Below are 103,713 nucleotides of genomic sequence, written 5' to 3' on the forward strand. Positions count from 1 at the left end.
ATAAACCAAGAGTTTAAATGTGGCTGGGCTACCTGGATTCGAACCAGGGAATGCTGGCATCAAAAGCCAGTGCCTTACCGCTTGGCGATAGCCCAACAATATGTTTTAAAACCTCAACGAGATTTACAGACATCATCTGAATGATGGTGCGGTCGGAGAGACTTGAACTCTCACACCTTACGGCGCCAGAACCTAAATCTGGTGCGTCTACCAATTCCGCCACGACCGCAGCAAACTTTTACTCTAGCTAAGAGTATAGTTATATCGATGATTGGTGAGTCGATATAACGTTGTATGGTGGCTACTGCGGGATTTGAACCTGCGACCCCATCATTATGAGTGATGTGCTCTAACCAACTGAGCTAAGTAGCCAAATAGCAATAAGTCACTATTTAAAATATGGTGCGGTCGGAGAGACTTGAACTCTCACACCTTACGGCGCCAGAACCTAAATCTGGTGCGTCTACCAATTCCGCCACGACCGCGATGCTGTTTAATTCAATTAAGAATACTCTAAGCAAGAGTGTGTAGTCATAGTCGACGATTGGTGAATCAACTAGACGTTGTATGGTGGCTACTGCGGGATTTGAACCTGCGACCCCATCATTATGAGTGATGTGCTCTAACCAACTGAGCTAAGTAGCCATCTTTTCGAGCGAGACAATATAATCAATCTCACTGCAAGTGTCACCTTCTTTTTCAAGATAAGTGCCACTTTAATGTGTGGCTGGGCTACCTGGATTCGAACCAGGGAATGCTGGCATCAAAAGCCAGTGCCTTACCGCTTGGCGATAGCCCAACAATCGACATCTCAAAGAGATATCTAAATATGGTGCGGACGGAGAGACTTGAACTCTCACACCTTACGGCGCCAGAACCTAAATCTGGTGCGTCTACCAATTCCGCCACGTCCGCTTTATTTCCTAAAAACTCATATTCACACTTAACAAGCAAAATAAGTGTTTAGGAAATGGTGGCTACTGCGGGATTTGAACCTGCGACCCCATCATTATGAGTGATGTGCTCTAACCAACTGAGCTAAGTAGCCAATACCAAATTGTCTTTCCCTCTAAGAACTCGTCTCGTTGGGAACGGGGCGCATTATGCGTAGTTGAGTGAAAACCGTCAATAGTTTTTTGTAATAAATCCAGATAAATCTATCGTTCGGTTTCTTTTTGAACAAAGCGCTGTGTTTGTGATCGAAAAGTGGCGCTATTCAGGAGAAAATAAGCAGGTTAACATTTGATGTATGAAGCGTTACGAACTGTTAAAAACAAAAGAGCCAGTATAAATACTGGCTCTTCATTTACCTCAAATAAGTAGTGGTAACTTATTGAATTATACGTTGAAGCGGAAGTGTACGACGTCACCATCTTTTACGATGTAGTCTTTACCTTCTAAGCGCCATTTACCCGCTTCTTTTGCACCACTTTCACCGTTAAATTCGATGAAATGGTCGTAACCAACAACTTCAGCTCGAATAAAACCTTTCTCAAAGTCAGTGTGGATCTTACCCGCAGATTGTGGTGCTGTTGCGCCGATCGGGATAGTCCAAGCGCGAACTTCTTTAACGCCTGCTGTGAAGTACGTTTGTAGAGCAAGAAGGTCGTAACCTGAGCGGATAACACGGTTAAGGCCTGGTTCTTCAATGCCCATGTCAGCCAAGAACTCTTCACGATCTTCATCATCAAGCTCAGAAAGTTCAGATTCGATAGCCGCACATACAGCAACAACCACATTATTTTCTTTTTCTGCGTACTCACGTACAGCGTCAAGGTACGGGTTATCTTCAAAACCGTCTTCATTAACGTTAGCAATGTACATTGTTGGCTTAAGTGTTAAGAAGTTTAAGTATCCAATCGCTGCATGTTCTTCTTTTGCTAATTCAACAGTGCGCGCCATGCCGCCTTCAGTCAGGACAGGGAGAAGCTTTTCTAATACAGTGATTTCAAACTTAGCATCTTTATCACCGCCTTTTGCTTTCTTTGCGTTACGCTGAATCGCACGCTCACAAGAGTCTAAATCAGCAAGAGCAAGTTCTAAGTTGATGACTTCAATATCATCAATTGGAGATACTTTTCCTGATACGTGAATGATGTTTTCATTCTCAAAACAACGTACAACGTGACCGATAGCGTCAGTTTCACGAATGTTTGCTAGGAATTTATTCCCAAGACCTTCACCTTTAGAAGCACCAGCAACAAGACCTGCGATATCAACAAACTCCATGGTTGTTGGCAGAACTTTTTGTGGATTAACGATTTTTGCTAGTGCATCTAATCGTAGATCTGGTACCGGAACGATGCCGGTATTTGGCTCGATAGTACAGAAAGGGAAGTTAGCGGCTTCGATGCCAGCTTTAGTTAGTGCATTAAATAGCGTTGATTTACCGACATTTGGCAATCCAACAATGCCACATTTAAAACCCATGATAGTAACCTTATTCTGCTTTGAACGTATGTAAGCGGTTTTGTGCTTTAGCGAGGTCATCTTTTAATAAGATGTCTAAGCAGCGTACGGATTCATCGACAGCTGCATCTAAACACTCCTGCTCTTTTGCTGGAGCTTTACCAAGCACATAACCTGAAACTTTGTCTTTATGTCCAGGATGACCTATGCCGATCCTTAAACGATAGAAATCTTTGTTATTAGCCAATTTGCTAATTGTGTCGCGTAGGCCATTATGCCCACCGTGACCGCCGCCTTTTTTGAACTTAGCGACTCCCGGAGGAAGATCGAGTTCATCATGAGCGATCATAATTTCTTCTGGCTTTATTTGATAAAACTTTGCCAGAGCCCCAACTGCTTTACCGGAAAGATTCATAAAAGTCGTTGGAATAAGTAAGCGGAGATCCTCACCGTTAACAAGTATGCGTCCGGTTAATCCAAAAAACTTAGTTTCATTTTTTAGGGTAACGTTATGAACACGAGCGAGTTCTTCTACAACCCAAGCACCGGCATTATGTCGAGTACGTGTGTATTCTTGGCCTGGATTTGCTAGACCAACAAGTAGTTTGATTTGCTGACTCAAAGTTTGGATCTCTCTGGAATATCAAAAAGCGCCGTATCATAGCACAGAAAAGAGCCTTGGCTCTAGCGTGGTCAGATATAAAAAAAGCACTTCAAAATATGAAGTGCTTAATACTTTTTAAACGTGTTTATTAGAGCGAACTCTAATTCAGTTTAAATAGCTGATTAGCTAAACATCGCAGAGATTGACTCTTCGTTGCTGATACGACGAATCGCTTCAGCTAACATGCGAGAAAGGCTTAGCTCAGTTACTTTACCTGTTGCAGCCATCTCAGGAGATAGTGTAATAGAGTCAGTAACAATAACTTGGTCTAGAACCGAGTTCTTAATGTTTGCAGCAGCAGTACCAGAGAAAACAGCGTGAGTAGCGTAAGCAAATACTCGCTTAGCACCGCGCTCTTTTAGCGCTTCAGCTGCTTTACATAGTGTGCCGCCCGTATCGATCATGTCATCAACGATAACACAATCACGACCTTCAACATCACCAATAAGGTTCATTACTTCAGAAACGTTAGCACGTGGACGACGCTTATCTACGATAGCGATGTCTACATCACCTAGTGCTTTAGCTGTTGCACGAGCGCGCACAACGCCGCCAAGGTCTGGAGAAACCACAACTGGGTTGTCTAGACCACGGTTAGCCATATCTTCAAGAAGTACTGGAGTACCGAAGATGTTATCTACAGGTACATCGAAGAAGCCTTGAATTTGCTCAGCGTGTAGGTCAATAGTCAGAACGCGGTCAACACCAACGTTAGACAGGAAGTCTGCAACAACTTTTGCAGTAATTGGCACACGAGCAGAACGTACACGACGATCTTGACGAGCGTAACCAAAGTATGGGATTACAGCAGTAATACGGCCCGCTGAAGCACGGCGCATTGCGTCAATCATTACCACCAATTCCATTAGGTTGTCATTGGTTGGTGCACAAGTAGATTGAATCAGGAATACATCACTACCACGAACATTTTCGTTGATTTGAACAGCGACTTCGCCGTCAGAAAAACGATCTACAGTAGCATCGCCAAGTGAAATGTATAAACGATCAGCAATACGTTGGGCTAGTTCAGGTGTTGCGTTACCAGCAAATAGCTTCATATCAGGCACGGTGGAAACCTCAGGGTTGCGTCCAGTTTTCAAATAAATTCGGTGTGGGCTGTTGTATAGTCAGCCAAAGTCTCTTTTAAAGGCGAAACATTCCGTCCTTTCGCAACAAATGCGGAGACTGTGTCAGAGAGTTGTTCTAGTACAAGCATAGCTTCTTTTTGGCTACTAAATTCAGCAAAAATACACGAGCCCGTTCCAGTCAATCTTGACGGCGCGTATTGTAGCAGCCATGAAAGTTTCTGATCAACCTCTGGGTACAGCATTCGAACAATTTTTTCGCAATCGTTTCCGTAATTGCCCTTTAGTAGTGTTTTTAGCGGCTGTTTTTCTGTATCTCGAGTTAAATCCTGGTGTGTGAATATGTCCACAGTTGCAATGCTAACTTCCGGTTTGATCACCAAATACCACTTTTCTTCTGGTTCGGCATTTGTCAACTTTTCTCCAACGCCTTCAGCGAAAGCGGAAAACCCACGAACAAAGACTGGAACGTCAGCGCCGAGTTCCAGTCCTATTTCAGCCAGTTCATCGTCAGTTAGGTTGAGTTGCCAAAGGTGGTTAAGTGCGACCAAAACAGTTGCGGCATTCGAGGAGCCCCCTCCAATGCCGCCTCCCATAGGAAGGATCTTTTTAATTCCAATTTGAGCACCTAAGCCTTGGGAGTCGAGTGAATGCTTTTCACAGTAACGCTTTAAAGCATCTGCGGCTTTCCATATTAGGTTGTCTTGAGTGGCGACTCCCTCTATTGGATTAGTAAGTGTAATTTCACCAGATTGATCGGCGGTAATCGTTAACTCATCACCATGCTCTAAAAATTGGAATAGGGTTTGCAGTTCATGGTAACCGTTGTCTCTACGTCCGGTAATGTAGAGGAAAAGGTTAAGCTTGGCAGGGGATGGCCAGTAAGTTGTGCTGGTGATCATGGCTGTAACGTCCACTTTGAAATAACTAAGTTAATGCTGGTGTCTTGTTGAGTAAGTTTGATCGTTCTAGGTAGCGGCATTAAGTCACCTTGATACCCAACATCATGAAAAGAAAGGTATTCAAGTTGCCATGTTTGATGTTCGATGGTTTTTGAAAGAGAACGCAACGTATTGTTTTCATTAAGTTGAAATTTATCGGCTGATGTTGGGTTGCCCAATAGCCAATCTTGCAACTGTTCAACAGGCATGCTTAAACCGGTCAATTGTTCGATTAAAACATCCGCACTTTCGTGAGCGAGAGTTTGATCATCATAAGTATTTACAATTGATCCGTTTGGCGTAATAGACAGGTTAAGTACCGTTTGCCCTATGAAGGTGGTTAGCCTTAGCCGGCTATTTTCTGTCGCATGTTTCCACTGGAAATTAAGGGATTGACGCTGTTCTGGAGAGATGTATCCGAGTTTGCCTGAGGTTTGGTACTGGGTTATAGATTCTAGCTTAGCTTGGTGCGTCTGCCATTCAACACTGGTTTCACTTTCTGGAAGAGTAGAACACCCTGCAAGAAATAAAACAGGCGCTATAAAAGAGATAAGTCGACGAAAGTTAATCATAACTGGTGGCACTTTGTACAGATATCGGTGGCTAATAGCCCTAACTATATCATTGATATCACGAAGTCAGGAAAACAAATAGCCTTCACTCTTTTAATAAGCAAAGGCATCAAGTAAAATTCCGAACCTATTTGTATTTTCTTCACTCTGAGAACTTTCTATACATGTCTTTGCTTGTTATTGGTATCAATCACAATACGGCGTCAGTTGAGTTGCGTGAAAAAGTGGCTTTTGGTCCAGATAAATTATCTGAAGCATTACAGCAACTAGAAGCAAGCTCAAATGTAAACGGTAGCGTTATATTGTCTACCTGCAATCGTACCGAGATATACTGCGATACAAAGGCAGCAAAAAGCAAAGTCATCGATTGGTTAACTCAATTCCATCAAGTGAGTCCTGAAGAGCTCAAACCAAGTATATACGTGCATGAAGAACAAGCGGCGATTCGTCACTTGATGCGCGTGTCATGCGGGTTGGATTCCCTTGTATTAGGTGAACCACAAATTCTCGGTCAAGTTAAACAATCGTATTCAGATGCAAGAGATGCGAAATCGGTCAATGCCGCCGTTGAAAAACTGTTCCAAAAAACGTTTTCAGTTGCGAAGCGAGTGCGTACCGAAACAGAAATTGGTGGCAGTGCGGTCTCTGTTGCTTACGCGGCATGTACACTAGCGAAACACATTTTTGAATCGATAGCAGACTCAACAGCACTGCTAGTTGGGGCTGGTGAGACGATAGAACTGGTCGCCAAGCACCTCTCTAGTAATGGATGTACTAAAATCATTGTCGCGAATAGAACACGAGAAAGAGCGCTTGGTTTAGCTGAGCAGTTTGGTGCAAAAGTGATCAGCTTAGAAGAGATTCCAGATCATTTGGCTAAGGCTGATATTGTGATCAGTTCAACGGCAAGCCCGTTACCGATTATTGGTAAAGGGATGGTTGAAACAGCACTGAAAGCACGTAAGCATCAGCCAATGTTGCTCGTTGATATTGCGGTTCCTAGAGATATTGAGTCGCAAGTAGGCGATCTTAATGACGCTTATCTATATACTGTCGACGATCTGCAGTCGATCGTTGATAGTAATATTGAGCAAAGAAAAGTGGAAGCGATACAGGCAGAAGCAATTGTTAGTGAAGAAAGCGCCTCATTTATGACATGGCTTAGATCGCTGCAGGCGGTTGATAGTATAAGAGAATATCGTCAGTCATCGAATGATATTCGCCAAGAGTTACTGGCGAAAAGTCTCCAGTCATTACAAGCTGGAGGTGAACCTGAAAAGGTATTGCTGGAACTGAGTAATAAACTGACGAACAGATTGATTCATGCGCCGACTCGCGCATTGCAAAGTGCAGCAGAGCAAGGTGAACCCGCTAAACTTGCTGCTATCAGGCAAAGTTTGGGGCTAGACGAGCTAAAATAGTCCTCGCCTAAAGAGAACAACAGACATCACACATTTTTATAGAAGGTCACTTATTGAGTGACCTTTGTAACCTAAGTTAAGAAAAGAATTATGAAAGCATCGATTTTAGTAAAGCTTGAAACTCTTGTTGAGCGATATGAAGAAGTTCAACACCTGCTTGGTGATCCAGACGTGATTGGTAACCAAGACAAATTCCGCGCTCTTTCTCGCGAGTACTCTCAGCTTGAAGAAGTGACTCAGTGTTTCCAAGCCTACCAGCAAGCTCAAGAAGACTTAGAAGCCGCTGAAGATATGGCAAAAGAAGACGATGCTGAAATGCGCGAAATGGCGCAAGAAGAAATTAAAGAAGCGAAAGGGAACATCGAACGTTTAACCGATGAACTGCAAATTTTATTACTACCAAAAGATCCGAACGACGAACGCAATTGCTTCTTAGAAATTCGTGCCGGTGCGGGTGGTGATGAAGCGGGTATTTTTGCGGGTAACTTATTCCGTATGTACTCAAAGTTTGCAGAGAAAAAAGGCTGGCGCGTCGAAGTGATGAGTTGTAATGACTCAGAGCAAGGCGGTTATAAAGAAATGATCGCTAAAATCAGTGGTGACTCTGTTTACGGTACGATGAAGTTTGAGTCGGGCGGTCACCGTGTTCAACGTGTTCCTGAAACAGAATCTCAAGGCCGTGTTCATACCTCTGCATGTACAGTCGCTGTTATGGCTGAAGTACCAGAAGCGGATCTTCCAGAGATTAAAGCCGCTGATTTAAAGATTGATACATTCCGTGCATCAGGCGCGGGGGGTCAGCACGTAAACACGACAGACTCTGCTATTCGTATTACTCACTTACCAACGGGTACGGTGGTAGAGTGTCAAGATGAGCGTTCACAGCATAAGAACAAAGCGAAAGCGATGACTGTTCTTGCTGCTCGTATTGTTCAAGCAGAAGAAGCGCGTCGTGCAGCAGAAGTATCAGATACTCGTCGTAACCTTCTTGGTTCGGGTGATCGTAGTGACCGTATTCGTACTTACAACTACCCACAAGGTCGCGTATCGGATCACCGCATCAACTTAACGCTTTACCGTCTAACGGAAGTATTAGAAGGTGACCTGCAAAGCTTAGTTGAGCCTGTCATTCAAGAGCACCAAGCCGATCAGCTTGCCGCACTTGCAGATAACAACTAGTTAGCATTTGCACGTGTCGACTGTTGAACAGACTATTCAAAGCGCAACGAGTGCTTTGCAAGAGAGCGGCAGTAATTCGCCCTCTCTTGATGCCGCCGTTTTGCTGTGCCATTCATTAGATAAACCTCGTTCATTCTTATTTACTTGGCCTGATAAAGTCTTGGCTGAAAAAGACCTCAATGAGTTTCAAGTCCTGTTGGATCGCCGTTTAAAAGGAGAACCAGTGGCTTATATCGTTGGTGAACGAGAGTTTTGGTCATTGCCGCTCAAAGTCTCTCCAACCACTTTAATACCAAGGCCTGATACCGAGCGTCTTGTTGAAATTGCATTGGAAAAATCAAGTGAGCAAGATGGGCCGATCCTAGATCTTGGAACGGGTACAGGCGCTATCGCATTGGCGTTGGCCTCTGAAATGCCTGACCGTAATGTGGTAGGCATAGATCTAGAGGAAGAGGCTCAGATACTCGCAAGCGGAAATGCTAAGCGTCTAGGTATTACCAATGCTCGTTTTTTGTCGGGTAGTTGGTTTACACCGCTTGAAGATGGAACGAAGTTTGCTTTGATTGTCTCCAATCCGCCTTACATTGATGAATTAGATCCTCATCTCTCTCAAGGTGATGTCCGTTTTGAACCAATGAGCGCTTTGGTGGCCAAAGAGAACGGGCTGGCTGATATTCGTTACATTGCGGAGCATGCGATTGGCTTTCTTGAAACAGATGGCTGGCTGATGTTCGAACATGGCTTTGAACAGGGGGACTCGGTGATAGAAATATTGTCTTCATTAGGTTACCAGCAAGTCGTTACAGAAAAAGATTATGGAAATAACGATCGAGTAACGCTCGGTCAATGGAAGCACAATTAAAATAAGAGAGTTGTAAATGTACGAAGGAATTAAACATTTTCACATGCTGACAATTGCACTCAGCGCAACATTATTGTCAGTACGCTTTGGTCTTATGATCGCAGATTCAAAGTTATTAAAGAATCCAATTTTAAAAGTTTTCCCGCACATCAATGATACATTGCTGCTGCTTTCTGGCTTTGGCTTAATGTACGTTACGGGTTTTATGCCGTTCACCCCTGAAGGCGCATGGCTAACAGAAAAAATTACCTGTTTATTGGCTTACATCGCATTGGGCTTTTTTGCCTTAAAGCTTGGGCGCAATAAATTATTGAGAACATTTTCGTTTTTTGGTGCGTTAGGCTGGTTGGTGATGGCTGCCAAGGTTGCGATTACGAAAACGCCGATTTTTATGTAACAGAATAGACGGTTTGAGCTTTGGGTCTACCATGATCCTAAAGCTCCACTAAGTAAAAGGGCACCCATGATCTAATTGCTTTAATTGGTTAACGAAAGCTTTGTATTCAAATCATCATGGGTAGGCTAGTTGATGAATTTTTTATCGACATTATGACAATATAGAGAAAGGCATCGTTGATGTTGGAGTTATTTGACGAAGATTTTGATTCAATGGAACTTGCGGAAGGGGCGTTAATGCTTAATAAAGCCGTGAATCCAGAGACTGAAAAAAAGTGGGCTGAAAACGAGCTAGAGCGCCTATTTTCTGAAGCCGAACAAGCTCTTTTCCATGAAGTAGATGAAAAACAAAAGTTTGAAGCCTTCTTACGACTCTTCTACCAAGAGTGGGGTTTTCAAGGAGATAAAGACGCTTATTTCAACTCAAATAATGCTTTTATGGATAAAGTACTTGAGCGTCGTAAAGGGATTCCTGTCAGTTTAGGTGCGCTGCTATTGTATCTTGGCCGAAAATTAGGCTTCCCAATCGAAGGCGTAACTTTCCCTACTCAGTTTATTGTCAAGCTGTCATGGCACGGTGAAAAGCCACAGTACATCAATCCATTTAACGGTGAATATGTATCGTTGCACACTCTGACTTCTTGGCTTATTGGGCAGGAAGGACCACTCGCAACGCTAAAATCAAAAGATTTAGATGCTGCAGATAACCCGACCGTTATTGGACGTTGGTTAGCGCTGTTAAAAAGCTCGCTACTTCGGGAAGAGCGCTATACGCTGGCATTGCAATGTTCAAATTTAGCACTGACGTTTGTCCCTGATGATCCATACGAGATTCGAGATCGTGGTTATATTTATCAACAGTTGGACTGTCATCAAATAGCGACGTTGGATTTCCAGTACTTTGTAGACCAATGCCCTGATGACCCTGCGTCTGAGTTGTTGAAAAATCAAATTAGTGCAATGAACAAAACTGCGGTAGTTATCCATTAAAAGTCGTGCCTTTTGTTTTATTAGAGAGTCTGACAAGAAATAAGTGACAGCTAGTGCTAACTAAGGCCTAAACTAAAAACACGGTGCTCTAATTTTTGAAGAAGAGCCCTGAGCCATAAAATATAGAGAGAAAAAAATGGAACAAAAAGTAGTTAATATTGGTGATATCCCAGTAGCTAACGATAAGCCATTTACTTTGTTTGCCGGAATGAATGTTTTAGAGTCACGTGATCTGGCTATGCAGATCTGTGAGCACTATGTGAAAGTCACAGAAAAATTAGGTATTCCTTACGTATTCAAAGCATCTTTTGATAAAGCGAACCGCAGCTCTGTGCATTCATACCGAGGCCCAGGCCTAGATGAAGGTATGAAAATCTTCCAAGAAATTAAAGAAACCTTTGGCGTGAAAATCATTACTGATATTCATACTGAAGCGCAAGCACAAGTGGTTGCTGATGTGGTAGATGTTATTCAGCTACCTGCGTTCCTTGCTCGTCAAACTGATCTTGTAGAAGCAATGGCGAAAACTGGTGCGGTTATCAACGTTAAAAAGCCTCAATTTATGAGCCCAAATCAAGTGGGTAATATCGTTGATAAGTTTGCCGAATGTGGAAACGAGAACATCATTTTATGTGAGCGTGGAGCGTGCATGGGTTACGACAACCTCGTTGTAGATATGCTTGGTTTTGGTGTCATGAAGAAAGTATCAAATGGCAGCCCTATCATCTTTGATGTTACACACTCTCTTCAGATGCGCGACCCTTCCGGCGCGGCATCAGGTGGTCGTCGTGAACAAACGGTTGAATTGGCAAAAGCAGGCCTTGCTACTGGTATTGCTGGTCTATTTATTGAAGCGCATCCAAATCCAGATAAAGCACTGTGTGATGGCCCATCGGCATTACCACTTGATAAACTTGAGCCATTCTTAGCTCAAATGAAAGTGCTAGATGATGTTATCAAAGGTTTTGAACCGATTGATATTAAATAGATTCTAAAACTTAATCATTCAGAGGTCAGCTTATTGCTGGCCTTTTTTATGCTTGCTAACATGCTATTACCTCAATCATTTTCCTTCCTAACACTCAATTTTGTCGAACTTCACAGTAAAACGTTTGCCTGTGATCTATTGAAATTTGGTATGAAAACATCGGTTTTCGTTACAGTTTATTCACTTAATTTAAGTGATCTACTAGACATAAATATGAAATCATAGTGTTAGGTTTGCTTTGTTAATTTAAACTAGTTCAAGTTTTATTGAGCTATAACCACCAAAACGCCGGTGATGTCTATTCTTTATGGATCAATATATACGCAGTGGATCCCCCAACAGTTCAAAGGTATGACAATGAAGCAAGGCCTAATTCTAAAAACGACGCTAAGCGCAGCTATTCTTGCAACTCTCGCGGGTTGTGCAACTCAACCTACCCATGAGTGGGACGCAGATACAACCTACAAATTGACCGTTTTGCATACTAATGACCATCACGGTCGTTTCTGGCAGAACAAATATGGCGAGTACGGCATGGCCGCTCGTAAAACACTTATAGACGAGTTACGTGAAGAGATTCGTGCTGAAGGTGGCAGTGTGCTGCTACTTTCTGGTGGTGATATTAACACGGGTGTACCAGAGTCTGATTTGCAAGATGCAGAACCTGACTTTAAAGGTATGAATAAGATTGGTTACGATGCAATGGCACTGGGTAACCATGAATTTGATAACTCACTAGACGTGCTTGCTAAGCAAATTGATTGGGCAAACTTCCCAATGCTATCGGCGAATATTTACGATAAAGCAACGGGCGAGCGCAAGTTCCAAGCATACCAAATGTTTGAAAAACAGGGCATTAAGATTGCTGTAATTGGTTTAACAACAGAAGATACGGCTAAGATTGGTAATCCAGAATTTATTGCTAGTATTGATTTCCGTGACCCGAAAGTAGAAGCGAAGGCCTTGATTGCAGAGCTTCAAGCGTCTGAAAAACCAGACCTTATTTTTGCTGTAACGCATATGGGCCACTATGAAGATGGTAATCGCGGCATCAATGCGCCAGGCGATGTGGCACTAGCGCGTTACTTAGATGAAGGTTCTCTTGATATGATCGTTGGTGGTCACTCACAAGAGCCAGTGTGTATGGAAGCACCAAACGTTGTTACTAAGAACTTCAAGCCAAGCGATGAGTGTCGCCCAGACGTTCAAAACGGTACTTACATTGTGCAAGCGCACGAGTGGGGCAAGTACGTTGGTCGTGCAGACTACGAATTCCGTAATGGCGAACTAGAAATGGTGAGCTACGATCTGATTCCTGTTAACTTGAAGAAGAAAGTAAAAGTAGACGGTAAGAAGACACGAGTATTCATCGAAGATGAAATTGCACAAGACCAAGAGTTACTAGAGTTCTTACGTCCTTACCAAGAGCAAGGCCAAGCTCAGCTGATGGAAAAAATCGGTGAGATTAATGGCAAGCTTGAAGGTGACCGTAATGTGGTTCGTTTCCAACAAACAAACCTTGGTCGTTTGATTGCAACGGCTCACATGGAGCGCGCACAAGCTGACTTCGCCGTGATGAACTCTGGTGGTGTACGTGATTCTATTGAGTACGGTGACGTTACTTATAAAGATGTACTGATTGTTCAGCCATTTGCCAATATCCTAACGTACACTGATATGTCTGGTGCAGAAGTCATTGATTACCTAAACGTCGTTGCAACGAAACCTGTTGATTCTGGGGCATACGCTCAGTTTGCTGGTATTTCTATGACAGTATCCAATGGCGAAGTATCTAACGTATTCATTGGTGGCAAACAACTTCGTTTAGACGAAACGTATCGCTTTACTGTACCAAGCTATAACGCAGCAGGTGGTGATGGTTACCCTAAACTGACTGGCCACTCTGGTTTTGTCAATACTGGTTTTGTTGATGCGGAAGTGTTGAAAGACTACATCGAAGCTAACAGTCCGCTAGATGTAAACCTATACGCACCATCGGGTGAAATGGTTTATAAATAATCGGCCATTTGATGATGGGAAGCTGAGTGTGAATAAATCAGCTTAACGATATAAGAAGCGGTGCACTGAGTGCGCCGCTTTTGTTTTTATTCAAACTATGGTTTATTAAATCATCGACCTATTATTTTGATAGCTTTGGGTCGCTTTAAGATGATAAGGACGAATAAATGACACCGGCGATTGATTATGCAAAGAAGAATAAGATTGAGCATACTATCCACCAATATGAGCATGACCCAAGAGCTACCAGTTTTGGTATGGAAGCGGCCGAAGTGCTAGGGCAGGACCCGTCTAAAGTATTTAAAACGTTACTGTTCTGCTTAAATGGCGAGCCTAAGAATCTCGCTGTCGCCATAATTCCGGTAGCAAATCAATTAAACCTTAAATTGGCTGCGAAAGCCGCGAAGTCGAAAAAAGCAGCAATGGCTGATGCGAACATCGCACAGAAAGTAACAGGCTATGTTGTTGGAGGGATAAGCCCACTTGGACAGAAAAAGCGATTGCCTACGTTCATTCACCAAAGTGTGACCGAAAGTGAATCAATCTGTGTGAGTGCGGGGAAAAGAGGTCTTGAGATAGAATTGGCGGCTGGCGATCTCGCCAAACTCACAAACGGCCAATTTGCTTGTCTATGTGATTAGCTAGGTGATTAGCTAGAAATAAACGTCGCTAAATCAAAATGCAAAAGAGCCCAATATACGAATATATTGGGCTCTTATCGGTTCAGGTCGAACTCAAGATAGAGTTCGGAAACGTATTATTGACCGTCTTCTTCCATTTGAGCATTATCAACCACATGATTTTCACCAAGGTCGTTAGGTAAAATCAGGTTAAGAGCAATAGCTACGATACCGCATAAGCTTACGCCTTGAAGGCTAAATTCACCTATACCAAATGCCATACCACCAATGCCGAATACTAACGTTACTGCAACGATAACAAGGTTACGTGACTTGTGTAAATCAACGTTATTTTTGATTAGAGTATTTAATCCCACCGTTGCGATTGAACCGAATAGTAAGATCATAATCCCACCCATCACAGGAACAGGAATGGTTTGAAGAAGTGCACCAAGTTTGCCAACTAACGCGAGAATAATGGCGGTAATCGCAGCCCAAGTCATAATAACTGGGTTAAACGCTTTGGTGAGCATAACGGCGCCTGTCACTTCACTGTAAGTCGTATTTGGTGGCGCGCCCATCATTGAAGCCGCAATGGTTGCGACCCCGTCACCGGCGATTGTGCGGTGAAGCCCTGGTTTCTTCAGGTAATCTTTTTTGGTTACGTTTGATATAGCCAGCATATCACCCACGTGCTCAACAGCCGGGGCGATCGCAACAGGAATCATAAAGAGAATCGCATTAATGTTAAACTCAGGAGCGGTAAAGTTTGGCATCGCAAGCCAAGCTGCCTGCGCCACTGGCGTGAAATCGACAACACCAAAATAGAGGCTCATTACGTAACCTGCCATGATACCGCCACAAATTGGCAGTAACTTAAGGAATCCTTTAGCAAACACACTGATCGCAATGGTGACAATCAGCGCCACGCTTGAGATCCAAAGTGAGGCTGTGCCATCAATCAGTTGAACACTACCATCCCCCGTTTTACCCAGTGCCATATTAACGGCAACAGGGGCTAAACCAAGGCCGATAACAATAATTACCGGGCCAACAACGACGGGTGGTAACAGTTTATGAATGATCTCTACACCACGAACTTTTATTACAACGCCCATTAATACATAGACAACACCGGCTGCCATTAGGCCGCCCATGGTTGCTCCAATACCCCATGTTTGAACACCAAACATAATCGGCGCAATAAAGGCAAAAGAAGAGGCTAAAAAGATAGGTACCGAACGGCGAGTAATGACTTGAAAGATAAGGGTACCAACGCCTGCACCAAACAGAGCAACGTTGGGATCTAATCCTGTAAGTAATGGAACAAGTACAAGTGCACCAAAAGCGACAAACAGCATTTGTGCGCCCTGAATAGCATTTAGCATGGTGGAGTCCTATTGATAAGTATCGACTGAATTAGTATGTTACAAAAACCAAAGAATTCTAACATCAACGTAAACGTTTGCGGCGGATGAGATCAATTTTATTCGTATATTTGATGCTTACTAATTAAGTTTTGAAACGTCTTGGTCAAATTCTCACATTATCTTGAAGTCCATTTCTTGCTCACAGGTTGATAGTTGCTTATCATCTACGTTCGCAAGCAATTATCTAGGAAACGTATGCGTCATTTAGCTTTATTGGTCGTTGGATTACTATCGGCTTCTGTTCACGCTCTGACTACGGTTGATTTGTACCGTTCTGAAATCACGATTGATCAAGAGAAGCAAAATGGAGATACTGCTGCTCGCGTTCAAGGGATGAAAGAGGTGATCGTACGTGCTTCTGGAGATCGCGAAGCGATTGACAATGAAGTGGTTAAAAAAGCGCTTAATCAGTATTCACAGTATCTCTCTCAAATAAGCTATGGTCCGGATCAGTCATCAATTCGTATGGCTTTTAGCGCCCCACATATTCGAAGCTTACTAAGCCAGGCTCAATTGCCATTTTGGCCGCAAACTCGTTCCAACTTATTGGTTTGGCTTGTTGAAGACTCTAATTTCGAACGCAATATTTCGTGGGAACACTCTTCAACCCAAACGTTGAATCGTATCAAACAACAAGCCGAGGTTCGTGGGCTGCCATTGACCGTTCCGGTAGGGGATTTTGATGACGTTACCGGAATCGCTATCTCGGATGTATGGGGTGGCTTTGTCGAACCAATTAGTGATGCAAGTCAGCGTTACCCTAGTGATGCAGTCTTAGTGGTGCGTGCTCAAGGTAACAACATTCGCTGGACGTTGTACGATCAAAAACCCGCGAGTATGACTTCACGAAGTCAAGTACCACTGACAGGTCGAGAGTCAGGCTCTAGCGCTGCCGCTGATATGATCAATGCGGTGAGTGATTACTATGCAAATAAAGATGCGGTTGTTGTTGCAAGTGAATCATCAGAGTCTGTCACGGCTGAGTTTGCTCTTATTGATAGTGCGCCTGACTTCTTCCAACTTGAAGATAAGTTGAAGTCACTCTCGTCTGTAGCGTCATTAGATATTCTAAGTATTCAGGGCTCGACCGTTACGTTTAAGGTGCACCTACTAGCGACGCAGCAAGAGTTTGAGCAGGAAGTACTTCGCATGAGAGAAGTGAATAAGAAGCCTGAGCTGGTTTTACCTACAGAAACAGAACAGACACTCAATGGTGATTCAACGCCGACAGAGACAGAAGCTGAGACAGGCGAAATGACGGTAGAAGGGAATGAGCCTATCTTAGTTGAGCCAAGAACGTTACCAGCGCCATCTTTGACTGCACAGTCAACAGAGATGGAATCATCGGTTGAAATGACGCTTCCTCAAACAGATGAAGAACCTGTGGCAGAATCCAGAACTCTATTAAGGTTTGAGTGGCAAGGTAATTAATCTCGCTTATTCAAAACGTTATCATTAAAAAACCGCAGCACTCTGCGGTTTTTTTTCGTTTAGAAAGCACAAAGATACAAAGTCTAACGATGCTCGCTAGTTCATGATTAGTTCAATGGTAATATCGTCAAAGGCGTAAACTTCTCCTCCAAACTTATTACTAAATGAGGTTGCATCATCTTGTTTAGCAAAACTTGCTAGTGTCATTCCCATTGCCCCCTTTTGATTAGAGCCGACAACATACCAAGCCGTTCTTGCATCAATGAAATATTCATCGTTAGGTTTATGCCAAGGTGATTGACTCATATCGTGGACAAAGACTTCACGCGCTTGGGTGACGTTCTCTGGTTGAAGCAAAAAGGCAAATAGATCACGGGTTGAGCAGAACTTACTAATGTGTTCTCCTGTGGATTGATAAGACTCGCCCTTAGGACCCGGAAAGTTACTGATTATCATACCGCACAGGTGGCACTCATCGGCACTTTCAATAGCAACCGCTTGACGCAGCATTTTCTCTTGTGGCGCGTCACTACAACCGAATAGCGCGATACTGAAAAGGGCAAGTAAGTAAGGCGTTGGGGAAAAGAGTAAATTCATGTTCAATCCTTATTAAAGAGTTTTCTTTCGGAAAATAGCCAAAGCGGAAAAAAGAGGGACGGCAACCCATGCAAGCATAGTGAATAGTAGGCTAGTGGTTGAGTAACTATTATTGATCGCGACCGCTAGAACCCCACTAATGTCACTGGTGTTAAGGGCTGAGAGGTTAATTAAGCGGAAAAGATCTGCCGGATTTAGCATCATCAGTTGAACTAAGTCATGCTGGCTTAAGCCATCACTGGCACCGACAAGTAACGCTAGAAGTGCTAAATCAAAAACCAACACAAAAAACAGCCAAGTCATCAGTGCAATACCTGCTGCTTTCGATTTTTCATTGACCAGCAAGCTAATGACATACGCGATACTAATGAAGCTCAATCCAAGCAATATGGAGGTGAGAATAAACAGCCCAAACGCAGTCCAAATAGCACCGAGTTCACTTGTAAAGCTAAGCAATACTCCAGCGCTACCAAACCCTATAATCGTCGCTAACATGATGATGCTGCCTTGGCCTAAGAATTTTCCGAGCAGCAGTTGCCCATGGCTAATCGGATAGGTCATTAGCAACAGCAGTGTTCCTGACTCTTGCTCTCCGACAAAACTGTCATAGCAAAGCAATAGGGCGATCAGTGGAATGATGAAAACTGACAAGCTAGATAAACTGGCTATTGTAGTTGAAATGGAGGGAGCGCTTAACGTGCCTGATGCGGCACTTCCATAGTAACTAAGTCCTATTGAAAGTAACGCAAAGATACAAGTAATCGACACCAACCAACGATTCCGTAATCCATCTTGAAACTCTTTAATAGCAACAGCTAAAACTGGGTTCATTGCGTCACCTCGTTATCCACTGACAGTGGTTTTATTGAATTGGCGGATGCGGATAAGAAGTGTTGATATATTTGTTCAAGATTTGCAGGTGTTACCTGGATATCGTGTAATGAATCGTAGCTGACTAACTCTTTTAGAATGTCGATTTTTTTCGACTCAGGAATGTGTAACTTATCGGCTTCCACCATAAATCCTGATAACCGTTGGTTTGTTGCTAACGCACCATTGAGACCATGAGTTTTAATAACAACGGGGAGCTGGGCTTGTTCGCGAAGTTGGGCAAGCGTCCCTGAAGCTACTGTGCAACCTTTAGAAAGAATCATGGCTCGGTCGATGTGCTGTTCTACACCAGGTAGTACATGAGAACAGAGTACAACACTGGCACCTTGATCTTTTAGCTGGTCGACACTTTGATAGAAGTCTTGGGTGGCGATAGGATCCAGACCCACCGTAGGTTCATCAAGCAATAACAGTTTTGGCTCTCCTAAAAAAGCTTGAGCCAATCCTAAACGTTGACGCATGCCTTTTGAGTAATGTTTAACTTGTTTGTCTTTCGCTTCTAGCAATCCAACTTTTTCGAGTAGTGCCTGAATGTGGCTCTTAGGTACTGACTTAAGGCGAGCAAAGTAGGTGAGTATTTCTAACCCTGTGAGTTGGTCGTAAAAGCTGACGTTTTCCGGTAAGTAGCCAATGGCTTTGCGCCCGTGCCACGCCTTTTGACTACACGGATTCGTTCCAAATACAGACACATTTCCTTGGCTGGCTGAAATTACGCCTAGAATGAGCTTCATCATGGTGGTTTTTCCTGCACCATTGTGACCAAATAGCCCCAGTACTTCACCGCTTTCTAGTTCTAGGTCGACTGAATTAAGCGCTCGTAGCTGTTTATATTGTTTCGTTACTTGCTGTAACTGGACGATGTATTCCTTCATGAGGCTTGTCCTTCTATCTTTTGATGCGGCATCTCGTCGTGCGAAATGATTGGCTCACCCTGTTGTTCGGGCGTCATTAAAGGGAATGAGTCTTTAACGCCGGGTGGCTTAAGGATTGGGAATTGTTTTTGAATCCACCTCAGCATCAATACCGATGGACTATCAAGCAGTACTTTTGACTCGGGGTATTTCCAAACAATTTTATCGATACCATCATTGGGCTCAAAAGGGGTGTCTCCGATATTGTCATTGTTGAGATCCCAACCAAGATAGTTACTCCAATAGTTACCAATACCGCCTTGGCTCCACTCTTGCTCTCGGGTTGATACATATTTAACTTGAATGGGGTTGTTGATAAAGCTGTTACCGAAAATCTTGCCGTTTTCAGACCCAGCCGTTAGGTGAATGCCTATTTCAGCCGTATCAACGGTGTTATAACTGATGGTGTTGAAATTTGAGTTGTAGACAAATAACCCTTTTCCTTCACGACCAATGACTTTGTTTTCTGGGTAGGTCCAGACGTTTTTTATCTGGTTGTAGCTAATGTCGGACGAAGTAATGAAGTTCATCAAGATACCGTAGTCCTGACTGTCGAGACTGCGGTTATTATGTACCGTGAGATCCTTAGAGCTCATTAAGGCATAGCCAGCGCGTGTGTTGTAAGCAAAGTTGTTGATGACTTGGTTATTATGGGAATACATGTAGTGAATACCATAGCGAAGATCGTGCATGGTATTGTTTTCTAATACACTTTCTTGACTAGATATTACGTACAAACCATCTCTGGTTAAGCTGATGGTGTTGCCTTTCACAACCGCGTGTTTTACTGCTGATAATTGAATGCCATTACCTCGATCCGCAGAGCGCAGTTCAGGGTTACCGATAATGGAATTGCCTTCAATATGGATATGTTCCGCTTTTTGCGTCCAGATACCAAAGCCGTCACCTTGAAGCTGGTTATTCCGAATGGTGAGGTGTGTCAGTGACTGATCATTGTAAATCCCGGCATTTTGCTCGGTTAGGTCATCTCCCCAGTTGGTAATGTTGAGATCTTCAATTGTGATGTTGGAGGCAAACAGAGTGAGACCATTTCCAGCCCCATTGGCATCGATAATAGTTTGCTTACTCCCTTTAAGGGTGATCCCTTGAGTGATAATAAAGTTGCCCACATAACGACCATCAGATAATAGAATAACGTCCCCTGTAGAACTGTTATCAAGTACCGATTGAAGATCATCGTGTACGGATATTTTTATCTCAGCGGTCATTCCCCCAAGTGAGAAAAGAGAGAGAGTAGGGGCAAGTAAATAGGCAGTTATCTTCAAATGTCGCTCCTAATTTTCATGCTAAATATCAGGCATAAATGAAGGCCCCTCAATAATGAATCACTTTATCGAGGGGCAACCGTTTATGCTTCGACTAGCATACGTCCACGCATCTCCATATGTAGAGCGTGACAGAACCAGTTACAGTAGTACCACTGAACTCCTGGTTTATCGGCGGTGAAGGTAATGGATGCGGTTTGCTGCGGGCTAATTTCCATTTGAACACCGTGGTTGGTCATACAGAAACCGTGGCTAACATCCTCAACCATGTCGAGGTTAGTAATGACAATCGTAACTTCATTGCCAAGCTTCACCTTAAACTCATTCATACCAAATGTTGGCGCTACTGAGGTCATGTAAACACGCACCTTATTACCGTCGCGAATCACTTTATTTTCAGTCATGACATTCACACCATCTTTTTTCGCCATTTCAATGGTTTCAGCAAAAATGGGGTCATTTCTGTCCCAGATTTTTGCAGGCTTCACCTTACTACGGTGAATAATGGTGCCATCATGGGGTTCCGCAAACGTTGGTCCATCGTGAACCAGTTTCATCTCATCGCCAGAGATATCAATTAACTGATCATTTTCTGCTTTTAGTGGCCCAACAGGCAGGAATCTATCTTTAGAGAACTTACAAAGAGAAACCAACCATTTACCATCAGCATCACGAGTTTCACCATTTGACGTACTGTTGTGCCCTGGCTGGTAGTGCACATCGATTTTTTGGCGGATGTAGTTAATTTTCTCACCATTGTGAGCACGAATGGCCTCTTCGACATTCCACTTTGCTATTTGGCTATCAAGGAATAGGGTTGTATAGGCAAAGCCTTTGTTATCAAAAGCGGTGTGAAGTGGACCGAGACCCAGTTCAGGCTCTGCAACAACCGCGTCTCTAGGTTTAATTTTGTTATCAAATAGCGCGTCTAATTTGGCTATTTCAATAATACTCACGGTAGGTGACAACTTACCGTTAGCCATAAAGTACTTGCCATCTGGCGAAGCGTTCATTCCATGTGGTGACTTCGGTACGGGGATATAGCGGGTAAGTTCCGAGCCTTTACGCCCATCAAGTACAGGCACATCATTACCATTATATGTTTTGAACTGGCCTGCTTTTAGTGCTGCTTCACAACGAGCAAGGCTGAAGACAACAACATGGTCACGCTCTGCCGTTATCATTTCGCCTAGGTTCATTCCCATCTCAGAGTTGTAGCAGGTTGACGCAAAGTATTTACCATCATAATCCGCATCGGTATTGTCGAGGTTACCATCCACCATGACTTGGAACGCGACTTCCATTTTTTCTGCATCAATCACATTGAACATAGAGCGGTAAGTGCTGACATCTTCTAGCGATGACTTACCATCATTATTCATTGGGATTTCAAATTCACTGTTACAAATAACGTATTTTGTTTGTGGTGCTTTTTGAACTCGTAAGCCGTGAATCGCTTGCACATTTGGAATGGTGATCATCTTGTCGACTTTCATTACATCACAGCGAATACGAGCCACTCGAGAGTTGGCTTTGTCATTAATAAAAATGTATTTACCGTTGTATCGACCGTCGGTCATACTCATATGAGGGTGGTGTGAGTCCCCTGACATAATATGAGCACTATCGCCTTTGATTCGCTTACTCTCATCGGTGAAGCCCCATCCTGTGGCACTACAACTGTTAAAGACAGGAATTCTCATCAACTCGCGCATGGAAGGAATACCAAGGATGCGTACTTCACCTGAGTGACCTCCACTCCAGAAGCCATAATACTCATCGAGATCGCCAGGGTGAACAAAAGGGCTATTATGAACTTCTTCCGCTTGAGCTTTCGCCATTGACGCAAACATAGCAGCGGTCATTGGAGCGGCTGCCACACCCAAGCCTATCGCAGCACTTTTGCCAAAAAACTTTCGTCGTTCGGAATTAACGGGGGTGTTGTCATTATCGAGTTTGCTTTTGTCATCACTCATGGGTAAATCTCCATTTTCATTATTAGTATTAAGACTAATTCGGCAACCAACGACCAAGATAAGTAGGGTGATCGTCTTGCGTTTACAGTTGTGTTACTGGAATATCAGATTCTCTTTGTTTCATCTTTTTACGTGCCAGTTTTTTTAATGGTGGGCACTTTCCATCATTGGAATAGGTAATTTGGCAATCTAAGCAGTAGTGGCATTCACGCATGTTGATGACACCATCAGGATGAATCGCTTGGATCTCACACTCTTTCGCACAAATCTTACAGGGAGAGCCACACTCCGGACGGCGTTTGAGCCAGTCAAATAGGCGCACGCTATTGGAGACCGACAAAGCTGCACCAAGTGGGCATAAGTAGCGACAAAACGTTTTGCGGTTAAATAGATTTAGAGCGAGGAGAAACAGAGCCCAGAGAACAAAGGGCCACTCTCGATCAAACTTCAGTAAAAAAGTAGTTTTAAACGGCTCGATTTCGGCAAACTGCTCGGCAACGGCTAATGAATCTAGAGAGAGCCCGAATAAGCCTAATAAAATAAGATACTTGATGGCCCATAGTCTTTCATGGACTGCCCAAGGCAGTTCAAATTGTGGAATCTTAACGTATCGAGCGAACTGATTAATCAGCTCTTGAAGCGCGCCAAAAGGGCATAACCAGCCACAGTAAACGGCACGCCCCCAAAGAAGGATAGTGACGGCGGCGGCACTCCATAAAATGAAAATGACAGGGTCGAGTAAGAACAGATCCCATGAGAAACCTTTGACGAGCGCTTGTAGGAAGGTAAAGACATTCACTACAGAGAGCTGTCCTCCCCATACCCAGCCGATAAAGACAACCGTGATGGCTAAGAATCCATGACGCAGTCGGTGCATAAAAGTCGGGTGGCGGACTAAAATATCTTGGAAAAACAGGATTAATATAAGAATAACAATCAGGCCAATTAAGATAATGACTTTTACTTGGCTCTCTTGCCAGACTTGCTCCGTTAAGGTTAACTCCGGCGGCAAAATAATAGGGGCCGGTGTATCAACATATTGCTCTAGCGTGTCGTAGCTGCCTTTGAAACTGGTAAAAACACTGTCAATTGGGCCCGTTTGACGCCTAACCAGAAGCTCTAGCTCCCAGCTCGCCCCAGGGTCAAAATCGTGGTGTGCTTGGACCGTAAATACCGACATTTCTTGAAATCTAGGGTGGCCGTTAGCGTAAAGGTCACTAATCCGATTATGATCTAAGTCCCTAAAGGAAAATTCGTTGTTATTTTGATGAATTTGAAGTCGGTCAAAGATGCCGCCACGGACATACCCTGATCCTTTATATGAATACCCATTACCAAATACCGCAATGAGGTGCTCATCTGGTTTGAGTTGATTCACTAGCCACTCATATTCCCTTTCACCAAATAGGTTTTTACCTACTGTAGGAATATCCGCCAGTGCGAAATAGACTTCGGCAAACATCTCTCCATTTTTACTCGGCTCGACTCTATCGGCATCTTCCCCTGCTGTGCCATCAAAGGCTACTTGAACGGCTTCGTTGGTTAAGTAGAGTTTTCTTATTGACCCATCGCCTGTGAGATCAAGCCAATTTCTTTCCGAGAACACCTCAGGTTTGATGATCGATTTCGGTTGAATAACGTTGCTAGCGCGCTTAACGATACCTAAAGACTCCGCCGCTTTGGTGGCGGCTTTAGTAATAGCGACATTCATCACCATGACGGTTACCGTAGCACCAGATAAACCGTCGATTGAGGTAAACCCCTCTTGAGTTGCCTTGCCACCCACTTTGATTTTGTCTTTAACAGATAGACCGACATATTGGTCACTAAAGGCAGTTAACTTACTTTCAGGTATGCCCGCTAAAATGATGGGTTCATGATGCTCCAAAACTTTGGAGGCAAGATATTCTCCTTCAGGATTTATGACGACTAGCATGTTAACAGGCTCGCCAGAGTAGGCTGGAATCCGTGCTATATCATTGGTTTCGAACGCGTAGCCTAAAATCTTATCGTCTTGTTCTATGACGCGAAGCAGCGGTTCTCCCTGTTTTTCTGATATATCAGTGTGCTGAGGGAATGTTTCTTGAATAAGTGGGAGCGGATCTTTAGGTGGGCTAACAAAGAGTGCATAGCTGTAAAACGAACAGACCCAGAGAGAAAGTACGATAAGTAAGTGTTGGCTTATTATTTTGAATAACACTCTCATTGCAGCTATGTCCTTATACGGCGCTCAAAAAAGGCGCAATGTTTGGACCTAGCCTAATGGATAGCTAATGGTGATTATTGATATAAATCATTGTAAGTTGTGTGTGGTTACATAAGTTTAGTGAATTACTGGTGTGATCACGTTAATGAAATGTTTCTTGAGTGATTTGAATTGTTGGCATTGGATAGTTCTTTAGGGGTATGTTTATTAACCTTTTTATTCTTGTGGTTACTGTTTGTATAGAATAAAAAACCAGAGCAACGAGCTCTGGTTCAAATTTGCTAACTTTTTATCTGCTACTTAGGTGTTGTCAAAATGGGATTTTTCCTGCTTCTCCACTTGGGATAATCTAGGCAGTTTTAACCCTAGTTCTGCACCTCTAGCTCGGGCGTAAAGAATATTGCCGATAAAAGCCAGTGTTGCTAACCCTAATTCTACCGTTGCAAGTAAGTATTCACCCTCTCCGATAGAAAGAATAACCAGTGCATGTAGGAAATAGAGCATCAATATGAAGTTAGACCAGGCATGAGTATACGGTTTACCCGCTAAGATACCTGGTAAAGGCAGTAATAGTGGTACACACCAGGCAATCGCAAGGGTGATGTTATTCACGTGAGGGTGCGGAGAGAGTTGCCATTGCCAAAGTGCAACCCAAGTAAGCAACCCGAGGTTGGCAAACAGTGCAAGCAATCGGAACTGTTTGGTTCTGCTTGTCATGTTGTCTGTCATCGTATCCCTACCTAATGTCCTATTGATTGAGCGCTATAATATATCAAGAGAGGTTGATATGGCGAACCGTTATAAAATGTCGAGAACTTGTTCTGGTGGTCGGCCGTGTCTTGCTTTGCCATTGTTCACCACAATAGGGCGCTCAATCAGTTTAGGGTTACTGACCATAGCACTGAACAACTCTTCATCACTGGCGTTAGCGAGTTCAAGTGTCTTATAGATATCTTCTTTTACACGCATCATATCTCTAACGTTTGAAAGCTCTAATTGAGTGTAAAGCTCTTTTAGTAACTCAACGCTTAGTGGCTCTTCTAAGTATTTGATGATGGTTGGTGAGACGTTGTTCTCTTCTAGAAGCGCTAATGTTTGGCGGCTTTTTGAGCATCGTGGATTGTGATAAAGAGTCACTGACATGGTTTATTCCTTATATAATTATTGGAGTGATAAGAATCTATCACGCTGGACCATTAGTTGATCGATTCGAGCGTCGTATCGAGCTTGCTGTAAACTACCTAGCTCAGCAAGTTGTCCTGCTTGAGTGTAAAACTGAATCGCTTTATTCCAGTTTGCCTTTAGAGCGAGTATTTCCGCTCGAGCAGCAAGGTCTTCGGCACTTGCCCCCATCGCTATGTGGCCTTCAGATAACAGGTGCCAACCATTGATATCATCACTGTTGTCGTGGGTATAACGCTGCAATACTCTAATGGCCTGTTCATTTTCATCTAGCTTGAGCAGAACATTGGCGTAGTTAATGGTCAGTACCGCATTGTTAGGTGTTGCTTTAAGTGCTCGTTCTAACATTACTTTGGCTTTTTCTGGCTGTTTTTTTTCAATATACAAATCAGAGAAGGCATCTAAATAGAAATTGTTATTTGGGTCGAGCTTAATCAACTCATCAAGAATCGCTTCTGCTTCTTCGAGTTTTTTATTATCAAGATGAACAAGCGCTTTCCCGTATCGGAAAGCAGGCGCAATTTCTTTACCCGATTGATTGGCTCTTCTCTCTGCGCGATCAAGCCAGTCCATCGCCGCATCGCTTTCTATTCCTGCGTAGCGAGCGACAATTCGAGAGCGAGCTAATTGATAATCGAGAGAAGGTTGAATTCGCATGGGTGGATAGCTACGTGCTCGCTCTCGGCTGTCAGTTATACGGTCTTCTGGAAGCGGGTGGGTGAGTAGCATTGGTGGCGGCTTACTGGCGTAGCGATATTCATCGGCGAGGCGGCCAAAAAATCGTGGCATTGCTTTTACTTCAAAGCCCGCTTTTGCCAACGTGTTAATACCAAATCGGTCAGCTTCTTTTTCATTGCTTCGGGTGTAGTTAATTTGGCTTTGCATGCTACCCGCTGTTGCGGCAGTGATTGCGGCAATACCGGCTTCTGGTGCTGCAATCGCTATCAATAAAGAAGCGGCAAGGGCGGCCATTGTTGCTGGTGATCGTCTTGCTTGATCTTCCATTCGTCTAGCTAAGTGACGTTGAGTAACGTGAGCAATTTCGTGCGCAACAACAGAGGCGAGTTCACTTTCTGTTTGTGCGTGTAGAAATAACCCAGTGTGAAGCGCGACGTACCCACCAAAGAATGCGAATGCATTGATGTTTCGATCACGAATCATGAAGAAGGTAAATGGCGTTTTCACGTCATTAGCATTAGCAACTAAGCGGTGGCCTATCGAGTCGATATATTCGTTTAATACTGGGTCGTTCACAATGGGTTGATTGTTTCTTAGAATCCGCATGTACGCATCACCATAGATGATCTCTTGATCTATAGTCAGCGTTCCCCCTGCCGCAGTACCGATATCAGGCAATTCAATATTGTTTGCAACTGATACCGATGGACTAGCAATAGCGGTCGCAACACAAAGGCAGATTAGCGAGCGGGTGCGTTTAAACATAGTAGTCAACAATACTCCATTTTCATTGTTGTAATGGACACTGAGATATCCGTTTTGTTTCAACTATTCCATTTCTTAGGTGAAAAATATTAACTTGATGAATAGGAATGGCAGTAGCTAGACGCTACTTTAACGTTGTTAGCCTTGCAAATACAAGGGCTGAGAAGTGAAACATGAAGTTGATTTTGTTTGCTGTTCAAAACCCTATACAATACGGCGATACTTAATTGTATCGAGTCATAGAGTGGAATCATTACTTGATTTAAGAAGTGAGCGTTGCCCGATGGCGCTGTTATTGGCAAAACGGTATGTGGCCAATTTAACAGAGGGTGATAATGTTGAAATATATATAGTTGACCCGAGCTCACTTCGCGACATCGAACGTTACTTGCTTATGAAGAATCATAGGGTGACGAGCACACAAATTAACGATTACTTTAGCCTTAAAGTCGTCATCTAGAAAAAGGAAAGCGGTTTAATGTTAGACATGGTGAGTCGTTGGTATAAACGACGTTTTTCTGACCCACATGCAGTAAGTTTGGTCGCGATCTTACTGTTTGGTTTTATCACAATTTACTTTTTCGGTTATTTGATAGCGCCACTACTGGTTGCTATCGTTCTGGCTTACCTGCTTGAATGGCCTGTGACAAAAATTTCAAATCTTGGGATTCCAAGAACGCTGTCGGTGATACTTGTGATTCTTTCCTTTACTGGTGTCATGATACTTGCTGTATTTGGACTTGTTCCAACTATCTGGCAGCAGGTGGGCAACTTGATCAATGATATCCCAAGTATGTACATAGGTTTGCAAGAGTTTATCTCTATATTACCCGAGAAGTACCCTGAGATTATTAATGTTCAGCTCGTGGAATCCGTCATGGACAACATGAAGAATCAAGTGCTCGTGATGGGAGAAAGTGTGCTTAAAGGCTCACTTGCATCATTAGTGAGCTTGGCAACCTTGGCCGTTTATTTGATTCTGGTACCGCTTCTTGTGTTCTTTTTACTGAAAGATAAGCAAGAGATGATATCCATGGCGAGTGGCGTTTTACCTGACAACCGACGCTTAGCGGACAAGGTTTGGGTAGAAATGAACCAACAAATCTCTAACTACATTCGCGGTAAAGTGTTAGAAATTCTGATCGTTGGTGGTACGAGTTATATCACATTTGCGCTGCTGGACTTACGTTATTCCGTTTTGTTAGCGGTTGCTGTTGGTTTCTCTGTATTGATTCCTTACATCGGTGCTGCGGCGGTAACAGTACCTGTTGCGATTGTCGGTTTGTTCCAATGGGGGCTAACGCCACCGTTCTACTGGTTATTGTTTGCTTATGGCATTATTCAAATGTTGGATGGCAATGTGCTTGTTCCAATTCTTTTCTCTGAAGCGGTGAATCTACATCCTGTTGCCATAATTGTTGCGGTACTTGTCTTTGGTGGGCTATGGGGCTTCTGGGGCGTTTTCTTCGCTATTCCTCTAGCCACGTTAGTGAAAGCCGTCGTGAATGCTTTACCTGGTCAGGATGAGGACGAATTAGAGGTTAGTAACTAACTACTACAAGCCATAACCGTGCCTTCTTTTTGAGCTAAATAGCCCAAAAACATAAAAGAGCCCTATTGATTTTAAATTGATAGGGCTTTTTTTTATAGATTGCATCTATACTTTTACTTGTGGGTCACAGATAGCCTTGAAATTATTTACAAAAATGTAATTAAGATTTTGTTACATTTGACGATATAGCGTGTGGGATAAAAATAATTAGATATAGTTTTAGTCGAGGGAAGTTATGAAGTTTAGTCAAAAAATTGTGGCAGCATCCTCTGCTTTGCTGCTTGTCACGGTGACATTGTTATCGGTTCAGCAGCTGTCTACCGTTAAGTCGGAAGTCGAAGGTTTAGTGAATAGTAGCTTGAATGAGATGGTGGTTGGAGTAAAGAATACCGTAACCTCTGAGATGGAAAGTAAAAAGGCGCTAGCTCAGGCCGCGACAGAGGTTATAGAGATAAATCCACAAGATCATGACTATATAAAGACTATTTTGGAAAAGCCGACGTTAAAGTCGAGTTTTTTGGCAGTAGGGCTTGGGTATAACGAAAGTGGTTTCGTGCTAGAAAATGATGATAGTTGGGATGTAGGGCCCGATTACGATCCACGTGTGCGCCCTTGGTTCATTGATGCAAAATCGAAAGGTCGACTGGTTGTTACCGCTCCTTATATTGATGTATCGACGAAAAATGTCATCATTTCGATAGGAACACCGGTGAAAGATGCAGGTCAATTCACGGCAGGTATGTTCTATGATATGGAGCTGACTGGTCTTGCTGATCTTGTTAATAGCATCAATCTGCTCGACGCTGGCTACCTGTTTATTGTTACGTCTGATGGAACAACCATTGCGCACCCAGAAACCAAAAATAACGGGGAGAAGCTGTCAACGTATATGCCTGGTGTACAGATAAAAGAAGGTATCCAAAATATTGAAATTGATGGGTCACCATTCCTTGTGCAGTTTATGCAAGTTCCTTCTGAAAACTGGTATGTCGGGGCAATTGTTGATGAATCCATCGCTTTCTCTTCTATTTCTACGTTAAGAAATAGTGCTGTTATCTACGGTTTAATTGGTGTTGTTCTCAGTATTATTGTCCTAAGTATGCTGATTAAAGTGCTGCTGCGCCCATTGGGTACATTGAATGCTGCAATTCAAGATGTTGCTTCTGGGCAAGGGGATCTAACGAAACGCCTTGATACCGATACTGATGCGGAATTTGCCGAATTAGCGAAAGGGTTCAATACGTTTACAGAGTCACTACAGACTCAAATTATCCAGTCTAAGGCAATTGGTAATGAGATCATGAGTGGTACAGAGATGATTGTGCACGGTGCTCATGAATCTGCTGATGCGATGCGTAGCCAGTTGCAAGAACTAGAGCAATTAGCCACTGCGATGAATGAGATGGCAGTGACGGCAACCGAAGTGGCAAATAACGCACAAGGGGCAGCAGGAGCCGCTCAACAAGCCGATGATGCGACAGAGGTTGGCTCTAAAGTCGTAAGCGAAACCACAATCTCTATTGATAATCTATCGGCCCGAATTGACCAAGCGGTTGAAGAGGTGAAAGGTTTAGAGTCAGCGACAGCGAACATCGAAACCATCTTGAAAGTTATCAACGATATTGCAGATCAAACGAACTTGCTGGCATTGAATGCGGCGATTGAGGCGGCCCGAGCGGGTGAGTCAGGACGTGGTTTTGCCGTGGTTGCTGATGAAGTACGTACACTTGCTCAAAGAACGCAAGAATCGACGACTGAGATCCGTAGCATGATTGAACAGCTGCAAGCGGGTGCAAGTTCAGTATCGACTGCAATGAATGAGAGTAAAACCACTGCAGTTGATGCTGTCGACAAAGCGCAAGCTGCGAACTCTTCACTAGAGAGTATTCGAGAGGCCATTCAGCAGATTTCAGACATGAACTTACAAATAGCTTCGGCGGCCGAAGAGCAAAGCCTGGTTGCTGAAGAAATCAATAATAACACGGTGAAAATTAAAGACCTGTCTACGCAGGTGGCCGATTCTGCTGAAAATACGAGTCTAGCAATGCAGACACAAAAAGAGAATATTCACCAGCAAGATGCGTTGTTGAATAAATTTATTGTGTAATTGAAACTGCGTTAACTAAACAAAAATGCCCGCTCATAATGAGCGGGCATTTTTTATGATGATTGAAAACTACGAAGCTTTTTCGTTTAGGTAATCGAGCACTATTAGAGCGGGGCATTTTGCTAACTTGCTTATATTTGACTATTTGGCTTGGTAAGTCATAGCTCTTATGTTTCTAGAGTGACTTATAATGCTAGTGTGACAAAAGCAGGTGATAATATTACCCATGGGTAAATTATATGTATATTATTCTTTACGGTTGTATTTTACGCATCAATAGATTGGTATTTACGAATTAAAAAAACACTGTATTATTGCGCTGCTTTCAAACAACAACGTATAGGAAATATCATGAAGAAGTTAGCAATCATTCTTGGTTTAGCTCTAGCAAGCACATCAGTAGTTGCAGAAGAAGCAGCGATTACCGAAGAAACACAAAGCCGTGAATTTTATGCAATGGTGGGTGCAGGTTATAACACCGACAATTCAACAAACGCATTGTTAACTATTGGTGGTCATGTTTATGGTAACTGGTCGCTTGAATCAACAATGATGTTCTACACCAATGATTACAAATCAGATGATGGTGTAGGCAATACGATGAAGAATGATGCTGATACACTAATTTTTACAATCACGCCTCTCTACACTTACGCTTTAACTGAAACTTTTGATGTGTATGGTAAGGCAGGTTTGCAGCATCGACGTTCACGCATAGAAACTACTTTTTCAAGCAAGGATAAAAAAGACCAAATGAGCACTGGCACTGATAGCGATTTGGGTTACACCTATGGCTTTGGTGTTCAATACACAATGCCACAGCCTATTATTGCTGATTCACGTTTGCGTATTCGTGGCGGCATTGACTGGAACAGAGATTTTAATGGTAACGATGGTTGGGCTACAAGCGATAAAGCAACATATGGTTTGCAAGCTGGTCTAACATTCTAAGATAAAAATTAGTTAACAACTGGCTTTGTTGCTTCATTCAGAAAGAAGGTATGTCTACCCCGTTGTGCTTGATTCTTAAAGGAGAAACTGAGTTTCAAGCACACCTAGTCCCGTAAGCTGTTCAACGCTTCGATCATTGCATAAGTTTCACTGGTGGTAACTATCGTGGCAACACGAGAAGAACTTCGAAAGGAAATGGCGTGCCCTTGGGATGAATATCTGACACCAGAGCATGTGGAGAATACAGATAAGGCTGTGAATGACTTTAAAAATATGGTGTTTGAGAATTGCAAAATTCAAATAGGGCAGGAACTAACATTATAGGTATGATAAGGCTATAGCATAACAATCCGCTCACTCAACAGTTAACTTTTGGCACTTATTGTGCGGATGTATTTAGTGATTAAGGTGCTTGATTGTTTATGACGGTCACTTACGGTTAACTGACAAGCGTCGCCTATCCGAGAATACAGAGCCAACTAAAGTCGTGTCGGCTCTATTAATAACTAGAAACTCTATTGGCTTCCCAAAGAGTGCGTTTACTTACTATTTAGGTAATCCAGTACTACTTCATGGTGTGTCTTGGTTTTGAACTTGTTGAACACATGCTCGATCACACCTTCTTCATTAATAAGAAAGCTTATACGGTGCAGACCATCGTACACTTTTCCCATGAATTTTTTGGTTCCCCAAGTTCCGAATTGATCTGCGGCGATGTGTTCTTCATCTGATAATAAAGTGAAGTTTAGATTATCGCGCTCGATAAACTTACCTAAGCGCTTTACTGGATCAATACTTGCGCCAAGAACAACAACATTATGTGCATCAAGCTCTGCTTTGATGTCACGTAGACCTTGTGCTTGCACAGTACATCCGGGGGTCATTGCTTTTGGGTAGAAATAGAAAAGCACCTTTTTGCCACTAAAGTCGCTGAGTGACACTGTCTTTCCATCTTGATCTAAAAGAGAGAAGTTTGGCGCTGGTGTTCCAGCAGTCAAAGTATTCATTGAACGTCCTTTCTATTGACTGTTTTTGATAAAATTGAGTGAGCCTTGTACTGATAGTGACTGACAGATATCAGTGAACTCTTCTTGAAGTTGCATCAAGTTACATTGAGAGTCAACGGTTGCCGTCAGTGCAATATGAAATTGGTCACTATCAAGTTCGATTTTTGATTTGCTAATGGTTTTAGCACTAAGGGAAGCAAGGCCAATATTTCGGTCAGCAAAAAACTGTGTAAATTTTTCCGTTAACCCCATTCTGTCTTCAGATTCAATAAAAGCTTCTAAAGTGTACGCGTGATCAAGCTCTGCATGGGTTGAAGTTCGCTTCATCATTGTGATTAAGTCATGTTCCTGACCTAATAATGGCAGCGTTGTTTCTACTCTGGTAATACAGTTAGCGTTACCGGAAATGAGCATTAGAAGTGTAAATTCATTACCAAACAGTGCGATTCGGCTATCGATGATATTGCATCCAGATTGGGTTACAAGGTGGACAACTTGATTCGATACACCAGGGCGGTCAGTGCCGACTGCAGTGATCACTAGATGTTGAGTCATAATATCACGTTTAAAAAGGGTCATAGAAAGCATGTTAGCATAATTGCTAGAGATACTTATCAGTGCATGAGGTTTGATCCAAAACAGTGTGAAGAACCCCAATGTTTTTCCCGTTAGAAGAACGGTACATAAGCCTTAGTGTCATTATTTGCCAAGAATATAGGTGAATAACTATGCCAAAGGTCAAACATGTGATAAATATTCATTCTATAAGGTGGTTTATAAGCGCTTAATGCCTTGTATTGAGCAAGGGGCTTACAGTACCATGCAGAAAGTATCAAATTATGGAGAAAGACATGTTTTCAGGAAGTATTGTTGCATTAATTACACCGTTTAATTCCAGTGGTGAGGTCGATTACGTAAGCCTGAAAAAATTGGTGGATTTCCACGTTGAAGCTGGTTCTGACGGTCTTGTTGCTGTAGGAACAACAGGCGAGTCTGCAACACTCACTGTTGAAGAGCATGTAAAAGTCGTCCATAAGATTGTTGAGTTCGCGGCTGGCCGCATTCCAATTATTGCCGGTACGGGTGCAAACGCGACTCATGAATCTGTTACTTTCAGCCGTTTGCTGAACAACTCTGGTATCGTAGGTTGTTTGAGCGTTACGCCATACTACAACAAACCAACACAAGAAGGTTTGTACCAGCACTACAAAGCGATTGCTGAAGTGAGTGACGTTCCTCAAATCCTATATAACGTACCCGGCCGTACTGCTGTTGACTTATTGCCGGAAACAGTGGCTCGACTTTCTAAGATTGAAAATATCGTTGCACTTAAAGATGCGACGGGTGATTTAGAAAGAGTTAAAATTCATCGTGAACTTTGTGGCGAAGATTTCATCTTACTAAGTGGTGATGATAGTACTGGTCTTGATTTTGTTCAGTTAGGTGGCCACGGCGTTATCTCTGTAACCAATAATATTGCTGCTGCCGATATGGCGAAAATGTTTAAGCTAGCAGCCGACGGGCAATGGGATGAAGCTAAAATAATCAATGAACGTTTAATGCCTCTGCATAAAAATCTGTTTATTGAATCAAGCCCTATTGCCGTAAAATGGGCGGCTAAAAAGCTCGGTTTGATTGAAGATGGTACTCTAAGATTACCACTGACCGAACTATCAGAATCGGCGCAACCTATTGTTAGTCAAGCTTTGACTGATTCAGGTGTTTACTAATTACTGGTATTTACTAAATAACAGAAAGAATAGCCAAGGTTACTAACCTTGGCTTTTTAGGAGTTTCAATGAAGTTTTCTCGCCAGCTAGTTATGACATCACTAGCTGTTTTTGTTTTAAGTGCATGTTCTAGCGATCCATCTTCACGCCGTCAGGCAAAGGATGATTTTGAATACCTAGAGACCCCTCAGTTTAAAGAGTGGCAGTCTGCAGCGGATGCACAACCTCATATTTATGATGACTATAAAATTCCTGAAGGGGAGTTTAATGGTGAAATAGGGCGTGATGTCGATATTCGTCCTCCGCAACAAATTTTAGAGCTTGTTCCTGGTGCCCGTTTTGAACGCAATAACGGTGAAGTGACGTTGTGGTTGCTGAATAAAGAAGAAGCGGATAGGGTTCGAGAGACGGCGTTAACCCTGTTCAAAGAAAGAAATATCGAGCTTCTTGAAGATACCGAAGAACGTTTGGAAACGGGCTGGTTTAGCTGGATTTCTGATGATGAAGATACTGAAATTGGCACCAGAACCGAGGTGACTCGAGTCGATGCGAATAACCGTTATGGTTTTAAAATTTCATTAATTGAGTGGCGTGAAGCGAACAAAGTGACACCGGTATCGGCGACTAATAAAGAGCGCTATAACGTGCTGATGACTAACTTAGTTATGGCTCGCTACGATCTCGATTTACGTGAAGAAGCCGCTCGTAAAGCACAAGAGCTGGTTAAGAGTATCCCTATTAGCATGGGCTCTGACCGTAGTGGTTTCCCTGTTATTATTGCTCGTACACCATACAATGTATTCTGGCAGCGTTTACCTGAATTGCTTCCTTCGATGGGCTTTACTATTGAGGCACGAAACCAGTCTCAAGGTACGGTGAAAGCGAAGTACGCTTCCCCTGATGACAGCTTCTGGGAAGAAGTAGGCGTGAAGCCAATTGAACTAAAAGGTGGCACTTATAACTTCCTGTTTGGTGACCTTGGTAACCGTACATCTATCAATGTAACAGACTCGGCAGGCAAGCCTGTAGAGGAGCAGTTGCTGGCCGATATGGTCCCTGTTATTGCGGCAATGGTAGAGAGTAAGTAGAAAACTAACCATGTAGTGAATGAAAAAAGGAGCGTAAATACGCTCCTTTTTTATTTCTCAGTATCCGAGTTACTATCGTTATTTGATTCGCTGTCTGCCTCGTTACTACCCTCATTATTATTCTCATTCCCTTTAGCATCTTCTTCGAGCTTTTTTTTCTCTAATGCCTCTTTCTGTTTTTGGCTTTTATTAAACTGGCCAAGCTTTAACTTAGAAACGTATTTCAAAGCCATAATGTTACTCACCATAAAGCCCATGGCGAGAAAAGAGATAAACCAAGGATTGGTTAGAAGATCCATTACACCCTCACTGAGCTAATATTTGCTATATATTGAGCATAGATTTGATCAAGTGAATTAAGTACGTCTTTTATACCAATAATTTTTTGATATTGAAGTTGCTTCGCAAGTTCCGTAACGGTTAGTGAAGAGAGACAGGTTTCACCCTGCGTGATATGACTGATATGCCAAGGTTCAGCGGCCACACCACCAAGGTCTTCACGGTAAGGGAGAAAAAAACCAAACTGCGCCAAATGAGCCGATAACCAACCGTTAAAGTGCTGTTGGTGACCCGTTAGGTATTCCCATGGTTCGAGTTGGATTTGGTTTCCTTTGGGGACGGAAGCGGCATCATAGAGATCAAAGTCTGTACCCCAGTGATGGCGACTTGCTCCGGGAAGAGCCGACCAACGAAGAATAGCGTTTACTTTTTGTGATTCGTTGAGTAGTGCAGGATCTATAGGTTGGCTGTCTGAGTCTAAAATCGCTCTCTCTCCAGACATTTTACCGTTCCAGATTGCAGCTTGACGTTCAAAGCTGCGAAATCCACTCGCGATACATAAATCAAACCCTGCTTTCGTCGCAGCGTCTTTTAGGGCGATAAGATCCCGAACCACCTCGCGATGTACTTGAAACTGCTTCTTACCAATCAAAACTTTAGTAAGGTGCGTATCAGTTTGTCCAGTGAGCTGTTCGGGAGTCATCATTAGCCTAATCCGTTTTCAAGTAATAGGTTCTCAAGCGTTTTCTCTAACATATCAGTCAACTTCTCTAGATCAGAAATGCTGACACACTCGTTCACTTTATGGATAGTTGCGTTGACAGGACCTAACTCAACCACCTCAGTATTTTTACTCATCGGTGCGATGAATCGCGCGTCAGATGTTCCACCTGTCGTGAGTAGTTCAGGTTTCTTATGGTTAACATCTTCAACCGCTTTGACAACCGCTTCTAGAAGTTTACCTTCATCGGTTAAGAAAGGCTGACCACTCAGAGTCCAGTTGAGTTCATAATCCAGTCCGTGCGCGTCAAGAATTGAGTGAACACGTCGCTTAATTTCAGTATCGGTTAATTCGGTACTAAAACGGAAATTAAATTGAACATCAAACTCACCAGGAATCACGTTTGACGCCCCAGTGCCAGAGTGAAGATTAGGGATCTGGAAGCTCGTTGGTGGGAAGAACGCATTGCCATCATCCCACTTGGTCGCGGCTAACTCTGCTAGTGCAGGTAGGGATTGGTGGACAGGGTTATTCGCCAAGTGAGGGTAGGCGACATGGCCTTGAGTCCCTTTCACTTTTAGATCGCCAGTAATAGAGCCTCGGCGACCATTCTTAACCACGTCACCAACCGCATGTGTGCTAGAAGGCTCCGCCACAATACACATATCGATAATTTCGTTACGTGCTATCAAGGCATCAACAACACGAGTGGTACCATTAATAAATGGGCCTTCTTCATCAGAGGTGATAAGGAAAGCAATCGAGCCTTTGTGTGCTGGGTTATTGGCAATAAATTGTTCAACCGCAACAACCATTGATGCCAGTGACCCCTTCATATCAGCTGCGCCGCGTCCATGTAGGTAACCATCAATAACGGTAGGTTCAAAAGGAGAAGTATGCCAATGGTCAAGGTTACCTGCTGGTACGACATCGGTGTGCCCTGCAAACGTAAAGAGTGGCGCTTCTGTGCCACGACGTGCCCAAAAGTTGGTGGTGTCTTCGAAGACCATGACTTCGATTTCAAATCCTAGCGCCTCTAGGCGTTTGATCATCACCTCTTGGCATCCTGCATCTTCAGGTGTCACTGATTGACGGCTAATTAAGTCTTTTGCGAGCGCCAGAGTTGGGCTGTCTGTCATCCTTGTTGTCCTATTCATTATTACTCAAAAATGTAAGTTACTTAAAAAATATGAGTTAGTTAAAGATTGATTGGTATTGCTCTGCTTTGAAACCAAGATACAGCTCTTTATTTACAGAGAGTATTGGTCGTTTGATCATCGCAGGGTTTTCTAGAAGTAGCGCAATCGCTGATTCTTCATTTAATGAATCTTTTTGCTCTTGGGTGAGCTGGCGATAAGTTGTGCCGCGCTTATTGACCACTTGTGTCCAGTCTAGGTTCTGGAAAAACTGAGCGATTAACTCGTTGTTTACACCTTGTTTTCTGTAGTCATGAAAAACAAATTCAATGTTGTTCGCTTCTAGCCATTTCTTCGCTTTTTTAATGGTATCGCAGTTTGGGATCCCATACATAGTGACGGTCATATTGATTTCTATATCAGCAATTTAGTACGTATAGAAATCCTAACAGGAAGTGAGCTAGGACACAAAATGGAGTTTTATATATTTCACAGGGTGAAAAAAATAAGTATCAAATTGTTTCGATTAAAAAGAAGTTGATCAAACGCACGTGTTTATTTCTAAAAAAAGCGAATAATAGTAAGGAACTACTAGGAGATGTTATCAATGGAATTGAGTCCTGTTTTTGCAAGACGTTTGTATTTGGCTCTATTAGTTGAGAGTCTAGAAAGACCGAATGTACCTAAACTCATCGAACAAACGGGCTGGCCCCGTCGCACTATTCAAGATGTACTTAAAGCATTGCCCGGCATAGGTATTGAATTGATGTTTGTGCAAGATGGTCGTCGACATAACGATGGCTATTACCAGCTTTCAGACTGGGGACCTTTTGACAGTCAGTGGGTGCTCGAAAGACAGAGCGACATCGCTGAAAGTCTAGGGTTTCAAGCTTAATTTAAGCCAGCGTTTGCTGGCTTTTTTACATTTGTATTAGAGCATTTGTCCTGAATAGGTATCACTCGTTAAACTATTTGGTTGATTGCAATCGTATGCCATGCCAAATACGGTAAATGACGTAGCAAAGTCTTGTGGGTTAACGAGATAAATGGTGTCAGCACCCAGTGCTAGGGCCTGATTTTTGGCATCGTGAAGCGCCCCTTGAATCAATACATCATTAGGGAAGAACAGATAACTATACCAATGTCCTTCACTACCAGTGACTTCTCCAAGTGACTGACAACTATCTGCGTTAAAGCCGTAATCCATTCGAATCGTGATCTCTTCTATCCCCTCATCAGCTTTCATTGTCGGTGTCGAACAGCCAGACAGCATGCTTGTAAGAAGCAGAATGACACTAAGAGTAGTGAATTTGTTCATTAATATTGCTCCGTTTATTCGAGTGGCCATTATTGTTGAGTCAAGTAAGTGAAGAACCCTGCCCAACTCACCACCAGTAACATCCAAGGAAGCATCGACTGTTTTGCTTCGTTTTTTTCTGAATGTTGAGTGGTGTTGCTTTCTTGATTAGGCTGATCATTGACTTGCTTGACCTTTTGGCTCTTTTTACGTGCTTTATCAGCTTGTCTATTTCTCTCTTTCTGTTGTTTCTTATATTGTGCGATCCCTTTTTCAATGCCTTGGGAAATCAACTTAGTTTGTTCTTTGGTTTGGCCTTGTTTTTGGATCGATTTGGCAATTTTCATCGCTTGTTGTTGAGTCTCTTCTGAAGGAGTAACTTTATTTTTCATTGGATATAGTGATGGTTGATCAAGGTTATTAATAGGGTATCACGATATAATTGATTTGGATGTCATAAAGTGTAATGAAGAGGAACAGAATGCAGACCAGTGCCGTATTATTGTTACTGCTTGTTAGTGTGTTAAGCGTGTTGATATTTTCACAATCAACATCGTTAAATAGACGAAAAGCCGCCGGTTTTGGAGTGCTTGTTTGTGTCATAACCGCTTTCTTATATTCAGTGCTCTATAAGCCTATGCCCACCGAGATAACCGTTGGTGAGATGCCCAAATCCCATTCAGAGGCGATGCAGCAGATTCAAACTAAGCTTACTCAAGATCCAAATCAGCAAGGACTGTGGTTTCAATTAGGTAATGGCTACTTGCGAGAAAATGACTTCCAATCAGCGTTGACCAGTTTTGATTATTCTATTCGACTTTCTGAGTCAGCTTCTGCCAATCAGCTTTCAGCTAAAGCGAGTGCGTTGTATTATTTAAGTTCCCAGCGCATGACCTCAGAAGTAGAGGGGTTGTTGCAAAGAGCGCTGACATTAGATTCCACAAATACTACGGCATTGACGCTCATTGCCAATGACCATTTACTGGGCTTTAGACATCAACAAGCGATTGATACTTGGGTTCAATTACTCGATTCTCAACAAACCGATCTTAATCGGGTCGCCATTATAGAGTCTATTAATCATGCTAAATCTTACCTGCCAAAAAACTAAACACTATGCGGATTGATTGTTAACGGTCTAAAAGTAGAAAAAACTCAATCGCCGATAACAGAACAAAGAAAATAGCGGCCCCTTTCCAGAATAGTGTTGGGTTTCGTTTGATCAGCGGTTGTAATTGTGCAGCTTTAAGCAGTTTTGGGTTCGGTGTGTAAAGGTCATGAACGAACTCACTTAATACTTGATAACGGTGGCTTGGTGATGGGTGACACGCTTTTTGAAGACTCAGATCAAACCAAATTGGAATCTCCTGTCTATGAGTACGAAGCGTTTGATATCGCCAGTCGTGATGTCGAGCTGACTGAACCGTTTGCCCATTAATCGCCTTGTATGGACGCTTTCCACAGAGCATCTCATAGCCAATAACAGCGATTGAAAAGAGATCACTAGATAGAGAACTGGTGCCATTTTCAATATATTCGGTCGCTGCATAGTTCACGTCGCCAAGGGGAATCGATTCTTTCGCGGTTGTCGAGCCATCCTCTAAACTACTGACTTTTATTGAACCGAAGTCGATAAGCTTGATGTTCCCGTCATTGAGAATCATGATGTTTTCAGGTTTTAGATCACGGTGAACCATTTCAGCGCGCTGTAGTACGCGAATCGCTTTGATCATCTCGCTCACAAGCGCTCTTACCGTGTCTATTGACGGCGCAGGGTTATCGTACATCCACTGGCGAAGTGTTATTCCATCAATATGTTCACACAGCTGATAGCAGAACTTTGAATGAATAGGGGTTGGGAAGACTTGCATGATCCGCTCATTGTTAAGCTGGCAGCCTACCCAATACTCATTGGCAAATTGAGACAAAACATCGTGGTCATCCACATAGTTAAGTGATGGTGCTTTAAGTACAAAAGTCTGATAGGTCTTTTCATCATGAACGAGATACACATGGCTTCTAGGCCCTGAATAGAGAACGCGATCAACGATAAAGTTATCAATCTTATTATTAACCCTCATTGCTGGTGGAATGGCTTTTTTGAGCAATAGTTTTTGATGTTCAAACAAGGATTGTTCAGGAAGCTGTTTTATATCGATGATTAAACAGCTCAAGTTATCATGGCTGCTATTGGCCAGTGCTTGCTGACAGAAGTCGTTGCTGATTGCTTCGCGTGAAGACAGTTTGCTTTGAGCAAGTTGGTGAAACTCTGATTGAGATAAGAAGTCGTGTACACCATCTGTGGTCAGCAGAAATCGGTCGTTGACTTGAAGCGTGACGGTCTGATAATCAACCTCGAGTTGGTTGTCTATTCCCAATGCTCGAGTGAGATAGGAACCTTTACCAAAGTTGGTTCGCTGATGATCTCGAGTGAGCATACGTAATTTTCCATCGCGTAATCGATAGATGCGACTGTCGCCAATATGAAATAGGTGAGCGGTATTCGACTTGAAAACGATGGTGCTCAGCGTTGTGACAAGGCCATTATGGTTAAGGCTTTGTTTTTGACCTTGAGAAAAGAGCCATGAGTTAAGCGCTGATACTATTTTACTCGCAGAGTGCTTAACACTCCAAGTATCTGGCGTGGCGTAATAGTCTGTGATGAACTGCATTGTAGCAGTATGGCTGGCTTTCTGCCCTTGTTCACTGCAACTCACGCCATCCGCGATGCATGCCACTATGCCTTTGTGTTCTAGCTCGGAAGGTAGCGTCGGGCTTTTGACCAGAAACGCGTCTTGATTTTCATCGCGCAACCCCGTTAAAGAAGTCCCACCAAATTCAACGCAGAGTGAAGCCTTAGTTTTAATGTTATTTATGCCCATCACGTGTCCAATAGTTATCGATTTATGTTCAGAACAAAAGCCCTGCTGGAGCAGAGCTTCTGAACGATACTGGGATTCTGCATTATTGAGACAGTGCACCTAGTGGTGTGCAAGTACTCAGTGCACTAATAATGCAGAGCAACCAATATCTCCCGATTCAGTGATTAAGATTAATGCGATACGTCAATCATAGTGACACTTCCATCATCATTCACTTCAGCAATTTGCCCGTTTGGTTCTTCCATTAAGATAAGTGTTGCGAAACCGAGAACGGCGGTTCCTGCTATGACATAGAAGAAGGTGCTGTAGTCAACAAATGACAGAACGGTCAGATAAACGACGGCCCCAACGTTGCCGTACGCTCCTGTCATCCCAGCGATTTGCCCTGTCATTCGACGTTTGATCAATGGAACCGTCGCAAATACGGCACCTTCGCCCGCTTGAACAAAGAACGAACAGGCCATCGCCGCAGCAACCGCTAGCCATAGAGGCCAATGGCTGCCTACTTGCCCCATTAAGAAATAGCCTACCGCTAAGCCAGCAGTAAGAATAAGTAGGGTTGATTTACGACCAAACTTGTCTGATAACCAACCTCCACCAGGGCGAGACATCAGATTCATGAACGCATAAGCCGATGCCACCATGCCCGCCATAACAGGGGTTAACTCAAAGGTTTCAGAGAAGAATAGAGGCAGCATAGAGACAACGGCAAGCTCGGAACCAAAGGTAGCGAAGTATAAAATATTCAATACAGCAACTTGCTTAAATTTGTATTGGTGAACTTCAGGAACAGGTTCAGCAAAGATATTTTTGTTTACCTTCCATACCTGACTGATTTCGTAAGCGTACAAGGCGACGAGTGATAAGTAGATGCAGGTGACGGTGAAGTCTGACAACATTCCAATGCCCGCAGGCGAGAGCTTCCAGCCTAGTAAGGCAAGCGCGCCATACATAGGTATCTTCATGATAAGCAGAAAGAAGAAGTCCCCTTTGCTAGTGACTTCCATGGCAGTGAGATGCTTTGGTTTAAAGTAGGTAGCGCCTTTAGGGGTATCTTCAACGTTGAAGTAGAAGATGGCCGAGAATACTAAGCTCATTGCACCGGTAATAGCGACAGCGTAGCGCCAACCGTCTTCTCCACCGAAAACCAATGCTAGAGTAGGAAGCGTAAAGGCGGCAGCGGCGGAGCCGAAGTTACCCCAACCGCCATAAATGCCTTCTGCCGTCCCAAGTTGATCATGGGGAAACCATTCTGAGACTAAGCGGATGCCAATAACAAAACCTGCACCAATGAAGCCCAAGAGAAAGCGAGCAATGGCGGCTTGAAGAAAAGAGTCTGACAACGCAAACATAAAACAGGGGATTGAGCAGACCGCAAGCAGTGCAGAGTAAACTAATCTAGGGCCATATTTATCGGTAAGCATACCGATAACTACCCTTGCTGGTATGGTTAACGCGACGTTGAGTATCAGTAGAGTTTTAATCTCTTCAGTGGTTAATCCCAACGTTTCTTTTACCATTGAGAGTAAAGGAGCAAAGTTAAACCACACGACAAACGTGATGAAAAATGCCATCCAACTGAGGTGTAATACTTTCATTTTTCCTTTAAATGAAAATATCGAAAAGGCTGTACTATCCATAGTAAGTGATCCTTATGTTTAAATGTTTCGGAAATAGAAAGCCCTGAGCAGAGCAAAGTGCTTCTCTATCTAAAAATTAATCTATTCAACAATCTAAAGTACAATCATGATAAAGCCGTACATAGACGGCTCTGGTTGCTAAAGCCGTCAATGAAAAAATCGGCTATGCGGCGATTTTGTCGGGCAGCTGAACTTGAATCGCATTGTCACTAAGTCGCACAGGGTAGGTGGTTAATTGAACCTGAGGTTCTTCAAGGCAAACGCCTGTTTCCAAGTGAAAATGTTGTTTATATAGGGGAGACGCCACGCACGGTTGGTCGTCTAGTGAGCCAATGATCCCTCTAGAAATGACATTCACACCACTGAAGGGGTCAAGATTTGAAAGCGCATAAAGTTTACTGCTGCGACCACAATAGAAAATCGCGACTTGTTGCTCTTCAATCTTGGCGCAGATGCCCATGTTTGGGACTAAATCCTCGGTCGAACAAACGGTTATCCAATCTTTCATTGTATTTCTCCTAATTCATGTTTCCTAAAGTTCAGTTCATTACACTTCAACGACGTCGATTTCTTTGCCAAAGTCATGCTTAGTTGTTGTTGATGTCGACGTTGAGAGCGGGAAGCGCTGCTCGCGTATTGTGGTGAACGTTAGGTTTTGATCGGTTTGCTCACTGTTGACGAAGTGCTTAAAGCGTTTGAGTTTTTGAGGGTTCTCAATGGTGGTTTTCCACTCGCACTGGTACTTGGAGATATTAAGCGCGATGGCTTGCTCAAGTTCAGCCGCTAAACCCAGTTTATCTTCGATAACGACTTGCTTGAGGTATTCGATACCACCTTCAAGGTTCTCTAGCCATACTGATGTACGTTGTAGACGATCTGCGGTACGAATGTAGAACATCAAGACGCGATCAATGTATTTCACTAATGTTTCGGTATCGAGGTCACTGGCAAAAAGATCCGCATGGCGTGGTCTCATTCCACCATTACCACAGACATACAAATTCCAACCCTTGTCAGTGGCAATGATACCAATATCTTTGGATTGAGCTTCGGCACACTCACGGGTACAACCAGAGACGGCAAATTTGAGTTTGTGGGGAGAACGTAATCCTTTGTAGCGATTCTCTATATCAATGGCAAAGCCGACACTGTCACCAACCCCGTAGCGACACCAAGTACTACCGACACACGATTTTACTGTTCGAACCGATTTACCGTAAGCGTGTCCCGTTTCAAAACCGGCATCGATAAGTTCTTTCCAAATGTCAGGAAGTTCATTGAGCTGCGCACCAAAGAGATCGACACGCTGTCCCCCTGTGATTTTGGTGTAGAGATTGTATTTCTTCGCGACTTCACCTAAAACGATGAGACGATCGGGGGTGATTTCACCGCCAGCAATACGTGGTACGACGGAATACGTACCGTCTTTTTGCATATTGCCAAGGTACACATCGTTGGTATCTTGCAGTTCGATGTGCTCATCTTCGAGAATGTAATCATTCCAGTATGAGGCGAGTATCGAGCCGACAGCTGGCTTACAAATAGTACAACCTAGGCCTTTACCGTGAGAATCTAAAAGCTCGTCAAACGTTTGGATTTTGTTGACGCGAACAATGTCGCTTAACTCTTGACGAGAGTAGGCGAAGTGTTCACAGATATCGTTGTTGACTTCAACACCTAAGCTGCTGAGCTCACTATCGAGAACTTGTTTTGCAAGCGCGCTACAGCCGCCACAACCTGTTGATGCGTTGGTGGTTTCTTTTAGTGCTGACATTGTGGTGCAACCTGACGCAACCGCTTGTTTGATATCGCCTTTGGTGACGTCAAAACAAGAACAGATCATCGCCGTGTCAGGAAGTGCATCAACCCCTAGCGCAGAAGATTCGTCTTGAGCAACGTTTGGTAGAATCAGCACAGATGGGTTTTCAGGCAGTGGCATGTCGTTTTGCATCATCTGCAATAGGGTGCCGTACGCGTCTGCATCTCCAACTAAAACAGCGCCCACTATTTTCTGACCATCTTGAGAGATAATCAGACGTTTGTAGACCTGTTCGATCTCATCGCTATACGTGTACGACTGAGCACCTGGAGTTCGGTCATGGACTTCACCAATACTCGCGACATCAACGCCAAGTAATTTGAGTTTGGTGCTCATGTCTGCGCCAGTAAACTCAAGATCGTTCGTTTCGTTTGAAGATGGGAAGTCAGCTTGGATGTGACTAGCGGCTACCTTTGCCATTTGGTACCCCGGAGCAACCAAACCGTAGATTTTTTGGTCCCAAAGTGCACATTCACCGATTGCGTACACATCAGGGAGGTTCGTTTGACAGTGATTGTTGATAACAATGCCGCCACGTTCTCCCAGTTCAATAGCGGTATCGCGGGCTAATTCATCTTGCGGTCGAATACCGGCTGAAAAAACGATCATGTCGGTTTCAATGTGGCTACCGTCGGCAAAGTTCATGCGGTAACGAGAGGTTTCGCCTTCAATGATCTCAGTGGTTGCTTTTTCGGTATGAACGGTTACGCCAAGATCTTCAATTTTACGTTTAAGTAGCTCACCTCCCCCTGCATCAAGCTGAACCGCCATTAAGCGCGGAGCAAATTCAACAACATGGGTTTCAATATCTAGGTTCTTTAACGCATTAGCTGCCTCTAAACCTAGCAGGCCCCCCCCAATCACAACCCCACTTTTGCTTTGCTTGCTCGATAGTTCAATCGCATCAAGATCATCAAGAGTACGATACACATGACAATGTTCTTGGTCGTTGCCCGGAATAGGTGGAACAAAAGGGAATGAGCCGGTAGCAAGAACCAGTTTGTCGTAAGCTTCTATACGACCATTTGCGGTAGTGACTTGATGATTATCAGTATCGAGAGAAGTGACTTTTTCATTCACGACGTAGCTGACACCATTTTCTTGGTAATAGGCTTCACTTGTCATTGCCAGATCTTCGGCACTTTTCCCATCGAAGTAAGAGGTTAATTGCACCCTGTCATAGGCGAGGTACTTCTCTTCACTAAAGGTGATGATCTCAGCGTCATCACCTGATGATTTAATGAGTGTGTCGATAAACTTGTGACCCACCATGCCATTACCCACGACCACAATCCTTTGCTTGCTCATTATGTTCACTTCCTATGTAAATTTGTAATTAGAATCTGATTTATCTGGCAACTTATGCCGAGAGTCTTAATAGCGGGTTACTTTCTTGTTGCGCGCTATTAAGTGTGTGTTTCGTGCGTTGTTCTAGCCACTGCATCTGCTCTGAAACAGCAACAACTTGTCCGATAACAATCAGCGCAGGAGATTGAATATCGTGCTGCACTTTCAGTTCGGTCAGTTGTGTCAGCTTGCCAATAATCGTTCGGTGCTCTTGAGTACAACCTTTCTCTATAAACGCGATAGGTGTCTCTGCCTTCATACCTGCGGCTAAAAGCTTCTGACAAATCATGTCGGTTTTACTTAAACCCATGTAGATAACCAGAGTTTGATTTAGAGAAGCGAGTGCCTCCCACTTGATGCCAAGCTCTTTGTCTGCGTGTGCGGTGATAAATGTGCAGCCTTGCGAAATACCACGATGCGTTAATGGAATTTGAGAATAAGTAGAGCAGCCAGATGCTGCAGTAATGCCGGGAACCACATCGACACGAATGCCATTTTGAGCCAAAAACAGCATCTCTTCACTACCACGACCAAACACAAAAGCGTCGCCTCCTTTTACTCGGCAGATGTTTTTTCCTTGCGTTGCGAGTTGAACCATCAGTTGGTTTATTTCATTTTGAGTTCTGCTATGGCGGCCTTTCTTCTTGCCAACGTAAATGTGTTCTGCATGGGTTGGGAAAGTTGTGCGGATCTCTTTGCTGACTAAATTATCAAAAACAATCACTTCAGCGTGTTCGATGGCCTTAGCTGCTTTTATGGTTAATAACTCAGGATCGCCTGGTCCTGCGCTTACTAAGGTGACAACTCCGTATTGGCTAAGCTCTGTGTTCATTGCGTTACTCCGTTAACGGCAAAACTGCTGAGTTAATATTGATTCTTTGGAGTAGAGCAAAGAGAGTGCCAAACAAAATGTAATTGAGAGGTTTTATTTTTTTATTCTTATATTTCAGCCTCTTACGTTGTGTTTTTCGAGTGGTGAGTTATCAGCGAGGCTTTGTGATTAGCTATAAAATTGCGACTTATTGGGCGTTTTTGGTGCAACAGGTTGTAACTTGGTGCAAATATGGACTCTAAGTTATTGAATTATATACCCATTTAGGGTTAGTTGGTTTTTTGTTTTGTTTTAACTTATTGATGTTTAAGGAAGTATTGTTGACTGATTTTGATGTGCTTGATTTGGTTCGCTTGGCGTAAATGTTGCAGATTAAGAGGTAGGGAAAGAATAAGGCTCAATGCGGATGAGGCAAAAATGAATACAAATAGCGAAGGATGGGTAAAGACAACGTGCGCTTATTGTGGTGTTGGTTGTGGCGTAGAAGCAAGGCCTACGTCGTCAGGGAAACTGGAAGTTCGAGGTGATCAACAGCACCCTTCAAATTACGGGAAGCTTTGTACCAAGGGAATAGCGTTGGGCGATACGGTTATTCATGATGGGCGATTACTTCAGCCAACCATCAAAGATTGCGGCCACTCTGAGCCTATTGGGTGGGATGAAGCGACGGTTTTGGTAGCGGAAAAGTTTTCTCAAGCGATAAAGCAATATGGCCCAGATTCAGTAGCGTTCTATGTTTCAGGGCAACTACTAACGGAAGATTACTATTTAGCCAATAAGTTAATGAAGGGGTTCATAGGTAGCAGTAACATCGACAGCAATTCTCGCCTGTGTATGGCGTCCTCTGTGGTCGGCCATAAACGAGCTTTTGGAACCGATACGGTGCCGGTGAGTTATCAAGATATAGAACAAACCGATGTTGTTGTGATCGTTGGATCGAATTTAGCATGGTGTCATCCGGTGTTATTTCAGCGACTACGCCAAGCTAAGCAAGTGAACCCTGCCATGAAGGTCGTGGTTATTGACCCAAGGGAAACGGAAACCTGCTCCATCGCTGATCTTCACTTGTCCCTCGAGTCAGGTTCCGATGTTGCTCTGTTCAATGGATTACTCAGCTATTTGCAAGAGCACGAACAGATCGATAAAGCGTTCATTGATAATCATACTGAAGGGTTCGAACATACGATCCAGCAAGCTAAGCAAGCAACAGATGTTGAAAGCGCAACAGGGCTAAATAGCGAAGCGCTTACCAATTTCTACCAAATGTTCTCTGACGCTGAAAAAGTGGTCACTATCTACTCACAAGGTGTGAATCAATCGAGCCAAGGCTGCGATAAGGTGAATAGCATTATTAACTGTCACCTCGCTACAGGTCAGATTGGCAAAGTAGGATCTGGCCCATTCTCTGTAACCGGTCAACCTAATGCGATGGGAGGACGTGAAGTTGGTGCGCTTGCTAATACCTTAGCCGCGCACATGGAGTTTGATGACCCTGAGCAGCATCAACTGATCAGCGATTTTTGGCAAACGAAAACATTAGCGACAAAAGCGGGGTTAAAAGCCATCGATTTGTTTGATGCGATGGCTGACGGAAAAATTAAAGCGGTTTGGATCATGGGAACCAATCCGATGGTGAGTCTGCCCGATAGTGACAAAATAAAAACTGCGCTAGAGATGTGCCCATTTGTCGTGGCTTCTGATTGCATTGAAGATACGGAAACGACACGAATGGCCGATCTTATATTACCGGCTCAAGGTTGGAGTGAGAAATCAGGAACCGTGACTAACTCTGAGCGTCGAATATCGCGTCAGCGTCGGCTGCTTCCAAGCCCAGGTAGTTCAAAACCGGATTGGTGGATCATTGCTCAAGTCGCGAAAAAGATGGGATTCAACAATCATTTTACCTATCGCCATGAGGCGGAGGTGTTTAAAGAATATGCCCTTATGACATCGATAGGTCATGATAAGAAGCCACGCGATCTTAACTTGATTGGGTTAACTCAGTTAGACGATGCAGGCTATAGTCAGTTAACGCCCCAACAATGGCCTGTTGTTGACCTTCAAACCGATGTTATCCATCGCCCTTTATTTGAAAATCATCGTTTCTTTACGAAAAATGGTAAAGCCAACTTTATTGCGGTGCAACATGCAAAACCATTAGGGGAAACAAATGATCAGTATCCTTTGATTCTCAATAGTGGTCGAACGCGTGACCATTGGCACACGATGTCTCGGACGGGACTTTCAGTGCGGTTAGCAACGCATGCTCCAGAGCCGTATGTTCAGATTCATCCTGATTCAGCAAAGCTCTACGGTATCCGAGATGCTCAGTTAGTCTCTGTGACAAGCCCAATAGGTAAGGCTATTGCTAGAGCAGCGATCACAACAGATGTTAGCCGCCAACAGGTGTTCATGCCAATACATTGGAACGCTGTGACTGCTAAACAAGGAAAACCGTGTGAATTGATTTTGCCGACCAATGATAGTCTTTCAGGTCAGCCTGAGTTTAAACATACCCCCGCAGCGGTTGCTCCACTCGATATGTCTTCGTGTGCTATTTTACTGTCACGGGTGACGCTTAATTGTGATGTGTTTGATTATTGGAGCCGCCAGAAAGTAGAGGGGGGATACCTTTATCGTATTGAATCTACGATGGAGATTAGTGACTTGATCAAGCTTGTGAAAAATAGCGTTGGGCGTCCAAATGGTGAAGCTTTAGAAAGCACGGGTGCCAATTTCCATCACTCCATTAATATATTAGATGATCGTTGCCAGCAATTGATATGGGTAGGCGCTCAGCTTATTGACGATCAGGTGTCGGTGCTAATTGAGCAGTTTGGGCAAATCTACGATGAACAGACGAAGTTTGATGGCGTTCTATCGTCAAGAAAAGTCGCTCTAGGTAGAAGCGACTTAGCTGACAATAATGTCGCAGAGAAGAAAGCATCAAGTCAGAAAACGGCCGCTTGATAATGGGCTTGAATTGCTAGGTTATTTAACGAATTGGGAGGTAGAAAAGTTATGTGCCTCCCAACTCGTATTCTAACAGAGTCGCAAATAATGCTGCGCTGATTTTGGTGTTGGTAAACCTTTCTGGCGATGAATTTAAATAGTCAATCGCCTACAGGTCTCGCATTAGCATTTCATACTCTTCATGGGCATCGCCAATGAGTTTATTGAGCTCTGACGCATCATTCACTGCAAGTTCAAGTTCCCACTGTTTTTGATTCTCTCTGCCACATAGTTTGGTGAACACACCTGATGGCTTGAATACGACATCGCTTAACTCTGTTTTGTGGCGAATGTCCTTTTCTTTTATCTCTATATCTAAAATACCCACAGGGTTAACTTCTATGTGAGCGATAGGGTGATTGGTATCTTGTAATTGGTAACTTCTATGTACTGAAATCATAACGGCTAGCCTCCGTGATTATTGATTATCGAATATGGCGAACCGTTTTTCTAAGGTAAACACCTGATTAAAACGTGACCGCCTAAATCAAGTGTAGGAGAATAAGTATGGAAAAATTATGAATTAATCATGAAAATAATTAGAGGTGAAATGTGATGTATATCACTGGCGTGTGATGAGGGTAAACAAACTTTTTTGACTCTCTAAATCTCTGTGCTGACCACTTTATTCCGTCCGGACTCTTTCGCTTTATATAGTGCAGCGTCTGCGGCTTCGTACAACGTTGCTGCTTCGTGGTCGAGATTGTTCGTCGTCACCAATCCAAACGATGCAGTCAACACTGGTGCGGCCTGACTGTAGCGGTGTTCAAGGTGTAGAGCTTCAATTTCTGCTCTCAGTTTTTCTACAAATAGGAATGCTTCTTTAGGCGAAAGGCCTGAGAAAATGATGCCGAACTCTTCTCCTCCTAGCCTGAAGCAGTAATCTGATGCGCGGTGGCAGTTGGCCTTGAGGCAAGTTGCGAGAGAGAGTAACTGATCATCCCCGCTTTGATGCCCGTAGTTGTCGTTATATTGTTTGAAATAATCAATATCAAGAATGACAAAGCTAATCCAGTCTCGATTACGCTGTGCTCGGCGAATTTCAGATAACAGGACAATATTGTAGTGGCGTCGGTTGTATAAGCCAGTTAAAGAATCCGTAATCGCAAGCTTTTCTATCTTCTTCTTTTCTTCACGTAACTGTTTTTCTATTTGTTTTCGTTCTGCAACTTCATGGTTTAGCTTGCTATTAAGCGTCGACAGTTTACGAGTCCAGTAACTAAGTATTAATAGAACAATGAGTGAAGTGACCACGATTTTCCATACTAGATTGTAATCGACACCGTGTTCATAGCGCACTGTTATCCAACGTGAGTAAATATGCTTTCTTTCCTCTTCAGTAATTGAATCGAGGGCTTTTTGAATAATGGCGTGTAGAGTCGGCCAATCTTTACGGACGGCCATGCTCAGGTCAATACGGTATGGCGTTACCCCTGAGACTTTTAAGTTGGTATAGCCTTCTCGAGTCATAACGTAGTTGGCCGTTGCTATGTTACCAATGTAAGCGGCTACGCGGCCTGATGAGACTGCTTCTAGTGCTTCAGAGACATTGTTGGCTTCGAATAATTTGATCTGTGGATGGTTATTTTGGAGCATTTCATGGGAGGAGTAGCCTTTAACAACCGACACGACTTCGTCTTTCAATGCGTTTATATTATTGATGTAAGGGATGTCTTGATTGGTGATAATCATCATCGGAAAACTGAGGTAGGGGAGAGTGAATCTTAAATACTCTTTACGGTCAGGCGTGATGGATAGAGCGGGGTAGATATCCAACTCTTTTTGTTTAGAGGCTTGGACAACTTGTTCCCAGCTCTTACCGACACTAGGCTCTATTTTTACGCCTAAACGCTGAGCGATTATCTTGATATAGTCCGCCGACATACCTTGGTAAATGTTGTTATCATCAACATATTCAAATGGCGGCCAATCAATATCGATCGCGAGTCTTAGTGTGTTGTGCTGCTCTAGCCATTCAGTCTCTTCATCGGTAAGGGTGAGCATCTTGGAGTTGTTATAATAGGTGTCAAGTAAGTGTTTTATACTGAAGTTATAGATCTGACCATTCTGGTGCTCTTTTGATAGCGACTTAAAATCGATACGTTTCCAATCATCCCCAATAAAGCTCTGGAACGTATTGATATTTTTCTCGTTAATTGCATACATTTGAGAGTGAAACTGAGTAGACTCAGCAGCAAAGTCACTTCCGTGTAGGTAGTCGTTTAACAGAATTAACCCCCAAGCTGCCTCACTAAAGTGGCCACCAACTGAAACGTAAGGCATTTGTTTACTCACCATTCTTAGCGCTTCTGGAAGCCAATCGATTCCCCCAACAATCATGTCTTGTCTTGGCAAGGCTAATTCAGCCATTGCATCCATAGCGCCTAAAGCTAAGGTGTCTGAAGCTGCCCAAACAGTATTGATCTCAGGGAATTGTTGGTAGTGTTGAATGAACAGGCGTTTTGCTTCTTCGCGGCTCCAATTTATTCCTGTACTGCCTTCAGCAACGACGGAAACATTGGAGTGGTGTTTAATGAACTGGTGTAACCCTTGGTTACGCTGCTGAGCAGAAAGCTCATTCATGTTGCCATTGAGTACCAACAGCTTCACTTCTTTCACTTCATTCGTTTCTGCCCGACGTAAAAGTTGCTCTGCTAGTAGTGCGCCAGCGTATTTATCATCAGGGGTGATACTGCCTATCCAATGTTTATACTTGGAGCGAGGGAGAAGATTATCTTCGATGAATCCAGTGTTATAGATAACACTGGGGATTTGGTAGCGCTCGGTTATTGATAAAACCTGCTCACCAATGTGTTCGTAATTCATGAATAAGATGCCGTTAACCCGTCTATTACAGGCATCGATGACTTGTTGCAACATAACTTGCGATTGATTATTGGCATCGTAAATCAGCAGGTCTATATCAAGATCTTCAGCAGCAGACTGAGCAAACTGTATTTGCGATTGCCAAGCGGCCGTTTCAGTACGGGGAACAAATAGCGCGATCTCGGTAGCCATTACCTGCAGTGGTAACAATATGTAGAGATACAGTATTGCGTGGCTCTTCATTGGCAAGGCTTGAGCGATGGGTTTTCTCAAGTATAGCAGTGGTAAATGAGTCGATTCCTGTAGGCCATAAAAAAGAGCCAGATCATCCACCTGGCTCTTGAGAGTATCTAAATTGTTACTTAGTAGTCGGCTTCACGTTTTTCAGCGGCTTTATCCCAATCTGGCACGACCGTTTTCAAGAAGTCTTGCTTCTCTTTATTCATCGCATCCATATCCATACCGAGTGCTTGTTGTGCTTTCTCTTTGGTAGAGATGTCAGGTATTTCAACCGGGTCTGTAATGCCTTTTGTTGCGAGTAAACGTATCAGTTTGGTTCGCGCATCAGCAGCTTTATCGACAGCCGCTCCCAGCTCTTCTAACGCGACTTCTGGTGCATGCATGTGAACACCATGAGAAGCGATAGCATAATCCCAACGCCACTGAGCATGACGGATATCCATTAAGATAGGAGCCATCTCTGCTTCTGTTGCACCAGCGTCCCAAGCAGCACCGGCTTCAAAGTGAGCAGCCACGATTTGTTTCTCAGCCGTTAGCTTCATGTTTAGTACTTGAGCTTTACGCGACGAAACTATCTCTCTTAACTGATCTTTAGTTTGGGTGTGACACTGAGCACAGGTATCTTCAAAACGGTCAAATGGGTTACCGACTTTGTGGTCGGTATAAACCGTGCCATCTTCTTTGGTCACTTTAGGCATATGACAATCAACACACACCACTTTGTTTTTACCATGAATGCCGTCGCGCCATGTCTCATACCCTGGGTGTTGAGCTTTTAACATGGGGGCTTTCGAGACTTTATGGGTCCAGTCTTTGAAATTAAGAGCATCGTAATAAGCTTCCATTTCACCCGCTCGAGTTCCCATATCCCATGGGAATTTTACCCCTTTCGTTGGGCCAGTGAAGTAGTACTCTACGTGGCACTGAGCACAAACAGAGGCTTGCTGATCAAGGCGAGATTGATGCTCAAAAGGCTTATCAATAGCGTTAAATGCACGTTCTACATAAGGTTTGGTGATAGCCAAGGCAGGCTCGCCATTTTTGAACGCTTCGCTTCGAGTATCGTGACAATCGGCACAACCAATAGGATTGGAAATCTCAGAACCTAAACGTGCCCATTTACCTTCAAAGTAGCCGTCTTCACCACGCTCTTCGATTACACGACCTACGTCTGGGCTTTTACAGCTCCAACACGCCATAGGCATTGGGCCAGACTTTTCATCTTGAGGTCCACCTGTACGCAGTGTTTGGCGAACATCGTCGAGAGCGAAAAAGTGACCGCGCGCTTTGTTATAGTCTTTAGCGAATCCGTAGCCAGCCCACATGATGACCATGTTTGGGTCTTCAGCAAGAGCATCTTCTATCTGTTCACTTTCTGAGGTTTGTTTCCAGGTTTTATATTGATCAGGATGGTTTTGCTCGTAAGCTTCATTACGAGGATCAGCTTCAGCTAGTCCTTTTTCTCCAGAAGCAGCAAAACCAGTAGCACTAAAAATAGTTGTGGCTACTAATATCATTGCTGCAGCGGAATTAGGAATCCAATGCAATTTTTTCACAGTGTTATCTCCGTATTCTGTTTTTGTTATAAACAGCGTTGTGAACTGGCTATGTCGAAATAAAGAATTGGAGAACTATTTATGAGTGTAATGGATGTAACAATAAATAATAATTGCTTACACATAATAGGTTGTTCTAGATCAATTCAGCACGGTGATGTAGCTCACGATTTACGTTTTCTACCCCTAAAGTGTTAATTTTGGGCTGCTTAAATTTAAACTTATCAAATACTTAGTGATAATACCTGAGAATAAATAGGGTGATGCATGTCTACTTTTTGAGCTAAGTGACTACCCCTAAATGGGCATGGGTTTAATATAAAAGATATAGCGTTGTGGCTTATTCCGAAATAAGAATTGATATCATTTAGAGTTAATGTTTTGACTCTGGAAGACGTTAAATTTGATCAGTCAATAATAATTGCGAATGGTTATTATTAATAATTTATGGGACTCAATTAGTCTTGGTTTTTTATTATTAACCCGTTGTCGTTATTAGCACTGATATAAGGAAAGGATAAAATGGGCAATATAAAGTTGGCCATGGTCATAATGCTAAAGTCTCTTCTAGTATTTTGTCTCTATGGTTATTCTCTTCATGCCGGTGCCGATACTTCAACCTTGCAGTCTGAAGATACGTCAGGTCGACATGAAGTTACGCTTATCCGTGACAAGGATTATAAATGTGTCCAATGTCATAAGGATTCAAAAGAAACACTCGCTGGTTCTCATGGTGGTGCGCACAAAAAAATTGGGCGTGAAGTTAACTGTACCGATTGTCATAGTGGTATTGGACCGGATCATCGAGAGGGATCACCTGAAGTCACTAAGTACTCTAGTGCTCAATCAAAACATGGCTCGGATAAAGTGTTTAAAGATCCTGAACTGATCTTAAAAGCAAACAGTCAATGTACCGATTGCCATACCCCTGAGAGATTACAGAAAAAAAGCTGGACGCACGATGTTCATGCTAAGAATCTGACCTGTTCTAATTGCCACGATGTACACGCAAAAAAAGCCAAGGTTCTTGGTGTCGAGCGTAAAGATAAAATCCAAATGTGTGTTGATTGCCACTCTGACTTTAACCAAAAAGATGAGGAGAGGTAGTATGAGCTGTTCTAGACGAAATTTCTTAACTGGCGCTGGTGCGGTGATATTTACCACTGGCGTTGCAACAACGGCTGCATTAAGTAGTCGAAAAACCTTAGCTAATGTCGAGCAAGACGGAAACAAACTCTACGGTATGGTTCACGATGAGACTGCCTGTATAGGTTGTACAGCTTGTACAGAAGCGTGTCGAGAAGTGAACAATGTTCCTGAAGGGGTCTCTCGATTAGAGATTGTTCGCAGTGAACCTATGGGTGAACACCCTGATGTTGAATACCGTTTTACTCGTAACTCTTGTCAACATTGTGATAACGCTCCGTGTGTGATGGTGTGTCCAACAGGTGCCGCTTATAAAGATGAAAAGACAGGAATCGTTGATGTACACAAGGAAAAATGTGTCGGTTGTGGATATTGCTTATTAGCGTGTCCTTACCAAGTTCGATTCTTCCATCCTGAAAATGGTTCCGCTGATAAGTGTAACTTCTGTCGTGATACCAACCTGGCACAAGGGAAACTGCCCGCGTGTGTGGAGTCCTGTCCAACAAAAGCACTTGTTTTTGGGGACTTAAATGATCCAGCTAGTGAGATCAGTAAGCTACTCAATAATGAAATTGTGTATCGAGACAAGCTGCATTTAGGCACCAAGCCTAAGTTGTACAAAATACCACATCAGAAAGGGGAGGTTTCATCATGAGTGCATGGGCTACCGCATTTCAATCTGGTACGGTTGTATGGGATTGGATCATTGCAATCTATCTGTTCTTAGCTGGAATGTCAGCAGGGGCAGTCATGATCTCTATTTATCTAAAGAGAAAAGTCATTGAAGGAGATGCTGCAGATAACGGTATCTTAAAAGCGACGGCTTTCTTAGCACCATTTGGCATAGTCGTCGGGTTAACCATTCTAGTTTTCCACCTAACTAAACCGTTAGATTTTTGGAAAATCATGATCTATTACAACCCAACGTCAGTGATGTCGATGGGTGTTATGCTGTTTAACATCTATATGGCGGTGCTGTTTGCTTGGATCGGTATCATCTTTAGGGTGCAAATCGTTGGTTTATTGAAAGGTAAGTTTGGGTTTGTAGATGAGATACTTCAAAAGCTCAAGCCACTAGAGAATGCTATCGAACTCTTCCTTGGTGTACTGGCAATTATATTGGCTGCCTATACGGGTTTCCTATTATCAGCACTGCAAACCTTTCCAATGCTTAATAACCCTGTGCTACCAATTTTGTTCCTGTTTTCTAGCTTATCGTCAGGGGCTGCTGCTTGTTTGCTATTTGGCACTTTAGTGTTTAAAGAGCCAGTAAACAGCCCTAGTGTGAAATGGGTTCATGGCTTTGAACGTCCCGTTGTATTGTTCGAGTTGTTTGTATTAGTGACCTTCTTTACTGGGCTTATTTTCAGTGGTGGTCAAGCTGAACTTGCAGCTTGGAATGCGATTGGAAGCGGGTTTTGGGCTAAGTGGTTCTGGGTAGGGGTTATCTTTATCGGTATGCTTTTACCATTAACATTGAACGCTGTAACACCAAAAGAGGTGCGCCATAACAGCGGCTTTATCTTAGTTGTGACGACCTTAAGCTTAGTTGGTGTTTTGATGCTAAGAACGTTTGTTCTTTATGCTGGCCAATTGACCGCGGTGTAGAGAGCCGTCAATACCTGTTACGATGAAAGAGGTTATTTAGATTAGAATGATAGGAGAGTTTGGCTTTGCAACACTGCTTTTAGTTGCAGTATTAAGTTCAATCGTTGCACTCTATTATGTGGTGGAGCGTTGGTGGATTAAGCAGGAATCAGACAGTTTAATGCTGCCAGTAACACAACTTAATGCCTTACTCTCGTTATCAAGTCTACTTCTCTTAGGAGCAGCGTTTGCTACCGATTTATTCGGATTGGAGTACGTTGCTTCCCACTCTAACTCTCAGCTCCCCATCTTTTATAAAATCGCAGCGATTTGGGGGGGACATCAGGGGTCAATGCTCTTTTGGGTAACGACGCTCTGTTGCTGGGCTTGCGTTATTTCTTTCACTAAGAGAGTTAATACCGGCTATTTAAAAGACGTGTTATGGGTGATGAATTTACTCATTGCCGCGTTTAGTTGGTTTACGCTTTTCGCTTCCAATCCATTTCAGTCAGCCGCTAGTTTTATGCAAGAGGGGCGAGACCTTAACCCTATGTTGCAAGATATTGGGCTCATATTTCATCCTCCGCTTCTTTATCTTGGGTACATCGGCTACTCAACCGTGTTGGCTTTTGCCTGCGCGTCTATGATGCGTAAAGATATTGAGTTTGAGTGGTTAGTACTCAGTCGACATTACACCCTCGCATCGTGGGTATTTTTGACGGCGGGTATTGTTCTGGGTTCGTGGTGGGCGTATTACGAATTAGGTTGGGGTGGTTGGTGGTTTTGGGATCCAGTTGAAAATGCCTCTCTTCTTCCGTGGTTAACCGGAACGGCGCTACTGCATGCACACTTTGCGGCACAGCGTCATGGGATGTTTCATCGTTGGGCGCTAGGGTTAGCGGCAACGACATTCTGCTTTAGCATACTAGGCACCTTTATTGTTCGCTCTGGTGTTCTGACATCGGTGCATGCGTTTGCGGTCGATCCCAATAAAGGCATCGCGTTACTGGTGATATTAGCGCTTGCACTTATCGGTGCCCTAGGGCTTTTGGTGCTGCGGTTCGATGAAATCATAAGTAAGCCGATTAAAGCGCTACTTAGCCAGAGCTATTTACTACTTATCGCAATTGGACTGTTGATGGTTGCAACCTTTACGGTGTTCTTAGGAACCTTCTATCCAATGATCTATGAGCTCATTGGTCTTGGAAGTATCTCGGTAGGCGCCCCTTATTTTAATACGCTGATATTACCGATTGCATTTCTCTCTTTGATTGCGATGGGGTTTGCGCCTTTGCTAAAGTGGCATCAAGGTCATTATATCGAGCGGAATAGGCTAATTGCACTGGTTGGATTTTCTCTATTCAGTGGTACGGTGTGCTACTGGGCACTGCTTGCGCTTGTTCAATTTCCTCAAGTTGCAGCCGACGAACTGTTGGTCGATAAATTTAGTGTGTTGGCATGGGTAATTTGGGTTTTGGCTATGTGGGTGACGGTTAGCCACCTCTATAAGTTTGCCATGAGTCAGCTTCCAATTAGACGATTAGCGTCAGTGCTTGCCCATATTGGTATGGCGATATCGTGTGTTGGCGCTGTCATGAATAGTGAGCACTCACAAGAGATAGGAAGAAAGCTCTCTAATGAGACACAATTTACCTTCCAACAGTGGCAGGTTGTTTATCATGATACCCATTGGGTCATCGGCCCCAACTATACCGCTGAGCAAGCAGAAATTGAGTGTATTGATCAGCATGGTGCTTCCATTACGCTTTTACCGGAGCGCAGACACTACCCAGTACGTGTGATGAATATGAGTGAGCCAGCCATCAAGATATTCTGGCATGGTGACATTTATGTCACACTCGGTGAGAAACTAGATGTAAATAGCTACGCGGTTAAGATCCAGTACAAAGCATATATACGTTGGGTATGGTTTGGCACAATATTAATGATGTCAGGCTGCCTGCTAGGAATGTCTTCTTCAAGAAAAGTAATAAAGAGAGCTGATGAGCAAATCCAAATTACGTAATTTTATTATTCTGATTGTCGTTGTTATTGGGTTTGCCGCGATTTCAATGGTAGCAATAGTAAAGCAAGGTGAGACGAAAACCATTGAGAGCGAAGTTAGGCCTTTCCCTTCGTTTTCGACAATCGATTTGGGCCGTGATCTAAAGGCTACGTCCAATGATCAGGAGATGATAATCACTGAAGGTGTTTTGCAAAACAGAGGCTATCAGCTTGTTAATGTATGGGCTACTTGGTGTAGCGTGTGCCGTAGTGAACATGATGACTTGCTCTCGTTAAGCCAACAGGGCGTAACAATCGTTGGGTTAAACTATCGAGATGACAAACGAGCCGCGAAACAATACCTTAAAGAAAAGAGCAATCCATACAGTGAGGTGATCTTCGATCCGAACGGCAGGTTAGCTATCGATCTTGGGGTTGTTGGTACGCCTGAAACATACCTTGTTGATAATCGCGGTATGATTATTAAAAAACATGTTGGGCGCTTAACCGAGAAAGTATGGCAAAGTCATTTTCTAGAGTATTTCAACTAAGAGGGTAGCTGTTGTTTCATTTTATTCGTTTCGTCTTTTTTGTTTTTCTTCCTGTTAGCTTTGCTGTTGCCGATTCAGAGGTTTTTTCTGCGCCAACGAAAGAAGCTTCTGAGCTTGTTGAGTTGTTTGAATTTAACTCTCCTGAATTGCAAAATGTCGCGGTTAATCTCGCTAAATCATTACGTTGTCCCCAGTGTCAAAACCAAAACTTAGTGGAATCAAATTCTCCAATCGCTAAGGATCTACGCTACATCGTCTTCACTAAAATCAATCAAGGTCAAAGTGAGCAACAGGTCATTGATTTTATGACCCAGCGCTATGGTGACTTTGTCTTATATAATCCGCCTAAATCGCTTAAAAATATCATTCTATGGGGTGCACCTATTGGGTTACTGATGATATTTTGCGTTTATTCTTACCGTTCAGTGAAAAGAAATGAAGGGCAGATGAGGGATGAATAATCCCTTCATTCGCACGCATGATTTTTTGCTAAATTTTGTAAATAGAGCATCACATGCGTGGATATTTACGGTAAAGTGAGCGCCATTAATATATGGCTATAAGATACCTTGTGCGCTACTCAGTCGAGCAACATGACAAAAACGGATTTTTGAAAGCTCCAATCTGGCTCTGGCTAGGCTGGATCTTATTAGCGAAAGCATGGTTAGTCTTTATTGGAGCTGGTGCCAGTCGTGAGAGTGGGGCTAAGATACTTAGTATTGTCTACCCCGATCAAACCACACTCTATGTAGGCTTAATCATGGGCTTACCAAGCATTATCTTTATGTGGTTAATCGGGTTAAGAAATGTAGAACGACACTGGATAAATACGATAGTCAGTTGGGGGCGTAATATTACCCTTGCCACGGTCTGCGCTCAATTAGCGCTTACCTTGTATCATGTACACCTTGAACATGGGGCGTTCAACTGGGCAAATGGCGTAGTCTTGATGCTACTGCTATGGTTTGCTATCTACCTGATTAAAAGTCGCAGTGTACGAGATAGCCTTCGTATCCCTACATTACATTAAACGATTTTAGAAATAAACGATATTACGGTCTTATACAGGTGCTCGTCTCTGTCTATAAGGCATTAAGAATTTGAAAATTAAGAGGACAAGTTGATGTCACAACCACAAAGTGCAATTTTGCCGGAAGCTGGCCCGTTTGCGCAGTACACCTTGCTAAAAATTAAGAAGAATTCAGCACAAGTACTTAACCACCTAAAAGCGTTTCCTGAAATGGTAAGCGGTGTGAATGAGACTCAACCAGGTGCTGAACTAACGGTATCATTAGCGTTTACTCAGTCTTTTTGGTCGCAGCTGAACCAGAAAACACCAGATGAGCTCATTGATTTTCCAGTTTTAGGCAGCGGTGATATTACAGCGCCAAGCAGTGATGTGGACGTATTGATTCACTGTCACTCTAATCGCCACGATCTTCATTTCTATGTGTTAAGAAAACTGTTGGCTAATATCTCTGATGACGTTGAAGTGATCGACGAAACCAATGGCTACCGCTATTTAGATTCTCGTGACATGACAGATTTCGTTGATGGTACAGAGAACCCGAAAGATGCGGTTCGTAATGAAGTGGCAATTATCCCTGAAGGCAATTTTGCAGGTGGTAGTTACGTGATGGTTCAGCGTTTTATCCATGATCTTCCAGCTTGGCACCGTTTGAGTGTTGCAGCGCAAGAGAAAGTGATTGGTCGTACTAAGCCTGATTCTATTGAACTTGATGATGTACCTGCTGCGTCTCACGTTGGCCGAGTAGACATTAAAGAAGAAGGCAAAGCGGTTAAGATTGTTCGTCACAGCCTACCTTACGGTAGCGCGAGTGGAGAGCATGGTTTGTTATTCATCGCTTACTGTAATCGCATCCACAATTTCAAAGTAATGTTGGAAAGTATGTATGGCGAAACAGATGGCAAAACAGATCAGATGCTTCGTTTCACTAAAGCGGTAACGGGTGCGTACTTCTTTGCACCTTCAAATGAAATGCTACAAACGTTAGAGTTAAAGTAAGCATTTATTCGCTCCACTTAAGTAAATGAAAAAACGAGCCTTGTGCTCGTTTTTTTTGCTAAAGATTCCGGGAAATGTACCGATAAAATAACGAGCACAGATTTTTCGTGACGAAGTTGAATGAGACTGTACACATCGATACGTCTTTAGATTAGAGGGCAATATGGCAATAACCGTTAATACCAATGTTTCAGCACTGACAGCGCAGCGCCATTTGAGCAATGCCACGAATATGTTGAATCAATCTCTGGAGCGTTTGGCTTCGGGGAGTCGTATTAATAGTGCTAAAGATGATGCTGCAGGTTTGCAAATTTCGAATCGCCTTGAATCACAGATGCGCGGTTTGGATGTCGCTGTTAGAAACGCCAATGATGGGATATCGATCATGCAGACAGCCGAAGGGGCGATGCAAGAGTCGACTAACCTTCTTCAACGAATGCGCGACCTTTCATTGCAATCGGCCAATGGCTCGAACAGCAAATCTGAAAGAATCGCCTTACAAGAAGAAATGAGCGCTTTGAATGCCGAATTAAATAGGATCGCTGAAACCACCTCTTTCGGTGGTCGAAAACTGCTCAACGGTTCGTTTGGAGAATCCTCTTTTCAAATCGGTGCAAGTTCAGGAGAAGCCGTTCAAGTCTCATTAAACTCGATGCGTTCCGACGATTTGGGTATGGGGGGCTTTAGTTATATAGCGGCAGGCAAGGCCGACTCAAATTGGCAAGTGAGCCAAGGCGCTTCAACGCTAACGATGCAGTACACCGATGCGGTGGGTGAGCAGCAGAGCATTCAGATTGATGCTAAAGTTGGCGATGATATTGAACAGCTTGCGACTTACATTAACGGCCAGACCGATCAGGTTTCCGCTTCAGTCAATGAAGAAGGTCAGCTGCAGATTTATATGTCTGGTAAAGAGACATCAGGCACCATCGCCTTTTCTGGCGACCTTGCGTCAGAACTTCAACTTTCACTCACAGGCTATGAAGCGGTTGATAATGTTGATATCAGTAACGTTGGTGGTGCACAAAGGGCGGTGTCGATCATTGATACCGCACTCGAATATGTAGATAGCCATCGAGCGGAGCTAGGCGCAATGCAAAATCGCTTTAGTCATGCTATCAATAACCTTGATAACGTACATGAGAATTTAGCAGCGTCGAATAGTCGTATCAAAGATACCGATTATGCGAAAGAAACCACCCAAATGGTTAAGCAGCAAATTCTACAACAGGTCAGTACTTCTATTCTTGCTCAAGCAAAGCAACAACCTAATCTAGCGTTAACACTATTAGGCTAACCAGCTACGCCGACAACTTTCCTCCCCCCTTTTTGTTTGCTTTCCTTCTATAACAGTACGTCCCTTCACAATAAGCGAGAAACTATCGGCAGAGATGGTTAATCCTTTAGCAAAAGTTGCCCGAATGATTGTTTTTTGAACGATATATCACGACTTTTACCTGAAAAGCATTTTTTTTATAAAAAACGTAAAAAAATTCTCAAGGTTTGGAAAACGGTGCCGTTAATTTAAGTAACTTAAAAAGAACACCTTGGTTTTTCGAGACGTCGAAAACCGGTACATCGGAAAATCAATTGGAGAAATTATTATGGCAGTGAATGTAAATACCAACGTATCAGCAATGACAGCTCAACGTTACCTAAACAGCGCGAACAATGCTCAGCAAACTTCAATGGAGCGTCTATCGTCTGGCTTTAAAATCAACAGCGCTAAAGACGATGCCGCAGGCCTTCAAATCTCTAACCGTTTGAACGTTCAAAGCCGTGGTCTAGATGTTGCGGTACGTAACGCTAACGATGGTATTTCAATTGCTCAAACTGCTGAAGGCGCAATGAATGAAACCACTAACATTCTACAGCGTATGCGTGACTTATCTCTTCAATCAGCTAACGGTTCTAACTCAAAATCAGAGCGAGTAGCAATTCAAGAAGAAGTAAGCGCACTAAACAACGAATTAAACCGTATTGCTGAAACCACGTCATTTGGTGGTAACAAACTACTCAACGGCACGTTTGACACTAAGTCTTTCCAAATCGGTGCAGATAACGGTGAAGCAGTAATGCTGTCGTTAAACAACATGCGTAGCGATAATGCTGGCATGGGTGGCACAAGCTACCAAACAGCTAACGGTCAAGATAAAGACTGGGCAGTTCAAGCGGGTGGTAGTGACTTGACGATGACGTTTAAAGATAACTTTGGTCAAGATCAAGCTCTCACTATCAACGCGAAAGAAGGCGATGATATCGAGCAACTAGCGACTTACATCAATGGTCAACAAGACTTCATCAAAGCGTCAGTAAATGAGGACGGCCAGCTACAAATGCTAGCGGGTGCGAACAAAGTAACGGGTGACGTGGCATTTGGTGGCGCTCTTTCTGGTGAACTTGGTTTCCAACCGGGTCAAGCAGTCACAGTTAATGACATTGATGTTACTTCTGTAGGTGGTGCACAAGAGTCAGTCGCAATCATCGATACTGCGCTGAACTTTGTAGATAGTCATCGTGCTGAGTTGGGTGCGTTCCAGAACCGTTTTGACCACGCAATCAGTAACTTAGATAACATCAACGAGAACGTTAACGCGTCTAAGAGCCGAATCAAAGATACAGACTTCGCCAAAGAAACAACAGCACTAACCAAATCTCAAATTCTTTCGCAAGCGTCAAGCTCAATTCTTGCACAAGCGAAACAAGCGCCAAACTCAGCGCTAAGCCTATTAGGTTAATTTGAATTTATAGTAAGCTCGCTTACAGCACTAAATTCTCAAAGTAGCTCTCCATTGAGTGAACCAAAATCCAGCTTCGGCTGGATTTTTTTGTTTTTTACTAAAGTGAACTAAAGGTGTTTTGGGGGATGAAATGGCCCTATCACAAATATTGGTGCTGAAGGTGCCAAAATTAATTCAAATTCTCTCCGATACAAATTTATTTAAATTTCAATAAGTTTCATACTTTCTCATTAAAAGTTATAGATCGTACAAAATTAAATCTAAAAAAAATCAATTTAATCCTAAAGCTTATTTGCTCTTCGCCGTTACAGGACTGAGAGAAATGAGATGCGTCAAAGTGAGGTGAGAGACACGACGGCGCATCACCCTTAATGCCGAAGGAGATCAAACATGGCAATTAACGTAAACACTAATGTGTCGGCGATGACCGCACAGCGGTACCTTAATGGTGCCTCTGACGGGATGCAAAAGTCGATGGAACGCCTATCGTCAGGGTATAAAATAAACAGTGCTCGAGATGATGCGGCCGGCCTTCAAATATCTAACCGTTTAACATCGCAAAGTCGTGGCTTAGACATGGCGGTTAAAAACGCGAATGATGGTATTTCTATTGCTCAGACAGCGGAAGGGGCAATGAATGAAACAACCAATATTCTTCAACGAATGCGTGATCTATCCCTTCAATCTGCCAATGGTTCGAACTCTCGTTCTGAGCGTGTTGCGATTCAAGAGGAAGTCTCTGCGCTCAATAACGAGTTAAATCGTATTGCAGAAACAACCTCGTTTGGTGGTAACAAACTACTGAACGGTTCATTTGGTAATCAGTCATTTCAAATCGGTGCCAGCTCAGGTGAAGCAGTTATGCTTTCTATGGGCAATATGCGTTCTGATACCATGGACATGGGTGGCAAAAATTACGTTGCAACGACTGGGCAAGCGCCTGACTGGAAGGTAGATGCCGCAACGGATCTAACACTGGACTATAATGATCAAAACGGCGTTGCAAAATCGCTTACTATCAACGCGAAACAGGGTGATGATATTGAGCAGTTAGCGACGTATATTAATGGTCAAAGCCCAGACGTTAAAGCGTCGGTTGGAGAAGAAGGTAAACTTCAATTGTTTGCATCCACCCAGAAAGTTTCGGGTGATGTGACTATTGGTGGTGGTTTAGGCGGTGAAATTGGCTTTGGAGCAGGGGCTGATGTCACTGTTGCTGACGTGGATGTGACAACGGTTGCCGGTTCACAATTAGGCGTATCGGTCATTGATGGCGCGTTAAAAGCGGTAGACAGTCAACGTGCATCATTGGGTGCATTCCAAAACCGTTTTGGACACGCAATTAGTAACTTGGATAATATCAATGAGAATGTGAATTCATCTCGAAGTCGTATCCTCGATACCGATTACGCGAAAGAAACAACGCAAATGGCGAAATCGCAAATACTTCAACAAGCGAGTACGTCAGTGCTAGCTCAGGCGAAGCAGTCACCATCTGCAGCTCTTAGCTTGTTAGGTTGATCGGTAGGTTTCGTCAGGAGCTTATTGGGAAAGGTAACGTTATGGTTACCAACCTATAAGGTGGAAGGGAGATTGTTATGGAAATACCATCCAATGCATCGAACATCCAGCCTTACGGCTCAAATGGTGGCATTAAACTTGCTTCAGAAAACAATGGTGCCCCAAGCGTTTCCTCCCGAAAGGAGAGTAACAGAGCGTCAGAAATTAATCAGAGGCATGTTCAATCTGTTGAAGCAACGATCGAGCTGGTAAAACAGCGAGAAAAGCTTAACCAGCAAGAACGTGAAATGATAGTCGAGCAGATGAACGATTTTATCTCTTCGATTAATACTGGTTTATCCTTCCGAGTTGATGAACAATCAGGAAGGGACGTTGTTACCATCTATGAGGCCAGTACTGGTGATATTATTCGTCAGATACCGGAAGAGGAGATGTTAGAGGTATTACGACGCCTTCGAGATCAAGCAGCCCGCTACTCATCGGGGCTAGTTATTGACAAGGTATAATCGTGTTTTTTTGAGGTGATTTAATGAGTTTAGGCCCTATGGGGATGAATACTGGCATGGATATCAATTCCATGGTCAGCAAAATTGTCGATGCGGAGCGTGTACCCAAACAGCAACGTATCGATAATGAGCGGGCCAATATTGATGCTAGTATCAGTGCCTACGGTCGACTCAAAGAGTCGCTGGATACGATGAAAAATCTCATGGCAAGCTTTCGTCAAGAGAAAGCGTTTGCAGCACGAACGGTCGGCACAACTAATGAAAGTGTCGTCGCTGCAACCGCAAATACGGAAGCCATGGCTGGGAGATATGCTGTCGATGTGTTGCAGCTTGCACAGAGTCACAAAATTGCGTCTGATGTTCTCTCACCAGACGACAAATTTGGCCCTGGTAGGCTGCAGATCCAATTAGGTCGAGATGAATTTACCATCGATGTAAACGAAAACTCGCGCCTAGTTGATGTCGTTAGAGAAATTAATAACAACAAGAGTAACCCAGGTGTTAGAGCTTCGGTTATTAATGATGTCGAAGGGCCTAGGCTCATCATGGCATCAAATCTATCAGGGCAAGAGAACGCAATTAAAGTCTCTGCAGACGCCGCACTACATGATCCGCTTAATAAGCTTGAATACAAAACACTAGAAGAGCGAGTCAAAGACTTAGAAAAAGCCCGTTCTGCTGCGCAACAACTTATCAGTCCTTTATCCCCCATTGAACAAAAGCTTGCAGACAAGGTCGCTGAGACAATTAGTAACGCTGCAAAAGGGGTTGATGAAGAGCTTGCCGAAGAGGCCTCGGAAGCGGCATTAGCCGCTGACCCATCAGCAGATAAAGCGGGTAATGAGTTATCAAAAGATGGTATTACCGCCGCCGCTGATGCAACAAAATATCAAAAACCTCAAGATAGAATCCCTGGCTGGACAGAAACGGCGTCAGGAACACTGCTAGACTCATACTATGAACCTGAACCTGAACTTGATGCAAAAGCATTAGAAAAAGCGCCAGATGTTCCTGGGTGGAATAACAGTGCGTCAGGAACATTAACGGATTCATACGTCACGCCTAAAGAAGCGAAGCAAGCCTTAGAGCGTAAACTTGCTGACGAAAAGGCCGCGATTGAACGCGCTGTAGCTTCAGGTGAAATGACGCCAGAACGAGCCAAGCAGCTTGAGCGAGCGAAACTCACACCAGAAGAACGTGCTTACTTAGAGCGTGTTGATAAAGCGGATGCCGATCTTCTGTCGGCTCAGAAAGCGTTTGATACTTATGTTGGTATGACTCAGGTTCAAGCCGCCCAAGACTCTAAAGTGATGCTTGATGGTGTCGCTCAATTGTCTAGCCATAATAACGTAATTGAAAATGCCATTGAAGGTGTTGATTTAACGGTTAAAGGTAAATCAGAAGTAGGAAAAGCGCCTGCCGAAATTGATATTGAATACGATAGGCAAGGTGTTCGAGAAGATATTGAGCAATTTGTTGCAGCTTATAATCAATTTTATCAAACCAGCAAAGAGTTAGGCGGCGTTGATCCAAGAACTGGACAGGGTGGGCCTTTAGCCGGCGACAGTATTGTTCGAAGTGCAGACTCACGATTAAAGTCGGTGTTTTCATCCAGTATTGAACCTGCTCCGGATGAACTCAAAACGTTGACAGAGTTTGGTATCACGACCACCAGGCAAGGTACATTAGAAATCAACTACAATATGCTTGACCGTCAGCTCAACAATAATTTCACTAAGCTAGGTGATTTTTTTGGTGGCAACCAAGGTTTTGCAAAAAAAGTTGAAGATGCGATCAATAGCATGACCAATGCTACTGGATCGATTAGAACCAGAGAGCAGAGTCTTGTGGAGAGTAATTACCGCTTGAATGATGATCAGGTGGCACTTGATCGCCGTATGGATGGTTTAGAGAAGCGAACACACTCGAAATTTGCCAGCATGCAAGACTCAACTAGCAAGATGCAGTATCAATTAGCGGGTATGATGAATGCCCTTGGTCGATAAACCTTGATAATGTTTTCGCCTGTAAGGGCGGAACAATAAGAAACTATGGTTAAAACAGCAGATATTCGTGATATCGATCACCAAATTACCGCAATTTTACAGAAAGATGACTTTGATGCTGAAGAAATCGCTGGGCTGGTCGATAAAAGGGAACAGATATTGCAAAATATCTTAAACTATATAAAAGAAAATCCGAGTTTTGCGGAGTCAGATGATTGGCTCTCCTTAGTTGAACAGACGAAGAATATCGTACTACTCTTGCAGTCAGAGACGACGAAAGTCGGTAGCGCGCTTAAGAAATACCGTTACGGTAATAAGTCAGTTCAACAATACAAGAAGTTTTTATAGAAGAGGAAAGCTATGCGTGGTTCATTACAGGCATACAAAAAAGTATCAGTAGACAGTCAGTTGAGTGCAGCGTCACCACATAAGATTGTTCAAATGCTTATGGCGGGTGCCATCGAGCGACTGATCCAAGGTAAAGCCGCGATGCAGCAAGGAAACATCCCAGTAAAAGGGGAGCGTTTAGGCAAAGCGTTAGACATCATTATTAGTCTAAGAAGCTGCTTATCGATGAGCGATGGTGGGGATGTAGCAAAAAATTTGGACCAGTTGTATGAATTTATGATCACTCAGATCTCTACAGCAAATCACCAAAACGACCCTCAGCCGATCGATGATGTTATCGACATTATCCGTGAAATTAAGTCAGCCTGGGATCAAATTCCGGCTGAATATCATAATTTAACAGCCTCTGACGTTGGCATGTAATTACTAATTAAAAGATGACATTAAGCTCACAACGAGCAATTGCATTGTTGCCTTATTTTTTTAATCAAATAAAATAGAAGCCACTTACAGTATTGTAGTGGCTTTTTTGTTGCTGATTCATATAAATTGTCTATCGTTATAGTAGTGCTTATAAGATAAGCGCCCCGTTTCCAGACTAGTAGACTTAGCCACTAACATATCAAATGAAGGCAATCATTCTCACCTATGCATGGTTTAGCAAAAATACTTGTGATTGAAGATGACGCGCAAGTGCGAATCAATCTGAGTAATATCTTAGAATTCGTTGGAGAACAGTGTGAAGTTGTGACTTCTGATCAAATTGATGAGCTCGATTGGTCAAAGTTTTCTGCAGGATGCATCATCGGTTCTATACAAGGACAAGTACTGCCTTCGAGCTTGACTCATAAGCTCTCAACCGATCACCACATTCCACTCTTAATAGCGGGCAAACAGTCATACTCCGTTGATGACTACCCTCAATATATCGGAGAGTTAGAGTTCCCTCTTAACTATCCTCAACTTAGTGAAGCGCTTAGACATTGTAAAGACTTTCTAGGGCGTAAGGGCGTTCAAGTTTCAGCGGCTTCTCGTAAAAACACCTTATTTCGAAGTCTAGTCGGCCAAAGTCTAGGCATGCAGGAAGTGAGACACCTGATAGAACAGGTGTCTGACACAGAAGCGAATGTACTCATTCTAGGGGAGTCAGGAACGGGTAAAGAAGTCGTCGCACGTAATATCCATTACCACTCAACACGCCGTAATGGACCATTTGTGCCAATTAACTGTGGTGCTATTCCGCCAGATTTACTTGAGAGTGAGTTGTTTGGTCATGAAAAAGGCGCATTCACAGGGGCCATTACGTCGAGAAAAGGGCGTTTTGAGCTTGCAGAAGGTGGCACGCTGTTTCTTGACGAAATTGGTGATATGCCAATGCCAATGCAAGTTAAACTGCTGCGTGTACTTCAAGAACGAAGCTTCGAGCGTGTTGGTGGTAATACGACTATTAAAGTCAATGTGCGCATCGTCGCGGCGACCCACCGTCATCTTGAAGAGATGATAGGGGCAGAGTCGTTTCGTGAAGATCTGTACTACCGTTTGAATGTATTTCCAATTGAAATGCCTGCCCTGAAAGAGCGTAAGGATGACATTCCTCTGCTAATTCAAGAGTTGATGACCCGAATGGAAGCAGAAGGCGGTCAACCAATCTGTTTTACTCCAAGAGCCATTAATTCACTAATGGAACACGATTGGGCGGGTAACGTTCGTGAGCTTGCCAATTTGATTGAGCGAATGATTATCCTCTATCCAAATAGTTTGGTGGATGTGAATCATCTTCCTACTAAATATCGTTACAGTGATATTCCAGAGTTCCAACCTGAACAATCAAGCTTTGCTTCAATTGAAGAGCAAGAGCGTGATGTACTTGCGGATATTTTCTCGGAAGACTTTAGCCTAGATAGTGTTGATGCGTTCCAAGATCACAGCCATGATCACGCTCCTCAATCTCTTCCACCAGAGGGGCTAAACCTCAAGGAGCTATTGGCAGAACTAGAGGTCAATATGATCAACCAAGCGCTTGATGCTCAAAGTGGTGTCGTCGCAAGAGCGGCGGATATGCTTGGCATGAGACGCACGACTTTGGTCGAGAAAATGCGTAAGTACAATTTGCAACGGTAGTGTGTCAATAACTTGTCGTCTTGATAAAGTGCTGATAAATAAAAGAAATAGTCTGGCTTGTTAATTGCATGTCAGGCTATTGTAGTTTAATTGGCAGAAAGTCGACATGCAAACATCAGAGTCTACCGAACATCAGTCCCACTTAGGAACACTTGAAGACCAAGTTGAGCGCTATAAGCAGGTGCTGGACGTTATGCCTGCGGGTGTCATCTTACTTGATACCCAAGGCGTGGTGCGAGAGGCGAATCCAGAAGCGCAAAAGCTACTTGAGATACCATTGATTGGCGAAAAGTGGTTCAGCGTAATTCAAATGGCGTTCGCCCCACGGGAAGATGATGGTCATGAGATATCTTTGCGTAATGGGCGTAAGGTCAGGCTAGCAATATCTGCGTCTCATACGGGGCAACTTATTTTGATCACCGATTTGACTGAAACACGTTTGCTTCAGTCACGTATCGGTGACCTGCAGCGTCTGTCATCACTGGGTAAAATGGTGGCTTCATTGGCTCACCAAGTTCGTACGCCACTTTCTAGCGCAATGCTCTATGCGTCTAACCTTGGCGCTCCTAACCTTCCAACTGCAACCAAAGATCGCTTCCAATCAAAGTTGATGGATAGATTGCACGACTTAGAGAAGCAAGTGAACGACATGCTTTTGTTCGCGAAAGGTGGCGACAACAAAGTGGTTAAGCCATTTACTGTTGAAGAGTTGGTAGCCGAGTTCAACCCCATGGTTGAGACTGCACTAAAACATAATCAGATTGATTATCATCTAGAAGTGGAACAAGAACAAACAGCAATGCTAGGCAACGCCAATGCGATTGCGTCTGCGTTAAGTAACTTGGTGTTAAATGCGATTCAGATTAGCGGCAAAAACGCGCAGGTTGATGTCTTTTTCCGACCTGTAAAAGATATGTTGAAAATTTCGGTTCAAGACAGTGGCCCGGGTGTACCCAAAGAACTACAAAGCAAAATTATGGAACCATTTTTCACAACACGCTCCCAAGGTACTGGCCTTGGCCTCGCGGTCGTACAAATGGTTTGTCGTGCTCATGATGGAAATTTAGAGCTAATATCAGAACAGGGTGACGGCGCATGTTTTACCATGTGCTTACCACTACAACAAGACGCCTCGAAGACTCAGGAAGGGGAATCTCATGCCAATTAAACTGGTTCTGATGCTTAAGCAAGAATTAACGGAGAATAACGATGGCACAAAGTAAAGTCTTGATCGTAGAAGACGATGAAGGTCTACGCGAAGCATTGGTCGATACATTGGCATTAGCAGGCTACGAATGGCTTGAAGCCGATAGTGCAGAAGATGCTCTGGTTAAACTCAAATCTAATTCCATCGATATCGTTGTTTCTGATGTCCAAATGGCGGGCATGGGCGGCTTAGCGCTACTACGTAATATCAAGCAGCACTGGCCTAATCTTCCTGTGTTACTGATGACCGCATACGCCAATATTGAAGACGCCGTTTCAGCAATGAAAGATGGCGCAATTGATTACATGGCAAAACCGTTTGCACCCGAAGTACTGCTTAACATGGTGAGTCGTTATGCGCCGGTCAAATCGGATGACAATGGTGATGCAATTGTTGCGGATGAGAAAAGTTTAAAGCTTCTCGCGTTGGCCGATAAAGTGGCGAAAACTGATGCGAATGTCATGGTTCTAGGGCCAAGTGGTTCGGGTAAAGAAGTGATGTCGCTTTATATTCATAACGCATCGACTCGCAAAGAGGGCCCATTTGTCGCAATCAACTGTGCTGCAATTCCCGATAACATGTTGGAAGCGACACTTTTTGGTTATGAAAAGGGAGCCTTTACCGGAGCGGTTCAAGCGTGTCCTGGCAAATTTGAACAAGCTCAAGGCGGAACCATACTGCTTGATGAAATCAGTGAGATGGATCTTAACTTACAGGCCAAATTACTGCGTGTGATTCAAGAGCGAGAAGTTGAACGATTAGGTAGTAGAAAGAGCATACAGCTGGATGTTCGAGTGTTAGCGACCAGTAACCGAGATCTTAAACAGTATGTCCAAGAGGGCAACTTTCGTGAAGACCTTTATTATCGCTTAAACGTTTTTCCTATTACTTGGCCGGCATTACGAGAGAGAACGGGTGACATTCAGCCGTTAGCACAACACTTAGTCGAACGTCACTGCAAAAAGCTTGGTATCCCTGTTCCTCAGTTCAACAACGAAGCCATCAATAAACTACTGAGTTATGCCTGGCCTGGTAATGTTCGCGAACTCGACAATGTCGTTCAGCGCGCATTGATTCTTAGCGATAACCAAAATATTACCGGTGAGCATATATTACTTGAGGGTATTGATTGGCAAGATGCTAGTGGACTACAGCAAGCCGTAGAGAGCGGTGCAGCGATACCGACGGTAAAACCGGTGGCTCAAGTGGATTCACCGCTTGTTAGCTCTCCTGCTTCATCAGGGCTAGGTGGTGAGCTTCGTGACCAAGAGTACAGCATAATTTTGGATACGCTCGTTGAATGCAATGGCCGTCGAAAAGAGATGGCTGAAAAGCTAGGAATTAGCCCAAGAACATTACGATACAAGCTCGCCAAGATGCGCGATGCTGGGATAGATGTTCCAGGCTAAAAATGAGATAACGAGTACACTGAAATCATGGCATATTAATTGCTGCTTTCAGGTTATAGAGAACATAAGTCAAAGAATTGGCATTTGAGGTTGTTATGAGAGTTGATGGTCTAATAGGCGAAATGCAAGCTTTGAAGCTTGAAGCCACAAACACAAAACCAGCTGCAACAGGCCAAAGTGTTGGTGCAGATTTTGGTGATATGTTGACCAAGGCAATCAATAACGTTAATGGACTACAAAAAGCCTCAGGCAACCTTCAGATGCGTTTCGACCGTGGTGATGAAGATGTCTCATTATCTGACGTTATGATTGCCAGAAACAAATCGAGTGTGGCGTTCGAAGCGACGATTCAAGTACGTAATAAGCTAGTTGAATCGTACAAAGAACTTATGAATATGCCAGTGTAATTTAAGTAGTATAATAATTTCAGGTAGTTAAACGTGGCCGACGATAACCAAAATACAGACTTAGCGCTAACGGACTCAGCAGACAGTCATTCGATGGTCGCCAGCTCCGATCTAGATATGCAAGAGCAAAACCCTGATCTAGATGAAAAAAGCTCTTCCAAATTTGACATGGCTATTGGCGATTTAGATCTTCTTCGTCAGGTGGTTCTAGTTTTATCGATCTCCATCTGCGTTGCGCTCATTGTGATGCTATTCTTTTGGGTGAAAGAGCCTGAGATGCGCCCATTAGGTGCTTACGAAACCGACGAACTCATTCCTATTCTTGATCACCTCGATCAGCAAAAACAGACGTACACTCTTGATGGCAACACCATATTGGTGCCCGTTTCTGAGTACAATAATCTTAAGCTAAACCTTTCACGAGCTGGTCTTAATCAGGCGCGAAACCCTGGGGACGAAATCTTGTTGCAAGATATGGGGTTTGGCGTGTCTCAGCGTCTTGAGTTGGAACGACTAAAATTAAGCCGCGAGCGTCAACTCTCCAAAACAATGGAAGAGATGAACCAAGTTCGTCGAGCAAGAGTATTATTGGCGTTGCCTAAGCAGAGTGTTTTTGTTCGTCATAATCAAGAAGCGTCCGCGTCGGTTTTTCTTACCCTGAGAACGGGCACAAGTTTACGACAAACCGAAGTTGATTCTATCGTTGATATGGTCGCAAGCGCAGTACCGGGTATGAAACCGACGCGCGTTACTGTCACTGATCAGCATGGCAGACTGTTGAGTTCAGGCTCCCAAGATCCTGCCTCTTCTGCTCGCCGTAAAGAGCATGAGTTAGAGCGCAAGCAAGAACAAGCAATGCGTGAGAAAATTGACTCGGTTCTTATCCCTATTTTGGGTTTTGGTAACTATACCGCCCAAGTGGATATTGAACTCGACTTTAGCGCGATTGAACAGACTCGCAAACAGTTTGATCCGAATACACCAGCAACTCGCAGTGAATATACTCTGGAAGATTATAACAATGGCAATGTGGTGGCGGGTGTCCCTGGGGCACTAAGCAACCAGCCTCCGGCCGATGCTTCCATTCCTCAAGATGTGGCTCAAATGAAAGACGGTTCGGTGTTAGGCCAAGGTTCGGTGCACAGAGAAGCAACCCGTAATTTTGAATTAGATACCACTATCAGCCATGAGCGACGTCAAGCTGGAATTATTAATCGCCAAACGGTCGCCGTTGCAATCAAAAATCGCTCTTCTGTCAATCCAGATACGGGTGAAACAACTTACACAACACTCAGTGAAAGTGACCTCAACTCTATCCGCCAAGTACTTATAGGCGCAGTCGGCTTTAATGAGGGACGTGGGGATTTACTTAACGTCTTAAGTATGAACTTTGCAGTCCCTGAAGTTGAGAGTGTTGCAGATGTGCCAATTTGGGAGCACCCGAACTTTAACGATTGGATTCGTTGGTTTGCGAGTGCCCTTGTTATTGTTGTCGTTATTTTAGTTCTTGTACGCCCTGCAATGAAGAAACTGCTCAACCCTACTGAAGATGACGACGAAGGATTATACGGCCCAGATGGCATGCCTATCGGGGCGGATGGAGAGACCAGCCTGATAGGTGGTGATATTGAAGGTGGAGAGCTGTTTGAATTTGGTTCAAGTATCGATTTACCTAACCTCCATAAAGATGAAGATGTACTCAAAGCTGTTCGTGCATTAGTGGCTAATGAACCTGAGCTTGCCGCTCAAGTTGTGAAGAATTGGATGGAAGATGCCTAACGATATTGTTCCTCAAGAAGAGGGAGCCGGCGAAGATCAAACCGTCGACGTTTCAACGATTAGCGGTGATGAGAAAGCGGCTATACTTCTACTTAGCCTTAATGAAGATGATGCCGCTGGTATTATCCGTCACCTCGAACCCAAACAGGTGCAACGTGTTGGTAGTGCTATGGCGCAAGCAGCAGACTTGAGTCAAGAGAAAGTAGGCGCTGTCCACCGTGCATTTTTGGAAGATATTCAGAAATACACCAATATCGGTATGGGCAGTGAAGACTTCATGCGGAATGCACTGGTTGCTGCATTGGGTGAAGACAAAGCCAATAACCTAGTGGATCAAATTTTACTTGGTACGGGGTCTAAAGGCCTAGACTCGTTGAAGTGGATGGACCCTCGCCAGGTTGCGAGCATCATCATTAACGAGCACCCGCAAATTCAAACCATTGTTTTATCGTACTTAGAAGCGGATCAGTCCGCAGAAATTCTTTCCCAGTTTGCTGAGCGTGATCGTCTAGACCTTATGATGCGAATCGCTAACCTCGAAGAAGTTCAACCATCAGCTCTGGCTGAATTGAACGAAATCATGGAGAAACAGTTCGCAGGTCAAGCGGGCGCACAAGCAGCCAAAATTGGTGGCCTAAAAGCAGCTGCTGAAATCATGAACTTCATGGATACCAATGTAGAAGGTATCTTGATGGATCAAATTCGTGATCAAGATGAAGATATGGCAACACAAATCCAAGACTTGATGTTCGTCTTTGAAAACTTGATTGAAGTGGATGATCAAGGTATTCAAAAACTGCTGCGTGATGTTCCTCAAGACGTTCTGCAGAAGTCGCTTAAAGGTGCCGATGATGGCCTACGCGATAAGATATTCAAGAACATGTCGAAACGTGCTGCTGAGATGATGAAAGATGATCTAGAAGCGATGGCTCCTGTGAAAGTATCCGACGTAGAAGCAGCTCAGAAAGAGATCTTGGCTATTGCTCGTCGTATGGCAGACAACGGTGAGATCATGCTTTCTGGTGGTGCTGACGAGTTCTTATAACCCGTGATAACAGAAAGTAAAATGACAATTAAGGTTCCCCATGTCCGGTGAAAGAAAACGAGGCTTTTTACGCCTTGATGATGATTCCGAAGCTCAGCCTAAGAAATGGGGCCTGCCTGACTACGGCACTGAAGTGAATAAACACGCCAAAGATACGGCGATGAACTATGACCCGGGTTGGATTCCTAATTTTGAAGAGCCTGTTGAAGAAGCGCCACTGAAATTAACTGAAGAAGAGATCGAACAGATCAAACAAGCCGCTTACCAAGACGGTTTACTTCAAGGGCAAGAAGCTGGCTTTAAGCAAGGGTTCGACAAAGGTAAAGAACAAGGCCTAGCAGAAGGTCATACCGAAGGGGTTGAACTTGGTCGAACTGAAGGCTTATCCGCTGGGCAAGAGCATATTGATCAGCAAGTACAGACCTTTGTCGCCTTGGCTAATCAATTTGCTCAACCACTTGAGCTTATGAATGCCCAAGTTGAAAAGCAGCTTGTCGATATGGTGCTTATCTTAGTGAAAGAGGTGGTGCATGTTGAAGCTCAGACAAACCCACAAGTTATTCTCGATACACTTAAACAATCGGTAGAAGCCCTCCCTGTTTCTGGACATGCAATCACTCTGAAATTACATCCCGAAGACAGTGAAATAATTCGTGACTCTTATGGCGATAAAGAACTCGATTTTAGAAACTGGACACTACACAGTGAACCGTCATTAAATCGTGGAGATGTGCAAATTGAAGCCGGAGAGTCGAGCGTAAACTATCGATTGGAAGATCGAATCCGAAATGTAATTACCAGTTTTTGTGGTAGCAATCGCCATCAAGGTGGCGAGTAATGCTGCCGCTTGCCGAACGTCTTAATCAATATAAAACTCAGGGAGTTAGCTGTAAACCAGTCGCTTCAGGAAAGTTGGTACGAGTCGTGGGTTTAACCTTAGAAGCGACAGGCTGCCGCGCCCCCATTGGCAGTTTATGTACGGTTGAAACCATGTCAGGCAAGATGGAAGCAGAGGTTGTGGGCTTTTCAGGCGATAATTTGTATCTCATGCCGAGTGAACAGATAACAGGTGTGTTACCAGGTGCTAAAGTGACACCAATGACAACCGATGTGGGACTATCAGTGGGGATGGAGCTGCTTGGCCGTGTCATAGATGGTGTGGGGAACCCGATTGATGGTCTTGGCCCAATCTATACTGAAAAACGAGCTTCATTTAATGCTGAACCGATTAACCCTCTCTCTCGTAAACCGATTACCGAGCCTCTAGATGTTGGTTTAAAAGCCATAAATGGCTTGCTTACGGTAGGTAAAGGGCAACGAATAGGTCTATTTGCTGGCTCTGGTGTCGGTAAATCGGTCACCCTAGGCATGATGACCCGAGGCACTACCGCTCAAGTAGTGGTGGTTGGTCTGATTGGTGAACGTGGACGAGAAGTAAAAGAATTTATTGAAGAGATATTAGGCGTTGATGGTCGTCAACGTTCCGTTGTTGTCGCAGCCCCTGCTGATTCTTCACCACTGATGCGCCTTAAAGGCTGCCAAACCGCATTAACGGTTGCTGAATACTTTCGAGATCAAGGCTTAGATGTTTTGCTATTGATGGACTCTTTAACTCGTTTTGCTCAGGCGCAGCGTGAAATAGCGCTCTCCGTTGGTGAGCCACCCGCGACAAAAGGGTATCCGCCATCGGTGTTTGCCAAGTTACCTGCGTTGGTTGAAAGAGCAGGAAACGGCAGTGATGCACAAGGTTCAATTACCGCATTCTTTACCGTTTTAACCGAAGGTGATGATCTACAAGATCCCATTGCTGATGCATCACGAGCCATTCTGGATGGTCACGTCGTCTTATCGCGAGAAATGGCTGATGCAGGTCATTACCCTGCAATTGATGTCGAAAAATCAGTGAGTCGTGTTATGCCTCAAATCACATCCGAAGAGCACATGCTGATGTCTAAGGCGGTGAGGCAGGTCCTCTCAATCTGTCGTAAGAACCAGGACCTTGTTTCTATTGGTGCTTATAAGCCGGGGAGCGATCAGGCCATTGATAGCGCATTTACCTTAAAACCACGTCTTGATGAGTACTTACAGCAAAGCATGAAAGAGAGTGTCCCTTATGCGATGTGTGTGGGAATGCTCAAAAATGTTCTACAGATAGAGTCATAGAGCGATGGAAAACGCATTAGGTTTTTTATTAGAGCAGTCAAAGGATCGGGAAGACCAGGCGGTGCTTGCCCTTAACCAAGCTCGTGCTGAATTGACCAACTATTATGAGCAGCTATCGCAGATCGAACAGTATCGATTAGATTATTGTCAGCAACTCATTGACCGAGGGAAATCAGGTCTAACGGCGAGCCAGTATGGTCACCTTAATCGATTCCTCACTCAACTCGATGAAACGCTAGCAAAACAAAAACAGGCTGAATCACACTTTAAAGGTCAGGTCGATAACTGTCAGGAACACTGGATGGACATCAGAAAACAGCGCCGTTCCTACGAGTGGTTACTTGAAAAGAAACAGACAGAGCAACAAAAGCTGCAGGATGCGAGAGAGCAAAAGCAGCTCGACGAGTTTTCAACGCTACAATTTAGTCGTAATAAATCGACTCGAGATCTCTTCTAGCTAAAACTCTTGGCTTATTTCTTGCAAAATAACCGAATGCAGATTCGTTTTCATGTGCTATTTGCCATCGCTGAAGCCTGAGTTTGCTTAATCGTTTTCTTGCTAAGAGTGCTACCGATATGAATATAAATCTAACGACAGTTTCTGATAGCCCAAAAACTAAATCCAGCGCTACTGTCGGGTCTGATGCTGCGACCAATGCAGCCGACGTTAGTGCAACTGAATCAGGTGGTTTTTTTGCCGCATTTACCAGTATGGTCGGTGGTCTCATTGGTGGTGAAGAGGCTGCAGAGGGTTCGACAAAAGAATCTAGTGCTAAGGATGGTAAGGCTTCGGAGAGTTCAGATACGAACGTTGGAAGGACAGATAAGACTGTGGCTGACGAAAGTACTGATGAGATGTTAAAGCAAGCGAACAACTCAGATGAAAGCAGTGAAAAACTAAAAAGTAATCAGAAAGTCGATGGCGAACCAACTGTTAAGGTGAAAGATTTAGACGTAGAGAAGCAGACGAAAGAACACGGCGGTAAGGAAGCAAGCAAAACGGTCGCTGAGAGTGATGAGTTACTCGATAGATTGAATGAATCCAATAAAGCGCTACAAGCTCAAAGTGGCAAATCCTTGCCTCAAGAAGAATCAGATGAAAATAACAAGCTTAAAAATTCAGCTGCGGTCACCACGACGGTAGCCGTCGCTAAGTCGCAACAAGATCAAAATGTTGAGCGAGGGGCTGTGACTACTCCCAACTCAAATGAAGACAAGATCAGCGTAGATAGTGCGAATAAAACCAATACCGATCCAACAGGTAAGGCATTAGAGAAAGAGCAATTAGCCGAACTCCCTGATTCAGTGAAACCCTTTATCCAAAAAGAACCGTCATTAAAGGATGAAAACCCTCAACACGTTCAAACTAAGCCGAATGAAGTTCAGGGTGATTCTAACTCTTTAGGTAAAAACGGCGTAGCTGCAGCGGCTGCTAAGCAAGGGGTTGATATGATTGAGTCAGAGCAACCTGTCTTTGAACAAGCGAATATTAATGCGAGTAAAGGGATCTCTGAAGTCGCTCCTCAACCAACGAAGCAAGGCACGCCGCAGTCAGCCTCTAACACGCCAGAGCCCGGATTAACGGCAACCGAGCAGCAAGCGCTGGCCGCCGCGAGTGTGGGCGCTGGAGCTATTGCATGGAGTAACCAGACCTCTTCCGAACAAGCAAATGCTGAACAGGTAGCGGCTCAATCGGGACGCTATCAGGCGCCAACCCAACAAAATCAGCCGCCTCAAAATCAAGCGGCTGTAGCGGCGTCGGTTCAGCAAGCGTTGAACCAAGCACCTCAGATTCAGCAAGTTCAAGGGATTCCCTCACAAGCTTTGGATAACATGGCCTCGGCGATGCCTACTGACTTAACTCAATCACAGCTTCAGCAACTGGCGGCCACAAATGGGGCGTTACCCAACGGAGCAATGCCTGCCGGAGTTCATGGGCAAGCGAATAACCAAGCCGCATTGAAAGCAGCGCTTGGTTTAAAGGCAGCAGATGGACTAACAAACGGCCAGGCTAAAGATCCAAAAGATGCAGCACTTGCGCAGCAAATAGCGCTTGCAACAGGTCAAACACAAGGGATATCTCCTGCACGTGCGGAAGCGACGGCTCAAGCTCAACTTCCTATGCAGTTGACTCGCGAAATGGCCAGTGATCAGGTTGCTGAACGTGTTCAAATGATGATGTCTAAAAATCTTAAGAATATTGATATCCGTTTAGACCCACCAGAATTGGGGCGCATGCAAATCAGAATGAACATGAATGGGGATAACACCACGGTTCATTTTAATGTCTCCAACCCACAAGCGCGTGAAGTGATTGAACAATCCATGCCAAGGCTGCGTGAAATGTTAGCTCAACAAGGTGTGCAGCTAGGTGATACTTCAGTGCAGCAGCAGAGTGCAGGCCAACAACAAAGCCGATATGCAGCCCAAGAAAATGGGCAATCTGGTCAAGGTTCAGGCAACAATGGCGTAAATGGTGAAGAAAACCTTGATTCAGACACAAAAGTTGATTTGAATGTCGCAACAAAGCGTGATGGAATCAGTTATTACGCTTAAACTATACAAAACAAAATGATAGAAAAAGAAAAATTGAGATTGCTATGGCTGATGAAGAACTAGAACAAGATGCGCCCCAAGGTAAAAGTAAACTCCTCATTATCATTATTGCTGTCGTCGTACTGCTTGTTGGTGGCGGTGGTGCAGCATTTTTCTTAATGGGTTCAGACGATCCAGCAGAAGCTGCAGCGGCGACGCAAGCGCAAGCGGGTGCTCCAGTCGACCCTGTTGCTTATGTGAATATTCCTCAACCATTTTTGTTTAACGTGACTGGCGACTCACGAGACAGGTTAGTACAGATTAAAGTTCAACTCATGGTAAGAGGCAGCGACAATGAAAACCTTGCTCGTTACCACTCTCCACTTATCGAGAGCTCCTTACTTGGTACGTTTGCTTCAGCAACCGTTGACCAATTACGCAGTGCCAATGGCCGCGTAGAGCTTCGTGATAAAGCAAGTGAAGATATTAAAGCAAACTTGACGCGAGCAGTCGGTCACCCAGTGATTGAACGCGTATTGTTTACCGATTTCGTAATTCAGTAGGTATCACGTGACCGATCTATTAAGCCAAGATGAAATTGATGCACTCCTACATGGTGTAGATGACGTTGATGAGGTGGAAGAGGAAGTCGAGGCAGATAATGCCTCAGCCGTTAATTTTGACTTCTCTTCACAAGACCGAATCGTTCGTGGTCGAATGCCGACATTGGAGCTTATCAATGAACGCTTTGCACGACACTTACGTATCAGTCTTTTCAATATGCTGAGAAAGACAGCGGAAGTCTCTATAAATGGCGTACAGATGATGAAGTTTGGTGAATACCAAAACACATTGTACGTTCCAACCAGCCTGAATATGGTGCGCTTTAGACCGCTTAAAGGTACCGCGCTGGTGACGATGGAAGCACGCTTAGTTTTTATTTTGGTAGAGAATTTCTTCGGTGGTGATGGTCGATTCCATGCTCGAATCGAAGGGCGTGAATTTACGCCAACTGAAAGACGTATCGTACAACTGCTACTTAAGATTGTTTTTGAAGATTATAAAGAAGCTTGGTCTCCGGTTATGGGAGTCGAGTTTGAATATCTTGATTCAGAAGTAAACCCAAGCATGGCGAACATTGTCAGCCCAACCGAAGTGATTGTCGTCAGTTCATTCCATATCGAAGTGGATGGTGGTGGTGGTGATTTCCACGTTGTTATGCCGTATTCAATGGTTGAACCTATTCGAGAGCTTCTCGATGCAGGTGTCCAGTCTGACAAAATGGAAACGGATATTCGTTGGAGCTCAGCACTTCGTGAAGAGATCATGGATGTGCCGGTTAACTTCCGAGTTAATCTATTAGAGCAAGATATTTCTTTACGCGATCTCATGGAGCTTCAAGCGGGGGATATTATTCCAATTACCATGCCTGAGAACGCAACTATGTTTGTCGAAGAGCTACCGACGTACAGAGTGAAGATGGGACGTTCGGGGGAAAACCTAGCTGTTCAAGTGTCAGAAAAAATTAAACGCCCTGATGTTGTTAAAACGGATCTCGCTTTCCTTGGTAAAGATATCATGTCTGAGTTTGAGGATGACCATGGCGATGATGAAGATGAGTATTAAAGTAGGTAATGAAGAATGAGTGAACCAAGTGACGACCAGAAACTAGCAGACGAGTGGGCCGCCGCATTAGGAGAAGATCCAACAGCACCAGACGTTGATGTCGACGATATTCTTGCTGCGCCGCTTGATGAGCTTCAAGATACTTCATCGCCAATCTCTGAAGATGAACGTCGTAAGCTCGATACTATACTGGATATCCCTGTGACTATTTCAATGGAAGTAGGGCGCTCTCAAATTAGTATTCGTAACTTACTGCAACTAAACCAAGGTTCGGTTGTTGAACTTGAACGTGTGGCGGGTGAGTCATTGGATGTATTGGTTAATGGTACCTTGATTGCGCACGGTGAAGTGGTTGTGGTTAATGACAAGTTTGGTATTCGCCTCACCGACGTAATTAGCCAAACTGAGCGAATTAAGAAGCTTAGGTAATAGATAGAGTATTGATGAAATATGCAGTAATAGGGCTTTTGTTCGTGCCATTTAGCTCGATGGCAGCAACAGGCAGCCAGCTAGATTTAGCGACCACAGTAGGGTCGCTTTTATTCGTGGTTGCACTGATTCTTGTATTGGCTTGGGCGGTGAAAAGAATGCGAGTGCCAACCATGATGAATCAAAAAGGATTGAGCATAGTGCGTCAGATTACCGTAGGTACGAAAGAGCGCATTATGATTGTTCAAGCAGGAGAGGATCAGTTTTTAGTCGGCGTTACTAGTCAATCTATTCAATTGATTTCTAAGCTTGATACCCCGATTACTCAGGAGGAGTTAGCGTCAGGGTCATTTGCTGATCAAATGAGCCAGCTATTGAAGAAAAATGGTTAATATTAATCGTCTAGTCACACTTCTTTTTGCCAGTGCGATGCTACTTTTCGCCTCTATCTCTTTTGCTCAACAAGAGATAGAGACACCTATTCCTTCAACGGCAGCGGGTGCGTCGAATATCACGGTCACGGCAATGAATAACGACCAAGGGGCATCTAGCACTGCGGCGTCGGGTAGTGTGAGTGGTAATGGGGGAGGCATACCTGCGTTCACCATGACAGCCAACCCAAATGGGGGGGAAGACTACTCGATTAACATTCAAATTTTAGCACTGATGACCATGTTAGGCTTCTTGCCTGCCATGGTGATTCTGATGACATCGTTTACGCGCATAGTCGTGGTGATGTCTATTCTTCGTCAGGCTATGGGGTTACAGCAAACACCGTCCAATCAGGTCATTATCGGTATTGCGATATTTTTGACCTTTTTCATTATGTCGCCAGTGATTAATGAAGTTAATGAGCAGGCAGTACAGCCCTATCTGAACGAGTCAATTACAGCAAGGGAAGCATTTGATACCGCTCAAGGGCCACTGAAATCCTTCATGCTTAAGCAAACTCGGGTTAAAGATTTAGAAACATTTGTGAATATATCGGGTTCAACAGCAACTAATCCTGAAGATGTATCCATGGCGGTATTGATTCCTGCGTTTATCACATCTGAGCTTAAAACCGCGTTCCAAATTGGTTTTATGCTGTTTCTCCCGTTCTTGATTATTGATTTGGTTGTTGCCTCTATATTGATGGCGATGGGTATGATGATGCTTTCCCCAATGATCGTATCGCTACCCTTTAAGCTCATGTTGTTTGTACTGGTTGATGGGTGGAACCTAATTCTTTCCACCTTGGCCGGCAGTTTTGCATTGTGACGGGGGGGAATCATGACTCCTGAGCTGTTTGTCGAGATTTTCAGAGAAGCCCTATGGATGGTACTGATAATGGTATGTGCCATTATTATTCCAAGTCTTTTAGTGGGTTTAGTGGTCGCGATATTTCAAGCTGCCACTTCTATCAATGAACAAACATTGAGTTTCTTGCCTCGTTTGATTGTGACGTTACTTGCGTTAATGCTATTTGGACACTGGATGATGCAGATCCTAATGGATTATTTCTTCGGCATTATTGAACGACTGCCACAGCTGCTCTATTAGGGGCGCTTATGGAATATCCTACTAGCACCGTCTTAGAATTTATCGCGAACTTCTTTTGGCCGTATACTCGTATTGCGGCCATGTTGATGGTGATGTCGGTAACCGGGGCTCGTTTTGTTCCTTCTAGGGTTCGTCTATATTTGGGCCTAGCGGTGACTTTAGCGGTTTCACCTGCGATTCCGGCTGTTCCTTCTGAAATTGAACTGCTCTCGTTTCAAGGATTTTTAACGGTTCTAGAGCAAGTGATTATTGGCGTTGCCATGGGTACAATTACCCAGTTTATGATTCAAACCTTTATCATACTTGGACAAATTCTAGGTATGCAGTCGAGTTTAGGTTTCGCGTCGATGGTTGACCCAGCTAACGGACAAAGTACGCCGCTTCTTGGTCAGCTATTCATGTTTTTGGCCACCATGTTTTTCTTATCCACTGACGGTCATTTAAAAATGATCCAATTGGTCGTGCTCAGTTTTCATAGCTTGCCGATTGGTTCTGGTTCTTTAACTACCGTCGATTTTAGAGAAATCGCTCTGTGGTTAAGTATTATGTTTAAAGTTGCACTGAGTATGGCGTTATCTGGCATTATTGCACTACTCACGATTAACCTTTCATTTGGTGTTATGACGCGTGCTGCACCACAATTAAATATCTTCTCACTGGGTTTTGCCTTCGCACTCTTGGTCGGCTTATTGATCTGTTGGTATATCGTGGGTGGGTTATTTAGCCACTACGAACTATTTTGGATTCAAGGTGAGCAGCAGATATGTCGATTGATTCGACTCGACTGCTGATGAATTAGCGATAAGAGAGGATTAGATGGCTGAAGACTCAGGTCAAGAACGCACAGAGGACGCAACGCCCAGACGCTTGCAACAGGCCCGTGAAAAAGGGCAGGTTGCAAGGTCTAAAGAGCTCGCTTCTGTATCGGTATTGATTGTCGGTTCTATCGCTTTGATGTGGTTTGGAGAAGCACTCGGCAAAGAGTTGTTTGACTCAATGAGTCGCTTGTTTACTCTTAGTCGTGAAGAAGTGTTTGATATGACCAAGTTGGGTGATATCGCGATTGGCGCACTGGCCAGCTTGCTTGGCCCATTGATCCTTATTCTTGCCATGTTGTTTGTTGCTGCACTGATTGGTGCTGCGGGTGTGGGTGGCGTAAACTTCTCAGCCAAAGCGGCGATGCCTAAACCATCTAAGATGAATCCTCTTAGTGGTTTAAAACGTATGGTAGGTCTACAAAGTTTGGTTGAGCTACTCAAGTCGATACTCAAAGTAACGTTAGTATCGGGTGTTGCCTTCTATCTAATTAATTCTTCGAAGAATGACCTTTTCCAACTCAGTATGGATGTCTATCCACAAAATATTTTCCACGCGCTCGATATCTTACTCAACTTCATTTTACTGATCAGTTGTTCTTTACTGATTGTGGTGGCTATTGATGTTCCATTTCAGATTTGGCAACACGCAGACAAGCTCAAAATGACCAAGCAAGAAGTCAAAGATGAACATAAAGATACGGAAGGTAAGCCTGAAGTTAAAGGGCGAATTCGGATGCTTCAACGAGAAGCTGCACAGCGTCGAATGATGGCCGATGTACCAGAAGCGGATGTGATTATTACCAACCCTGATCACTTCTCAGTCGCGCTTCGTTATAAACAAAACGTGGATAAAACACCGGTTGTCATCGCTAAAGGTGTTGATCACATGGCTCTTAAGATTCGAGAAGTGGCGAGAGAACACGATATTTATGTTATCCCAGCGCCACCGCTAGCGCGTGCTCTTTACCATACAACGGAATTGGAGCAAGAGATCCCCGATGGGTTGTTTACGGCGGTCGCGCAAGTGCTAGCGTACGTATTCCAGCTGAAACAATTTAGAAAGCGTGGTGGTCAAAGACCGAAGCTCGATGAAGGTAACATGACGATTCCTACTGAGCTTCGACATTGATTCGTTAAAAGTGTTTGGAATAGCGTGCTACTTTTCAGGAATAGACAGAAGAATAAGCAAAGCGCCATCGCCACCAAACTCCAAGGGAGCCTGGTGAAAAGCCATGACATCTGGGTGCTGAGCAAGCCAAAGTGGGGATTTTTGTTTAAGAATGTGTTTGCCAATGCCGTGTTGAACACAGGCACAGTGAACATCGTTTTTGATGCAGTAAGCGATCATGGCGCCAAGCTCTCGTTTCGCTTCGTTTTGCGTCATGCCATGCATATCTAAGAATACATCCGGTACATAGACCCCACGGCGTAAGCGCTTAACTTCATAAGTCGATACATCATCTCGAGCATAGCGTGTAGGCCCGTCTTCGCTCAGTAGCGGGACAAACTCATCTGAGAAGTAGAATTCAGTATCACTGGCTTCACGAGCAGTGCGTTTGACTTCTTTTTGTTTAGCGTTTCTTTTTGGAGGCTGGACTATGGTATCCTGTTGCAACTTTTTTACGCCCTTTACTGCATCGGTAAATAAGGCGAAATCGTCATCAATGTCGGTGTCTTTTTTGCTCATGTTTTGCTCATTGTCTTGCACGCAGCTTGATAGCTTAACTTTTTAAACATTATTAGCAGTATTGTAGCGCTTTTCGGAGGCAATTTTGGATAAGATTTTTGTAGAAGAAGCGGTATCAGAACTTCATACCCTTCAAGATATGATTCGTTGGACAGTCAGTCGTTTTAATGCCGCTAACTTATTTTATGGTCACGGTACTGATAACGCGTGGGACGAAGCGGTACAACTTATCCTGCCAACGCTTTATTTACCTATCGACCTTCCGCCACATGTGTTGAACTCTCGCCTGACGAGTAGTGAGCGTCTACGTATTGTTGAGCGTGTTGTGAAGCGCATCAACGAGCGTACTCCAACGGCTTACTTAACTAACAAAGCATGGTTCTGTGGTCTTGAATTCTTTGTTGATGAGCGAGTACTTGTACCACGTTCTCCAATCGGCGAGCTTATTGAAGCGCAGTTCCAGCCTTGGTTGACTGAAGAGCCAGTAAGAATCATGGATATGTGTACGGGTAGTGCTTGTATTGCGATCGCTTGTGCTCACGCATTCCCTGATGCAGAAGTGGATGCGATTGATATTTCTACTGATGCACTTCAAGTGTCTGAGCAAAACGTTCAAGATCACGGAATGGAGCAGCAAGTTTTCCCTATTCGTTCTGATCTTTTCCGTGATTTACCGAAAGATAAATACAACCTCATCGTCACCAATCCACCTTATGTGGATGAAGAAGATATGAATTCTCTTCCTGATGAGTTTACTCATGAACCTGAGCTAGGCTTAGCAGCGGGGACTGATGGCTTGAAACTGGTACGCCGAATCCTAGCTAATGCGCCAGATTACCTGACTGATGAAGGTATTTTAGTGTGTGAAGTGGGCAACTCTATGGTCCACATGATGGAGCAGTACCCAGATATTCCATTTACTTGGATTGAGTTCTCAAACGGTGGTCATGGCGTATTTATGCTGACTCGTGATCAGCTTGTTGCCTGTGCCGACGAGTTTGCGCTTTATAAAGATTAATCTCTACTCTATTTAAATTAAAGACGTCGGCAATTGCCGGCGTTTTTTATCTCTAAATTTTGGTTACCTCAGTTTGAAATCTATCAATTGAACACTTTTAGGGGTTTACATCATTCCGTATAAAAGACACTATGAAATAACTAAAAATTAAAGTGTAAAGCCCAATATACAGGGCAGTATAAGGTGAGGCAGTAATGGCAGGAAATAGTATCGGGCAACACTTCCGAGTGACGACATTTGGAGAGAGTCACGGTATCGCACTAGGATGTATCGTAGATGGGTGCCCACCAGGATTGGAAATCAGTGAAGCAGATCTACAAAAGGATTTAGACCGTCGTCGTCCGGGTACGTCTCGCTATACCACTGCTCGTCGTGAAGCAGACGAAGTGAAAATTCTATCGGGTGTTTTTGAAGGTCAAACTACGGGGACCTCTATTGGTCTATTGATTGAAAATACCGATCAACGCTCAAAAGACTATTCAGAAATTAAAGATAAATTCCGCCCAGGTCATGCTGACTACACTTATCATCAAAAATATGGGGTACGTGATTATCGCGGTGGTGGCCGCTCATCAGCTCGTGAAACGGCGATGCGTGTTGCGGCGGGAGCAATTGCAAAGAAATACCTTAAGCAAGAGTTTGGCGTAGAAATCCAAGCGTATCTTTCTCAAATGGGTGATATTTCCATTGATAAAGTAGACTGGAATGAAATTGAAAATAACGCGTTCTTCTGCCCTGATGCAGATAAAGTGCCAGAATTTGACCAATTAATCCGTGATCTTCTAAAAGAAGGCAACTCGATTGGTGCAAAAATTCAAGTGGTAGCGACCAAAGTTCCTGTCGGCCTAGGTGAGCCAATCTTTGATCGCTTAGACGCGGATATTGCCCATGCTCTAATGAGCATCAACGCAGTAAAAGGTGTTGAAATTGGTGACGGTTTTGATGTGGTTAGCCAAAAAGGCAGCGAGCACCGTGACCCATTAACGCCTGAAGGTTTTGCCAGTAACCATGCTGGAGGCATTTTAGGTGGTATTTCTACAGGGCAAGACATTGTGGCAAGTATTGCGCTTAAACCGACATCAAGTATTACCGTTCCAGGTGATACGATTACTAAAGATGGTGAGCCAACACAGTTAATTACTAAAGGTCGACATGATCCGTGTGTCGGCATTCGCGCAGTTCCCATTGCGGAAGCGATGTTAGCGATAGTACTGCTTGATCATTTGCTTCGTCACCGTGGGCAAAACCATGGTGTAGCGACAGAAACACCGAAAATATAATTGTGTCATTTACTCTAAGCTCCGATTTATCGGAGCTTTTTTTTGAATTTTATGTTGAGCAGTTTATTCGGGTTCTTTTTTTAATTACGCATGTCTCATAGGAAAAGGTGCTTACAATCGCTTACACAGTAACCAGTTTGATTTTGTTACATTGAAAAAAAATTATCGAGGTGGCTAGTGGAAATAGAAACAATTTATTCCAGACAAATGGATTACATCCAAAGTTTGCTCCGTTATCAGGGTGATGAGTCTGTTTATGGCCACTACCGACAAGAGTCTTTCTATAGTGCCTTCCAGCCTATTGTTGACCATTCAGGGGAACTTTTCGCTTTTGAAGGGTTGGTCCGTATCTACAATCAACAAGGTGAATTGAAGAATACTGGCGACTACTTCGATCGTTTAAAGCCGGGCTCAAAAGCAAACGTTATCGTGACGTTACTGTGTGCGAAATTACATACGATGAATTTGGCACACTCTCGGTACCGTACCACTAAATTGTTCATCAACGTCGCACCATCAGTGTTTACGCTACTCGCGAATCATCATCAAGCTATTGAGCAGCTTATGTATCGGTTAGAGTGTTTAAAGATTCAAAGCTCGCAAATTATCTACGAAATAACGGAATTCGATCAATCTGAAATGGAGGGGATCCTTCGTGGTCAACAACGATTAGCAGAATATGGAATTTTGACAGCCTTAGATGATTACGGGACTCGTTACTCCACTTATGAAAGAGCAATGCAAATCAAAGCGCCCTACTTAAAAATTGACCGCAGTTTCGTCAGCAATAAAAGGTTTGTACGAAGTGCTGTTGAGGTTGCCCAATCTATCGGTGCAAAAACGATAGCAGAAGGCGTTGAAACACAGCAGCAATATCAACTGTGTAAAGAGTATGGGGTGGATTTTTTTCAAGGTTACTGGCTTCAAAGGCCAATGACGACTCAACGTCTCAGTCAATACCGCGGCAAGGCACTCGAACTAGAAGGGCATGTTTTAGGCACTTAAACACTAAGTGCCTTGTCATACACAATTAATGTATAGAGCCTTCCGCTTCGAGATGAAAAGAAGGTAGTCGCCATTTAAATCTTACTGCCGCCATACGCATTAAGTATCCAACAATAATTGTTGATACGGTTGCGATGACATTAGATATACCAAGCTCAAGTAATATTAGATACATACCTGATGCAACAAGCGCTACAGAGGCATACAGCTCTTGATGTAATACGAGTGGTGTCTGACGACAAATTAGATCACGTAGAAGCCCACCGAATACACCAGTAACCAACGCTGAAACCATGCAGATCAGTGGATGAAGCCCCATATCTAACGCTACATTGGTACCAATGATACTAAAAACCACGAGACCAAGAGCATCAAGGCGAATAAAGACCCCCTTGAATTTTATGATCCATTTTGCTGCGATTGTGGTGAAGATACCTGCAATACAGGTAATCATTAAAAACTCAGGGTTCTTGACCCAACCCAATGGGTAATGGCCGAGCAAAATATCGCGCACCGTACCACCACCAATTGCAGTCGCACTTGCCACTAACATCACACCAAACCAATCCATTTGTCGACGTCCAGCGCTCAGTGCGCCAGTCATTGCTTCTGCTGTAATTCCAATAATATATAAAATGCTTAGTAACATAGCGGCTAACTCGGATAAAATTAATTAACGGTAATTGAGGTGTAATTTAGACGCGAGTTTAAAAGCAAAGCGGGGCTTTGGCGAATGAGATTTTATGCTGACGAAAACGATTGTTGGATTATAAAAACTAATGACTGGGCCGTATTTAAAAAGCTCGATACCTCTTTACCTAACAAGGAAAAAAAGCGAAAATCCACCTCACTGCCATACCAATAGAAAAACCAATGACACACCAGTACCAAGACTTAATCCAAATTTTTAATGACACTTTCTTTGACTCCCTGAATACACGCTTAGAACTGGGAGGGGATGAACCTATTTACCTTCCAGCAGATGAAAAAGTAGACCACCATCGAATCATATTTGCGCGCGGTTATTACGCCTCAGGCCTCCATGAGATTGCACATTGGTGTGTTGCAGGGCCAAAACGACGGTTACTCGAAGATTTTGGTTACTGGTATGAGCCTGATGGTCGCAGTGCGCAAGTACAAGCGGAGTTCGAAAAGGTAGAGATCCGCCCTCAAGCCTATGAGTGGATTATTGCTAAGAGTGCAGGCTTTCCTTTTAATGTTAGCTGTGACAATCTACACGGCGATTTTGAACCAGACCGTTTGGCTTTTATGCAAAAGGTACATCAAGAGGTCGTGAAAATATTTGACCAAGGCTTGCCAGAGCGAGTGAAAGCATTATCTGAAGCCCTGCGCGCTCATTACCAAATCGAACCATTATGCCCTAGCCAGTTTATCGTGAAATAAGAGAAAACAATGATCATAGAATTTGAAGAAAAAGTACTAGAACTTATCGATGCACGAATTGAAACAGCGTCAGACGATGAATTGTTTGCTGGTGGTTATTTACGTGGCCATATCTCTTTGTCAGTTGCTTCTTGCGAAGAAGAAGGGATTGAAGATATTGCTGAGGTGAAAAAACGTATTGAGCAGAGCTTATTAGATGCTCGCTCTGAGCTTACACCGGCTGACACTGTTATCGTGAATGACTTATGGGCCGAGTTACATAACCTAGCTTAAGTTTCATTTAATTGTGAGATAACGCCCATTCAAGATTTTTGAATGACTTGATGAGATTTTTCGGCTTGTGACTAAAAGTAGTTAGGTTATTCTGAATTCACTTAAAGAGAACGCAGAAAAAGAGTACATCATGAAAGTTATCGCATTTGGTGCTAGCACCAGCTCATCATCAATTAATAAAGCACTCGCAACTTATACAGCAAACTTGATTGAAGGTGCCGACGTTCAAGTTCTAGATATTGCTAACTACAATGTACCAATGTTCAGTGAAGATACTGAAAAAGAGATTGGTCAGGCAGAAGGTGCACAAGCATTTCTTCGTGACTTATCGGAAGCAGACGCGTTTGTTATCTCTTTTGCTGAACATAACGGCCACTATCCAGCGGCGTACAAAAACTTGTTTGATTGGGCGACGCGTATTGACCGATCTGTATTTGGCGAAAAGCCAGCAGTTTACTTAGCGACGTCTCCAGGGCCTGGTGGTGCACAAACCGTATTAGGTGCAGCGGTTGGTTCGGCTCCTTATTTTGGTGGTAACGTGAAGGCCTCGGTTTCAGTACCAAGCTTTTATGAGAACTTCGATTTGGACACTGGAAAAGTTAAGAATGAAGAGATTGCTTCTCAGCTGAAAGAAGCGGTATCTGCGCTCAATTAATTTGAGTAGTCTATATAAAAAGCCCGAATAGAGTCATGCTATTCGGGCTTTTTACCTTCTTAATATTGAGTTACTTAGTGGTCTTATTCTTGTCAGCAACCCAACCTGCGGTTAACGCTTTCCCTTTTATCAAGCGTCTTACCCACATTCGACTTGGGTGAATAGCCTCAAGTACGTCGGCCGGTAATGGTAATGGGTCACCACAGATCTGTGAGGCTAAAGTCTCAGCCAGTAAAGGCGCAGAACTGAGCCCGCGTGAACCCAGTCCGATAAAACAGTAGAGGTTAGGATAGCCATTAACCGTGTCTATATCTTCAATTGAGTCTCGCTTCGGATTGAACTTATATAATTCGCTATACTGCTGCTTAATCGCATCAAAATCCCCGACATTTCCCACGAAGGGCAAGTGATCTCGACTGACACTACGAATACCTTGGCGAGAGAGGTTATTGCTTGTATCGACTTCTTTCGTCCACTCTTGTTCGGGAAGTGAGCGTTCCAATCGTTCGCCATTATGAAGTTGGACTTCAGCATCAAACTCTTGGTTTATATTGCTCTTATCGTAGTTCGCACCAATACAATGATGACCGTTGTTTGGGTTCTGTGGTGTTAGATAGCCATCAAAACATAATACGGTTTTAAGCTTACTTAAATTTTCAGTGGTAGGGATGTGGCTGACTTGCCCTTTTACGGGGGTCAACGGAATAGGTTGAGTTTGTTCAAACTGGGTAAACTTATGACCATTCGCAATAACCACTTGATCATGCAGAGTGTGCTTAATGCCACTTGGGGTCTGAATGGTGAGCTGCCATTGATTACTTTCAGAAAGCCATTCTAACTGGGTCACTTCATGTTGATAAAGTGCATTGAGCGAGGCGCGATTCTCTAGTGCGTTGACTAGGCCTTGCGTTAATTTAAGCGGGCTCAACCATCCACCAAGCGGAAAATAAACGCTCTCCTTATCAACTGGTAAACCAATTTGTTTGTTTGCTTGCTCTGGTGTTAATCGTTGGATTAAATCCGTATGGAAGTTGCCTTCTAGCATACGATTTAACTTCTTCGTTGAGCTTGTATCCCACATTAGAATGTTAACGCCGCACCATTCATGGTCGAACGGGATGCTTTCGGCTGCTTGATTAATGAATTGACGGGCAAATAGTAACCCTGGGCCAAACACACGAGAAACATTGGATTTTTCTTCACTGAGCAGCGGATAGATAGCGCCTTGGTTGTTTCCAGACGCGTTATTTGCCGCTTGTTCATGTTCGCAATAGAGGGTAATAGATTTACCACGACGTGAGAGTGCCTTCGCTAAAGTAGCACTGGCAATACCGCCACCAATAATCGCAATATCATCCGATTCTGATGCGGCTGGTCGACCATACCAAGGTTTCGTGTTTGTATGAGGCTGCTTATCTTTCAGTGAACCTGCAATCATTTCTCGCTTAGTGCCAAAACCTTTTACCTTTTTCATATCAAAGCCTGCGTCAATCAGCCCTCTGCGAACAAAGCCTGCTGCGGTGAACGTGGCACAAGTAGACGCTTGTTTAGCTAGCTTAGCCATTCCTTCAAAAAGGGCTTGGTTCCACATTTCTGGGTTCTTACTTGGTGCGAACCCGTCAAGAAACCATGCGTCGACCAAACCTTGATTAGGCGTCGGCACCAAAGGCATACAATCTTTGATATCTCCGAACCAAAGATCGAGGGTAACGGCGCCGTCATCGAGTATAATTCGGTGACATTCTGGAAGTGCAATTGGGTAATGTTGTTGTAACTTCTCAGCGTATTGCGCGAGTTCAGGCCAAAACTGGTGTGCTTTCTTTAGATCGTCTAGGCTAACTGGGTACTTTTCAAAACTAATAAAATGAAGTTCTTGTAATGCTGCTGTAGGGTTGTTGGTTTTAAATGTATCAAAGCGTTGCCAAGCAGCAAGAAAGTTCAATCCCGTGCCAAACCCCGTTTCTGCTACGACAAAGCGACGTTGCTGTGAAGAGATCCAACGATCATCTAAGTGGTTCTGGTCTAGAAAAACATAGCGAGACTCTTCAAGGCCATTAGCGTTGGAGAAATAGACGTCGTCAAATTGGTCTGAAACAGGGGTGCCAGTTTCATTCCATGCTAGCTGTGCGTTAGTTATTGAAGTCATAAAGATTGAATTTCGCGATGTTGAGCCATATATAAGAGAGGATTGTACGAATTTATGGGAAAGCTGACCACTTTTGTTGGCCTTCTTAGTTATTATCTAGCGGAATTTTGAATTATAGGAATGTCACATGAAACGAGTCGTAATCACCGGTATGGGTATTGTTTCAAGTATCGGTAACAACGTCGAAGAAGTTTTAGCGTCTCTAAAAGCAGGCAAATCAGGTATCACAGCTTCAGAACAGTTCAAAGAAAAGGGCTTACGTTCTCAAGTTTGGGGTAACCTAAAAATGACGCCTGCTGAACATATCGATCGCAAAAAAATGCGCTTTATGGGTGATGCGGCCGCGTTTGCATACCTTTCTATGGAACAAGCGATCGCAGATGCTGGCCTAACTGAAGAGCAAGTATCTAACGACCGTACTGGTATCGTTGCAGGTTCTGGTGGCGCTTCTTCACTAAACCAAGTTAACGCGGTAGATATTCTACGTGAAAAAGGCGTTAAGCGTGTTGGTCCTTACATGGTTCCACGTACGATGGCTTCAACGGTTTCGGCATGTCTTGCGACTCCGTTTAAAATCCGTGGTGTAAACTACTCAATGAGTTCTGCATGTGCGACATCAGCACACTGTATCGGCCACGCAATGGAGCTTATCCAACTAGGTAAGCAAGACGTTGTTTTTGCTGGCGGTGGTGAAGAACTAGATTGGTCGCTAACAATGATGTTTGATGCAATGGGCGCGTTGTCTTCTAAGTACAATGACACTCCAGAGCAAGCGTCTCGTACCTACGATGCTGACCGTGATGGTTTCGTTATCTCTGGCGGTGGCGGCATGCTAGTTATTGAAGAACTAGAGCACGCGGTTGCTCGTGGCGCGAAAATTTACGGTGAAATCGTAGGTTACGGTGCGACGTCTGACGGTTACGACATGGTTGCACCGTCTGGTGAAGGCGCTGTTCGTTGTATGAAGATGGCTATGCAAGATGTAGATGGCGTTGACTATGTGAATACTCACGGTACTTCTACTCCTGTAGGCGATGTGAAAGAGCTTGGTGCAATCCAAGAAGTCTTTGGCGGTAACAGCCCTGCAATCTCTGCAACTAAAGCGATGACTGGTCACGCTCTAGGCGCGGCAGGTGTACATGAAGCGATTTACTCAACGCTAATGCTAGACAACGGCTTCATTGCTCCTAGCATCAACGTTTCAAACTTAGACGATGCTGCAGAAGGTCTTGATATCGTGACGGAAGCGCGCGAACAAGAGCTAACGACGGTTATGTCTAACAGCTTTGGTTTTGGTGGTACAAACGCGACACTAGTAATCAAGAAGTACCAAGGCTAATAACTGAATGATGCTCTTTTGAGCTCACCAGTTTCCAGAGCTGATTAACCTTTTATTAGGTTGATTGAACAGACGCAAATTTTGTCTCACGGAGAGCGAGACAAATTCCTTTTGTTCTGGATGTTTTGCCCGACTCATTTGAGTCGGGCATTTTTATTTCTGCTAGGCAGAAGCATTGGTTTACAGAAGCATTAGTTTTAAGCACAATCATTGAATTCGAACCCTTTGTCTCACAGTTCACGACGGTCACTAACCATGAAAATTCTCATCGATGAAAATATGCCCTACGCGGAAGCGTTATTTAGCCAGTTAGGGGAAGTCATACTCAAACCCGGTAGAACATTAACCGCTGATGATCTTATCGACGTCGATGCGTTGATGATTCGCTCTGTGACGAAAGTGAATGAAGACCTTATCTCTAAAGCTAATAAGCTTAAATTTGTTGCTACAGCGACGGCTGGCATGGATCACATTGATCAGCCATTGTTGCAATCAAAAGGTATCGCGTTCACCGCAGCACCGGGTTGTAACAAAGTGGGTGTCGCTGAATACGCGTTTAGTGTGATGATGGTTTTATCTCAACAACACGGTTTCTCGATATTTGATAAGACAGTTGGCATTGTTGGCGCAGGTCAAGTGGGTAGCTACTTGGCTAAATGTCTTGAAGGCATCGGAATAAAGGTGTTGATTAATGATCCACCTAAAGAGTTACAAGGTGATCCTCGCGTCTTTACCCCGTTATCCACTTTACTCGAAGCGGCCGATATTATTTCTTTTCATACGCCAATTACCAAAGATGGTGAGTTTGCAACCCACCACTTAGTTGATGAGACTGTGTTAAACGGACTTCGGCATGATCAGATCTTGATTAACGCCGCGCGTGGTCCTGTTGTTGATAACCAAGCACTAAAGCAGCGATTGTCTAAGCAAGACGGCTTTATCGCGGCATTAGATGTTTTTGAGTTTGAACCCGAAGTTGATATGGAGTTGCTTCCTCTGTTAGCATTCGCGACCCCGCACGTAGCTGGGTACGGTTTAGAGGGTAAAGCTCGTGGTACGACAATGATATTTAATTCATACTGTCAGTATCTAGGAAAGACACTAAGTGCGAGTGCAGATGAATTATTACCTATTGCGCCTATTCCTAAACTTAGGTTAGAGCGACAGTGGGATGAAGCGACACTGAATAACTTAACGCAGTTGATTTATGATGTGCGCAAAGATGATGCTGTTTTTCGTCGAGAAATTGAAAAGCCGGGTTCGTTTGATGTCATGCGAAAACAATATTGGGATCGCCGCGAATACAGTGCGATCACGTTAGTGGGTGGGGAAGAATGCAATTTGCAGCCACTGGCTAATCTAGGATTTAAAGTTGAGGTAAGTAATGAGCCAACAATTTAACGTTGCGATATTAGGCGCGACTGGTGCAGTCGGTGAAACGATCATCGAAGTCTTGAAAGAGCGTGAATTTCCAGTGGGGGAGCTGTTCTTGCTTGCGAGCGAGCGTAGCGAAGGTAAAACATACCGCTTTAATGGTAAAACAGTAAGAGTACAAAATGTAGACAATTTTGATTGGTCTCAAGTACATATTGCACTTTTCTCTGCTGGTGGTGATTTGTCAGAGAAGTGGGCTCCTATTGCTGCTGATGAAGGCGTTGTGGTCATTGATAACACCTCTAAATATCGATATGAGTATGATATTCCGTTGGTGGTTCCCGAAGTGAACCCTGAGGCAATCGCCGAGTTCCGTAACCGTAATATTATTGCTAATCCAAACTGTTCAACCATTCAAATGATGGTGGCATTAAAACCAATACATGATGCTGTGGGTATTGAGCGTGTTAACGTTTCAACTTACCAGTCAGTATCAGGCGCGGGTAAAGCGGGTATTGATGAATTAGCGGGCCAAACAGCGAAATTGCTTAATGGCCAGCCAGCGGAAACATCGGCATTCTCCAAGCAAATCGCTTTTAACTGTATCCCTCAAATCGATGAGTTTACAGAAAATGGCTACACGCGCGAAGAGATGAAAATGGTTTGGGAAACACAGAAGATCTTTAATGACTCTTCTATTACGGTAAACCCAACCTGTGTTCGTGTTCCTGTGTTTTATGGTCACGCTGAATCTTTGCATATAGAAACACGTGCTCCAATTGGTGCTGAGCAAGTTGTACAGCTTCTAGAAAACACCGACGGAATTGAAGTGTTTGAAGGTCAAAACTTCCCAACTCAAGTTGAAGATGCAAATGGAAAAGACCATGTTATGGTCGGTCGAATTAGAAACGATATTAGCCATCATAGCGGCATCAATATGTGGGTTGTCGCCGACAATGTTCGTAAAGGCGCAGCGACGAATGCAGTACAGATTGCTGAACTATTAGTCAGAGATTACTTTTAATCCCTTAGCTAAATAAGCAAAGCGCTCCAAATGAAAGCCTCTCGTTCACGTGAGGCTTTTTTAATCAGTGTGAATTATTTGAACAAAATAGTGTGAGATTACTGCTAATATTCCATCCGCCACACATTTTTTGCCTCTCACCCTATAGTTTTGCTTGGTTTATCCGATATATTTAATAGATCTAAATTATTTTCTCATAAGCACAAAACTGAGCCTTCATATGCGTCAAATTTTAAAACGACTTTTATTGCCATTTGCAATAGTTGCCGTGACTCAGACTTCAATCGTTAGTGCAGACAGCATTCGCCTGAAAGGTCCCAATGGCGAGGTGCAATCATCGCCACAATTTTCCGAACAAATCAGCCGTTCTACGAGTAGTGAGCCTACTCAATTTTACGGCCCGACAACTAAATCTGACACGTTGTGGCGCATTGCATCTCAAGTAAAACCGGCAGCTAATCTGACGGTTCAGCAAACCTTACTTGCCATTTACAAATTGAATCCGCGTGCGTTTGAAAACCAGAATATACATAGCTTAATACCGGGAAGTAATTTACGCATACCTTCGCTATCTCAAGTACAGAGTGTTTCTACTCAAGAAGCTGTAAACGTAATGGCTGCTCATAAGGCGAAACTTTCCGGTGAAAGTGCTATTAAGCCAGTAGTAAGCAAACCTGTCGTTAAATCCGTTGATGCTAAGAGTGACGTAGAGACGCCAAAAACACCGATAGCAATAACTAAAGACAACATGGATGAAAAGTCGACGATGGTGTCGACCGTTAAAAAGCCAACGATAAAATCGCCGCAAGTCACCCTTCTCGAGAGTGAACTGGAATTATCAGAAAGTGAGTTGATGGCGCTTGAAGAGAAAAACCATAAACTTCGCCTCATGTTGTCTAAGGTTCAAATTGAGGTTGATGGGCTTAAAGACGAGTTGGGCGATGAAAACCGAATTCGTTCAGAAGTGGAAAAACTGCTACAAGAAGAGCGAGACCGCCTTTTAGAGCAACAGAAAGCGCAACCGACTCTTCTCGATCAAATACTATCAAACAATATGATGGTGGCAGCCTTAGCCATCGTTCCTGGCTTAATCATAGGACTGTTCATTATTTTACTAATGGGCCGACGTTCGAAACGTAACGAGCAGCAAGACCCCGTTTCTACTCAAGACCCTACAGCACCTCAAGCTCCTGTCGTACCACCGCAAAACTTAGATGACAGTATTGATGATGACCTCTTGCTTGATGACGATTTGTTTGGTGAAAATGAAGACGTTGATTTGGATCTTTCTGATGATATTGACTTGGTCGGTGACGAAAAAGAAGAAGACGATGTTTTTGCCGGCCTTGGTGATGATGATCTCGACTTTAACTTAGAGGGTGAAGATGGGGAAGACCCATTCGCAGGGATTGGTGATAACGGCGACTTAGATGCTGAACTTGACGATCTCGAAGAGAGCTCAAACGGTATTAGTGTTAACGGTGAAGATAAGGCTCTAGGCCTAGAAGAAATGGAACGTGCACTTGATGATGTTTCGATGGAGGACCAAGGTGAAGAGGCCGAGTTTGATCTCTCCGATGATGGTGAAATTTCTCAAGATGATATTGAAGCTCTTTTAGCTGGGGACGACCCGACAGAAGACTTACTTGATGACGACTTAGATCAATCATTACTTGATGACTTATTAAGTGAAACATCGGATTCCGATGAAGCTGATGACTTTGATATTGATTCATTGCTTGCAGAGTCAGCCGGTGATTTTGACCTGGACGTTAAAGAACCAGAAGTAGCTCAAGATAAAGCAGAGCCTAGTGATAGTGAAATCGATGATATTTTTGCATCAGTCGGCACTGAAAATGATCTTGATTTAGGTGATGCACCACTGGCGAGTGACAGTGAGATAGATGATCTTTTTGCTCAGATAGAGTCGCAAGCTGATCTTGAGTCATTGGAGCAGAACTCGACCGATGATACTGCGTTACTTGATGAACTTGTTGAAGAAAGCGATGGCATCGATATTGCCGCTGATAGTACTGAGTTACTGGATGAGCTTGTCGATTCAACAGATGATTTGCTAGCGTCTGAGCAGAGTGATATCGAGCCACTCGAAGATCTAGAAGATGGCAGTACAGAGCTTCTTGATGAATTACTATCTGAGCCAAGTATTGACGATGAGTTGGGTATCGATCTATCTGAAGATTCGACTCAAACTCTCGATGAAGTTCTAGGTAATGATACCGAAGAAGACAAGGTGTCTATCGAAGAAGATAGTACGGATCTACTCGATGAGCTGCTTGATTCAGCCGAGTCAACGTCAGGCTTAGATGAATTAGAAACACTAGAGGAGTTGGCTGAATCAGTAGATGGCTTTGAGTCAGATGGTACTGAGCTATTTGATGAGCTCCTTGAAATTGAACAGTCAAATAATGAAATAACTCAGGAAGACAACGAAAATGATTTTGGCTCAGAACTGGACCTAGATGCTGAGTTAGAACCTGTACAACACAGTGACTCCAGTTTAGATACAGACGCAGAAATCGGCACATCGACAGAGCTGGAAGAGGCCTCTCCAGAAAGCCCTAAAGTTGATGATATAGAAGAAATAGCGACTAACGATCTTGATAGTGATGAACTTGAGAGTGGTGATTTCGATAGTGAAGACTTTATTGATGATATGCTCAGTGCAGCGCCAGAGTCTGATCCTCTGCTTGATGTAACTGATCCTTTAGAGCTTGAAAATGAAATAACAGTTGAAAGTGTAGAAACGGTTAAGAACAACGACGGAAATGATACAGAAGTAGAGCCTGAAGACGTTGCAACAGAAGTGCTTGACCCAAGCATAGATAATGAAATTGATTCTAAAGAGGGGCAATTAGACATTGACTCTATTGATTTGGAACAACAACCTGCAGAGCCAGAGCCAGAGCCAGAGCCAGAGCCAGAGCCAGAGCCAGAGCCAGAGCCAGAGCCAGAGCCAGAGCCAGAGCCAGAGCCAGAGCCAGTATCAACCGCTGTACCAAATGAATTCGGTACACCGCAAGATCACGATTGGTTAACAGGTGATGAGCTAGAAGTATCCGATGTTGAAACTGAAAGTGTTTTGGCAGCTGAAGAAGAATCAGAGGCACTAGAAGAAGAACTGTCTGATACGCTTGATGAACTCGGATTACCTACCGTTGATGATGTTCTTCAGGAACAAGGCATAGAGCCAGAAGCAGAAGACATAATTACTGAAATTGAAGAGTCAACGGTAGAGCCTGAGCAAGAAACGGTGGCTGACAATGTTGTTGACCTTACTGATGATGGCCTTGACGATTTTGAACTGCCGAGTTTCTCTGAAGAGGAAGCTGCTCAGGAAGATGTTCTTGCCGAGATGCCAACAGAGCTTGAAGACATCACGCTAGATCAAGATGAAGTCGAAGAGCAGGTTCAAGCGCCAGAGTCAGAACAAGAACCAGAAGACGTAATAA

95 protein-coding genes and 8 tRNA genes are annotated in these 103,713 nt (G+C 43.7%); 61 read left to right on the plus strand and 42 right to left on the minus strand.

Annotation, left to right across the window (positions count from 1 at the left end; all coding sequences use genetic code 11):
* Positions 1 to 20 precede the first annotated feature (20 nt).
* The 13 genes from KP803_RS19265 to lolB form a co-directional block, all read right to left on the minus strand.
* Positions 21 to 95: transfer RNA gene (locus KP803_RS19265), tRNA-Gln, on the minus strand.
* 49 nt (positions 96 to 144) lie between these two features.
* A tRNA-Leu gene (locus tag KP803_RS19270) sits at positions 145 to 229 on the minus strand.
* A 66-nt stretch (positions 230 to 295) separates the two neighbouring features.
* Positions 296 to 372, minus strand: a tRNA-Met gene (locus tag KP803_RS19275).
* A gap of 28 nt (positions 373 to 400) precedes the next feature.
* A tRNA-Leu gene (locus KP803_RS19280) sits at positions 401 to 485 on the minus strand.
* 83 nt (positions 486 to 568) lie between these two features.
* Positions 569 to 645 (minus strand) — tRNA-Met (locus KP803_RS19285).
* Between the two features lie 79 nt (positions 646 to 724).
* A tRNA-Gln gene (locus tag KP803_RS19290) sits at positions 725 to 799 on the minus strand.
* 31 nt (positions 800 to 830) lie between these two features.
* Positions 831 to 915, minus strand: a tRNA-Leu gene (locus KP803_RS19295).
* Positions 916 to 971: 56 nt separating this feature from the next.
* Positions 972 to 1,048 (minus strand) — tRNA-Met (locus KP803_RS19300).
* A 290-nt stretch (positions 1,049 to 1,338) separates the two neighbouring features.
* Positions 1,339 to 2,430 (minus strand): redox-regulated ATPase YchF, encoded by a 1,092-nt coding sequence (ychF, locus tag KP803_RS19305; protein ID WP_248010481.1) that lies wholly within the window; start codon positions 2,428 to 2,430, stop codon positions 1,339 to 1,341.
* A gap of 10 nt (positions 2,431 to 2,440) precedes the next feature.
* Positions 2,441 to 3,031 (minus strand): aminoacyl-tRNA hydrolase, encoded by a 591-nt coding sequence (pth, locus tag KP803_RS19310; protein WP_248010482.1) that lies wholly within the window; start codon positions 3,029 to 3,031, stop codon positions 2,441 to 2,443.
* A gap of 164 nt (positions 3,032 to 3,195) precedes the next feature.
* Positions 3,196 to 4,140 carry a ribose-phosphate pyrophosphokinase gene (locus KP803_RS19315; RefSeq protein ID WP_102402598.1) on the minus strand — a complete coding sequence of 315 codons (945 nt, stop codon included), beginning with the start codon at positions 4,138 to 4,140 and terminating at the stop codon, positions 3,196 to 3,198.
* A gap of 29 nt (positions 4,141 to 4,169) precedes the next feature.
* Positions 4,170 to 5,060, minus strand: coding sequence for a 4-(cytidine 5'-diphospho)-2-C-methyl-D-erythritol kinase (gene ispE / locus KP803_RS19320; protein WP_248010483.1), 891 nt, complete (start codon positions 5,058 to 5,060; stop codon positions 4,170 to 4,172).
* Positions 5,057 to 5,671, minus strand: a complete 615-nt coding sequence (gene lolB, locus KP803_RS19325; RefSeq protein WP_248010484.1) for a lipoprotein insertase outer membrane protein LolB — start codon at positions 5,669 to 5,671, stop codon at positions 5,057 to 5,059. The genes ispE and lolB overlap by 4 nt, the downstream gene beginning before the upstream one ends.
* Before the next feature lie 164 nt (positions 5,672 to 5,835).
* Between lolB and hemA the strand changes: the two genes are divergently transcribed.
* The 8 genes from hemA to ybaK all read left to right on the plus strand — a co-directional run bounded on the left by hemA (position 5,836) and on the right by ybaK (position 14,167).
* Positions 5,836 to 7,092 (plus strand): glutamyl-tRNA reductase, encoded by a 1,257-nt coding sequence (gene hemA / locus KP803_RS19330; RefSeq protein ID WP_248010485.1) that lies wholly within the window; start codon positions 5,836 to 5,838, stop codon positions 7,090 to 7,092.
* Between the two features lie 90 nt (positions 7,093 to 7,182).
* Positions 7,183 to 8,271 carry a peptide chain release factor 1 gene (prfA, locus tag KP803_RS19335; protein ID WP_248010486.1) on the plus strand — a complete coding sequence of 363 codons (1,089 nt, stop codon included), beginning with the start codon at positions 7,183 to 7,185 and terminating at the stop codon, positions 8,269 to 8,271.
* A 13-nt stretch (positions 8,272 to 8,284) separates the two neighbouring features.
* The gene (prmC, locus tag KP803_RS19340; RefSeq protein WP_248010487.1) at positions 8,285 to 9,133 is read left to right on the plus strand and encodes a peptide chain release factor N(5)-glutamine methyltransferase; all 849 of its coding nucleotides are present in this window, start codon (positions 8,285 to 8,287) and stop codon (positions 9,131 to 9,133) included.
* A gap of 16 nt (positions 9,134 to 9,149) precedes the next feature.
* The gene (locus tag KP803_RS19345; RefSeq protein ID WP_248010488.1) at positions 9,150 to 9,530 is read left to right on the plus strand and encodes a SirB2 family protein; all 381 of its coding nucleotides are present in this window, start codon (positions 9,150 to 9,152) and stop codon (positions 9,528 to 9,530) included.
* A 179-nt stretch (positions 9,531 to 9,709) separates the two neighbouring features.
* Complete coding sequence (locus tag KP803_RS19350; protein ID WP_248010489.1) at positions 9,710 to 10,519, plus strand: SirB1 family protein; 810 nt, start codon at positions 9,710 to 9,712, stop codon at positions 10,517 to 10,519.
* Between the two features lie 136 nt (positions 10,520 to 10,655).
* Positions 10,656 to 11,507 carry a 3-deoxy-8-phosphooctulonate synthase gene (gene kdsA / locus KP803_RS19355; RefSeq protein ID WP_248010490.1) on the plus strand — a complete coding sequence of 284 codons (852 nt, stop codon included), beginning with the start codon at positions 10,656 to 10,658 and terminating at the stop codon, positions 11,505 to 11,507.
* A gap of 357 nt (positions 11,508 to 11,864) precedes the next feature.
* Positions 11,865 to 13,526, plus strand: coding sequence for a bifunctional UDP-sugar hydrolase/5'-nucleotidase UshA (ushA, locus tag KP803_RS19360; protein WP_248010491.1), 1,662 nt, complete (start codon positions 11,865 to 11,867; stop codon positions 13,524 to 13,526).
* A 167-nt stretch (positions 13,527 to 13,693) separates the two neighbouring features.
* Positions 13,694 to 14,167: a Cys-tRNA(Pro) deacylase gene (ybaK, locus tag KP803_RS19365; protein WP_248010492.1), complete on the plus strand. Its 474-nt coding sequence runs from the start codon at positions 13,694 to 13,696 to the stop codon at positions 14,165 to 14,167.
* Positions 14,168 to 14,283: 116 nt separating this feature from the next.
* Here ybaK and KP803_RS19370 read toward each other — a convergent pair whose 3' ends face one another.
* Positions 14,284 to 15,534 (minus strand): uracil-xanthine permease family protein, encoded by a 1,251-nt coding sequence (locus KP803_RS19370; RefSeq protein WP_248010493.1) that lies wholly within the window; start codon positions 15,532 to 15,534, stop codon positions 14,284 to 14,286.
* A 237-nt stretch (positions 15,535 to 15,771) separates the two neighbouring features.
* Between KP803_RS19370 and KP803_RS19375 the strand changes: the two genes are divergently transcribed.
* Positions 15,772 to 17,007, plus strand: coding sequence for a DUF2066 domain-containing protein (locus tag KP803_RS19375; protein WP_248010494.1), 1,236 nt, complete (start codon positions 15,772 to 15,774; stop codon positions 17,005 to 17,007).
* A gap of 96 nt (positions 17,008 to 17,103) precedes the next feature.
* Here the strand turns inward: KP803_RS19375 and KP803_RS19380 are convergent, their stop codons facing one another.
* The 9 genes from KP803_RS19380 to bepA form a co-directional block, all read right to left on the minus strand.
* Positions 17,104 to 17,604, minus strand: a complete 501-nt coding sequence (locus KP803_RS19380) for a nitrous oxide reductase accessory protein NosL (protein WP_248010495.1) — start codon at positions 17,602 to 17,604, stop codon at positions 17,104 to 17,106.
* A gap of 12 nt (positions 17,605 to 17,616) precedes the next feature.
* Positions 17,617 to 18,435, minus strand: coding sequence for an ABC transporter permease (locus KP803_RS19385; protein ID WP_248010496.1), 819 nt, complete (start codon positions 18,433 to 18,435; stop codon positions 17,617 to 17,619).
* Entirely contained in the window at positions 18,432 to 19,367 is a 936-nt protein-coding gene (locus KP803_RS19390) for an ABC transporter ATP-binding protein (RefSeq protein ID WP_248010497.1), read from the minus strand. Before KP803_RS19390 ends, KP803_RS19385 begins: the two co-directional genes overlap by 4 nt.
* On the minus strand, positions 19,364 to 20,692 hold the full coding sequence (locus KP803_RS19395; RefSeq protein ID WP_248010498.1) for a nitrous oxide reductase family maturation protein NosD: 1,329 nt from the start codon (positions 20,690 to 20,692) through the stop codon (positions 19,364 to 19,366). The genes KP803_RS19390 and KP803_RS19395 overlap by 4 nt, the downstream gene beginning before the upstream one ends.
* A gap of 83 nt (positions 20,693 to 20,775) precedes the next feature.
* Positions 20,776 to 22,668: a TAT-dependent nitrous-oxide reductase gene (gene nosZ / locus KP803_RS19400; protein WP_248010499.1), complete on the minus strand. Its 1,893-nt coding sequence runs from the start codon at positions 22,666 to 22,668 to the stop codon at positions 20,776 to 20,778.
* Positions 22,669 to 22,750: 82 nt separating this feature from the next.
* Positions 22,751 to 24,874, minus strand: a complete 2,124-nt coding sequence (gene nosR / locus KP803_RS19405) for a transcriptional regulator NosR (protein WP_248010500.1) — start codon at positions 24,872 to 24,874, stop codon at positions 22,751 to 22,753.
* A 300-nt stretch (positions 24,875 to 25,174) separates the two neighbouring features.
* The gene (locus tag KP803_RS19410; RefSeq protein ID WP_248010501.1) at positions 25,175 to 25,603 is read right to left on the minus strand and encodes a DUF2069 domain-containing protein; all 429 of its coding nucleotides are present in this window, start codon (positions 25,601 to 25,603) and stop codon (positions 25,175 to 25,177) included.
* A 69-nt stretch (positions 25,604 to 25,672) separates the two neighbouring features.
* Positions 25,673 to 26,017, minus strand: coding sequence for an arsenate reductase (glutaredoxin) (gene arsC / locus KP803_RS19415; RefSeq protein WP_248010502.1), 345 nt, complete (start codon positions 26,015 to 26,017; stop codon positions 25,673 to 25,675).
* An 18-nt stretch (positions 26,018 to 26,035) separates the two neighbouring features.
* Complete coding sequence (bepA, locus tag KP803_RS19420; RefSeq protein WP_248010571.1) at positions 26,036 to 27,499, minus strand: beta-barrel assembly-enhancing protease; 1,464 nt, start codon at positions 27,497 to 27,499, stop codon at positions 26,036 to 26,038.
* A gap of 244 nt (positions 27,500 to 27,743) precedes the next feature.
* On the opposite strand from bepA, the gene KP803_RS19425 reads away from it, so the two are divergent.
* From KP803_RS19425 to KP803_RS19440, 4 genes are all read left to right on the plus strand, one after another.
* Positions 27,744 to 27,959, plus strand: a complete 216-nt coding sequence (locus KP803_RS19425) for a sulfurtransferase TusA family protein (RefSeq protein WP_345791573.1) — start codon at positions 27,744 to 27,746, stop codon at positions 27,957 to 27,959.
* A gap of 18 nt (positions 27,960 to 27,977) precedes the next feature.
* Positions 27,978 to 29,051 carry an AI-2E family transporter gene (locus tag KP803_RS19430; protein ID WP_248010503.1) on the plus strand — a complete coding sequence of 358 codons (1,074 nt, stop codon included), beginning with the start codon at positions 27,978 to 27,980 and terminating at the stop codon, positions 29,049 to 29,051.
* Between the two features lie 235 nt (positions 29,052 to 29,286).
* Complete coding sequence (locus KP803_RS19435) at positions 29,287 to 31,158, plus strand: methyl-accepting chemotaxis protein (RefSeq protein WP_248010504.1); 1,872 nt, start codon at positions 29,287 to 29,289, stop codon at positions 31,156 to 31,158.
* Positions 31,159 to 31,509: 351 nt separating this feature from the next.
* Positions 31,510 to 32,109: an outer membrane beta-barrel protein gene (locus KP803_RS19440; protein ID WP_248010505.1), complete on the plus strand. Its 600-nt coding sequence runs from the start codon at positions 31,510 to 31,512 to the stop codon at positions 32,107 to 32,109.
* A 539-nt stretch (positions 32,110 to 32,648) separates the two neighbouring features.
* On the opposite strand, the gene bcp is transcribed toward KP803_RS19440, so the two are convergent.
* Together bcp and KP803_RS19450 are read right to left on the minus strand one after the other, a co-directional pair.
* Positions 32,649 to 33,116: a thioredoxin-dependent thiol peroxidase gene (bcp, locus tag KP803_RS19445; RefSeq protein ID WP_248010506.1), complete on the minus strand. Its 468-nt coding sequence runs from the start codon at positions 33,114 to 33,116 to the stop codon at positions 32,649 to 32,651.
* Positions 33,117 to 33,128: 12 nt separating this feature from the next.
* The gene (locus tag KP803_RS19450; RefSeq protein WP_248010507.1) at positions 33,129 to 33,671 is read right to left on the minus strand and encodes a glycine cleavage system transcriptional repressor; all 543 of its coding nucleotides are present in this window, start codon (positions 33,669 to 33,671) and stop codon (positions 33,129 to 33,131) included.
* Between the two features lie 296 nt (positions 33,672 to 33,967).
* On the opposite strand from KP803_RS19450, the gene dapA reads away from it, so the two are divergent.
* Positions 33,968 to 34,846, plus strand: coding sequence for a 4-hydroxy-tetrahydrodipicolinate synthase (gene dapA / locus KP803_RS19455; protein ID WP_248010508.1), 879 nt, complete (start codon positions 33,968 to 33,970; stop codon positions 34,844 to 34,846).
* A 68-nt stretch (positions 34,847 to 34,914) separates the two neighbouring features.
* Positions 34,915 to 35,934 carry an outer membrane protein assembly factor BamC gene (gene bamC, locus KP803_RS19460; RefSeq protein ID WP_248010509.1) on the plus strand — a complete coding sequence of 340 codons (1,020 nt, stop codon included), beginning with the start codon at positions 34,915 to 34,917 and terminating at the stop codon, positions 35,932 to 35,934.
* Between the two features lie 50 nt (positions 35,935 to 35,984).
* Here the strand turns inward: bamC and KP803_RS19465 are convergent, their stop codons facing one another.
* Genes KP803_RS19465 through KP803_RS19480 form a run of 4 tightly spaced genes read right to left on the minus strand, consistent with a single transcriptional unit; the run spans position 35,985 to position 38,476 of the window.
* Positions 35,985 to 36,233, minus strand: a complete 249-nt coding sequence (locus KP803_RS19465; RefSeq protein WP_248010510.1) for a DUF2897 family protein — start codon at positions 36,231 to 36,233, stop codon at positions 35,985 to 35,987.
* Positions 36,233 to 36,916, minus strand: a complete 684-nt coding sequence (locus tag KP803_RS19470; protein ID WP_248010573.1) for a M15 family metallopeptidase — start codon at positions 36,914 to 36,916, stop codon at positions 36,233 to 36,235. The genes KP803_RS19465 and KP803_RS19470 overlap by 1 nt, the downstream gene beginning before the upstream one ends.
* A gap of 2 nt (positions 36,917 to 36,918) precedes the next feature.
* Positions 36,919 to 38,073, minus strand: a complete 1,155-nt coding sequence (gene dapE / locus KP803_RS19475; RefSeq protein WP_248010511.1) for a succinyl-diaminopimelate desuccinylase — start codon at positions 38,071 to 38,073, stop codon at positions 36,919 to 36,921.
* A gap of 55 nt (positions 38,074 to 38,128) precedes the next feature.
* A complete protein-coding gene (locus KP803_RS19480; RefSeq protein WP_248010512.1) occupies positions 38,129 to 38,476 on the minus strand; it encodes an ArsC family reductase in 348 nt (115 codons plus the stop codon).
* Positions 38,477 to 38,677: 201 nt separating this feature from the next.
* Here KP803_RS19480 and KP803_RS19485 point away from each other — a divergent pair, with 201 nt between their 5' ends.
* Positions 38,678 to 38,965 (plus strand): winged helix-turn-helix domain-containing protein, encoded by a 288-nt coding sequence (locus KP803_RS19485; protein ID WP_248010513.1) that lies wholly within the window; start codon positions 38,678 to 38,680, stop codon positions 38,963 to 38,965.
* 36 nt (positions 38,966 to 39,001) lie between these two features.
* On the opposite strand, the gene KP803_RS19490 is transcribed toward KP803_RS19485, so the two are convergent.
* Both KP803_RS19490 and KP803_RS19495 read right to left on the minus strand, forming a co-directional pair.
* Entirely contained in the window at positions 39,002 to 39,388 is a 387-nt protein-coding gene (locus KP803_RS19490) for a DUF4156 domain-containing protein (RefSeq protein ID WP_248010514.1), read from the minus strand.
* Between the two features lie 29 nt (positions 39,389 to 39,417).
* Complete coding sequence (locus KP803_RS19495; RefSeq protein ID WP_248010515.1) at positions 39,418 to 39,759, minus strand: DUF2956 domain-containing protein; 342 nt, start codon at positions 39,757 to 39,759, stop codon at positions 39,418 to 39,420.
* An 89-nt stretch (positions 39,760 to 39,848) separates the two neighbouring features.
* Between KP803_RS19495 and KP803_RS19500 the strand changes: the two genes are divergently transcribed.
* Positions 39,849 to 40,478, plus strand: a complete 630-nt coding sequence (locus KP803_RS19500) for a TPR domain-containing protein (RefSeq protein ID WP_248010516.1) — start codon at positions 39,849 to 39,851, stop codon at positions 40,476 to 40,478.
* Positions 40,479 to 40,497: 19 nt separating this feature from the next.
* Here the strand turns inward: KP803_RS19500 and KP803_RS19505 are convergent, their stop codons facing one another.
* From KP803_RS19505 to cobA, 5 genes are all read right to left on the minus strand, one after another.
* Positions 40,498 to 42,249: a bifunctional protein-serine/threonine kinase/phosphatase gene (locus KP803_RS19505; protein WP_248010517.1), complete on the minus strand. Its 1,752-nt coding sequence runs from the start codon at positions 42,247 to 42,249 to the stop codon at positions 40,498 to 40,500.
* A gap of 170 nt (positions 42,250 to 42,419) precedes the next feature.
* Positions 42,420 to 43,889, minus strand: coding sequence for a NarK family nitrate/nitrite MFS transporter (locus KP803_RS19510; protein WP_248010518.1), 1,470 nt, complete (start codon positions 43,887 to 43,889; stop codon positions 42,420 to 42,422).
* A gap of 163 nt (positions 43,890 to 44,052) precedes the next feature.
* A complete protein-coding gene (gene nirD, locus KP803_RS19515) occupies positions 44,053 to 44,397 on the minus strand; it encodes a nitrite reductase small subunit NirD (RefSeq protein ID WP_248010519.1) in 345 nt (114 codons plus the stop codon).
* A 39-nt stretch (positions 44,398 to 44,436) separates the two neighbouring features.
* A complete protein-coding gene (nirB, locus tag KP803_RS19520; RefSeq protein WP_248010520.1) occupies positions 44,437 to 47,016 on the minus strand; it encodes a nitrite reductase large subunit NirB in 2,580 nt (859 codons plus the stop codon).
* Between the two features lie 52 nt (positions 47,017 to 47,068).
* Complete coding sequence (gene cobA, locus KP803_RS19525; protein ID WP_248010521.1) at positions 47,069 to 47,887, minus strand: uroporphyrinogen-III C-methyltransferase; 819 nt, start codon at positions 47,885 to 47,887, stop codon at positions 47,069 to 47,071.
* A 417-nt stretch (positions 47,888 to 48,304) separates the two neighbouring features.
* Here cobA and KP803_RS19530 point away from each other — a divergent pair, with 417 nt between their 5' ends.
* Positions 48,305 to 50,857, plus strand: a complete 2,553-nt coding sequence (locus KP803_RS19530) for a molybdopterin oxidoreductase family protein (RefSeq protein WP_248010522.1) — start codon at positions 48,305 to 48,307, stop codon at positions 50,855 to 50,857.
* Between the two features lie 151 nt (positions 50,858 to 51,008).
* On the opposite strand, the gene KP803_RS19535 is transcribed toward KP803_RS19530, so the two are convergent.
* The 3 genes from KP803_RS19535 to nrfA all read right to left on the minus strand — a co-directional run bounded on the left by KP803_RS19535 (position 51,009) and on the right by nrfA (position 55,482).
* Positions 51,009 to 51,299 (minus strand): hypothetical protein, encoded by a 291-nt coding sequence (locus KP803_RS19535; RefSeq protein ID WP_248010523.1) that lies wholly within the window; start codon positions 51,297 to 51,299, stop codon positions 51,009 to 51,011.
* 203 nt (positions 51,300 to 51,502) lie between these two features.
* Positions 51,503 to 54,058 carry a diguanylate cyclase gene (locus KP803_RS19540; RefSeq protein WP_248010524.1) on the minus strand — a complete coding sequence of 852 codons (2,556 nt, stop codon included), beginning with the start codon at positions 54,056 to 54,058 and terminating at the stop codon, positions 51,503 to 51,505.
* 29 nt (positions 54,059 to 54,087) lie between these two features.
* Positions 54,088 to 55,482, minus strand: a complete 1,395-nt coding sequence (gene nrfA / locus KP803_RS19545) for an ammonia-forming nitrite reductase cytochrome c552 subunit (RefSeq protein WP_282437348.1) — start codon at positions 55,480 to 55,482, stop codon at positions 54,088 to 54,090.
* Between the two features lie 561 nt (positions 55,483 to 56,043).
* Between nrfA and nrfB the strand changes: the two genes are divergently transcribed.
* The 33 genes from nrfB (at position 56,044) to flhB (ending at position 88,167) form a co-directional block, all read left to right on the plus strand.
* Positions 56,044 to 56,628, plus strand: coding sequence for a cytochrome c nitrite reductase pentaheme subunit (gene nrfB, locus KP803_RS19550; RefSeq protein WP_248010526.1), 585 nt, complete (start codon positions 56,044 to 56,046; stop codon positions 56,626 to 56,628).
* Between the two features lies 1 nt (position 56,629).
* The gene (nrfC, locus tag KP803_RS19555; RefSeq protein WP_248010527.1) at positions 56,630 to 57,322 is read left to right on the plus strand and encodes a cytochrome c nitrite reductase Fe-S protein; all 693 of its coding nucleotides are present in this window, start codon (positions 56,630 to 56,632) and stop codon (positions 57,320 to 57,322) included.
* The gene (gene nrfD / locus KP803_RS19560; protein ID WP_248010528.1) at positions 57,319 to 58,275 is read left to right on the plus strand and encodes a cytochrome c nitrite reductase subunit NrfD; all 957 of its coding nucleotides are present in this window, start codon (positions 57,319 to 57,321) and stop codon (positions 58,273 to 58,275) included. Before nrfC ends, nrfD begins: the two co-directional genes overlap by 4 nt.
* A 46-nt stretch (positions 58,276 to 58,321) precedes the next feature.
* Positions 58,322 to 60,280 (plus strand): heme lyase CcmF/NrfE family subunit, encoded by a 1,959-nt coding sequence (locus KP803_RS19565; protein WP_248010529.1) that lies wholly within the window; start codon positions 58,322 to 58,324, stop codon positions 60,278 to 60,280.
* Positions 60,258 to 60,809 (plus strand): DsbE family thiol:disulfide interchange protein, encoded by a 552-nt coding sequence (locus KP803_RS19570; protein WP_248010530.1) that lies wholly within the window; start codon positions 60,258 to 60,260, stop codon positions 60,807 to 60,809. Before KP803_RS19565 ends, KP803_RS19570 begins: the two co-directional genes overlap by 23 nt.
* An 11-nt stretch (positions 60,810 to 60,820) precedes the next feature.
* Positions 60,821 to 61,270 (plus strand): heme lyase NrfEFG subunit NrfF, encoded by a 450-nt coding sequence (nrfF, locus tag KP803_RS19575; protein ID WP_248010531.1) that lies wholly within the window; start codon positions 60,821 to 60,823, stop codon positions 61,268 to 61,270.
* Positions 61,271 to 61,362: 92 nt separating this feature from the next.
* The gene (locus tag KP803_RS19580; protein ID WP_248010532.1) at positions 61,363 to 61,839 is read left to right on the plus strand and encodes a DUF2919 domain-containing protein; all 477 of its coding nucleotides are present in this window, start codon (positions 61,363 to 61,365) and stop codon (positions 61,837 to 61,839) included.
* A 93-nt stretch (positions 61,840 to 61,932) separates the two neighbouring features.
* The gene (locus KP803_RS19585; RefSeq protein ID WP_248010533.1) at positions 61,933 to 62,835 is read left to right on the plus strand and encodes a Dyp-type peroxidase; all 903 of its coding nucleotides are present in this window, start codon (positions 61,933 to 61,935) and stop codon (positions 62,833 to 62,835) included.
* A 163-nt stretch (positions 62,836 to 62,998) separates the two neighbouring features.
* On the plus strand, positions 62,999 to 64,132 hold the full coding sequence (locus KP803_RS19590) for a flagellin (RefSeq protein ID WP_248010534.1): 1,134 nt from the start codon (positions 62,999 to 63,001) through the stop codon (positions 64,130 to 64,132).
* 307 nt (positions 64,133 to 64,439) lie between these two features.
* Positions 64,440 to 65,573 carry a flagellin gene (locus KP803_RS19595; RefSeq protein ID WP_248010535.1) on the plus strand — a complete coding sequence of 378 codons (1,134 nt, stop codon included), beginning with the start codon at positions 64,440 to 64,442 and terminating at the stop codon, positions 65,571 to 65,573.
* Positions 65,574 to 65,966: 393 nt separating this feature from the next.
* Positions 65,967 to 67,097: a flagellin gene (locus KP803_RS19600; protein ID WP_248010536.1), complete on the plus strand. Its 1,131-nt coding sequence runs from the start codon at positions 65,967 to 65,969 to the stop codon at positions 67,095 to 67,097.
* Between the two features lie 77 nt (positions 67,098 to 67,174).
* Positions 67,175 to 67,603, plus strand: coding sequence for a flagellar protein FlaG (gene flaG / locus KP803_RS19605; protein ID WP_248010537.1), 429 nt, complete (start codon positions 67,175 to 67,177; stop codon positions 67,601 to 67,603).
* 23 nt (positions 67,604 to 67,626) lie between these two features.
* A complete protein-coding gene (gene fliD / locus KP803_RS19610; RefSeq protein WP_248010538.1) occupies positions 67,627 to 69,609 on the plus strand; it encodes a flagellar filament capping protein FliD in 1,983 nt (660 codons plus the stop codon).
* 45 nt (positions 69,610 to 69,654) lie between these two features.
* Positions 69,655 to 69,957 (plus strand): flagellar protein FliT, encoded by a 303-nt coding sequence (locus KP803_RS19615; protein WP_248010539.1) that lies wholly within the window; start codon positions 69,655 to 69,657, stop codon positions 69,955 to 69,957.
* A gap of 12 nt (positions 69,958 to 69,969) precedes the next feature.
* Positions 69,970 to 70,380, plus strand: a complete 411-nt coding sequence (fliS, locus tag KP803_RS19620) for a flagellar export chaperone FliS (RefSeq protein ID WP_248010540.1) — start codon at positions 69,970 to 69,972, stop codon at positions 70,378 to 70,380.
* Between the two features lie 225 nt (positions 70,381 to 70,605).
* Positions 70,606 to 72,078, plus strand: coding sequence for a sigma-54 dependent transcriptional regulator (locus KP803_RS19625; protein WP_248010541.1), 1,473 nt, complete (start codon positions 70,606 to 70,608; stop codon positions 72,076 to 72,078).
* Positions 72,079 to 72,184: 106 nt separating this feature from the next.
* Entirely contained in the window at positions 72,185 to 73,246 is a 1,062-nt protein-coding gene (locus KP803_RS19630) for a sensor histidine kinase (protein ID WP_248010542.1), read from the plus strand.
* A 41-nt stretch (positions 73,247 to 73,287) separates the two neighbouring features.
* Positions 73,288 to 74,694 (plus strand): sigma-54-dependent transcriptional regulator, encoded by a 1,407-nt coding sequence (locus tag KP803_RS19635; protein WP_248010543.1) that lies wholly within the window; start codon positions 73,288 to 73,290, stop codon positions 74,692 to 74,694.
* 95 nt (positions 74,695 to 74,789) lie between these two features.
* Positions 74,790 to 75,101, plus strand: coding sequence for a flagellar hook-basal body complex protein FliE (gene fliE / locus KP803_RS19640; protein WP_248010544.1), 312 nt, complete (start codon positions 74,790 to 74,792; stop codon positions 75,099 to 75,101).
* A gap of 33 nt (positions 75,102 to 75,134) precedes the next feature.
* A complete protein-coding gene (gene fliF / locus KP803_RS19645) occupies positions 75,135 to 76,880 on the plus strand; it encodes a flagellar basal-body MS-ring/collar protein FliF (RefSeq protein ID WP_248010545.1) in 1,746 nt (581 codons plus the stop codon).
* On the plus strand, positions 76,873 to 77,925 hold the full coding sequence (gene fliG / locus KP803_RS19650) for a flagellar motor switch protein FliG (RefSeq protein WP_248010546.1): 1,053 nt from the start codon (positions 76,873 to 76,875) through the stop codon (positions 77,923 to 77,925). Before fliF ends, fliG begins: the two co-directional genes overlap by 8 nt.
* Positions 77,926 to 77,965: 40 nt before the next feature.
* Positions 77,966 to 78,763 (plus strand): flagellar assembly protein FliH, encoded by a 798-nt coding sequence (fliH, locus tag KP803_RS19655; RefSeq protein WP_248010547.1) that lies wholly within the window; start codon positions 77,966 to 77,968, stop codon positions 78,761 to 78,763.
* A complete protein-coding gene (fliI, locus tag KP803_RS19660; protein WP_248010548.1) occupies positions 78,763 to 80,088 on the plus strand; it encodes a flagellar protein export ATPase FliI in 1,326 nt (441 codons plus the stop codon). The genes fliH and fliI overlap by 1 nt, the downstream gene beginning before the upstream one ends.
* Positions 80,089 to 80,092: 4 nt before the next feature.
* Positions 80,093 to 80,545 (plus strand): flagellar export protein FliJ, encoded by a 453-nt coding sequence (fliJ, locus tag KP803_RS19665; RefSeq protein WP_248010549.1) that lies wholly within the window; start codon positions 80,093 to 80,095, stop codon positions 80,543 to 80,545.
* A 119-nt stretch (positions 80,546 to 80,664) separates the two neighbouring features.
* Entirely contained in the window at positions 80,665 to 82,644 is a 1,980-nt protein-coding gene (locus tag KP803_RS19670; protein WP_248010550.1) for a flagellar hook-length control protein FliK, read from the plus strand.
* A 44-nt stretch (positions 82,645 to 82,688) separates the two neighbouring features.
* Positions 82,689 to 83,186, plus strand: a complete 498-nt coding sequence (gene fliL, locus KP803_RS19675; RefSeq protein ID WP_248010551.1) for a flagellar basal body-associated protein FliL — start codon at positions 82,689 to 82,691, stop codon at positions 83,184 to 83,186.
* A gap of 7 nt (positions 83,187 to 83,193) precedes the next feature.
* Positions 83,194 to 84,249 carry a flagellar motor switch protein FliM gene (gene fliM / locus KP803_RS19680; protein ID WP_248010552.1) on the plus strand — a complete coding sequence of 352 codons (1,056 nt, stop codon included), beginning with the start codon at positions 83,194 to 83,196 and terminating at the stop codon, positions 84,247 to 84,249.
* A gap of 15 nt (positions 84,250 to 84,264) precedes the next feature.
* Positions 84,265 to 84,678 (plus strand): flagellar motor switch protein FliN, encoded by a 414-nt coding sequence (gene fliN / locus KP803_RS19685; protein WP_248010553.1) that lies wholly within the window; start codon positions 84,265 to 84,267, stop codon positions 84,676 to 84,678.
* 14 nt (positions 84,679 to 84,692) lie between these two features.
* Entirely contained in the window at positions 84,693 to 85,070 is a 378-nt protein-coding gene (gene fliO / locus KP803_RS19690; protein WP_248010554.1) for a flagellar biosynthetic protein FliO, read from the plus strand.
* A gap of 37 nt (positions 85,071 to 85,107) precedes the next feature.
* Positions 85,108 to 85,938: a flagellar type III secretion system pore protein FliP gene (gene fliP, locus KP803_RS19695; RefSeq protein ID WP_427916972.1), complete on the plus strand. Its 831-nt coding sequence runs from the start codon at positions 85,108 to 85,110 to the stop codon at positions 85,936 to 85,938.
* Between the two features lie 12 nt (positions 85,939 to 85,950).
* The gene (gene fliQ / locus KP803_RS19700; protein WP_248010556.1) at positions 85,951 to 86,220 is read left to right on the plus strand and encodes a flagellar biosynthesis protein FliQ; all 270 of its coding nucleotides are present in this window, start codon (positions 85,951 to 85,953) and stop codon (positions 86,218 to 86,220) included.
* Positions 86,221 to 86,228: 8 nt separating this feature from the next.
* Positions 86,229 to 87,011 carry a flagellar biosynthetic protein FliR gene (fliR, locus tag KP803_RS19705; protein WP_248010557.1) on the plus strand — a complete coding sequence of 261 codons (783 nt, stop codon included), beginning with the start codon at positions 86,229 to 86,231 and terminating at the stop codon, positions 87,009 to 87,011.
* A 25-nt stretch (positions 87,012 to 87,036) separates the two neighbouring features.
* Complete coding sequence (gene flhB / locus KP803_RS19710) at positions 87,037 to 88,167, plus strand: flagellar biosynthesis protein FlhB (RefSeq protein ID WP_248010558.1); 1,131 nt, start codon at positions 87,037 to 87,039, stop codon at positions 88,165 to 88,167.
* A 27-nt stretch (positions 88,168 to 88,194) separates the two neighbouring features.
* Here the strand turns inward: flhB and smrB are convergent, their stop codons facing one another.
* On the minus strand, positions 88,195 to 88,725 hold the full coding sequence (smrB, locus tag KP803_RS19715) for an endonuclease SmrB (RefSeq protein WP_248010559.1): 531 nt from the start codon (positions 88,723 to 88,725) through the stop codon (positions 88,195 to 88,197).
* A gap of 85 nt (positions 88,726 to 88,810) precedes the next feature.
* Here smrB and prmB point away from each other — a divergent pair, with 85 nt between their 5' ends.
* The 3 genes from prmB to KP803_RS19730 all read left to right on the plus strand — a co-directional run bounded on the left by prmB (position 88,811) and on the right by KP803_RS19730 (position 92,028).
* Positions 88,811 to 89,743, plus strand: coding sequence for a 50S ribosomal protein L3 N(5)-glutamine methyltransferase (gene prmB, locus KP803_RS19720; RefSeq protein WP_248010560.1), 933 nt, complete (start codon positions 88,811 to 88,813; stop codon positions 89,741 to 89,743).
* Between the two features lie 194 nt (positions 89,744 to 89,937).
* Complete coding sequence (aroC, locus tag KP803_RS19725; protein WP_248010561.1) at positions 89,938 to 91,023, plus strand: chorismate synthase; 1,086 nt, start codon at positions 89,938 to 89,940, stop codon at positions 91,021 to 91,023.
* 177 nt (positions 91,024 to 91,200) lie between these two features.
* Complete coding sequence (locus KP803_RS19730) at positions 91,201 to 92,028, plus strand: EAL domain-containing protein (RefSeq protein WP_248010562.1); 828 nt, start codon at positions 91,201 to 91,203, stop codon at positions 92,026 to 92,028.
* 25 nt (positions 92,029 to 92,053) lie between these two features.
* Here KP803_RS19730 and KP803_RS19735 read toward each other — a convergent pair whose 3' ends face one another.
* Positions 92,054 to 92,677, minus strand: a complete 624-nt coding sequence (locus KP803_RS19735) for a trimeric intracellular cation channel family protein (RefSeq protein ID WP_248010563.1) — start codon at positions 92,675 to 92,677, stop codon at positions 92,054 to 92,056.
* A 224-nt stretch (positions 92,678 to 92,901) separates the two neighbouring features.
* On the opposite strand from KP803_RS19735, the gene KP803_RS19740 reads away from it, so the two are divergent.
* The 3 genes from KP803_RS19740 (at position 92,902) to KP803_RS19750 (ending at position 94,360) form a co-directional block, all read left to right on the plus strand.
* Complete coding sequence (locus KP803_RS19740) at positions 92,902 to 93,432, plus strand: elongation factor P hydroxylase (RefSeq protein WP_248010564.1); 531 nt, start codon at positions 92,902 to 92,904, stop codon at positions 93,430 to 93,432.
* Between the two features lie 9 nt (positions 93,433 to 93,441).
* Entirely contained in the window at positions 93,442 to 93,705 is a 264-nt protein-coding gene (locus KP803_RS19745) for a YfcL family protein (protein WP_248010565.1), read from the plus strand.
* Between the two features lie 130 nt (positions 93,706 to 93,835).
* Entirely contained in the window at positions 93,836 to 94,360 is a 525-nt protein-coding gene (locus KP803_RS19750) for an NADPH-dependent FMN reductase (RefSeq protein WP_248010566.1), read from the plus strand.
* A gap of 70 nt (positions 94,361 to 94,430) precedes the next feature.
* On the opposite strand, the gene mnmC is transcribed toward KP803_RS19750, so the two are convergent.
* Complete coding sequence (gene mnmC, locus KP803_RS19755) at positions 94,431 to 96,506, minus strand: bifunctional tRNA (5-methylaminomethyl-2-thiouridine)(34)-methyltransferase MnmC2/FAD-dependent 5-carboxymethylaminomethyl-2-thiouridine(34) oxidoreductase MnmC1 (RefSeq protein ID WP_248010567.1); 2,076 nt, start codon at positions 96,504 to 96,506, stop codon at positions 94,431 to 94,433.
* 127 nt (positions 96,507 to 96,633) lie between these two features.
* On the opposite strand from mnmC, the gene fabB reads away from it, so the two are divergent.
* From fabB to KP803_RS19775, 4 genes are all read left to right on the plus strand, one after another.
* A complete protein-coding gene (gene fabB / locus KP803_RS19760; protein ID WP_248010568.1) occupies positions 96,634 to 97,845 on the plus strand; it encodes a beta-ketoacyl-ACP synthase I in 1,212 nt (403 codons plus the stop codon).
* A gap of 255 nt (positions 97,846 to 98,100) precedes the next feature.
* Positions 98,101 to 99,246 carry a 4-phosphoerythronate dehydrogenase gene (locus tag KP803_RS19765; RefSeq protein ID WP_248010569.1) on the plus strand — a complete coding sequence of 382 codons (1,146 nt, stop codon included), beginning with the start codon at positions 98,101 to 98,103 and terminating at the stop codon, positions 99,244 to 99,246.
* The gene (locus tag KP803_RS19770) at positions 99,230 to 100,243 is read left to right on the plus strand and encodes an aspartate-semialdehyde dehydrogenase (protein ID WP_248010570.1); all 1,014 of its coding nucleotides are present in this window, start codon (positions 99,230 to 99,232) and stop codon (positions 100,241 to 100,243) included. The genes KP803_RS19765 and KP803_RS19770 overlap by 17 nt, the downstream gene beginning before the upstream one ends.
* 220 nt (positions 100,244 to 100,463) lie before the next feature.
* On the plus strand, positions 100,464 to 103,713 hold a 3,250-nt coding region (locus KP803_RS19775), incomplete at its 3' end, for a FimV/HubP family polar landmark protein (RefSeq protein WP_282437345.1).

The organism is Vibrio amylolyticus, from assembly GCF_023145695.1.
GTDB classification, from domain to species: domain Bacteria; phylum Pseudomonadota; class Gammaproteobacteria; order Enterobacterales; family Vibrionaceae; genus Vibrio; species Vibrio amylolyticus.

Bases quoted from the DNA above. Each gene is read 5' to 3' on its own strand.
- nosZ (WP_248010499.1), bottom strand. From the start codon at position 22,668: ATGAGTGATGACAAAAGCAAACTCGATAATGACAACACCCCCGTTAAT.
- bamC (WP_248010509.1), top strand. From the start codon at position 34,915: ATGAAGTTTTCTCGCCAGCTAGTTATGACATCACTAGCTGTTTTTGTT.
- nrfD (WP_248010528.1), top strand. From the start codon at position 57,319: ATGAGTGCATGGGCTACCGCATTTCAATCTGGTACGGTTGTATGGGAT.
- fliN (WP_248010553.1), top strand. From the start codon at position 84,265: ATGAGTGAACCAAGTGACGACCAGAAACTAGCAGACGAGTGGGCCGCC.
- fliR (WP_248010557.1), top strand. From the start codon at position 86,229: ATGGAATATCCTACTAGCACCGTCTTAGAATTTATCGCGAACTTCTTT.
- KP803_RS19345 (WP_248010488.1), top strand. From the start codon at position 9,150: ATGTACGAAGGAATTAAACATTTTCACATGCTGACAATTGCACTCAGC.
- KP803_RS19450 (WP_248010507.1), bottom strand. From the start codon at position 33,671: ATGACTCAACATCTAGTGATCACTGCAGTCGGCACTGACCGCCCTGGT.
- KP803_RS19530 (WP_248010522.1), top strand. From the start codon at position 48,305: ATGAATACAAATAGCGAAGGATGGGTAAAGACAACGTGCGCTTATTGT.
- KP803_RS19390 (WP_248010497.1), bottom strand. From the start codon at position 19,367: ATGAAGGAATACATCGTCCAGTTACAGCAAGTAACGAAACAATATAAA.
- ybaK (WP_248010492.1), top strand. From the start codon at position 13,694: ATGACACCGGCGATTGATTATGCAAAGAAGAATAAGATTGAGCATACT.
- prfA (WP_248010486.1), top strand. From the start codon at position 7,183: ATGAAAGCATCGATTTTAGTAAAGCTTGAAACTCTTGTTGAGCGATAT.
- KP803_RS19490 (WP_248010514.1), bottom strand. From the start codon at position 39,388: ATGAACAAATTCACTACTCTTAGTGTCATTCTGCTTCTTACAAGCATG.
- nirB (WP_248010520.1), bottom strand. From the start codon at position 47,016: ATGAGCAAGCAAAGGATTGTGGTCGTGGGTAATGGCATGGTGGGTCAC.
- KP803_RS19485 (WP_248010513.1), top strand. From the start codon at position 38,678: ATGGAATTGAGTCCTGTTTTTGCAAGACGTTTGTATTTGGCTCTATTA.
- ychF (WP_248010481.1), bottom strand. From the start codon at position 2,430: ATGGGTTTTAAATGTGGCATTGTTGGATTGCCAAATGTCGGTAAATCA.
- fliQ (WP_248010556.1), top strand. From the start codon at position 85,951: ATGACTCCTGAGCTGTTTGTCGAGATTTTCAGAGAAGCCCTATGGATG.
- fliJ (WP_248010549.1), top strand. From the start codon at position 80,093: ATGGAAAACGCATTAGGTTTTTTATTAGAGCAGTCAAAGGATCGGGAA.
- KP803_RS19625 (WP_248010541.1), top strand. From the start codon at position 70,606: ATGCATGGTTTAGCAAAAATACTTGTGATTGAAGATGACGCGCAAGTG.
- nosR (WP_248010500.1), bottom strand. From the start codon at position 24,874: ATGAGAGTGTTATTCAAAATAATAAGCCAACACTTACTTATCGTACTT.
- aroC (WP_248010561.1), top strand. From the start codon at position 89,938: ATGGCAGGAAATAGTATCGGGCAACACTTCCGAGTGACGACATTTGGA.
- lolB (WP_248010484.1), bottom strand. From the start codon at position 5,671: ATGATTAACTTTCGTCGACTTATCTCTTTTATAGCGCCTGTTTTATTT.
- KP803_RS19740 (WP_248010564.1), top strand. From the start codon at position 92,902: ATGACACACCAGTACCAAGACTTAATCCAAATTTTTAATGACACTTTC.
- KP803_RS19385 (WP_248010496.1), bottom strand. From the start codon at position 18,435: ATGAACCCAGTTTTAGCTGTTGCTATTAAAGAGTTTCAAGATGGATTA.
- fliS (WP_248010540.1), top strand. From the start codon at position 69,970: ATGCGTGGTTCATTACAGGCATACAAAAAAGTATCAGTAGACAGTCAG.
- KP803_RS19615 (WP_248010539.1), top strand. From the start codon at position 69,655: ATGGTTAAAACAGCAGATATTCGTGATATCGATCACCAAATTACCGCA.
- dapE (WP_248010511.1), bottom strand. From the start codon at position 38,073: ATGACAGACAGCCCAACTCTGGCGCTCGCAAAAGACTTAATTAGCCGT.
- bepA (WP_248010571.1), bottom strand. From the start codon at position 27,499: ATGTTTAAACGCACCCGCTCGCTAATCTGCCTTTGTGTTGCGACCGCT.
- dapA (WP_248010508.1), top strand. From the start codon at position 33,968: ATGTTTTCAGGAAGTATTGTTGCATTAATTACACCGTTTAATTCCAGT.
- fliE (WP_248010544.1), top strand. From the start codon at position 74,790: ATGAGAGTTGATGGTCTAATAGGCGAAATGCAAGCTTTGAAGCTTGAA.
- nrfA (WP_282437348.1), bottom strand. From the start codon at position 55,482: ATGATATTAGTAGCCACAACTATTTTTAGTGCTACTGGTTTTGCTGCT.
- KP803_RS19350 (WP_248010489.1), top strand. From the start codon at position 9,710: ATGTTGGAGTTATTTGACGAAGATTTTGATTCAATGGAACTTGCGGAA.
- hemA (WP_248010485.1), top strand. From the start codon at position 5,836: ATGTCTTTGCTTGTTATTGGTATCAATCACAATACGGCGTCAGTTGAG.
- KP803_RS19370 (WP_248010493.1), bottom strand. From the start codon at position 15,534: ATGCTAAATGCTATTCAGGGCGCACAAATGCTGTTTGTCGCTTTTGGT.
- KP803_RS19770 (WP_248010570.1), top strand. From the start codon at position 99,230: ATGAGCCAACAATTTAACGTTGCGATATTAGGCGCGACTGGTGCAGTC.
- KP803_RS19735 (WP_248010563.1), bottom strand. From the start codon at position 92,677: ATGTTACTAAGCATTTTATATATTATTGGAATTACAGCAGAAGCAATG.
- KP803_RS19440 (WP_248010505.1), top strand. From the start codon at position 31,510: ATGAAGAAGTTAGCAATCATTCTTGGTTTAGCTCTAGCAAGCACATCA.
- ispE (WP_248010483.1), bottom strand. From the start codon at position 5,060: ATGATCACCAGCACAACTTACTGGCCATCCCCTGCCAAGCTTAACCTT.
- KP803_RS19375 (WP_248010494.1), top strand. From the start codon at position 15,772: ATGCGTCATTTAGCTTTATTGGTCGTTGGATTACTATCGGCTTCTGTT.
- fliI (WP_248010548.1), top strand. From the start codon at position 78,763: ATGCTGCCGCTTGCCGAACGTCTTAATCAATATAAAACTCAGGGAGTT.
- fliO (WP_248010554.1), top strand. From the start codon at position 84,693: ATGAAATATGCAGTAATAGGGCTTTTGTTCGTGCCATTTAGCTCGATG.
- nirD (WP_248010519.1), bottom strand. From the start codon at position 44,397: ATGAAAGATTGGATAACCGTTTGTTCGACCGAGGATTTAGTCCCAAAC.
- KP803_RS19495 (WP_248010515.1), bottom strand. From the start codon at position 39,759: ATGAAAAATAAAGTTACTCCTTCAGAAGAGACTCAACAACAAGCGATG.
- KP803_RS19570 (WP_248010530.1), top strand. From the start codon at position 60,258: ATGAGCAAATCCAAATTACGTAATTTTATTATTCTGATTGTCGTTGTT.
- nrfB (WP_248010526.1), top strand. From the start codon at position 56,044: ATGGGCAATATAAAGTTGGCCATGGTCATAATGCTAAAGTCTCTTCTA.
- KP803_RS19380 (WP_248010495.1), bottom strand. From the start codon at position 17,604: ATGAATTTACTCTTTTCCCCAACGCCTTACTTACTTGCCCTTTTCAGT.
- bcp (WP_248010506.1), bottom strand. From the start codon at position 33,116: ATGAATACTTTGACTGCTGGAACACCAGCGCCAAACTTCTCTCTTTTA.
- KP803_RS19595 (WP_248010535.1), top strand. From the start codon at position 64,440: ATGGCAGTGAATGTAAATACCAACGTATCAGCAATGACAGCTCAACGT.
- KP803_RS19430 (WP_248010503.1), top strand. From the start codon at position 27,978: ATGTTAGACATGGTGAGTCGTTGGTATAAACGACGTTTTTCTGACCCA.
- cobA (WP_248010521.1), bottom strand. From the start codon at position 47,887: ATGAACACAGAGCTTAGCCAATACGGAGTTGTCACCTTAGTAAGCGCA.
- KP803_RS19765 (WP_248010569.1), top strand. From the start codon at position 98,101: ATGAAAATTCTCATCGATGAAAATATGCCCTACGCGGAAGCGTTATTT.
- fliP (WP_427916972.1), top strand. From the start codon at position 85,108: ATGCTACTTTTCGCCTCTATCTCTTTTGCTCAACAAGAGATAGAGACA.
- flaG (WP_248010537.1), top strand. From the start codon at position 67,175: ATGGAAATACCATCCAATGCATCGAACATCCAGCCTTACGGCTCAAAT.
- kdsA (WP_248010490.1), top strand. From the start codon at position 10,656: ATGGAACAAAAAGTAGTTAATATTGGTGATATCCCAGTAGCTAACGAT.
- KP803_RS19435 (WP_248010504.1), top strand. From the start codon at position 29,287: ATGAAGTTTAGTCAAAAAATTGTGGCAGCATCCTCTGCTTTGCTGCTT.
- arsC (WP_248010502.1), bottom strand. From the start codon at position 26,017: ATGTCAGTGACTCTTTATCACAATCCACGATGCTCAAAAAGCCGCCAA.
- KP803_RS19535 (WP_248010523.1), bottom strand. From the start codon at position 51,299: ATGATTTCAGTACATAGAAGTTACCAATTACAAGATACCAATCACCCT.
- KP803_RS19505 (WP_248010517.1), bottom strand. From the start codon at position 42,249: ATGGGCATAAATAACATTAAAACTAAGGCTTCACTCTGCGTTGAATTT.
- mnmC (WP_248010567.1), bottom strand. From the start codon at position 96,506: ATGACTTCAATAACTAACGCACAGCTAGCATGGAATGAAACTGGCACC.
- KP803_RS19750 (WP_248010566.1), top strand. From the start codon at position 93,836: ATGAAAGTTATCGCATTTGGTGCTAGCACCAGCTCATCATCAATTAAT.
- KP803_RS19580 (WP_248010532.1), top strand. From the start codon at position 61,363: ATGGCTATAAGATACCTTGTGCGCTACTCAGTCGAGCAACATGACAAA.
- fliD (WP_248010538.1), top strand. From the start codon at position 67,627: ATGAGTTTAGGCCCTATGGGGATGAATACTGGCATGGATATCAATTCC.
- KP803_RS19410 (WP_248010501.1), bottom strand. From the start codon at position 25,603: ATGACAGACAACATGACAAGCAGAACCAAACAGTTCCGATTGCTTGCA.
- fliG (WP_248010546.1), top strand. From the start codon at position 76,873: ATGCCTAACGATATTGTTCCTCAAGAAGAGGGAGCCGGCGAAGATCAA.
- KP803_RS19480 (WP_248010512.1), bottom strand. From the start codon at position 38,476: ATGACCGTCACTATGTATGGGATCCCAAACTGCGATACCATTAAAAAA.
- KP803_RS19500 (WP_248010516.1), top strand. From the start codon at position 39,849: ATGCAGACCAGTGCCGTATTATTGTTACTGCTTGTTAGTGTGTTAAGC.
- smrB (WP_248010559.1), bottom strand. From the start codon at position 88,725: ATGAGCAAAAAAGACACCGACATTGATGACGATTTCGCCTTATTTACC.
- KP803_RS19630 (WP_248010542.1), top strand. From the start codon at position 72,185: ATGCAAACATCAGAGTCTACCGAACATCAGTCCCACTTAGGAACACTT.
- KP803_RS19670 (WP_248010550.1), top strand. From the start codon at position 80,665: ATGAATATAAATCTAACGACAGTTTCTGATAGCCCAAAAACTAAATCC.
- KP803_RS19510 (WP_248010518.1), bottom strand. From the start codon at position 43,889: ATGGATAGTACAGCCTTTTCGATATTTTCATTTAAAGGAAAAATGAAA.
- ushA (WP_248010491.1), top strand. From the start codon at position 11,865: ATGAAGCAAGGCCTAATTCTAAAAACGACGCTAAGCGCAGCTATTCTT.
- KP803_RS19590 (WP_248010534.1), top strand. From the start codon at position 62,999: ATGGCAATAACCGTTAATACCAATGTTTCAGCACTGACAGCGCAGCGC.
- KP803_RS19465 (WP_248010510.1), bottom strand. From the start codon at position 36,233: ATGGATCTTCTAACCAATCCTTGGTTTATCTCTTTTCTCGCCATGGGC.
- fabB (WP_248010568.1), top strand. From the start codon at position 96,634: ATGAAACGAGTCGTAATCACCGGTATGGGTATTGTTTCAAGTATCGGT.
- KP803_RS19470 (WP_248010573.1), bottom strand. From the start codon at position 36,916: ATGACTCCCGAACAGCTCACTGGACAAACTGATACGCACCTTACTAAA.
- KP803_RS19635 (WP_248010543.1), top strand. From the start codon at position 73,288: ATGGCACAAAGTAAAGTCTTGATCGTAGAAGACGATGAAGGTCTACGC.
- flhB (WP_248010558.1), top strand. From the start codon at position 87,037: ATGGCTGAAGACTCAGGTCAAGAACGCACAGAGGACGCAACGCCCAGA.
- KP803_RS19600 (WP_248010536.1), top strand. From the start codon at position 65,967: ATGGCAATTAACGTAAACACTAATGTGTCGGCGATGACCGCACAGCGG.
- KP803_RS19585 (WP_248010533.1), top strand. From the start codon at position 61,933: ATGTCACAACCACAAAGTGCAATTTTGCCGGAAGCTGGCCCGTTTGCG.
- KP803_RS19565 (WP_248010529.1), top strand. From the start codon at position 58,322: ATGATAGGAGAGTTTGGCTTTGCAACACTGCTTTTAGTTGCAGTATTA.
- KP803_RS19745 (WP_248010565.1), top strand. From the start codon at position 93,442: ATGATCATAGAATTTGAAGAAAAAGTACTAGAACTTATCGATGCACGA.
- fliH (WP_248010547.1), top strand. From the start codon at position 77,966: ATGTCCGGTGAAAGAAAACGAGGCTTTTTACGCCTTGATGATGATTCC.
- fliL (WP_248010551.1), top strand. From the start codon at position 82,689: ATGGCTGATGAAGAACTAGAACAAGATGCGCCCCAAGGTAAAAGTAAA.
- nrfC (WP_248010527.1), top strand. From the start codon at position 56,630: ATGAGCTGTTCTAGACGAAATTTCTTAACTGGCGCTGGTGCGGTGATA.